Origin of the sequence: Yersinia sp. J1 (assembly GCF_050586585.1) — a bacterium.
Classification (GTDB): domain Bacteria; phylum Pseudomonadota; class Gammaproteobacteria; order Enterobacterales; family Enterobacteriaceae; genus Yersinia; species Yersinia entomophaga.
Genome location: NZ_JBOBDP010000011.1, coordinates 1 through 115,343, shown reverse-complemented (window position 1 = coordinate 115,343; position 115,343 = coordinate 1). Strand labels below are relative to the sequence as shown.

Below are 115,343 nucleotides of genomic sequence, written 5' to 3'. Positions count from 1 at the left end.
CAATGCTGGATGAGCTGCGTAGCCGCGATTGGGCACCGCGCAGCGTACGCCGCAATGCGCGCGAAGTGGCACAGGCTATGCGTCAGGTTGAACAAAAAGTCGGGCGACCGGCGACGGAACAAGAGGTTGCCCAGATTCTGGATATCAATCTGGATGAATACCGCCAAATCTTATTGGATACCAATAATAGCCAGCTGTTCTCCTACGATGAGTGGCGGGAAGAGCATGGCGAAAGCGTTGAACCCGTATTGGAAGGGCATGATGATGCCAATCCGTTGCAGCACCTGTTGGAAGGGAATCTCCGTCAGCGCGTCATTGAAGCGATCGAGGCATTGCCTGAGCGCGAGAAAATGGTGCTGACGCTGTATTACCAGGAAGAGCTGAACCTGAAGGAAATCGGCGCAGTGCTAGAGGTGGGGGAATCCCGCGTCAGCCAGCTTCATAGCCAGGCGATTAAACGCTTACGTGCCCGCCTGAATAACGACTCTTAATTCACATTCGCTCAATTTTATTTTTTGCTTTAGCCTAATTTATGCAGGTCTTCTTATGTCTGGACTTACCTTAAAGAAAAGGCCGCTGAGCCGCTATCTAAAAGATTATAAACACACCCAAACCCACTGCTCGCACTGTAATAAACAATTGGAACGTATGGCGTTGGTTTTCCGCGGGCAAATTATTAATAAAGAAGCCATTGCCGGAATGGATCAACCGATTGACGATCAGGTCTGGGTTAATTTACAAAATGAGCTGACGGCGCTGTGCCGTTTTTGCAGTGAAATATATTGTAATAGCTCGCCGGGCTATTTTGACATTATGGCATTCAAACAATATTTATTTGAACAAACTGAGATGAGTCACAGTACCGTTAGGGAATATGTGGTGCGTCTGCGTCGTTTAGATGAAATGCTGGTAGCCAGTAATTATCCGGCAGAGAAATTTGCCAGTGAGACCATGCATCAGCGAATTATCGATGATCTGCCAAATGCGGCACATAATAATTATCGCATTGCATTGCGAAAATACGATCAATATTTGGCCTGGCAAAAAAATTACTAAATTTTATTCAGCTATTGATTGACGCCCGACGGTGGAATATTGCCTCGTCGGGCGTTTTGCGTTTATATACTCTAATAATCGATTTAGCCTTCACTAAAAGTCAGTGATTAATCATCTGACATCTGATAAATCTATAGAATCGTTCTATTTCATTCCTTTTGGAGGATCTGTGACTCTTCAACAAAAACTGGCGCAATTTCCGCGTCTGGATCTGGTTGGGCATACCACGCCATTAGAAAAACTTTCCCGCTTGTCTGATTATTTGGGTCGTGAAATTTACATCAAACGAGACGATGTCACGCCGGTTGCTCTGGGGGGGAATAAACTGCGCAAACTGGAGTTTTTGGCTGCAGAAGCCTTACAGCAGGGCGCGGATACGCTGGTCACAGCGGGGGCCATTCAATCTAACCACGTTCGGCAAACTGCCGCCGTTGCAGCCAAGCTAGGCTTACATTGCGTGGCACTGCTGGAAAATCCGATGGGAACGCAAGCAGAAAACTATCTGAGCAATGGTAACCGCCTACTATTGGACCTATTTAATGCGGAAGTGGTGATGTGTGACGCTTTGGTCGACCCCAATGCGCAGTTGGCTGAGCTGGCGACTCGATTGGAGGCGCAGGGATTTCGTCCTTATGTGGTGCCGGTGGGTGGCTCTAATGCCTTGGGAGCCTTGGGTTACATTCAGTGCTCGCTGGAGATAGCCGCGCAGTCGCAGGGCAAAGTTAATTTCAGTTCAGTCGTAGTGGCATCCGGTAGTGCAGGAACTCATGCCGGTCTGGCGGTGGGTTTACAACAGTTATTGCCGGAAGTGGAGTTGATTGGTGTGACCGTTTCACGCAAAGCCGAAGAGCAGCGGCCAAAAGTGGCGCAAATTCAGCGAGACCTGGCTCTTTCCCTCGGTATTTCTAGTGTTGCGGATATCAATCTGTGGGATGAATACTTTGGCCCGCAGTACGGTATCCCTAATGATGAAGGCACGGCGGCTGTGCAGTTATTGGCGCAGCAGGAAGGGGTGTTACTGGACCCGGTTTATACCGGTAAAGCCATGGCTGGGCTGATCGACGGGCTGGCACAACAGCGCTTTTGTGATAACGGGCCAATATTATTTATCCATACCGGTGGCGCGCCGGCGTTGTTTGCCTATCATCCTCATATATGAGGATCGATATTATTTATTCCATTTTCAACTATAGTTATCAGGTTATATTCCTTTATTTGATTCCTAAGACTGATAACGTAGCGATATCAAAACGATAAACATGACAATCGGGGTATCTATGGGCTTTTCAATTGTACGTCGTCGAGTGGTTCTGGGCATGATGGCGGTGGCACTGGCAACGGGCTTGAACGTCAAATCCTATGCGGCAGGCGATCTGTTGGATCAGGTTAAGCAACGTGGAACTCTCATTGTCGGGCTGGAAGGAACTTATCCGCCGTTTAGCTTCCAGGGTGAAGACGGCAAGCTGACCGGTTTCGAAGTGGATTTCGCTAATGCATTGGCGGAACACATGGGGGTGAAGGCCAAAATACAGCCTACCAAATGGGACGGTATGCTTGCATCGCTGGAATCTAAACGGATTGATGTCGCTATCAACCAGGTAACTATTTCCGAAGATCGTAAGAAAAAATACGATTTCTCAACGCCTTATACAATTTCCGGTATTCAGGTTCTGGTTAAAAAGGGCAACGAAGGCAAATTCAACAAGCCGGAAGATTTGCAGGGTAAGAAGGTCGGTGTCGGTTTGGGCAGTAACTATGAACAATGGTTGCGAGCCAATCTGAAAGGCGTCGATATTCGTACTTATGATGATGACCCAACTAAATATCAGGATCTGCGTATTGGTCGTACCGATGCCATTCTGGTTGACCGTTTAGCCGCGCTGGATCTGGTGAAGAAAACCGGTGATACCTTGGTTGTTGCGGGTCCGGCTTTTGCTCGTCAGGAGTCTGGCGTAGCGCTGCGGAAAAATAATCCGGAGCTATTGGCGGCGATCAATCAAGCAATTGCTGAAATGCAAAAAGATGGCACTTTGGCGAAAATTTCAGAGAAATATTTTGGTGCGGACGTAACTAAATAATGCAAGAAAGTATTCAACTGGTGCTGGATTCAGCACCATTTTTACTGAAAGGTGCCTGGTTAACCCTCCAGCTTAGTCTGGGGGGAATGTTTCTGGGATTAGCGCTGGGCTTTATGCTGGCTATGATGCGTTTGTCCCATTTTTTACCTTTTTCACTGTTTTCCCGTTTCTACGTTTCAATATTTCGTGGCACGCCGTTGATCGCCCAGTTGTTTATGATTTATTACGGTTTACCGCAATTCAACATTGAACTGGACCCAATGCCGGCTGCATTGCTCGGTTTATCTCTAAATACCGCCGCTTATACCTCGGAAACGCTAAGGGCTGCTATTTCTTCTATTGAGAAAGGGCAGTGGGAAGCCGCGGCCAGTATCGGTATGACGCGCTGGCAGACCCTATATCGGGTGATTCTGCCGCAGGCCGGGCGTACGGCGCTCCCGCCGTTGGGCAACAGCTTTATCGGGCTGGTAAAAGATACTTCCCTAGCGGCAACGATTCAGGTGCCGGAGCTGTTCCGTCAGGCACAGTTAGTGACTTCGCGTACATTGGAAGTCTTTACCATGTATCTGGCCGCGTCGTTGATTTACTGGATGATGGCTACGTTGTTGTCGGCGTTACAGAATCGACTAGAAGCACATGTTAATCGTCAGGATCAGGAGTAACGATGAGTACCATTGAAGTGAAGAAATTGACCAAGCAATTTAACGGTCAACAGGTACTACGTGGCATCGATCTACAGGTAAATACTGGCGAAGTGGTGGCGATTATTGGGCCGAGTGGCTCAGGTAAAACGACCTTGTTGCGTAGCATTAATCTGTTGGAAATTCCTGACTCTGGCACTATTCGCGTTGGTGATATTCAGATTGACGGTTCTAAACCTATTAGTAAGCAGCAAAAACAGGTACGAGCGCTGCGTCAGCAGGTGGGGTTTGTGTTCCAGAACTTCAATTTATTCCCTCATCGTTCCGTGTTGGAAAATATCATTGAAGGGCCGGTGATTGTGAAAGGGGAAAAGCGCGAATCCGCAGAGAAAAGGGCGCGCGAGTTGCTGGCAAAAGTCGGGTTGAGCGGCAAGGAGAATGCCTATCCGCGCCGTCTTTCGGGTGGGCAGCAGCAGCGAGTGGCGATAGCAAGGGCTTTGGCGATGCAGCCTGAAGTGATTTTATTCGATGAGCCGACTTCGGCGTTGGATCCAGAGCTGGTGGGCGAGGTATTAAACACCATTCGAGCTTTAGCGGAAGAACGACGCACTATGGTGATCGTGACTCACGAAATGAGTTTTGCTCGCGATGTGGCTGACAGGGCGATCTTTATGGATCACGGGCAGATCGTCGAGCAGGGGGTAGCGAAGGCGTTGTTTGCAAATCCGCAGCATGAGCGTACCAAGCAGTTTTTAGATAAGTTTCTGAATAATAGATAATGTTTGGGGGCTGGTTTCGAAAGCCCAGCAGTTCACTGTCTCCTCACTTACCGTGGAGGCTTCCGAGCCGGGTTGGCAGTCGCCCAACCCTGCACCCGGGCTTGGCGCGAAAGTGGGGTTCTGCGAACCTCCCTCGGGCGCGCTTCGTCCGGCGAGCCAGCGCTAGATTCGCCTGCGGGCGTTATCAGGATGCCATGCCATCCTGGCCCTGCGGCTCAAGGCGCGCTTTCAACAGCTGACGGCTGTTCACTCTTGGCCTCATCCCTGCTCGGCCCACTTCCTGATTGCGCCTGTTGAGTGCAAAACCAGTGTTCTTACGAATCACAATTTGCCTTTCGTTTTTGATAGGGCTTTTGACATTGAGTTTGATTTTTCAGAGCACATTTGAGCGGCTGAGACGATGAGTGAGGGAACCCACGCAGCGGGCAGGCGATACGTGCGGAGGCGCGGATTGTTAAGGCTGTGGAGGTGAGATATTCACCAAGATAATATCAATCGAAACCGGATGCGATCTCAAACTAGCTTTAGATGCCGAACCTAAAAAATAAAAAGGCTCCTAAGAGCCTTTCCGTTTATACATAAACCAACCATCAAACTATCAGCCGATAGTCATCAAACTGGCGTTGCCACCGGCCGCGGCGGTATTCACACTGAGGGAATGCTCCACTAACAGACGCTCCAGCAGAATATTGGTTTCACCGCGCGCGAAGCCCTGTACTGACACAATCGCGCCGTCCCGCTGCGCCACTTGCTCGCACAGGGTACGTAGTTGATCGGCATCACCGTGATAAATCACTGCGTCAAATACCGCTTTCTCACTTTGCCAATCCGGCGTCAAGGCCATTCGACTCTGGACGGCAGCAGGCAAGCGACGGAATAATTCCTTCTGAATACCGCTGTCCGGCCATAGTACCTGGCTGCCAACCGACAGCACTGCCGCCAGCTGAATCAAAGCATCTTGCTCATTATCCGCTAGACACAGCACCCGCTCACGCGGCAGCAGCGCATAGGTATTGCGCTCACCGGTTGGCCCCGGTAGCAGGCGAATAGTTCCGCCCTGAGCCAGGTCACTGTAGCGTTCAGCCAGGCTAACGAGATCGTTTCGCTTCTGTTCATTAGCCCAGCTAATCAGTGCGCGATGAGCGGTCAGCAGGGATTCACGTGCGGTGACGTCCTGTGGATGCTCACTGTCCTGACGCGCCAAGGTCGACGTTACCGCGTCTTCCGGACGACTACACAGCAGACGATACAGATACAGCGGCCCGCCAGCTTTCGGCCCCGTGCCGGATAGTCCTTCTCCGCCAAATGGTTGCACCCCAACGACCGCACCGACCATATTACGGTTGACGTAAAGGTTGCCGACTTTAGCGCGATCGGTGACGCGAGCAATGGTTTCATCAATTCGGGTATGAATACCCAGCGTTAAGCCATAACCGGAAGCGTTGATTTGATCCACCAACGCGGTGAGATTCTGGCGCTGGAAACGCACTACGTGCAGTACCGGGCCAAAGACTTCCTTTTGCAACTCGTCAAAGCTTTCCAATTCGATCAGCGTCGGTTTGATAAAGGTGCCGCGCTGCCACTCTTTCTCATCCTGAGTATCCGCCTGCGCGGCCTGATAGACTTTGCGACCTTTGGCACGCATCGCCTGAATATGGCGCTCAATACCGGCTTTGGCCTCTGCATCGATAACCGGGCCGATGTCCGTAGACAGACGCTCAGGATTACCCATACGACATTCCGCCATAGCGCCACGCAGCATTTGCAGCGTGTGCTCAGCCACGTCCTCCTGAATACACAGAATACGCAGGGCAGAGCAGCGTTGGCCCGCGCTGTCGAAGGCGGAAGCAACCACGTCGGTAACCACCTGTTCGGTCAGGGCGGAAGAATCTACGATCATCGCGTTCAAACCGCCGGTTTCTGCAATTAACGGCGTTGGACGACCCTGAGGATCGAGGCGACCGGCAATGCTACGTTGCAGAATGCTGGCAACTTCAGTGGAGCCGGTGAACATCACGCCGCGCACTCGCGCATCATTGACCAGCAAGGCACCAACGCTGTCACCCCGACCCGGCAACAGCTGCAATACACCCTGCGGAATACCGGCTTCCAGTAGAATACGCACCGCCTGAGCAGCGACCAACGGAGTTTGCTCCGCCGGTTTTGCCAGCACGCTGTTACCTGCGGCCAGGGCTGCGGCAACCTGTCCGGTGAAAATGGCCAGAGGGAAGTTCCACGGACTGATACAAACCACCGGACCAAGTGGGCGATGACTGTCATTCGAAAAATCATCCCGAACCATTCCGGCGTAATAATGCAGGAAATCTACCGCTTCGCGTACTTCTGCGATGGCGTTGCTGAAGGTTTTACCGGCTTCGCGCACCAGAATGCCCATCAGGTTTTGCATTTGAGCCTCCATCAACTCGGCGGCGCGTACCAAAATGGCGGCGCGTTCAGTCGGCGGCGTGGCAAACCAGATTGGGCCAGCGGCTGCGGCAGCATCCAATGCGCGGCTGACTTCATCAGTAGTGGCTTCACGGACATAACCCACCACATCACTCGGTTCTGCCGGGTTGATGACCGGTTGTTCTACGCCGCCCTGATCTCGTTCGGCATCAATAATAGGTTCTGCAAGCCAGGCCTGAGTGGCGCTGGTTAATAGTGCGCTGGATAGTGAGGCCAGGCGATGTTCATTGGCCAGATCCAAACCGCTGGAGTTGGCGCGCTCACTTCCGTACAAATCCCGAGGTAATGGAATACGTGGATGAGGCAATCCTAGCTGACCTTCAGCGGCGGCCAGCGCCTCTACAGCGGCAACCGGATCGGCGACTAGCTCATCTAATGGCAGCGTTGCATCGGCAATACGGTTTACAAACGAGGTATTAGCTCCGTTTTCCAGCAGACGACGCACCAGATAAGCCAGCAGCGTTTCGTGGGTGCCTACCGGTGCATAAATGCGGCACGGGCGATTGAGCTTACCATCGGCCACTTTTCCTACCACTTGTTCGTACAGCGGCTCGCCCATGCCGTGCAGGCATTGGAATTCATATTGACCCGGATAATAGTTATTGCCCGCCAAATGATAGATTGCGGACAAAGTATGTGCGTTATGAGTGGCGAACTGAGGATAAATCAGGTTTGGTACAGCCAGCAGTTTACGGGCGCAGGCGAGATAAGATACATCGGTATAAACCTTGCGGGTATACACCGGATAGCCTTCCAGACCCTCCACCTGTGCGCGCTTAATTTCGCTATCCCAGTAAGCGCCTTTCACCAAACGAATCATCAGGCGGCGACGGCTACGCTGCGCCATATCAATCACTGCATCAATGGTGAATGGACAGCGTTTTTGATAAGCCTGAATGACAAAACCGATACCGTTCCAACCGGCTAACTGCGGCTCGAAACACAGTTTTTCCAGCAGATCGAGGGAGATCTCCAGACGATCCGCCTCTTCGGCGTCGATATTGATACCAATATCATACTGACGAGCCTGTAATGTCAGGGACAGTAGGCGAGGGTATAACTCATCCATCACCCGCTCGTATTGAGCGCGACTATAGCGCGGGTGCAGGGCAGAAAGTTTGATGGAAATACCCGGCCCTTCATAAATCCCACGGCCATTAGAGGCTTTGCCGATAGCGTGAATTGCCTGCTGATAGGAAATCAGATAAGCCTGCGCATCGGCTTCGGTCAGCGCCGCTTCACCCAACATATCGTAAGAATAACGGAAACCTTTATCTTCCAACTTGCGGGCGTTGGCCAGCGCTTCGGCGATGGTTTCACCGGTGACAAATTGCTCGCCCATCAGGCGCATCGCCATATCCACGCCTTTGCGGATCAATGGTTCGCCGCCTTTACCGATAATACGGTTCAGAGAGCTGGAGAGTTTAGCTTCATTATGAGTGGAGACCAGACGGCCGGTGAACAGCAAACCCCAGGTTGCCGCGTTAACAAACAGTGACGGGCTGCGGCCCAAATGGGAATGCCAGTTACCGTTGCTAATTTTATCGCGGATCAGCGCATCACGAGTCGGTTTATCCGGAATACGCAGTAGCGCTTCCGCCAGACACATTAGCGCCACCCCTTCCTGAGAAGAAAGAGAGAATTCCTGCAACAGACCTTGCACCATGCCGGCGCGGCCATTGGCACTTTTCTGGTTGCGCAGCTTCTCGGCAATACCGTAGGCCAGTTTGTGGGTCGCATCGGCCAGATCGGCCGGCAAACGCGCCTGTTCCAGCAACATTGGGATGGCTTCGGTTTCCGGGCGGCGATAGGCGGCGGTGATGGCGGCACGGGTGACAGACTGCGGCAGTATATGTTCTGCAAAATCAAGGAATGGTTGGTGGGCTGTTTCCACCGATTGCGGCATAATGTCGTCCTTTTCAGCAGGGGAAGCCGTTGCCAACGCTGGAATTTCTGGCATATCAGCGCCATTTTCCAGGCGTTCCAGATAGTTAAATATGGCCTGCTTAATCAGCCAGTGCGGTGTGCGATCAATTCGTTGTGCTGCCGTTTTAATACGATCGCGTGTCGCCTCATCGAGTTTCACGCCCATTGTTGTGCTGCCCATGCCGTCTGGCTCCTGTCCTAAATTAAGGGAGTTATGTTTTTTATTCGTCACAATATCTAGCATGTTGCAACTTTGTGCAACCATGTTAAATCAGGGCAATTAACGAACTGTGAAATTAGTCGGATTTTTAACATTCTTTCTGGGCGCAGTTATTACTTTGTTTTCATTGGGAGGGGGTTAACATTACTAAACACAGGGTTTCTACGGGTTTTGCTCAGGGTGCAACTCACTTTAGGGTGCAAGGTGAAACCGGGAACTATTGTAAATGTGATGTAGGGTAAATTTTATGTAAATTTTTTGTTGAAAGAGTTGTTGCTAAAGAAGAGAGTCCTCTAGGATAGTCAGCGCGACAAATTAGTTTCGATGATAAATCATCTCAGGTGCAACCTAATGCTACGTTCCGGCATTCGCACTGAACTAGACACCCTGCCATCGCTGGCGAGGTGTTTTTAAACTGATGTATTAATGAAAAACGGAAGTATTAAAACGTATAAAACGCACTATGGAGACGTTGCATGATGATGAACACACCAATGCTGGTGACATTTCTCGTTTATATATTTGGCATGATAATTATTGGCCTTATGGCCTACCGGGCGACGAATAACTTTGACGATTACATTTTAGGTGGACGCAGCTTAGGCAGCGTAGTGACTGCACTTTCTGCCGGTGCCTCTGATATGAGCGGCTGGCTGTTGATGGGGCTACCCGGCGCGATTTTTCTGTCCGGTATTTCCGAAAGCTGGATCGCTATCGGCCTGACTTTGGGTGCCTATCTGAACTGGAAACTGGTGGCCGGCCGTTTGCGTGTGCAAACCGAGGCCAACAATAATGCGTTAACGCTGCCGGATTATTTCACTAGCCGTTTTGAAGATAAAAGCAAACTGCTGCGGGTGATTTCTGCCGTAGTGATTTTGGTGTTCTTCACTATTTACTGTGCGTCCGGGATTGTAGCTGGTGCGCTGTTGTTTGAAAGCACCTTCGGCATGAGTTACAGCACCGCGCTGTGGGCCGGTGCCGCCGCAACCATCGCCTATACCTTTATCGGCGGCTTCCTCGCCGTGAGCTGGACCGATACCGTTCAGGCTACCCTGATGATTTTTGCTCTGATATTGACGCCAATTATTGTCATTCTGGCCGTGGGCGGCATCGATACCTCGATTATGGTGATTAAAGCCAAAGACGCCGCCAATCTGGATATGCTGAAAGGGCTGAATGTTGTCGCAATCCTGTCGCTGTTGGGCTGGGGTCTGGGCTACTTTGGTCAACCGCATATTTTGGCTCGTTTTATGGCGGCAGATTCCCATCACACCATCCGTAAGGCACGTCGTATAAGCATGACCTGGATGATTTTGTGTCTGGCGGGCACCATTGCCGTGGGTTTCTTCGGTATTGCTTACTTCCAGCAAAACCCAGAGTTGGCGGGACGTGTTTCCGAAAACGGCGAACGTATCTTTATCGAGTTGGCGATGTTGCTGTTTAATCCGTGGATTGCCGGTATTCTGCTGTCCGCTATTTTGGCTGCGGTCATGAGTACCTTAAGCTGCCAGCTGCTGGTGTGTTCCAGTGCGATTACAGAAGATTTGTATAAAGCCTTCCTGCGTAAAAATGCCAGCCAGAAAGAACTGGTATGGGTTGGCCGTATGATGGTGTTGTTGGTTGCGGTTATCGCTATTGCCATCGCCGCCGATCCGGAAAACAAAGTTCTGGGTCTGGTGAGCAACGCTTGGGCAGGTTTCGGCGCGGCTTTCGGCCCCGTGGTATTGATTTCCGTGATGTGGTCACGCATGACTCGTAACGGTGCGCTGGCCGGGATGCTGGTTGGCGCAGGAACAGTGATTATCTGGAATAAGTTCGCGTGGTTCGGGTTATACGAAATCATTCCGGGCTTTATTTTCGCCAGTATCGCCATTGTGGTTGTCAGCCTGTTAGGCCGTGAACCCTCGAAAATTGTGACCGATCGTTTCCATAAAGCCGAAGCAGAATTCAAAACCATTTAAGCCTTTCGATTCGCTCACTGTCCGTTCAGGCAGGCAGTGAGCGCCTTCCTTATTTATCTAACCTCCATGACACAATATTTCCCCAACCAGTCCGCTCTTATAAATTCGTATCCCTGAAATAATCAGACATATTTATTGGCAACAATCCGAACGAGTTCCTTGAATTTCCCGATGGCAGAATGATAATCACTATCGTTTTAAGTTTTACTTTTTTTATCGCTGGATTGATAATCAATATCGCTAGTGAGTTTTACCTTTCTTTACTTAAATTGACGTTACCCACCATCAGGGGTGTTAAGCATGTTTGTCCCATTTCTTATTATGTTTCGCGAAGGTCTTGAAGCCGCGCTGATTGTCAGCCTGATTGCCAGCTACCTGAAACGCACCCAACGCGGTCAATGGATGGGAGCCGTCTGGGCCGGCGTTATTGTTGCTGTAGCGCTCTGTCTTGGGTTGGGTATCTTTATTAATGAAACCACCGGTGAATTCCCGCAGAAACAGCAAGAACTGTTTGAAGGTATAGTGGCGGCGGTTGCCGTTTGCATATTGACCTATATGGTGTTCTGGATGCGCAAGGTATCCAAATCGGTCAAGGTTCATTTGGAAGGAGCTATCGATCACGCCCTAAACTCGGGTCGTCGTCAGGGCTGGGCGCTGGTGGCAATGGTATTTTTTGCCGTGGCGCGTGAAGGTCTGGAATCGGTATTCTTTTTATTAGCTGCTTTCCAGCAGGACGTCGGCATTGGTGCACCTATTGGCGCTATTTTAGGGTTAACCTGCGCCATTATTGTCGGTATGGCAATTTACTGGGGCGGCGTGAAATTGCATCTGGCCAAATTCTTTAAATGGACCAGTCTATTTATCCTCTTTGTTGCCGCCGGTTTGGCTGCCGGAGCCATTCGCGCATTCCATGAAGCGGGACTTTGGAACCATTTTCAAGATATCGCCTTCGATCTGACTAATGTGCTGTCAACGCATAGCCTACTGGGTACCTTCCTGGAAGGTATATTGGGCTATCAGGAAGCGCCGAGCGTCAGTGAAGTTGCCGTTTACTTTATCTATCTGATCCCAGCATTGATTTTCTTTTTCCTACCGCAGCGCGAACTGGCCGCATCCGGTGCTCGATCTGCGAATAAAACCAACCATTAATCTTATTTTTAGGTCAGGGAGTCATGACATGTCTAATCGGTTCTTCCGTCGTACCGCACTGCACGCCGCGCTGTTGGCGTTGCCCGCTTTCGCTATCAGCGCCGGCGCGCAGGCTGCTGATGCTAAAGTTCCGCAAATAAAAATTACTGTTAATGATAAACAGTGTGAGCCAATGGCGCTGACCATTCCGGCGGGAAAAACTCAGTTTGTGGTACACAATGCCAGCCAAAAAGGGCTGGAGTGGGAAATTCTGAAAGGCGTGATGGTTGTTGAAGAACGTGAAAACATCGCACCGGGCTTTACGCAAAAAATGACGGCTAATCTGGAACCGGGTGAATACGACATGACCTGCGGGCTGCTGAGTAATCCGAAAGGCAAACTGACCGTCACCGCCACCGAAGGTGCAGTAGCGACTAAACCTGACGCTATGGCGTTAGTCGGGCCGATTGCGGAATACAAAGTGTATGTCACACAAGAAGTTAATCAGTTGGTGATTCAAACTAAAGCCTTTACCGATGCAGTGAAAAAAGGTGATTTAGCGCTGGCACGCCAGCTGTATGCCCCAACTCGTCAGCACTACGAGCGGATTGAACCTATTGCCGAGTTGTTCTCCGATCTGGACGGCAGCATTGACGCTCGCGAAGATGATTTCGAGCAGAAAGCCGCCGATCCTAACTTCACCGGTTTCCATCGTCTGGAAAAAATCCTGTTCGGGGATAACACCACCAAAGGGGCGGATAAATTTGCCGAGCGTTTGTATCAGGACACATTAGAGCTGCAAAAACGTATTAAAGATCTGACATTTGCGCCGGGTAAAGTGGCGGGCGGCGCGGCAGGGCTGATTGAAGAAATCGCGGCCAGCAAAATTAGCGGTGAAGAAGATCGCTATAGCCGCACCGATTTGTGGGATTTCCAGGCAAACGTAGACGGTGCTCAGAAGATAGTGAATTTACTGCGTCCATTGCTGGAGAAAGCCGATAAACCACTATTGCAAAAAATTGATGCCAATTTCAAAACCGTTGATACATTGCTGGCTAAATATCGAACCAAAGACGGCTTCGAATCCTATGAAAAACTGACTGACGCTGACCGTAATGCTATGAAAGGCCCTATTACCGCATTGGCGGAAGATTTGGCACAGCTGCGCGGCGTGTTGGGTCTGGATTGAGGTTGTTAACATGGTAATGAAAATCGACCCATTAAATGGGCCGTCTCAGCCATCAGATGGGGCGGAATCGCCTTCGCGCAGACGCTTGTTATTGGGCATGGGCGTGATGAGCGGCGCATTGGCACTGGGGACGAATAAAGCGGCTCAGGCGGCAACGGCAGGTTCTGACATGACCGCTGAAAAGAAAGATGAGCGTTGGCAAAAACAGCCGTTTTACGGCACGCATCAGGCAGGGATTTTAACGCCGCAGCAAGCAGCCATGATGCTGGTGGCCTTTGACGTTTTAGCCACGACACCTGCGGATCTGACGCGTTTATTTAAACTGTTGACCCAAAGAATTGCTTTTCTCACCGGCGGCGGGCGTGCGCCGGAAGTTGATCCTAAGCTGCCGCCGCTGGACTCGGGAATTATCGGGCCAGAAATTTATCCCGACAATTTGACTATCACCGTGTCGGTCGGTAACTCATTGTTCGATGAACGTTTTGGTCTGCAGGCGAAGAAACCGCTGCATTTGCAGAAAATGACCCGTTTTCCTAACGATTCACTAGATGCAAGCCTGTGTCACGGTGATATTCTGCTGCAAATCTGCGCTAATACCAACGAAACGGTGATTCACGCGCTGCGGGATATTATCAAGCATACGCCGGATTTACTTAGCGTGCGTTGGAAACGAGAAGGCTTTATTTCTGCCCATTCTGCGCGCAGTAAAGGAAAGGAAACGCCGATCAATCTGCTGGGCTTCAAAGACGGTACGGCAAATCCCAAAACCAGTGATGTACCTTTGATCAGCCGGGTGGTTTGGGTGCCGGACAATGTGGGAGAGCCAGCCTGGGCGGTGGGCGGCAGCTATCAGGCAGCGCGTATTATCCGCTTTAAGGTGGAGTTTTGGGATCGAACGCCTTTGCAGGAGCAACAAACGATTTTTGGCCGGGATAAACACAGCGGGGCACCTTTGGGTATGGTTCATGAACATGATGAGCCGGATTACGCCAAAGATCCAGACGGTAAAGTTATTCCAATGGATGCTCATATTCGCCTGGCGAATCCACGTACCGTCGAAACTCAGGAAAACCTGATGCTACGCCGTGGTTACAGCTATTCATTGGGTGTATCAAACTCCGGCCAGTTGGATATGGGACTGCTGTTTGTCTGCTATCAGTCCAATCTGGAAAAAGCCTTTCTGGCGGTGCAAAAACGGCTAAACGGTGAAGCGCTGGAAGAGTATGTCAAACCTATTGGCGGGGGGTATTTTTTTAGCCTGCCGGGCGTACCTGATGCGAATCATTATCTGGCTCAGGGTTTGCTGGAATCGTAATTATTGTCGGTCATTGAGTGTCTGTATGGCTGCGGTATCTGATGATATCGCAGCTATTTTTTTACTGATTGTAATGAATGTTTTGTAATAACAATCAAACTTAAATTTTTATCAACGGCTAGATTAATCGGCATAGATTAAATTATTTTTTAATGATTGTGAGTGATAAAAAATAACAACCCTTCCACCTGTAAGTCTCCCATCAAAACGAACATTTGCTTTCTGCTCCTCAATTAACGGGTTGATTTTTTTGTTTTTTTTATATTTATTTTAAAATAATTCTGTCTGTGTCATTGGTATGGATTATTTATCAATAGTATATGTTTTTTATCTTAAATGAACCAGGTATCTTCATATGGTTTTTACGTTATGTAAATATGTAACGTTGTCAAAACACAACCTTACATAATAGGTCGTTGTTAATATTTCTAATTACTTTAATTTAGAATGGCAGCTGCGAGATTAAGCATTTAGATATCATCACACTAAACTTATCAATTATATTAATGGAGGTATTTATGAAACAAATGACTAGAGAAGAATCTCACTTAGTTTCTGGCGCAAACGGTATTACGATCAATAATTCTACGGTTACAATCGCATTTAATCCGTACAACAATGGTATGCCACCTTCAGTGTCAACGCCTGTCACTCCGATTGATAATCCAGGGGTTATGCCTACACTGGATCCTATTCCTGTTGCTACTGAACCTTTCCAGCAGGGAACTCTCATACCAACGCCGATGAGCCTTCAGTTTTATCAAAGATATTAATGAGTCAAACTTGATGATATTGTGGTTTTAATTATCAATTGGTATTGCATCTAAGCTAATATTCATTGATCACCCTTTTATCATTAACAATAGAGTTAGCTACGGTGCATTTATGGCCGTGGCTATTTATATAGCTGATGGTTATTTTTTAATGGACGCTGCGATGGTGATTTTTATACGGTTAGAGGCCTAGGGGAATAACAAGTAAGAAAATCAATGACGAGTGATATGTCATTTGGGTATGACTACGCTGATCTCGAGGTGGATTTTTTTATTACAAACGTAGTAAATGATATGGAAACATTATCAACTCTTTAGAGCATAACGTTATGACCAGAGAAAGTATATTTCGGAAAGAAGTATTGGATAATGGGAAAACAAAATGGAACGGTAAGGCGCTGTTAATAAAAGGCGTTTCACCCTGGATTGTTTTAACCGTATCTGTTGCTATTATTCTTATGCTTGTTACGTTACTTACTTTTGGTGAATATACGAGAAGGATTAATATTGCCGGAGAGATTATTACCGAATCTCACGCTATAAATCTGTTTTCCCCTCAACAGGGATTTATTACGCAATCCCTGGTTAGCGTTGGGCAGAACGTAAAAAAAGGGCAGCAGATTTATCAAATTGATATTAGCAGGGTAACAGATTCCGGTAATGTGAGCGGTAAAAATATGGCATCCATAGAAAAACAAATTATTGAACTGGATAATCTTATTCGACGAGTAAAAGAAAATAAATTCTCAATTGAGATGAATCTGGAAAAACAGATAGAGCAAAATTCACATGCTTATCAGGAGTCACTTAAGCTCATTGAAGCCTCTAAGAAAGGCGTGGCTGAGATGCAGCGTACTTTAGATAACTATCAGGAATATCAAAAAAAAGGGCTCATCAGCAAAGATCAGTTGGCTAATCAGCGAGCAATATTTTATCAGCAGCAAAATGCCTATCAAAGTCTATATCGTCAAAGTATGCAGGAAAATACCCAGCTAACGACCCTCCTAACTGAAAAGAATATTCGCTTGGCTGATTTTGATAATCAGATTTCTCAGTATCAGTATCAGCGTATCGAACTTCAGCGGCAGCTCACTTTGGCTGAATCGAGCGGTATGTTGGTTATCAATGCGCCCATAGACGGAAAAATAGAATCATTGAGCGTAACGCCGGGGCAAATGGTTAATCTCGGCGACAGTTTGGCTCAGTTAACCCCAAAGGAAAAGAAGCAATATCGCCTGGTATTATGGATACCTACCAGTAGCGCCCCCTATGTTAAGCCCGGAGACGGAATCAATATCCGTTATGACGCTTTTCCATTTGAAAAATTTGGCCAGTTTTCCGGACATATTATTTCTATTTCAGCCGTTCCTGCATCCTCTCAAGAAATGTCCACTTATAACAATATTCCCAAAGGAGCGAATCGTAATATAGGAACGGCCTACTACAAGACGCTAGTCGCAATGGATGACCAATCGCTTTTATATCAGGGACGACAATTGCAACTCTCCAACGGTTTAACGGCGCAGGCAACGATATTTATGGAGAAAAGACCATTGTATAAATGGATGTTTTCACCGTTCTATGACATGAAAAAAAGCGTAGGTGGGCCGATTCATGGATAAATTAACGGTGAAGGATCTTTTTAGTCGCCTGGATTTTAATTTTCGTCGGCGGGTGCCCAGAATAATACAGACAGAGGCCGCTGAATGCGGCCTTGCCTGCCTGGCCATGGTCTGTGGATTTCACGGATTTCATGTGGATTTGTTTAATTTACGTAAGCAATACGGAATATCTCTCCAAGGGGCGACCTTAGCTCACCTAGTTGATATTGCCACTGCGCTTAAGCTTAAAACACGAGCGCTATCATTAGATATAGAGGAAATTGATCAGCTTAAAACCCCTTGTGTCTTACATTGGGATCTTAATCATTTTGTCGTATTGGTTACGGTTAGGGCATCTTCGGTAGTTATTCACGATCCGGCAACAGGAAGGAAAGTGATATCAAAAAACGAGTTTTCCAAACACTTTACCGGTGTGGCGTTGGAACTGTGGCCAGCCAGCGACTTCAGCCAGAAAACACAAAAGAGTCGTTTAAAACTGGCTGATCTAATAAAGAATATTCGGGGACTAAAAGGGTTCCTGATTAAGATTTTTTGCCTGTCTCTGTTGATTGAATCTATTAATTTATTGATACCAGTTGGTACGCAGCTGGTTATCGACCATGTCATAAACGCTGAAGATTATAATTTACTGGCACTAATCTGTATGGGGTTAGTCTTTTTTACGCTGTTCCGCACCTTCACCAGCGTATTCAGATCCTGGTTTTCTATAGTGTTAGATTCGCTGGTTGATGTGCAGTGGAAGGCCGGTTTATTCGATCATTTGATGACTTTACCGCTGTCGTTCTTTAAAAAACGCAGCTTGGGTGATATTCAATCGCGTTTTGATTCATTAGCAACACTGAGAGTGACGCTAACAACCAGCATAGTCAGCGCGATTATTGACGGGATTATGGCCGTCGGATTACTCATTATGATGATTCTCTATGGCGGCTGGCTGGTCTGGGTTGCTCTAGGATTTACTTCAATCTATATTTTGCTGCGCTTGTTAACTTATTATTATTTTCGCCAGGCGTCGGAAGAACAAATTATTAAAGATGCGAAGGCCAAAACGCACTTTATGGAAACTTTCTACGGCGTCTCTACGATTAAGGCACTCGGCCTAACGGCCATTCGCGCTCAGAATTGGCTCAATCTCAGCATTGAGGCTGTAAACGCAACTATTCATATTACTAAACTTAATATGTTGTTTGGTGGGGTTAACTCACTGATTGGCATGTTAGAGCAGATTATTATTCTCTGGATCGGTGCCTCTCTGGTAATGGATGGGAATATGACGTTGGGGATGTATTTTGCCTTCAACACTTTCCGCGGACAATTTGCTGAGCGGGCATCGAATTTGATCAATCTGGCGTTTAGCTTGACTATGTTAACGTTGCACTGCGAGCGCATTTCGGATATTGCTTTGTCTGAGGGGGAGGTATTAAAACCTACTCGGACCTTTATCAAACGCGGTGAACCCGCGGAGCTGAAAATTCGTAATTTGTCCTTCCAATACGATCCATTTTCCAAACCGTTATTCTCAGAACTGACGCTGACAATTGCCGCTGGCGAAAGCGTGGCCTTGGTTGGACCATCAGGGATTGGAAAAACAACGCTGATGAATATTATTTCCGGTCTGTTGATTCCCACTAAAGGGGAGGTATTGATTAATGGGGTGGAGATAAACGCGTTAGGGCTGAATAATTATCGGGATTGTATAGCCTGCGTCTTACAGGAGGACAAATTATTTTCCGGTTCTATCGCTGAGAATATTGCCAGTTTTGATAAAAATATCGATATGGAATGGGTGATTGCCTGTGCCCGATATGCCAATATTAATGACGATATCGACAGCATGCCTATGGGCTACGAAAGTATTATCAGCGAATTGGGAGGGAGTTTGTCAGGAGGGCAAAAACAGCGCTTGCTGATTGCCAGAGCTTTGTACCGCCGCCCGAGCATTCTATTTTTGGACGAAGCCACCAGCCATCTCGATCTCATTAACGAAGCAGCGATTAACTTGAGTATTGCTTCACTGAATATTACGCGAATTATGATTGCCCATAGACCTTCGACGATTGCGTCGGCACAGCGAGTCATTCAACTGGATCAACTATCTTCTGCCGCTTTATAGCGCCAGATAGCGACGATTGACAGAAAAGGAGGGCGCCGCAAAAAACGTGCGATGCCCATTTGATATTAACTATTTAATTTAGCGGTGATTTTTGCGACATGCTCACCCTGGAAGCGGGCAATGGCTAACTCTTCATTGCTTGGCTGACGTGAACCGTCTCCGCCAGCGATCGTGGTTGCGCCATATGGCGTACCACCGCGAGTGTGCGAGACATCAAACAGTTCCGGTGCACCGTAGCCGATTGGTACAATAATAAAACCGTGGTGTGCCAAGGTCGTCCAGGTAGATGAGATGGTGTGTTCTTGTCCTCCGCCGGTACCGGTTGAGGCAAAAACGCTGGCAACTTTGCCATATAACGCGCCGGATGCCCATAAACCACCAGTTTGGTCAAGGAAAGTGCGCATTTGTCCCGCCATGTTACCGAAACGGGTAGGCGTACCGAAGATGATTCCATCGTAGTCCGCTAATTCCTGCGGCGTGGCGACTGGCGCCGACTGATTGATTTTCCCACCCGCCTTGGCGAAGGCTTCGGCAGGCATGGTTTCCGGTACGCGTTTTACCATCACCTCTACGCCATCAACTCTGCGAACCCCTTCTGCGATGGCCTCTGCCAGCGTTTCGATATGTCCGTACATAGAGTAATAAAGCACTAAAATTTTCGCCATCTCGCCGTTCTCCAATTTTCTATAGGATGATGTTGATGAAGGGATAATAGTGAGCACATAAGACTCTTATTAAACATACTCCAATAAGGCACAGGCGCAACTGCATAGACCGGCGTATTTTTAGCTTTAAATGTGATGATGCTTAAAGTGTGGGATGATTTAAGGTTTACGCAATTTATTTTGTAGTCGCTTCTGCTGCCAGCGGTCCATCCAATTACCCAGAACAAAAATATTGATTGCCTGAATGGACAAAGAGATACCGAATCCTAATACTACCCACCCGATCCAGTAATACTGAGGAGAGGTGAACCAGTTAATCACAAACAGGAACAGGCAAAGTATTAGCGAGCGAAACAATCTGCGGAAGAAGTTCATCTCTTTTTCAACGGCCAGACGCGCATTTTCAACACGCTGATCGATAGGGTCAGTCGCTTCCTTATTTTCTCCTGCGGTTTCGCCTTGTTCATTAACTAAATACAGCTCATTCACCTTCAATTCCATAACAGCGGCAATAGCGCTTAAAGTTTCAAGGCTAGCTTGTTCGCCATTTTCAATACGTTGTATGGTACGAACGCTTAGGGAGGCCATTTCTGCCAACTGTTCTTGTGACCAACCTCGTGCCAGTCTGAGCTCTCGAACCCGATAAATGGCCATATCTTTCTTCCTGATAATAAGGTGTGTTCTCCCAGCATAGAACGATGCGGAAGATGTCACCACGACAAGCACCTGACACTAGGATGACAGCCATAGGACACCAACCTGACAGCGTAATTATCCGTTGAATACTCACATAACGACACTTGTTTTTACTTATGACGGTGACCCAGATCCCACCTTGTTATTGCTCTCCGTACCGCATTTATATATCGGCTATGCTTGGCGCTAAGGTTTAATTAAATAGGATATTTATGGACTCAATATTGTGCCGCGACGCAGATGGGTGCCTCACGATAGTGCAAGTTGTGGTAAATGGATGGCTGATTAAACGTTTCTTTATCGATGGAGAAGTCTGGGGACCTATTGAGGTTAATAGCGCGGATGAAATGGTGATTCTAGGTGTGAAATTTTCAGAACGAGGCTGGTTAAGTATTAAGGGAACAATTCATTCAGACCCTCAGGTATTACGTCGACAATTATCCTGTGGGTGATCGTATTAGTTTAGACAGCTTGTTACTGTAGTTTCAATATGTGTTAGAAGAAAGAAAGCATCGATAGCAGGGAGGGGCAGGGAGAATAAAGGTGAGTAGATTACTATTAAGCTTATCTATATAAATAACATAATAATCCCAGATGAAGAGAGAAAAGAAAGCGTGGTTTTGGCTGACCCAATACCACGCTTTTTTATCACCTTTAAATGGTCTGGCTTATCAGCCAATCATTCCAACGGGCTATTTATTATCATACAAACGGGTTCTGCGTTTTTTCAGGAGAGTGTAGGACACTGCCAGAATAACAAACCACAACGGCGTGACAATTAGCGCCTGGCGGGTATCTTCCTGCAAAGTCAGTAACACTAATACAAAGGCAAAGAACGCCATACAAACCCAAGACATAAGAATACCTGCAGGCATTTTATAAATGGATTTTTTGTGCAGGGCAGGGCGACGTTTGCGATATACCAGATAAGAACACAAAATGATGGTCCAAACGAACATAAACAGAATCGCAGATACGGTGGTGACCAACGTAAATACTGTCATAACGTTAGGAATCAGATAAATAAGAACGACTCCGCCTAATAGGCAAATACATGAAAAGGTTAAGCCGGAAGCCGGAACCGAGCGGCGAGATAACACCCCAAATTGTTTAGGTGCATCGCCTTCTTTAGCCAAACCAAACAGCATACGGCTGGTGGAGAATACGCCACTGTTGGCGGAAGAGGCCGCAGAGGTTAGTACGACAAAGTTAATCACGCTAGCTGCTGCAGGCAGGCCGACTAAGACAAACAGCTCCACGAATGGACTTTTATCAGCCACCACGGAACTCCACGGGGTAACCGACATAATCATGATCAAAGAAAATACATAGAACATGATAATCCGAATAGGGATAGAGTTAATTGCGCGAGGTAAGACGACTTCCGGATCTTTGGTTTCTGCGGCAGTGGTGCCAACTAGCTCAATTCCCACGAAAGCAAATACGGCAATCTGGAACCCAGCAAAGAAACCGCTAATTCCTTTCGGGAACATGCCGCCATCATTCCACAGGTGGTTGAACGAGGCCACGGTGCCTGACGGAGACTGGTAGCTCATTAATACCATGGTTAAACCGGCAAAAATCAAAGCGACGATAGCCACAATCTTAATCATGGCAAACCAGAACTCCATTTCCCCGAACATTTTTACCGTGGCGAGATTCAGAGATAGCAGTAATAGAACGACTAGCAAAGAAGCGATCCACTGTGAGAAGCCTGGGAACCAAAATTGCGCATAGGCGGTAATTGCCACCACATCGGCTATACCGGTTATTACCCAACAAAACCAATAGGTCCAACCGGTAAAGAAACCAGCCCACGGACCCAGAAGGTCGGCGGCAAAATCGCTGAAAGATTTATATTTCAGATTGGATAACAGCAATTCTCCCATGGCTCGCATGACGAAAAACAGCATGAAGCCGATGATCATGTAGACGAAAATGATTGATGGGCCAGCCAGACTGATGGTTTTCCCCGATCCCATAAACAGCCCGGTGCCAATAGCACCACCGATGGCAATTAACTGAATATGGCGGTTGGAAAGGTTTCTCTGGAGGTGTTCTTCTGGCTCTTGTTCCGATTTTATTGCTATCTTGGATTGGTCTACCATCTTTCCCATTCCCTCTTCCTGTGTTGTGATGTTTTTTTGAGCTCTAAATTGGCTCTTTGGATTATTTACTCTGTCTGTCGAACTCTGTCATTTGGGGCATGCATTAATGAAGATAGATTACATTTAATATACTAGTAACATTTTTCATACAATATTCTCCATATTGCATGATGGCTACTGTTTAAATTTCACTCAGTGATATTTGTTAACTGCATCACAATAATTAGAATTACACCATGTTCCCTGACAACTAACAATAATCGCCTGCGTTACTCGCTTAATTAATGAGTTGTCGCCATATAGAGCATATGATAGGCAAAAAAATGGGATGAAGTGTTTGACACCCACAGCCAACAGGAGAATAATTCTCGCGTTGGGTCGTTAGCTCAGTTGGTAGAGCAGTTGACTCTTAATCAATTGGTCGCAGGTTCGAACCCTGCACGACCCACCAACGAAATCAATCAATTAGAATTAGTCTTTAATTTAAAATCTATTCCACGGGACATATTTTGGACCCAGTGATTAAATATTGAGTCTATTTTTCTGGCATGTTTATTTAAATGATTTGGTGAAAGATTTACGTATTTCTTAACCATTTAAAATGATTCCCATCCGCCCATTTCTTTTAATGCAGAAATAGGAACTCCAGATTAGACTAGCCAGCTTGCTCACGTATGCCTTAAATCACGAAATCTAAAATTATTTATTCCCGCTCTCTCATGCCGAATACCAAGCTCTGTTACGATCAATTCTTAATTCTTAATTCTTAATTCTCAATTCTCAATTTCCTTATTTCTGGTGTTAGTGACCCCTCGGATCTATTTGAAGCATGAATGCGAACAAAGATATATTTATCAAGCTTCCCTATTTGTTCCCTACGAAATTTTGCGACAGTGTCATTTAGGGCTTAGCCAATAGTCTTTCTGATTTGCTATCTTCCAGGTTCATCCAGGCAACCTTCCTTTGCATATCTATCTGTTGCCAGTCCCGGTTGATTATATTGGAGCGGCCTAGGTCGGTAGAAAGAGCTAAGCGAACTTCAGACTTCAGTGGCTCTGGGCATTTATTTATTCATCTGATTGCCTCATAGGGTTCAAGCCAACGGATGCGTTTGTTCTTTGGTCGAGGGACTTTGTTTGAACAGTCCTACCTTAGCTAGCCATCTCCACTCTCTCGGCGGTTCTCATTATCGACTCCATTTATGAAAGATGAGCAGCCTCCGCCGCTAAGGTTTTTATCTGTGTCGACAGATCGCTTCTCTGATTTCTCGTCAATCCAGAGTAAACAGGCCTCTTCGAACATGATTTCAGGCATTTCGCTTCGATTTCTTTGGCGTGGATTATGGCTCTTACATCATGGGTTACTTCAACACCACGTCATGGAGTTCAGACTTCGCTACTTGCTCCGGTGAATGGAAGGTTGCGGATTCGGTCACTTTCGTTGATGACTCGGCAATTACAGTCACCAGTGTAACTATGATCCCGGCAACGAGTAGCGGTGTAGCGGGTTCGACTGTTCAATTAACACCGAACGTCTCCCCAACTGCTGCGACAAATAAAACTGGCGTATGGACAAGCTGCTATGCGACCAAAGCAGCGGTTAGCTCAAGTGGCCTAGTCACTCGCGTTGCCGTTGGCACAGCGATAATCACATTCACCACGAATGATGGCGCTAAAACTGCCTCAAGCAATATCACTATCACTGCGTAAATATCACAAAGAGCATCTATTGGTACTCTTTGTGATATTTATTTCAAAGCTGAACGATTTAAACGAACAACATCGCGATATTGATCTACATTACCAATTATACCCTTATCTTTATTACTACTATCGTTAATTGTGGAAATAAGAAGGGCAATAGATCCATAAAAAATAAAATGAAGATTGGGCTTCTGGTATTGTGTATTTCATCTCTGTTTCAAATTACAGCAAATGCGAATGATTCAATATCAAGTCGCAAATTTTCCGCAGTTAATCGAGCGAAATATTGAAATATTTCCTTCCTGTGCTTGGGCGCACGATAAAGAAGGATATGTGATGATTGCTTATGACATTAACGTAGCCGGAAGGGTTGAGAATGCAAAGATTGTTGAGGTTGAACCTAAGAATCTCTTCGAGAAATCAGCCTTGGACTCTATCTACAAATGGAAGTATGAGCCTAATAAGCCAACCAGTGGAATGGGCGTCACCATAAACTATAAGAGGCCAAAGTGAGGCTGTAAGTATGGGGACCGATCCGCCAAGAGCAGGTTTGCGCATTCTAGCGCTCACGGTCAATGAAAAAGACGTGACCGCACTATGAGTTAGCGGCCACATTTGAGCAAGTGCCTATGTGGAATAGTGGTCAGAGCTTCACTATTTTACTGACGTTAATCTCACGCCCTCTTGCCGTTGATTTATTTTTCACCTTGTCTTTGGCAATAGATAAGGCAACGCTTTCGCTTTCAGCTTCGACCGTCTCAGACGTAGTCGCGGTATTTTTACCACCACCTTGGGAGTACTGAATTAAGTCGAAATGCACTCTATACCTTGCCATGTGGGTTCCTTTTTAATTTAAGTCCTAATTTTCAAGCTAATAGACTTCATTTATTCATGTTTTAAAACATATCTAGTCGTTAACCAGAATACAGGGTTATTACTGATTTAATAACCTGATATTTCAACAGTAGTTGCTTTTAGGGTGACATATAAATGGTTAATTTATATGCAATATGCCTGCAGAATTTATTATCGAGAGTATTGACGCTGGTGTTGGCGTGATGATTGACCTGTTCGAGGTCGATTTACAGTTATTTGGCGGCGATGTGATTCGCTCTCACTCGGGAACTCATTGCTACTATGCGATGCTATCTGGAAAGGTCTTCAATATTCAGCCTATCCAATCGTAGTTGAAGGGGGGCGAAGTTAAGTCAAAAGGGACATACTCGTAGCTTTCCCAATTAACAGAAGATTGGTCAGACGATGCTTTTCGCTCTGAAATGAAGATTTTTCACTTATACCTTGGTTAAACTGCTGATTCAACGAGAAAGCAAAGATCACATGGTTAATGTAAACAGAAGTTATACTTCATAATTGTAAATGGTTATTATTGTTATTTGTGTTTTAAACGGTTATACGCGTCCAATATAAGAAGGCTAAATGCAACTTATTTTGTTTAAATTACGGTTTAATAAGTTTGAGCCATGGAGGGAGAGAATGACTCAAACGGATAAAAAAATATGCACTCAAATGGCTTTAATGGATAATGGCATAAATTTATTTTCAGGTCGGAATCCAACCGGTTAAGGCTAAGTGCTTTGATATATAAGATAAAAAACAGATGATAAACACAATAAAAAGGCGAGGGATAGAGTGATGCAGATGAAAGTCACGGAAAACGACTGACGGTACAGTTTACGGATTAATAAAGACGTCATAGTTGGAATCTCAACGTTACTGCAGCGTGAATTTAATCCATAGGGTATTGTTTCTTTATGTGATTAATCCATATCTACATTATTAATGATTATAGGATGGTTACCTTTTTGGCATTCATGTTTTCCTGCCTATTTGAATTAATTTCGTCCTTTCTGTGAACTTAATCACACTTATTTATTTGTTACAAAAATAACAAACTAGGTAATACCTTCACTCTTTATCAAACTAAGCCATACTGAAAAACAACTTGATTTTACTGCGGAGCTATTCTCTTTATGAAGAACCCGACGCTTATTCAATTTTTCCATTGGTATTCCCCAGGAGGAGGTCAACTTTGGCAAGAGGTTAGTGATAAAGCCTCGCAACTGAGAGAGATAGGAATAACAATAGTCTGGCTTCCGCCTGCGTATAAAGGTGCGTCTGGTGGTTATTCAGTGGGCTATGACACATATGATTTATTTGATTTAGGCGAGTTTGAGCAAAAAGGGAATCGTGCGACAAAATATGGTGATAGAGAGGCATTACAGGCTGCAGTTGAGCGTTTGCAAGAATGCGAGATTCAGGTTCTGTATGATGTGGTATTCAATCACAAAATGGGGGCGGACGAGAAAGAACCGGTAAGAGTATCGAATGTTGAAGAGAATAACCGTAATCAAATTGCTGACGAAATAATAGACGCTCAAGCTTATACACGCTTTACGTTTCCCGCCCGCTCAGGCCAGTATTCTCAATTTATTTGGGATCAGACTTGTTTTAGCGGGATAGATTCTATTGAAGACCCATCGGCTAATGGCATATTCAAGATTATTAATGATTATGGTAATGATGGTTGGAACGATCAGGTCGATGACGAGTTAGGTAATTTCGATTACCTGATGGGGGCTAATATAGAGTTTCGTAACCCTGCCGTGGTGGAGGAATTAAAGTACTGGGGACGTTGGCTATTGGACTCATTACCCTGTAATGGTTTCCGTCTGGATGCGGTTAAACATATTCCTGCATGGTTCTATAAAGAGTGGATAGATCATGTTCGGGATCATGCTCAGCATGACCTTTTGGTTATTGCAGAATACTGGTCGCCTGATATTGGTAAACTTCAGAAATATCTCGAGCAGGTGGAAGGTAAACTTATGTTGTTTGATGTGGCGTTACAACATAAGTTTCATCAAGCTTCAAAGTCTGGTGATAGTTTCGATCTCGCTCAAATATTTGCCAATACATTGGTGGATACCAATCCTATGAATGCGGTTACGCTGGTGGCTAATCACGACACCCAACCGCTTCAGTCCCTCGAGTCCCCGGTCGAACCCTGGTTTAAACCTCTGGCATATGCATTAATTTTATTAAGGGAGCAGGGGGTTCCTTGTATTTTTCACCCTGATCTTTATGGTGCTAGTTATCAGGATGAAGGCGACGACGGGGAGGTGTATCAAATAGATATGCCGATAATTCCAGAATTGGAGCCGCTTATTCAGGCGAGGCAGAAATTTGCTCACGGCGCGCAGACGGAATATTTTGATGATAATAACTGTATTGCATTTGTGCGTTCAGGCAATGAAAACCAACCCGGCTGTATTGTTATCATGACTAACGGTGCTGAAGCTGAGAAAAATATTTTTTTAGGTGAAGATTTCAAACATCTTCGATTCGGCGATTTTTTAGGTAATCGAAAAGATATCGTTATTATTGATGAGCAGGGGCATGGGGTGTTTAGGGTTAATGGTGGCAGTGTAAGTCTGTGGGTACAGGAAGAGTTCCTGTGAGCTCAGAGGCGTTACATATGCAGTTAAGTTTGTTAGTAGCTGACTAATAATTAAGTAAATGTAATGTTTATGTTTTCCTATTTGTTTTTATTTTGCCCTTTTGTACTGAAAAATTACTATTTTTAGTGCTTCATACTTTATACCTATTTGTGATTAGCTTCAGAAACTGAAAGGTTATAAGGTAATGGTATCGCTTATTTGTGTGATAAATCGACGAGTTAACAAAGGGAGTAACAAATGCGATTTGAAAACAAAGTGGTCGTTATTACCGGTGGTGGTAATGGGATGGGGGAAGCTGCCGCCCGTCGTTTCTCTTCTGAAGGTGCAATTGTGGTACTAGCTGACTGGAATCAGGACGCCGCTGAATCAGTTGCGCGCTCTTTGCCAGAAGGTAAAGCATTAGCATATCCAATCGATGTCTCTGACCATGTAGCCGTTAAAAAGATGATGGACAGTATTGCTGAAAAATTCGGTAGAATTGATGTGTTACTGAATAATGCGGGTGTTCATGTTGCGGGTAGCGTTCTGGAAACAACGGTTGAAGATTGGCGCCGTATTGCCGGAGTGGATATTGACGGGGTCGTGTTCTGCTCTAAATTTGCACTTCCTTATTTATTGAAAACCAAAGGAAGTATTGTTAATACGGCATCTGTCTCAGGTCTAGGTGGTGACTGGGGTGCGGCGTATTACTGTGCTGCCAAAGGTGCTGTCGTCAACCTGACTCGTGCAATGGCATTAGATCACGGTGGTGATGGCGTCCGTATTAACTCGGTATGCCCGAGTTTAGTAAAAACAAATATGACCAACGGTTGGCCACAAGAAATCCGTGATAAGTTCAACGAACGTATCGCATTAGGCCGCGCAGCTGAGCCAGAAGAAGTGGCCGCGGTGATGGCGTTCCTTGCCAGCGATGATGCTAGCTTCATCAACGGAGCAAACATTCCGGTTGATGGTGGTGCGACTGCATCAGACGGTCAGCCCAAAATTGTCTGATTAAACGTTCAAGCGTTTTACTCTGTTTACCTAGTCTGAGCTGAGTCCGAAAGTATGGCGATTCAGCTCTGATGGCATTCCTTTCATCAATAAAATTATCTCTCCATCTACCTATCTGCCTAAGCCTTTCGTTGCTGTCTTCCCTGTTTTTAACTTATTTTTGAGGTGTTTCCTGCGTGATTCTGATTTTTACTGCTAATCTTTTTTAATCATTAAGCTAAAAAACATCGTTAAAATCGAAAAATTGCAATAACAAGAATCAACTAATTCCTCAAAATAGGGGAGGTTACATGACTCTTGGTATTAAATTTTGCATTTTATTTATTTGTGTAGGTTTAATTACTATCAAATAGCGCCTTTATTAGCTTCATATTCTTATATCTTTTTTGAATAATTTATGACATTTAACTCTTGGTCATCCCTACGTAAGTTAACAGCTACATTATGAGCCAAGGTGTACAACGATGATTTTTGTCATTTTATGGTTTGTTATTGCCGGATTAAGTGAGTTTTTAGTTTGGGGCCGCCCTTTACTTATGGCGCTGTTATCACTGATATTCTTAGCTGTAGGGGGACTATGGATTTATAAGGTGAGAAAGATACAGGTTAATACTTTGTTACCGTCAGAAGGAAAAACAAAGCGTATCAGTAACCTAAACCTGATCTTTTCCGTAGGTATTCTGGCTATTCATGCGATTACGCTTTTATTGTTTGGCTAATTCAATCAATGTTTTGTTTAATTTCTGTTCGATCATATCTTTAAGCTATTTGTTGATATCGGTTGTCATGAATATGACTAATTATGCCAATAGTTCCAGCCGAGTATCCGCATCCATGCAGCTAAACTCCAACAGATTACAGCTGAGTTCAGTGCTAGGGAAAGGCCTGAGTGGTCGAGAAAGAAGTTAAAGGGAAATCAGGTAGATAAGATACGGAATTACCGCCCACCTTCCGTAGGTGATAGTGAGACGTAAAGCTTCGATTGAACGTTTGCTACCCACAATATTATATTGTGCGATCGGAGCAAAGGTTGGAAACAGCGGAATTAACCCGGCAATTTAGTAGTTTCACGTTTTGAATAACAGAGCAATAAGAATCACGACTACTGCGCCTAACAATGCTTTGATTAACAGACTCATACCAATAGATGGGATCAGCATGGTAACAGTTTACTTGTTGATAATTAATAAATTGTAACTAACAGACCCAATAGGTATTTGGGTCTGTATCAGACGCGCGTAATGTTATTGGCGGAAGGCGTGTTTGATTTGTGCAATGGTATTTTCGAACACTTCTGCCTGGGTTTTGTCTTCTATCAGAGGTAAGGATCTTTCCATCTTCAGAATAACTTTACCTGCGTCTGCCTGGCCAATTGCCTTGAGCATCAATGTCAGCGTGGTTTTCAGGCATGTAACTTCGTGAGCTAAAGTCTCAAGATCGGCGGCAGTAGTGAAGTCTGTGTTACTCATAGTGTCTCCTAATGGACATTGTTGCCGCGTGGCTTATCCTCATATTGGCGTGCCATTGAGGTTAAAAGCAGCATTTTTTACAGTTACCTCATTATATCACAGCGTAATGAATAACTCTGCGCACGGTAATTATTTGTTAGGATACACACAGATACTGAATACTCTCTACGGAATTCGGATAATTCTCAACTGAGCCACATAATGAATTTTTATGCTAAATAACTAAGAACTTGTGCGTTTACTTAATTAAGTTCATAAAGTTTACGGTTAGCCATATGTTTAAATAATGACGATAGAAGACTAATTCAGGTTTTTTAATGTGGTAATCCTGTAACTGTGGCAGAGTTGGCATGCTAGGAATTATTCTTATATGATGAATGTTTGTGCAGAAAGTAATTATTCATAACAGTATCAGGTGGTTGTCTTTTTTAAATTAGAAAAATAACTTGTTGTAAACTATTTATTGCACTAATAATTAGTTATTTGAGTAGATTGTGTTGTAAAATTCATCACTTATTTTGGGATGTATTTTCCTTTCGTTGACCGCTCCCTTTAATAGGCCGACTTGCCAAACTAATGGCGGATGAAAAGCGATCGCGATAAAAATAATTCTGACCAAAATAGAGATGTAAAATTACAATTATTCTGTATTCATTCTTTGGCTGAAAACAAGTAATATCACTGCCGTAAACAAAGAGTGATTAGGTTACTCCCTTATTTTTTTGGAGAATTTTCTTTGATTAGCGTTCTTCTTGTTGATGACCACGAACTGGTGCGCGCAGGGATACGACGCATTCTGGAAGATATCAGGGGTATCAAAGTTTCGGGTGAAGCGCAGTGTGGCGAGGATGCGGTAAAATGGTGTCGCAATAATACTGTTGATATCGTTTTGATGGATATGAATATGCCTGGTATTGGTGGGTTGGAAGCCACGCGGAAAATTCTCCGTTTCTCCCCAGATATCAAAGTCATCATGTTAACCATTCATACGGAGAATCCGTTACCGGCCAAGGTGATGCAGGCAGGCGCAGGAGGATATCTGAGCAAAGGCGCTGCGCCGCAAGATGTGATCAATGCAATTCGGGCCGTTCATTCGGGTCAGCGTTACATTGCTTCTGATATCGCGCAACAGATGGCATTGAGCCAGCTAGAGCCGCAGGTTGATACATCTTTTGCCTGTCTTTCCGAGCGCGAATTGCAAATCATGCTAATGATAACTAAAGGTCAAAAGGTGAATGAAATCTCGGAGCAACTTCATCTCAGTCCTAAAACAGTGAATAGCTATCGTTACCGGATGTTTAGTAAACTAAATATAAGTGGTGATGTTGAATTGACCCATTTGGCGATTCGCCACGGTCTATTTAACGCGGAGACATTGTCAAATAGTGACTGAATGCTTTGATGCAAAAGAGTTTTTGAAAACAGTAACCAGCCAGCCCGGCGTCTATCGTATGTATGATGCCAAGGGTACTGTTATCTATGTTGGTAAAGCGAAAGATTTGAAAAAGCGACTTACCAGCTATTTCCGCACGCAGGTAAATAGCCGCAAAACCGAAACATTAGTTAAGAACATCGCCCAAATTGATGTCACTGTTACGCATACAGAAACTGAGGCGCTGTTGCTTGAACATAATTACATCAAGCTTTACCAACCTAGATATAATGTGTTGCTGCGGGATGACAAATCATACCCACTTATTTTTCTCAGCGCAGATACTCATCCTCGCCTTGCTACGCATCGCGGAGCCAAACATGAGAAGGGCGAATATTTTGGGCCTTTCCCCAATTCCTATGCTGTGCGCGAAACGCTAGCTTTGTTACAAAAACTTTTTCCGATTCGACAGTGTGAAAACAGCGTTTACCGCAATCGCTCCCGTCCTTGCTTACAGTATCAGATTGGTCGTTGCCTGGGACCTTGCGTGAATGGGTTAGTCAGCGATGAAGAATATCAACGTCAGGTTGATTACGTTAGGCTATTTCTTTCCGGTAAAGATCAACAAGTACTGACTCAATTGATTTCTCGCATGGAAAATGCCAGCCAATTGCTGCATTTTGAAGAGGCGGCTCGTATTCGGGATCAAATTCAGGCTGTTCGACGAGTCACAGAAAAACAGTTTGTTTCCGGGAATAGCGAAGATCTGGATGTGATTGGTGTCGCCTTTGACTCGGGGTTAGCGTGTGTGCACGTTCTGTTTATTCGGCAAGGTAAAGTGCTGGGAAGCCGCAGTTACTTTCCTAAAGTGCCGAATGGTACTGAGCTGAGCGAGGTGGTGCAGACTTTCGTTGGTCAGTTTTATTTACAGGGCAGTCAGGCGCGAACCTTACCAGGGGAGATTTTGCTTGATTTTGCATTGGTAGAAAAAGATCTACTGGCTGAATCCTTAAGCGAACTTGCGGGACGAAAAATTCAGATTCAAAGCCGACCGCGAGGTGATAGAGCGCGTTATCTTAAACTAGCGCGGACCAATGCGGCGACGGCGTTAGTCACCAAGCTATCGCAACAGTCAACTATCCACCAGCGAATGAAAGCATTGGCGGAAACGTTGAAGTTGAATGAGATAAACCGCATGGAGTGCTTTGACATTAGCCATACCATGGGGGAGCAGACGGTTGCCTCATGCGTTGTTTTCGATGCGAATGGGCCGGTGAAGTCAGAGTATCGGCGCTACAATATTACCGGAATTACTCCGGGTGATGATTACGCGGCAATGAATCAGGTGTTAAAACGTCGTTACGGCAAAGCAATAGATGAGCAAAAAGTTCCCGATGTTATTTTTATCGACGGCGGAAAAGGCCAGTTGGGTCAGGCTATTGAGGTTTTTTCCGAACTGGATGTGCCTTGGAACAAACAAAAACCTTTATTAATAGGTGTAGCTAAAGGGAGTGACCGTAAGGCTGGGTTGGAAACGCTATTCTTTGCCGCAGAAGGTGAGGGGATATCGCTACCTTCTGATTCGCCAGCGCTGCATTTGATCCAGCATATTCGTGATGAATCGCATAATCATGCAATCACGGGCCACCGACAGAGAAGATCAAAAGTAAAAAATACCAGTGCATTAGAGCTGATAGAAGGCGTTGGTCCGAAACGGCGGCAAATACTGTTGAAGTATATGGGCGGACTTCAACCGTTACTTAACGCCAGCGTCGAGGAAATTGCAAAAGTGCCGAGTATTTCACAAGCATTGGCAGAAAAGATCTACAATGCATTGAAACACTGAACGTAATATTGCACCATACTCATTGTATCCATACTCGCCAGATAGCTATAGAAGCATTATGCAATTGAATATACCGACTTGGCTCACCCTGTTTCGTGTTGCACTTATCCCATTCTTTGTTCTGGCATTTTACCTGCCATTCGTTTGGGCCCCGGTGTTGTGTGCTGGCATTTTTGTATTCGCAGCAGCAACCGATTGGTTCGATGGATTTTTAGCTCGCCGCTGGAAGCAAACGACCCGTTTTGGTGCGTTTCTTGATCCAGTAGCGGATAAAGTGATGGTTGCCGTAGCATTGGTGCTGGTTGCCGAATATTATCACCAATGGTGGATTACTTTACCGGCAGCCACCATGATCGCTCGTGAGATCATTATTTCCTCGCTACGCGAGTGGATGGCAGAAATCGGCAAGCGTAGCAGCGTTGCGGTGTCCTGGATTGGTAAAGTCAAAACGACGGCGCAAATGATGTCATTGGTTGGTTTATTATGGCGTCCAACGGCTTACGTAGAGTTGGCTAGTTTTGTTCTACTTTATATCGCTGCGGTGCTGACTTTCTGGTCAATGTTCCAATATTTAAGCGCAGCCTGGAAAGATTTGCTCGAACCTTGATCGAAGTGCCGCAAAAATCAGCAAACGGACGTTTTAGATTGATAATTTTATTGACTCATTGCGTCAGGTAAGTAGAATGCATCGCATCAGACGGCAGCAACGAAACGCCGAAAGATAGCAAAAAAATCAGTAAGTTCTGATGTTGCGGGAATAGCTCAGTTGGTAGAGCACGACCTTGCCAAGGTCGGGGTCGCGAGTTCGAGTCTCGTTTCCCGCTCCAAATTTGGCAGGCTTGCAGAAATGCTAGTCTCAGCAGTAAGGCAATGAAGAATACGGCGCGTTGGCAGAGTGGCCATGCTACGGATTGCAAATCCGTCTACCTCGGTTCGACTCCGGGACGCGCCTCCAATTTTCCTGAGCCCGGGTGGTGAAATCGGTAGACACAAGGGATTTAAAATCCCTCGGCTTATGGCTGTGCGGGTTCAAGTCCCGCCCCGGGCACCATGGAAAATAGTATAAGTAAAACAAAGCAGTATGAGTATGTCGTTAACCGCCGAGAGGCGGTTTTTTTGTTTCTGGCGTCTGCCGAATTTGGCGAAGTGGCGACCAAATGACTACATTGTGTCTACGACCTTTTTGCCCCCGTTTAAAGCCCTGCCAAATCAGCATCAGCTTGCGCTGGATAAAATTCTCCTAGAACTGAATTGCTTCGGACATCTTTCTTGCAACCAAAGGCGCTGATATAACCGATGGCACGTCACTGCGGGCAAATGGTCGCCAGTGCGGTGGCAATCTCCAAATTATCCAGCCTCGGTACGCCCGGAATACGCGGCCGGACGCCGGTCACGATCTGGGCGGCTAACAGGGCTTTCATGCCGGTATAGCGGCCATTCTCGTCTGACCTGCCGATAATATTGGGAGTGATTTCGGCCGCATCGTTGCCGGTAGTCACGCGTACCACAATGTTGACCAGCTTGGTCTGCTCGGCAATGGCTAACAGTGATGGCGCCAGCGTATCTTTTTTCCTGGTTTTCCCCGGCGGCGGCCAATACATCGGTGATCAGTATCGGGGTATTGAGGGGAAAGGTCTTAGCGTCGGCGGTGCCGACCATGCCAACAATAGCGGTGGATACGGTGGAAATAACCCGTGTGCCTTCGTTAATTTCGAGGACACGGACGCCTTGGTGATAATCATTCATACAGTCAATTTTTGTGAATGGAGGGGTGAACCTATGGTGACGAATTTGTGGGTGGGGGTACCAGATGAGGGATGTGTGAGCTGTGGCACAATAAAAAGCGCGGAATACATTCCAGGATAAAATTAAAGCTGTATCAGTCTATGGTGATTTGTACTACCTTATTTCTGACGTTACTACGACTCTATTTCTGCTTGTTTGGGACTCTTTTCATGCTCAGTATTTTTCATGATTATTCGGGCGCTATTGTTAATTCTGCTCTTGGTGTCTTATTTACATTTATTTTTAGCTTCTTTTTGAGACGACGTAATGATTTAAGTTGGCAAAAATTTGAGGACAGCTCCTGGGATAAAAGAATGCTCGCCATCTCAAAATTCGGTGAGCTTTATTTTAAACCGAGGGGGGATTTTAATAGACTTGAAGTCCAGTATTTATCAAAGTTTCTGACACATAGAGCGGAAGAAAATTACTGTTTTGCTGTTTTACAGTATGTGTCCCTAAGAAAGGATCTAAGTGTTGATGCGACATTAAAGGTAGCCAGAGAACACTCTGGCTTAGTTGATATATGCCCTGATGGTTCAGCGAGGATGAATAAGAAGAAAGTATTGATGAGTCTTCTTCTTTTAACATTATTCTCCATTTCCATGGGATATTGGGTTCCTGTGAGAGCTATATCCCTTCTCGACGACGTGATGAAGACATCCTCTAAAAATGATTTATTGGTCGTCATCCGATATTGTTCATGGTTATTTTCCGTATACGCTATTTATGTGGTCATTAGGCAATTAAAAGCATTGCATGAATTTAGAAAGTTGATTGAGAAAATAAACTTAACAATATTATTAGGTAAGTTGAAAAGGGCATCTGCGTCTTAAAAAAGAGTGGGTAATCCCCACATATTGATACTTATTGTGAGGGTTTAAAAGCGCCATGTGATTAGATATAACCTATGGAACACATGGTTTTTCTCCGGTTAAGCGTTCAGGCGCTATGATGCCGGATTGTTGAGCACGGAACAGGTGATGGGCGTTGTGCGGAGGATGGCACAAACATCTGAGGGGGAAAGCAGTAACGCCGCAAAAATATTATTGCGGCATTAAAATATCAGGTCAATTTATTGACTATTTTTCAGTAACCGAATCGTTTTATCTTCGATGACAAATCGCTTTTCAAATGCAGCACCAATCATAACACCGCCCCAAGCATGGCTGACTAACTCATTGACCAATTCGCATTCAGTAATCAATGGCCTGAAAACTTCGGTACTTACTTCCAGATGTTTAATCCCTGTGCCTTTCTTGGAGTTGGTAGGTTTAAAGCCTGTCCCCGTTGAAAAGTCATTATCTTCTGGAGAAGACCAACCAATAAACCAAGTTCCATGAATGATTTCGTTTCTACGTTCAATCAGGTTAGTCACCCGATTATTGATTTTAGCTAATATGTTTTTCTGTTCCTCATTTAGCTCTGCGCTAACCATAAGAACGGAATGAAAAGCCTTTGATAGTGGATAAGCTGTCAGCTCAGCCGTAAGGGCATGGGTGATTTGTTGGTTCTGCAACCCGTGGCGCCCGGATAGCGCTACAATACCTGTTCTCATAGCAAAACAAACTAATTCAAACTTGGCTGTAAATTCGCCCACCAAAGCATATTGCTCCTGGGTTTGTGCTAACCTTCTGGCTTCCCGCTCTTGATCTGACATCAGTCTCTATACCATTTATTTAAATCATTTATTCGCACAGAAACGATTGAATTTCTGGCAACCGTGCCAAACAATATAAACGTTATTACAGTGCTAGCACATGCTCATCTGGTGTTTATTCAGATTGTTTGGTGCCCCAACCCATATCGCCAAACCTCATTAGACAGCGTAGCCATATCCGCCAGTACGCTGGTGACGGTCTCCGTCTTCAACGTTTACAGCAGAACCAGACTGTCATTTTTATCATTACTATGAGCCACTTACAGAATTCTCTCGACAGGCAGCGCCGCTGTTTTCAGTCGTGAGATCAATCACCGTCAGCGTCACGCGGGGTTCCCAGCGCATGACTGCGCCATACACCGCCGCCATCATTTTGAGCCGTAAGGCGGGGTTCTGCGGCTGATCAATCAGCGTGGACAGCAGCGAACCGTATTCCCGACGCATCACTCTGGAGCCTTGCGGCGTGATTAAAATATCGCTGATAGACTGGCGAATGTGAGCCATATCGGTAATGGCTTTACCTGTCTGCGCATTCATGCCGAGATAAGTCATTGCGGCCCCCCGGAGGAATCACCGCCACCTTTGACGCCGCCGTGTTGATGGGTGTGAACCACAATGCCGTTTGAGGTCAGATTGCCACCGGAATGGTTAAAGTGGCCTCGCGCCTCACCGCCTTCTTCAATCAGAAGGGTTCGGGTAATCAGGTGTTGAGTACATTTCACCACTGGCGTGGTGAGGGTGATCGAGGTTTCGGCCACGATATTGGCGGTTTTCATGCCGGTAATGGCTAAATGACGGGTTGTAGGTTCATATTCAAATCTGGCCCCATCGGGAAATGTCACTACGATGGCATCCGCTGAAGCCGAGGGTGCAGGGTTGCTATCGGAAAACACCGCGGGCAACACAAAAGCGGTGGTGAGTTCGCCGCCGATACTGAGGATAATCACCTGTTCCCCCACCGAGGGCGCAGCCCAAAAGCGCACCCGACCGGCGCGGGGCGTCAGCCAGTTCAACCAGTCGGTTTCTAGCTCGCCCATTTTTACCCGACATAAACCTTTGACCGTATCCACTTCGGATACAATGCCGATGCGGATCAGATTCGCCAGGGCGCGTTTAAGTGCTGCAATAAGCGTTTTCATTCAGCCAGTGTGCCGCGTGCGGGCGCGACTGGCATGTGATAGGGGTTGTGTGAGGGATGGCACAAAGAATTAACTGCAAAAAGAATAAACGCGTGTATTAAAGGTTAATCAAAATGTGAACAATATGGGGGTTCGGTAATACATCAGGTGCATCTAATGACTAAACCCTGTAACCTCCCTACGTTTAATTATTTTAACTATTCCGCTTTGGTACAACAACTACACTCATGTATTTGTTAACTTCACGAATGAATAGATCAATAGCAATGCACCCTAAATTAAAAGCGTCTTTGGGCATTTTTCGGGGTGCGGCGATAAACTCCATATTGACCGCAGGTGCATTGGCAAGCCACTCAGCTTATGCCTCCAGAGAGCTGAGAGAACAAAACCCAAGATTATATTGGCGTTTACGTTCTATGGGCGAACTGGACATATTGTATTTTTTAATTAAAGATTCAGTGTCTGGCTATGTGGAGGCCAGCGGTATGCAAGAGCAGGGACGAGATGATGAATACAGGAGGATAATAGATAATGTCATCAACCAACTCAACGGTTAAAAAAATCTTAGTCGGTTTTCTATATTATCTTTCTTATATGGCGGCAAATACCGTTGCTATGATCGCAATAGTATTGATGGTTACATCATTTTTCTATTTTGAACATTGGTATGTCGCCATATTAGCTTGCGTGGGTATTTTTGCGGTTTACCACTTTATATTGTATTTATTCCCGCAAAGACCAGATTAATAACTACTTCGCAATATGCCCCAACGCCAGACCCCAATCCACTCTACATCGCCGTCGGTTAGCCCTAGCAACTGGCGGCGTTCATATTTTACCGTCGGCCCGTTGCGGCTGATTTTATCCCGCAGGCCGTAGTGATGGACTCTGACAGATGTTTGGTACAATGTGCGCGCAATGCTATGGGCGGTATAAATATGATTATCTCAGCCTGGTTGGAGTGTCATTAAAAGTGGATCTGCATACTAAGAACGACAATTCCGGGGAGAATAACGCCGCCTTCTACGCCAAAAGAGTCATTAAAATCATATTGGAGGGCGTGATAAATATAGGGTGCAAAGCCTACTCCAACGGCGTCCTTTATATTTTTATAAATCCCTTCATCGCCACAATGACTGAATTGAGAAAAGAAAAACTCTCCTGCATATGCATACCCGCCTTTGAAGGTCCAATGATCCTTTTCCCACCAGTCTTTTCGCACGCCTAGCAACATACATCTGTTGGAAAAACTATTGACTAACGTTCCAACAGATAAACTGTAATCTGACTGGGCATTTAACTTTCTCTCAACGGCAATATACTGATTATCAAAGTATTGCGTATAGTCAGTTTTGGGTTCATATGCATGAAATATAAATGCCCCCGGATTCACCGAGTAAAGTTTGTCATTTGATGCGATAGCACTGGCTGAAATAGCGATCAAAACGGTGGCGATAGCAGCTCTCATTATTTGTACCTACATGTGTTCGTGTCGTCACGCTCCGCGATGGCTTGTTTGTCGAAGCCCAAGCTTGAAACGGTGTACAGTTCGAACTTAATCGTAGCAGCCTGCTTTTGTTCCGGCGTTAATGATGGATAGATAAACGATTTCAATTTTTGCCTGTTAACCAAATAGGGATTTTTTATTTAAAGAGAACGGTGATTTACAGTTCGCCTATTCGGTCTGCTTATTCAGATAAAGTTGCCCGGCTTTCTGATGTTTTCCATGTGGTTAACAAGATGCCTTCGGCCATCAATCAAGAATGCGATGAACATAATGATGAGCTTGTTACCAGAATTTGCTGAGGTTTTTATGCACGCCAGAGTTGTCACAACATAGGAATCTGATTTTTGTTGAAAAATACCCTCAGCGTTTTATTTACACCGCATTGACTTTTCCCGGGCTGGTGTTAACACTTTAGTGATGCTTATGAAGTAAACTCACTTATTTAAACGAATATCAAAATCAAAGGTAAAAAATGAAATACATGACATTAGTTTTGGCTGTGACCGTCCTGTTTTCTGCTTCATCCTATGCTGCCAAACAGATCACTCGTCAAGAGTCTGCTGGTTATACAAAAATAGGGGAGCTGTCCTTTAAGCAGTCAGGTATACCAACCGTAGGTCATAAAGAGCTTTCAAAAAAGGTTAATCAAAAATGTGAGGAAATGGATAATGTGAAAGCCGATAATTGCTATTACTTCATTTTGGATAAAACCGGCAACGAATCAAACCATGAAAATGTTGATGTCGAAATTTTCAAAAAATAACGTTTAAGGCTCTCCTTGGCTCTGCATCATATTCATACCTGATACAGGGTTTGAATTATGTCGAATGAAGAACGTATCCGTATTGTGGGGTGAGGATTGGCATGATAAAGAACTCGGCATTCTTGTTATCGCTATCCATTGGCTTTTTATGTTCAGCACAGGCCTCAGCAGAAGTTATTGTCGAAGAAGGTCTGAACCTGTATAGCCATACGGCTATGATGACTATGAGTCTACAGCTGCACGCCTTACGGATATTGCGGCTCGGAATGGCTTGTGGGTGAATGTTTTATTGGTGCAGCCCCTTGGTTCCATGGTCCTGGTGATTTTCACGGCCACGTAGATAACCGGTTTGATCCCCACAATGGCTATCATGGCGCATTCCCTAAGCGCGGAGATGCACCTTTCCATCACTTCAGAGGGAACGAGGTTCGCAATAGCCGTGTTGAATATCGCCGCTCGTAGCAGAAAATCTTTTCTCGGGTTATTTATCGTACTTTTAGCTTAAGGAAATACCAATGAATAAATTTATCTTTTGTGTTTTTCTCTGCGCACTTTCTGGATGTTCCGGCGATGATCGATCGGAATGGGGCAAGGCACCCGCTGAGCCTTTGGATGCGCAAACTTGCATGGATGATATCAGCGATGCCAATAGCGATTGCGCGCATTCTGTCGATCCAAAATTCAATTAATATGAATGCGTTCAGATAATAATTAATTAAAGAGAGACCTGTGTCTCTCTTAGTCTACCAAATAAAATCAATCTGCTTTTAATTGTGTCTGTGTCAATGCCATTGTTGAAGTCGTGCGTTTATATTCAATTATTGATTTATTCAGGTTAGGAGGGGCAGCTTTAGGTATTGATGCTTACTGGGCTATTTTCAGGAATCAAGTAAGTATAAGGGAAAAGGCGGTCATCGTTCTTTCTATTAATTTTATCAGTGATCCCTGATAGTTATTTTCGAAAACCTGTCAGGTATGGGTAAATAATCGGGTTATCTTTTCTGGTGAAAATTTCTTCCCCTTACCAATCAATATACTCTCCCAAATAGCCATGATGAAGCTACTCCGAATAGGGTGTAAATTTCAACCTTTCCTTAATGATAGAAGAGATCAATCTGGTCGCGAGGAAACTGTATCTTTCTTGCGGTTTTCGCTTTATCGGAAAACTCGAAAAAGATAAATATTGTGATTTCCTGAGTCTCAATAACGATTGAGCAACGGTGGTTCCGACAAACATATCCTTCTTCTGTGATGCTCTCTGAACATGTCTTATTTTAGTGTCTTGGCGCTGTGTATTTTCTCAAGAACCGAAAGGGGAATTCTATCGCTTCAGTGGCAGATAGCAGCGGGCTTCAAGCCATTATCTACGCAATTATAGCTGCCGGCGAACGCTAGCCAGGGGATAATCCAGCGGGAATAACTTGGATGAAACTTAACATATTCGCAAATTTGATGTGTTTTACTGAGAATCCAGATCGATAGGCAAAAGTGACAGTCATCAGCGTATAGCAATGAGGTTCAAGGCATTCAAAGGGACTTGAGCTCACTCGTTGTAACCTGTTTCTCTCTGGGATTTAAAACAAAAAACCCTTACACGAGGTAAGGGTTGCCAAATGGCCAACACCAGGGAAAGTTAAGATGATTTTATTGATTATAAGGCTATTGAATCATATTAATGTGATTCATGTCACGCATTTATTGATAACTTAAATAAATTCAATACATTAATTTGAAGATTAATAATTATACTTAAGTCAAATTGGCTGTATTCATTATTTAATTTAATGTTTATATTGTTTTAATATAAATAGTAAATCATCGAAAATTTGTCAGATGCCGCTTATTTTCTTCGCATCATCCCTGAAAAAATGGTTGGGATAGGTCTTATCCTTATCGGCATCTTTAACGTTCTGAGATGTCACAAAAACCCCGATACACCGTGATTCTTGTGACAATCGGTCTTTAAGGTTTGTCATCGTCAGTTAACGAAGAATATTATTTAGTGTTTTTATTCAATAGGTTATAGGGGTTGCAACAATGAGGGATACGAGGGTTTATACTCTGTGGGTTGTTTTACTTTCTTATCACCTTTCGCCGAGCGAAGCAGAGTCATTTATCCCCGCCGCTCTCAACTGAAAGTGGTATTGGCCGATTCTCCAAAAGATTGTGCCAAAGCGGCCATGACGGACATCGGCATTATTGGCGTGGTAAAAATTTGGTGTAATGCCGAACGTTGCATTGGTTGCGGTGCCTGTGTGACGTACTGGATTCCTCCCTAAATTTAGCTTCATGCTGAAATGAGGGAGGGCTCCATTTCATTTTTTTAGACTTCATGTTAAGAAAATGGATTAAAAACGGGCGCTTAACCCAATGTTATACATAAATTGCTCGCCGCTGCTCAGGCCGGTGGTCTGCGATATGGAGGCAAACGAGGCCACGTTATCCGTGAGCGGCACGTTGGCACCAAGAGTGAGATTCACCCAGTTCTTATCCTGTCTGGCGCTGTCGCGGACAAAATGAGTTTGAGTTGATTTCAGGCCCCCACCGCTTCGATAAACGTCATCCCCAAACTGATGTTGGTAATTCACTTCGGCATAAGGGTTAAATAAGGAAAATTTGCCATCCAGCCGCCAGCCCAAAGATCCAATTTGCGAATGATAAGTTTGATCGCTGAAGCGCATGGCCGTACTGTCGTTACCATTTTCGCTATATCCCGACACATTGCTGTAATCCAGCGCAAATTGCGCCATCGGGCCAGTGGTCAGGTAAGTGGTGATCGGAATATTATATCCGGTAGTGAATCTGGCTCCCCACTGTTTGCCATCGGTATTACCGGTTTCAGTTCGGGTTAATGTGCCGATCTGCATACTGCGACGTATATCATCGTAATTCATGCTGGCGTAGTGTACGTCGGCATTCATCCAGGCATAATCCGCGAATTCCAGAGCGCTGAAGGCTGAAAGCAGCAAACCACGCGCCTTATAATCGTAACGGCTGGAAGGCCGTTGATTATCATTCGATCCCGCAATTAATGCGCCAATCAGCCAATTTTCGGTCAACTGATAATCTATACCCAAGGTCAGATTATGAGTAGTGGCATTGCCATCTCCGGCGGCAATGTTGGCTGAATAATCATAATGCTGCCCGGCATAACCGCCAAATACGCCAAATGAGTCCTGCGGATTTTTATGAGTGCGCAATTGCTGGAAACGGCTGTCCAGGGTAGCTCGAGTGTCGCGAGCCATCGCCGCCGTGGCTTGTGTCAGCGCAGCGGCTTGCGCGGGGGCATCAAGTACCGCTTGCATATAATCGGCTATCATCTGATGCGCCTGCGGGCTTGGGTGAAAATGATCGGAGAAAAGGTAGGATTGGCCCGGGGCAAAGCCAGCCTGACCCGAAGTACAAACCGCTGAAGAAACGCCTATCGGGCAGGGCATTCCTGCCGTATTGGTAAACCCGAACAGATTCGGATTACTAATAATTTCACCGAATAGTTTATTCACATCGACGCGGACAATATTGCCGCTACCTTGGGCGAGCAAAGCGTCCTCACTATTATTATAAAAATCTGTGAGTTGCCCGGCCAGAGCGCTTTGATCATCAAAGGCAGCTATGAGCTGAACGGCAATCCCTTGCTGTACTTGCGGAATAGAGCTGATTCGTTCAGAGGCGGCGGTGAGTGCCTGATGAATAGCCTGTCTGCGGGAGGGGTTATCAGGCGTAGTCAGGGCATTTAGCGTGCTGAAAGCGGCCTGTAGAGCGCCGGGTATTGCTGAAGGCTGTACGGCAGCCAATCCCTGTTGAATAACCAGTTCCATTAACATTGGGGTAGCGCCGATATTGGGCACGGTCGGAACGATAACCGTATTGGCTCCGGCATTGAGTAAAGCCTGTACCTGCGTTGCGGCAGCGGCAGCGCTGTTATACGCCACGCTGGGTGCGCTGGCCGGGTTTGAGGCCGCCGCAGCGGCCAAATCGTTACCGCCTACCCAATGCAGATACAGGCCGTTACTGTCGGCCTGACCGTTCACTCGCTGCAAGTAACTTTGTACTTGATTCTGCGTATTGTAGGCGGGGTTGAGTGCTGGCACCGCAACGGCGCCGCCAGCGGCGTAGTTAAACCCGCCTTTATCCGACGCGACTAATGTCATACCTGCATTTTTCGCCAAAATCTCGTCGTATAAATAATGCTGGTTGCTATCGTAGGTGAATCTGCCGTTATTTCCGGTATCACTCAGACTGTCGCCGAAAACATAAACATTGTCGTAAGCGAATGTAGGGCCAGTGACGCAAAAAAATAAAGCAATGGCCAGTGCATCCATGCGATACGGATACATTATTTTGATAGGCATATATCAACTCCCTTGAACCTAAATATGAAAGAGGAAACTCTTGATGGTCGTTCCGGATGTAACAATCGCTACCTAAATATTGTCGGTTTCCTGATTTAGTCAAGGCGACCGGATATATTCCTGCCTGCAGGCCCATGAATCAAAATTGAATTATGGTCAGTAAGCTGCCACGAACTGGGTTTTGGCTACGCTGAAAATATAAGCAGGCATAATAAAGGGGGGAACTGGCAAAGTAGAACAAACCTCAATATAATCGTTTAATTAATTCACTATAAATATATTAAGGGGGATTGCTATGTTGACTCGTGAATTGTTTCTTTTTTCACCCGTCCTCAGTCATCGCAACCGCTCAAGCGTTACCGGTATCGTGCTGCGATAACCAGCTTGAGCGAAGCTAACTGACAATCTGAAAACTTCCCTCCGGCTTACTGCATTGCGAGTGCGTCCGACGGCTGAGGCTTCGGTACTGTTCCAAACAGCGTTTGCAAGAATGGCACGATCTAGCACCGGTTTACGATATTTTGACCGACAAACCTGCGCCAGCCGCTACGGCTCCGGTTGAGACAAAACTGGAAAGCATTGCGCAGCAGGAAACTGAAGAAGAATACTTACTGGCGATGTTGCTGGGTCTGGAAAGCAAACTTGAAGGCGATCTGGCGCGTAAACCCAAGCATCAAAAACCAGAGTTACAGCGCCAGTGGCAGCATGAAATTGTGCAGTTAAGTAGACAGCTAGGTTTGGTTTAAACGGTAAGATGAGTATTCAGGCCGTAGAAATGCGGCCCGTTTATCGGGTATAGAATTTGAGATTAATAGCATGGCGCATTTGGTTTTATTGAGGTGATAATCGCTGACCAGTAAATATTATCTTTAAACCAATAGGAAAAAACACTAAATAAACAGCCTCTGAAAATAATCTCTTCGTATATCGGAACAATAAATATCAGTAATAACGGATTTATGATTGAAATATACCCACGATGTGAAACTTGATCCGTCATCCACTTTTCTGATTTTGTTACTCCCAGCAGATAAGGTCTAACGAACTGAATGGCAAGTATGACGAGCAGCAATATCAGAAAAAGGCGATAAAAGATTTCCTTTTCCAAAGCCGTCACGTTTTCTAAAGAAAAACTAATATGAAGGAACGATAATGCTGAGCTCTAATAGGTACATTATAGGGAGCAGCAGCCCTTGTCTCAGCAATTCCTGACTGTGTGCGATGAACAAAGGGATACAGGTGATACCCAACATCAAGAAGAACATCGAGAAGTAGCCTGAAACTGCCTTGGTTTTTTCAGTAAACTCATTATCGGCCATGCAATACCCCTATATTCTGTTCGACGAATGAGTCTCTACGCACTTCACGTCACAGTGTCTTTTGAGTTGAACGTAGCCTTTGATTGAAATCCGATACGCATAATCCGAAGAGTCAGATGCAGGTGGTTTGTAAAATCTGCCTTTCGTTAGGAAAGGCAGGGAGTTCTCTTTTAACGTCTCTTTAATTCCCGCATTTTCTGCCTTTAGCGGAAAACACGGCTACGGTGCCATGTAATTGCACGTCCACCTGTTTGAAATGTGTGGAGAGCACCGAGTGTAAATTATCTAACGAATCCTGATAATTACTAAAAATTCCTTTTTGGTTATAGACCGACATCAGTTTGCGGGCAAAGGCATTATGTTCCACACCTTCACCAAGAATTGTTGCACCACAAACAACACCATCGTCCTTTATTGCCGACGCGGCGAGTGCAATAGCGGGCGCTTTCTCTGACATATTACCGGGCAGGCAATGAAGCAGATAAAATAAAGAAACCGAGTCGAACTGATTATTCAGATGCTCAGGTAACGATTGAAAAACATCATGCAACACGCATTCTGAAATACGATGCAGTCCGACGCGATTTTTAGACGCTTCAAGACTGTTTGGGTTGAGGTCCAACAGAGTAATATTCTGTGAGCCTCGGGGCGTATTGGCCAGGTAATAACCGGTTCCGACGCCAATATCCAAGTGTTTTTTTCCCATGTGTTGCTGTAAATGAGGTAATAAAATATCTTTGGTACTGCAACGCCAGGCGTATTTATTCGATATGTTTAGTACCCACCAATCATAGAGTTTCAGTGACAGTGGTGTATAAACCTGAGCACCTTTAGCGTTTTTGGCATTCATCCGTAAATCCTTTTCTTATGTTTTTATTCAACAATCAATTGCTAAAATAACCAATTTTTATCTTGGAATTCAATATACAGGTGTTAAATTTCCACATTCTCTTATTAGATAGTTAGGGGGATTAAAACAGGATAAAGAGGGTTGCATTAGATTTATGAATGGAAATCGGGCGGCCTTACTTAAACGCGCTTAGGGGAAATTTGTTAAGGGCGCACGCAGATGCGATAAGGGATACCTGAGTTAATTAAACCGCCCCTATCGATAACGATGATTCACTAGCGAACGCACCAATTTTCCTTACACTTCAATCGCGCTTAGATGTTACTCTTTATTCAGTTAAAGCGATGGGAGCTGGCAAGTGAAAAAGTCACCGTTTACGCTATTAGTTGCACTTTGTGCCGTTAGCGTATTTTTCTTAATCGGCGGGTGTGAGAAAAGAAACTCCTATTACTTGATGCGATAAAGAATGACACCCGAGTTCAAATATTAAACTGCGATAAATATTCGGATGAAAACGGTGATGCGCCAGCCACGCAAAAATACAGCGTAGAGAAAAGCTTATTCGGGCAAACTCCCTTGATTTCCGGCAGTGAAATTACCTGCGAATTAGGTAAGGATGTTTCAGAAAAACAGCTGGCACGCGTTATGGCGATCGAGAATGGTGTGATTAACGGCATTGACTATACGCTTTTCCATTCTGATGCCTCAGGGAGCGTTGGGCAGAATAACGCTGAATGGCAGGTGGTGTGTGAAAAAGATGCAATGACAGATGCACAAATTGTGCAGCGTTGTGCAGCGCCGAAAACCACGATTTATATCTTTATAAGAATGACTTGGGTTATTTGGTTTCCGTGGAAAAACCGGCTATAGCAATTCGGGGCCTGACACTCAGGCTCGACGCCGAAAATCCATTGTTCACTAATACTGACCAGTTTGATGCAAAACAGTCGAGGACAATTATTTCTGCTCTGCGTAATGGCACAAAATTAGTTTATCGATTTAAAAAACGCCCAGGTGATATCTCTGAGGATGTTTACGTCAACACCAATAATATTGAGCAAGCGTTGCTGTTGCTGAATAAAGCCTATGCTGCTTTGTGACGGGCGAGCTAATCATTTGATTCGGGCCGTGTGAATACGCGGCCTTTTTTATATGGGGTGTCTGACATTTATTTACTGAGTGCTAAACGAATTAACGGGTAAGGTCGCCCCTGACTGTCTAATTCAGAGTGGCCGGTGATTTGGAAACCCAAACGCGGATAAAACCTTCTGCCCGCGTATTCTGCGCATTCACGTCGGTCGTTATTATTGAATATAGCGCCACGGCGTAATCAATTATTTTACGACCAACGCCGACTCCCCGATATTTCGGATCGATAAATAAAACTTCCAACTGAAATTAGTTAAATAGCATAAATCCGATAGACCCATCTTGGTTATCGACCCAAGTAACAAGGGGGCAGCGGGAAGCAGTGTAGCCGCGTTTTGCCGTTGAACGAGAGCTTCAATCCGGTGCATGACAGGCGCTGCCTTTTCCCACTTCACAGTTAACCATTACTGCTCGGTGCGCTCATCATGCTGGAAAATGCGTTAGCCCAGCGATGCGTATTTTTCTTGAAAGTAGACATCAGGACTTGCCCGCGACGCTATGCGCCAATGCCGAACGGTGGCTGGTTAGGCGAGTTTATTTTTTGTTATTTTATGAGCGGCTTTAGCGTTATTTCCCCGAATCCATACATTATACATTCTTCTGAATTCAGGCCGCTTCCCGCTAAATTATCTTTTGTGAGCGAAGGTGAGTCTGAATCAGGTCGCCCCGCGTTAAGAATTCTACTATTTTCTCTTTTTATTGATGAAATTCCTATAGTTTTTCTATGAAAATCAGCATTTCGTATTTCAGACTCGTTGCAGGTTAATGTGCGGTATCAGCCATTTCTTTACTTATCCCAATAATTTTGTACGGATTTTTCGCAATTCCTTTCGTAGCTGCTATTTTATTTTTTATAAATCAATAAATTAAACTTATTTCGCAAAGCTAAAAAATGATGGTTTTGGGAGGTTCATCACAATGCGAACCCGAAGAAGTGTGAAGAATGTCAATCTGAAAGGTCAATGAGAGACGATTACCCCAAATAGTGGATTACTGCCTTATCTGGCAACTCCGTATACTTTCGACAACCAGAGACAATGGATGTGGGCTAAGGCTCGCGATGACGTACAGATAAAGGGAATTTTACCATTGCAACTGGCATATCAATAACTTGTGTCTTTTGAACATCAAAAGGTGTTGGGTATGGAAAAGAAAAAAATTTATCTGTTTTGTTCTGCCGGTATGTCCACCTCGCTGCTGGTATCCAAAATGAAGGCGCAAGCGGAGAAGTATGAAGTTCCGGTGGTGATTAACGCCTATCCGGAAGCGCTGGCATCAGAAAAAGGCCCAGAGGCCGATGTGATCTTGTTAGGGCCACAAATCAGCTACATGTTGGGTGAAATCGAAAAAATGTTCCCGCACAAACCCGTTGAAGTTATCGACGCGCAGCTCTACGGCAAAGTCGATGGTTTAGGGGTATTAAAAGCTGCCGTGGCCGCTATAAAAAAAGCAAAACAATAATAGGGGATTGTCGTGAGCCAATTTATTGCTTCTCTGGAAAAAGTCATCTTACCCTTTGCCGTTAGAATAGGCAGACAACAGCATATCAACGCCATCAAGAATGGGTTTATCAGGCTGATGCCGTTAACCCTGACCGGGGCGATGTTTGTTCTGATCAACAACGTATTCTTAAGTTTCGGCGACGGCTCGTTCTTCTACTCAATGGGGGTGCGTTTAGACGCCGATACCATAACCATGCTGAATGGCTGGAAAGGCATTGGCGGTAACGTTTATAACGGTACCCTTGGTATCATGTCGTTAATGACGCCGTTCTTTATCAGTATGGCGCTGGCCGAAGAGAAAAAGGTCGATCCTCTGGCCGCTGCGCTGCTGGCGGTTGCAGCCTTTATGACCGTTACGCCGTACAGCGTGGGTGAAGCCTATGCCGTTGGCGCAAACTGGCTGGGCGGTGCCAATATCATTTCCGGTATTATTATCGGGCTGGTGGTAGCTGAACTCTTTACCTTTATCATTCGTCGTAACTGGGTTATCAGCCTGCCAGACAGCGTGCCTACCTCGGTTTCGCGCTCATTCTCTGCAGTTATTCCTGGTTTTATCATCCTGTCTATCATGGGTGTGATTGCATATTTCCTCGCCCAATATGGCACCAACTTCCATCAGGTGATTATCGATAGTATCTCGGCGCCGCTGTCTAAAATGGGCAATGTAGTCGGCTGGGTGTACGTCATGTTCTCCTCCCTGCTGTGGTTCTTCGGGGTGCACGGCGCCATGGCGCTGTCCGCGCTGGAAAGCGGCATTATGATGCCGTTCGCACTGGAAAACGTTGCAACCTATACCCAATACGGTTCGGTAGATGCCGCGCTGGCTGCGGGTAAAGAGTTCCATATGTGGGCCAAACCTTTCGTCGATTCCTACATTTTCCTCGGCGGAACCGGTGCGACTCTGGGTCTGATTATTGCCATTTTTATTGCTTCCCGTCGTGAAGATTACCGCCAGGTTGCGAAACTGGCAGCTCCAGCAAGTATTTTCCAGATCAATGAACCAATCTTGTTCGGTCTGCCGGTCATTATGAACCCACTGCTGTTTATCCCGTTCATCATGATTCAGCCGATATTGGCGATTATTACTTCCGTGGCTTATTACAGCGGTTTTATCCCGCCAATCACCAACATTGCGCCATGGACAATGCCTGCCGGTTTAGGTGCCTTCTTCAATACCAACGGCAGCATTGCGGCGTTACTGCTCAGTTTGTTTAACCTGGGGGTAGCGACATTGGTTTATCTGCCGTTCGTGATTATTGCTAACAAGGCGCAGGGCGAGATTGACCGTGAAGTTGAAAGCGAAGAAGAAATCGCAAACAGCCTGAAATTCTAATAATTACACTTTGTTTGAGCTGCACTCTGTTTATGACGTAAAGGTTTGGGAGCTGGAATGAAATATCAATTTTCCGATGATTTTTGGTGGGGAAGTGCCACCTCGGCAACGCAGTCCGAAGGGGCGGCGTTACGGGAGGGTAAAAGCAAGAATATCTTCGATTACTGGTATGAGATTTCCCCGGAGCGTTTTCATGACTTAGTTGGTCCAGAAAATACTTCGACATTTTACGATAACTATAAGCAGGATATTTTGTTGTTAAAGGCGCTGGGGCATAACACGTTCAGAACGTCTATTTCCTGGTCCCGATTGATCCCCGACGGTGACGGCGAGCTGAATCCTCAGGCCGTCGCCTTTTATAACGGGGTGATAGATACTTTACTGGCAAACGGCATTAAGCCTTTTATTAACCTCTACCACTTTGACATGCCGTTATGCCTGCAAGAGCGAGGGGGGTGGGAAAACCGAGTCGTAGTGGAGGCTTATGCCCGTTATGCCGAAGCCTGTTTTAAGTTGTTTGGCGATAGAGTTAAACACTGGTTTACCTTCAATGAGCCTATTGTGCCGGTTGAAGCCGGTTATCTGAATGACTTGCATTACCCTTGCGTGGTGGATTTTAAGCGAGCGGTGACGGTGGCTTACCATAGCGTATTGGCTCATGCCAAAGCGGTGGGGCGCTACCGCAGCGCGGAGCAAAACGGGACAATTGGCATCATTTTGAATCTGAGCCCGACTTATCCGCGTTCAGATAGCGCCGAAGATCGTGCGGCGGCGTATCATGCCGATCTGTTGCTTAATCGCAGTTTCCTCGATCCAGTAACGAAAGGCGCTTATCCTGCTGATTTGGTGGAATTATTACGCCAGCATGATTTATTGCCTCGCACTGAGCCGGAAGACGCTCAGCTGATTGCCTGTGGAACGGTGGATGTGCTTGGGGTGAATTATTACCAGCCGAGGCGTATCCAGGCTAAAGACGTTCCGGTTTCTGCCGGGCAGGTAAAAACCCCAGAAGATTTATTTAGTTTTTATGCGATGCCGGGTCGTAAGATTAATCCCCATCGCGGCTGGGAAATTTATGAAAAAGGGCTGTATGACATTCTGAAAGACCTACAGGAAAATTACGGCAATATTCCCTGCTATATTTCAGAGAATGGAATGGGCGTGGAGGGCGAGGAGCAGTTTATGGACTCGACCGGAATGATTAATGATGACTACCGAATTGATTTTATTCGCGAACATTTAACCTGGCTGCATAAAGCTCTACAGGAAGGTAGCAATTGTAAAGGCTACCATTTGTGGACCTTTATCGACTGTTGGTCGTGGCTTAATGCCTATAAGAATCGTTATGGATTGGTTCGGCTGAATAGGGCAGACCAAACCCGTGAACTGAAAAAAAGTGGTTATTGGTTTGCAAATGTCGCAAGGCAAAACGGCTTTAACTGACGGAGTAATATCATGTTTGATTTAGATTCTATCGTTGATAATGAAGAAACCAGCAGTGAGTTGGAAGACGTCGTTATGGGGCTGATTATCAACGCGGGTCAGGCGCGCAGCCTGGCTTACAAAGCGTTAAAGCTGGCTAAAACCGGTGACTTTGCTCAGGCTGAAGAAATGATGGCTCAGTCCCGATTGGCACTTAATGAGGCGCATTTGGTGCAGACCCAACTGATTGAAGCAGATCAGGGCGAAGGGAAAACCAAAGTCACGCTCGTACTGGTTCACGCTCAGGATCATTTAATGAATGCTATGCTGGCCAGAGAGTTAATTGCCGAATTGATCGAATTACACCAACGAGTTGGTTGATGTTGATGTTGGCACTTTGTCCGTTTTGAATATTAAAATGACGGTGAATAAAATGGATATAAGATTAGTACGTGAAAAAGATCTTTTTAACGACAAGGAATTCCATCTATTTATTTACAATAAAACGGAAAGTGCCACAGGTTTACATCGGCATGATTATTATGAATATACGCTGATATTGACGGGAATGTGTTATCAGGAAATTAACGGTAAACGGGTGTTTTTAGAGCGCGGAGACGTGGTTTTTATCCCCGTAGGGTCTCACCATCAAAGTTTTTATGAGTTTGGCGTGACTCGCATTCTCAACGTTGGTATCAGCAAAGCGTTTTTCGAGCAGCATTATAAACATATTTTATCCCGCAGTTTTGTGGCTTCTCAGGCCTATCGTATTAAAGGCGATTTTCTTTCCTATATCGAATCAGCGATTTCTGCGGCTCACGTACAGGAAGATGAAATAACGGAGTTGTTGGAATTACTGACATTCTATGTCACAAACCGCATTAGCCATTATAAAGAGACCGCTCCCAGCGATGATATTCCCCAGTGGCTAAAAAATACCGTTGATAAGATGCATGATAATTCGCAGTTTGGGGAAAGGGCGCTGATCAATATGGTCGAACTTTCTGGCAAAACTCAGGAATATCTCACTCGCGCGACCCGACGTTATTACCAAAAAACGCCCATGCAAATTATCAATGAAATTAGAATCAATTTTGCCAAAACCCAGCTTGAAGTGACTAATGACTTGGTTTCCGATATCGCTTTTGAAGCGGGTTACAGCGACACCACATTATTTATCAAAAACTTCAAGAAGCTCACCTCTTTTACGCCGGGTAACTATCGTAAGAAATTCTATGGCGTTGCTGAGAGTTTATCCCACTAATTTTTGGCTGACGCTGGCGACAGCGGGCTACGCAGAAAGGTATTACTCATGGGGAAGTTACTTATTATTAATGCTGATGATTTCGGGCTAAGCAAAGGGCAGAGCTACGGTATTATCGAAGCTTTTCGCCACGGAGTCGTTTCTTCTACCACGGCAATGGTGAACGGCACAGCAATTGATCACGCTGCGGAATTGAGTCGGGAAAATCCTGATTTACCGGTGGGGTTACATTTTGTCCTCACTTACGGCCGCCCACTCACTGAGATGCCTTCTTTAGTTGATGCCAAGGGCGAACTGAATAAATCTCTGTGGCAGCACGCGGAGGCCGGCACGTTGAATCTGGATGAAATTGCCGGAGAGCTAGTTAGCCAATTTGATAAGTTCGTTGCTCTATTTGGCCGCCCGCCAAGCCATATCGACAGCCATCATCACGTTCATATGTTGCCGCAGATTTATCCACGGGTTGCCGCTTTTGCCCGCGAGCGAAATCTATCGCTGCGTATTGACCGTCATTATGCGCAGCAGCAAAAAATCGCGTTGGGTGATTCTCGCAGCAGCCAGTGGTTTGAGGACGGTTTCTATGGTGAGGAAATATCGGAACAGCTATTTTTACAATTGTTGGATAAAGCCAATGAGAGAGGCGTGAATTCCGTTGAGTTTATGTGTCATCCGGCCTTTATAGATAAAATCCTAATGACCAGTAGCTATTGTTATCCGCGTTTAACTGAATTAGAAGTATTAACCTCTCCCACACTAAAACAAGCCATTGCGCAGCGCGGTTACCGATTAGGTTCTTTTCAGGATTGCTAACGTTCGCCTATTTATCTGATAAACATCCTAGTAAAACGGCCCAACCAGGGCCGTTTAGTTGAGAATAAATAACTCTCAAAGGCTTCCTGGTACTTCAGATGTTCTTATTCATTATGCTTCAGCTGCGACTCACTTTATTGAGTAATTTATGGCAACCGCTTTTTTCCATTTTAATGATATGGGTAGCATCGGTGGTGGCATCTTCATAGCTTTTACGTAATTCCTCCAGATCACAGCCACTCGGATGATTGCCATTGCTGGAAGAAACTTGAAAGGGAAGTATATTCTGGTTGCTTAACATGGTTGCTCCCGTGTTGACACTCAGGACGCACAGCAGAGGCAATATGATGAATTTTGAATTTCTCAACATTGATCTTCCCTACGGAGTTTCTTAATCATGGGTCTCAGACCATACTCTCTGAAGATTGTATTAGTGAGAGTAAAGGTAAATATGATTAAGCTGAGGGTAATAAATTATAGATTTTTCCTCTGAAACGGCTTAATTATTGACAATATAAGATATAGTCAAGTACGTGACTTTCTCCGCGGGCACAGATACATGCTCTAGCGCTAAAAGCATTGTGCTATAAAGTATCCGATGCCAGATAATAGGAATATTTCTATGGCAAATAGCAGAATCATCAGGATATTGATGTTCGCCGTAGCCATTTTGAATCGTTCAAAAAAAATACTATACATGGTGATGAATCTTTAAATTGGAAACGCTATTAATCTTGCTAAGCATAAGCTTATCCTGATAGACGCAGCGTCTATCGCTACCGATTTCAGACGTGATATTTCCTTCGGCATAAACTTGTTTCAGCAACGCTGGGTAGGCCGTAATCAGCCGCGATGTATTTAACATGGCTGAAAGTCTGGACGATAGCTCTCTGGCGATATTGATTGCCGGATGAACTGCTTCTGAATTTTGCTGCGTGAGTTCCGCTAATCCTCCGCGTAAAAACCAGTAGTGAAGTTCGGTGCTATTACGAAATTTAAGCTTAGCCATTGCCGTACGTTTATGATTGCTCACGGTTTTAACACTAATACGTAACATATTGGCTATACTGCAATTTGTCATGCCCAGCGCTAATGACTCTAAGACTTCGCGCTCGCGGCGGGTCAATGCTTCCGTAATGGGTTTAATGCCGATAAGAGCATTCCGGGACTGTATTGAGGAAAACATTGGCTTTATCAAATTCACTAATTTATCAACTGATAAATTACGTGAAATGACTCTAATATTTTCCTGATTGATAGTGAGTGAGTGATGATTAACGCTATCCGGATTTTGGATCAAAAAGAACCGAGTGTTAGAGGTCTCCGGGTTAGCGGCAATCTCCGATAATAATCCTGACTCTGATAGTGAACTTCCACAAAAAATGATGTTGGCACGATAACGGTAGTAAATGTCGTTAGTAAAAAATACACGTATATTTAATCGGGAGAAAAAAACAATAAGCACCTGACGTAAACCTTCCGCATAGTACTTATCTTTCTCGATAATCAATATTGTCAGGGAGTTATTCCCAGAAAATCGATTGTTTCTCGTGGCGTGATTATTAATGACGCTGGATTCCATGCGTAGTCTATCCTATGTGGCAATAATATTTATTATTATTTTTCTGAAGGTTGTATTTATTTTATTTTCTGCTGTAAAACAAAAATATCAAATATCGCTCAAATAAGTTTAATTTTTCAATCGTCAGTCATCATATTTCAATTATGTTCTCATTTCTTTTCAATCATTATTGATCTCTCGAGTGCGGCTATTATGAGCTGTCATGGGTTTTATTATAAATCTTCATTTTTCATAGGGAAAAGCAAGAAACCTTTTATAAATCCTTAAGTTATTTAGGAAAGTCCACTCGAATATGAAACATAATATTAAAGGAATTTTTATTCCACTAACATCGCGCTTTGCGATGCCGGTTGCTTGGTTAAATATTGTCATACAGATTCTTTTTCCTCTGGCGGGTGCATTTACGCCAGTCATGGCTGCAAAAGCAGATAATCGCTCGATGCTAACCCCGCCCTCGGAGAAAAATGTAATACCTTTAACTAAGGTATATACGTTAGCTAAGGGGGAAACTCCATCAAGCGTGGCAAAAAAGTATGGTATTAGCCTGGATGAGTTACGCCAGCTAAACCGCCATCGACTCTTTTTACAGGAGTTTGATAAATTGCCTGAAGGAACATTGTTGAATGTGCCGAATAAAATTCCGGCAAAAACAACTGAAACCAATATAGGAGAGTTGAATAAACAACAGATTGAAAAGGAAAATAAATTTGCCAGTTGGGCTTCGCAATCTGGCCGCTTTCTTCAAAATAATCCTAATGGCGATGCAGCGGCAAATCTTGCGTTAGGTGCAGCAACCAGCAAAGCTAACCAAGAAGTGCAGCAATGGTTAAGTCGTTTTGGTACCGCGCGCGTACAGCTAAATCTGGATAAAAGTTTTTCTTTGCAAAACTCACAGATTGATTTGCTTATTCCACTAAAAGATCGAAAAGACACGCTGTGGTTTAGTCAGAGTAGTTTGCATCGTACTGATAGCCGGACTCAGGCCAATTTGGGGCTGGGAATTCGCTATTTTCAGCCTAGCTACATGGTGGGTACAAATAGCTTTCTGGATTATGACTTATCCCGCGATCATGCTCGCTTAGGCTGGGGGGTGGAATATTGGCGCGATTTCCTAAAGTTAGGTGCCAATACGTATTGGCGCCTAACTAACTGGAAAGATTCTAAAGATTTTGTCGATTACGAAGAACGTCCGGCAAACGGTTGGGATATACGCGCCGAAGGATATTTACCTGCTTACCCGCAGCTGGGCGCTAAATTAACCTATGAACAATATTACGGCGATGAGGTCGGATTATTTGGCAAAGATAAACGCCAGAGCAACCCTCATGCTATTACCGCTGGCGTTAATTACACGCCGTTTCCTTTATTAACCCTTAGCACGGAACAACGTCAGGGTAAATCCGGCGAAAATGATACCCGATTTGGAATCCAACTAACCTATCAGCCAGGAATACCCTGGAGTCAGCAATTGGACGGCGCGGCAGTGGCCGTTCGTCGTAGTCTGGCTGGAAGCCGCTATGACCTTATTGAACGTAACAATAATATTGTTCTGGAATATCGCAAAAAAGACGTGGTGTTCCTCACGTTGACTAATAACGCCAGCGGCTATGCCGGTGAACAAAAATCACTGGGCGTATCCGTGAATGCAAAATACGGATTGGATCGTATTGAATGGGACAGCGCCGCGCTGGTGATGAACGGCGGCAGCCTTGTTCAAGAGGCCGCCGATAGATTCAGCGTGATATTACCGAATTATCAACCCGGTGGACGCGCCGCGAATACCTATAATTTAAGCGCCGTTGCTTACGATAAAAAAGGAAACGCTTCATCCCGCGCGCAAACTGAGATTGTGGTGACGGAAGCCGCCGTCAGCACCTTAAACAGCACCTTTAGTCCAGCAGAAAGTCAGCTAACTGCCGATGGGCAGCAGACTGTCGATCTCGTGTTGAATATTCGCGATAAAGATAATCAGCCAGTTGATGTGCAAGATACTGAGATCAATCTGGATATTAGCAGTCAGGCGAGAAGTAAAGTCAGCACTCAGGTTACGCCATTTACTCGCGTGGATGTGGGGCAATATCGCGCAACGGTGACGGCAGGAACTCAAACCGAGCGAGTCATCTTAACGCCTTCGACGCGCAATATAACATTGGCTGAGGCCAAGGTTACGCTGGTGGCCGGGGATGCGGATATCGGACATTCCACTTTGACGGTATCACCTGAAACAATTGTGGCTGACGGTTCTACTCACAGCACGCTGACCTTTACCGCTAAAGATAGCCATGACAATTTGGTTAGCGGCTTAACCGATGTGAGTTTTGCTATCAGTGGGCTGAATGATAATAGCAGCCTGGTGGTAGGCAAAGTGGCGGAGAGCCACGGGGTTTATCGCGCAACATTGCAGGGAACCGAAGCGGGCACGGCCAGTTTGACACCGGTCATTAACGGTGTGGCGCTCGGTGGATTGGCGGCGTTGCTCACACTTACCGCCGATAACGGAACGGCGCAGATTACCGATGGCAATTTGTGGGTGACCTCCGACGGCGCGTTGGCAAATGATATTGAAACCAATGGTGTTAGCGTCAGAGTTACCGATGCATCGGGTAATGTAGTACCAAATCACGAGGTCACGTTTAGCACCAGTAACGGGCAGATCCTTACGCCGCATGTCATAACTGATGTGAATGGATTGGCATCGACGCTGCTGACCAGCACTCTCTCTGGGACTATTCCTGTCACCGCGACGGTCAACGGGCAATCGAAATCTGTCGATACCCAGTTTGTCGGTGATCTATCGACCTCTTTTATTACCGACCTTACGCCATCGGTGACGCAGGCCGTGGCTGATGGCAGCACGAAGGTGATATATCGAGCGACGGTAAAAGATGAAAAGGGGAATACTCTACCTAACGTACCGGTGTATTGGGAGCGCGACAATACTCAGGTTATGTTGAGTGCCGCTCGCAGTGAAACCGATGATCAGGGCATCGCGCAAATTGAGGCTTCCAGTCTGAAAGCGGGGGAGGTGATTGTCAGTGCTCAAAGTCGGCTTTCTCGTAAATCGGCAACCTCGGTTTCCTTTATCGCCGATATGACTCAGGCCAAGATCGATCGGCTTAGCGCGGATAAAAATATCTTAGTGGCAGATAATACGGAAACCGCCACCTTGACGGTCGGCATCACTGACAAGAATGACAATATTCTGACTGGTGTACCGGTGAGCTGGCAGATTATTGAAGGCAGCGGCACGATCATTCCCGTTGAGTCAGTTACCGATACGCAAGGGCTGGCGACCGCCTCTCTAAATACCCGTCAGTCTGGCGTATTAAAAGCGAGCGTAAGTCTGAATAATGGTGATTCGCGCAATATTACGCTGAATGCTGTGGCCGATAACCGCACGGCAAAAGTGTTATTGACGGCGGAAAATAACAAAGACTCGGCCATTGCGAATGACGTCGATTCTGTTGTGCTGCTTGCCGAGGTTAAAGATGCCGAAGGTAACGCCATTATTGATTTGCCAGTCACCTGGCGCAGTTCGATTAATTCAGTAAATCAATCCGTGTCCAACACCGATATCACGGGTGTTGCGCGGATGACGCTAAAAGGCAACCAGGCCGGAGATGCGCAGGTAACGGCGCTACTGTTCAATGGCGAACAGGCGGATAAAAGCGTCAGGTTTGACCCTACAGCGGCAGAAATTGGGAACAGCCAATTGAGCACATCGCCACAAACTATCGTTGCAGATGGCGTTGCCAAGTCGCTGGCCACATTGATATTGCGTGATACCAACGGTAATCCGGTATCGGGGCAAAGTGTGAGATTCAGCGCGGAAAACGGTTCCGATATTTCTTTCGTCAATCAACTCGAAAAAGGTCAGGGTGTTTATCAGGTCGAGGTGATAGGAACGCGTCAGGGAACGCATACTTTAACGGCTCATATCGATGGAGCAAATCCATTTAACAAGAGTATTGATCTGGGGCTGGTTGCCAATGCTTCAGATGTACGGATTAAGTCGGTAACCGTTGCTCGTTCGCAGGCCAATGCTGACGGCAACGATTCAGTGGAAATAACGGCTCAGGTTGAAGACAGCCACCAAAATACCGCGCTGGAAAACGTGGCGGTAGGCTGGAAAACCAATCTGGGAGAATTAATACGGCCGGTTAGCCAGACTAATAAACAAGGGGTTGCAGTGATTTCGCTGACCAGTACCGAAGCCGGAAATGCGCAAATTGCCGGGCTATTAGGTTACGGTCAGGAAGAAAATGCCGACAAACTGGTTACATTTGTGACCGGAATGGTATCCGATGACAAATCAACCTTCTCGTTGTCACCGACGGTCATTACTGCCAATGGTAACGATAGCGCCACGCTGCTGGTGACTGCGCGGGATGCTCAGGGGAATTTGTTAACTGGATTGCAGAAAGAGATCGTGCTTTCTTCTCCGGAGGGCATCACCTTAAAGACCTCGGCATTTACTGAGGTTTCCACCGGAATTTATGAAGGAAAAATCAGCGGGACTAAAGCAGGGGTTGCCACCCTAAACGTTGCGATCAAAGGGGTTACCCTTAAGCAGCAGCGCCAATTAACGCTACGGGCGGATGCGGCTACGGCGAAGATGTTGGGTAGCGCAACGGCGACCCCAGCGTCCGCTATGGTGGGCGAGTCGGTTATTTATCGGGCGACTTTAGTCGATGCCTATGATAACCCGCTGGGGGCGGGTATTCCGGTGACCTGGCGTGCTAACGCCGACAGCTACTTGAGCCAGCAGCAAACCCTGACTAATGCCCAAGGGATAACCGAGGTGTCGCTCAGTCGCACCAAGGTGGGTACGGCGCAACTGAGCCTAATATTGACCGGTGGAACCTTTGATGCGCCGAATGTGCCTTTCCACGCAGGCGCGGTTGATGAAAGTAAATCCGAGTTGTCTCTCAGTCCGGGCAGCATTACCGCCGATGGCGTAGATATTGCGACGCTGAAGGTGATACTGCGTGATAAACAAGGCAATTTGCTGTCACTGCAAAAAGTATCGGCGGAGGCGGATCAGAAAGACGCGGTGACGATCTCTGCGGCTAAGGAAAATTCACCAGGTGAATATCTGATCCTGGTTCAGGGAAAAAAGGCGACCACCGTCAGTTTATCCACTCAGGTCAATGACGCTCCGTTCAAAACTGCGCAGACGCTAACGCTTAAGGCTGATATTTCCAGTGGAAAGGTCGATAGTATTACGCCGGCCGTCACCAGCATTGTTGCAGGGAAGGACAGCGTCGTTTATCGCGCGGTGATTAGCGATGCTGAGGGTAATTTACTGAAGGACGCTATTGTGTCCTGGCAATTAATCTCAGGTTCGGCGGTCTTTGATCGAATATCCAGAACGGATGGGATGGGAGTAGCACAAACTACCTTGAGCAGCACCGTAGCGGGTGACGTGGTTATTGCAGCTTATCTGAACAGTAACCAATATAAGAATGCTATACCGGTAACGGTGAAACCCGGCGCCATCGATCAAAACGCGTCGACCTTTGTCAGTGACAAAATCACAATAGGCTCGGATGGAACCGAAGCGGCCAATTTGCTGGTTAAGCTGAAGGATATTTACGGGAATAATATTCCTAAAGAGGTGGTTAATATTACCTCATCTTCTACATTGACCGGTTTTAAGGTGACGCCTCAGCCAATGAAGGATATAGGCAGCGGTAATTACACCGCGGCTGCTACCTCTACCGCCAAAGGTCAGCAGGTGATCAGTGCCAAAGTGGGCAGCACCCAAATTGGCAAAGATATTACGATTACCATCGGGGCAATAACGCCGGATTTGCGTTTTGATAATGCGCAGCAGCAAGTGACCTATGTCAAAACCTTTAACCAATCGCAGCCGGCCAGAAATGTTCCCGTCGGCGTGCGCCAATTTTGGAGCAGTAGCGATCCTGATGTGGCGCAGGTAGATGACGTTGGCAAAGTGACCCTATATAAATCGGGCAAGGTCACTATCACGATTCAAACCAGCGGTAATGGGCAATATAACCCGGCTCAGGGCAGCTATGAACTTCAGGTAGATAAAGCCGATCCTCAGCTCACGACGGATCAGGCAATTATTGCCGATTACTGGGCGGAAGGTAACAATCCATCGGTGAAGGTTTCACTCAATAATAGTGATGCTGCCGCCTTAACCCCAACTTATCGAAGTAGCGATAGCAAAGTAGTGACCATCAATGCTCAAGGTAATCTGACGCAAGTCAGACCCGGAGCGACTGATATTACCGTTTCAACGCCGGAAACCGATCAATTCAAAGGGAGTGAATTAAAGATTGGCTATACCTTAAGTAAAGGGCGGCATCCTATTACCTTCAGCCAACCGACTTTCCAGGTAACGGATCAGGAGAATCTGTCGGTAGAGCAGCCTATTGTGGCACTACCCGCTAATGCTAAATATAGTTGGGGAAGCAGCGATAGTTCCGTCGTTAATATTAAACCTACTACTGGGGAGATAAATAGTCAGGCTGTCGGCAAGGCTCGGTTGACGTTAACCATGGCATCGAATGAATTCTACGAGGAAAGTAGCGGCTATTACGATGTGGAGATCTACGGAAAACCGAGTATTAGCGGCAAGGTAGTTCACCTGAGTAAAGGTCAGTCATCTGAATCGAATAAATGGAATCCGACGTTTACCCGCGATACGATATCGGTGAACTGGTCATCCGAGAGCAGTAATAAATACACGGCGCCAACGAAGGTGGTAATTCAGATATTTGATAACAGTACCAACGCTAAGCTTGAAGAAATAACGGAAACTTCCAGCTTTATGTCGAAAACAACGACCTTCCAACCCAAAGAAAGCTATTGGGGAAAAAGGCTAAGGATTGTTGCCACGGCATACGGGTTTAATAATCTGCAGGATCGCTACCAGTATATGGTTGACGCGTACCCCTTAGAGCCGGCCGCTATTTGGAATAGTGCTATTCTAAGATCGCGTAGCCTTATTTATATCACTAGCTCAGGGGCAAGAGATTCATCATGTCGGGAGACATGGTTGGGTCGGGAGCATCATGTTAACGCGAACATCGATAATTTGGCCTTAAACTTTAGTTCAGGGGATAGATTAATCGCACCGATGGAAGTGACGGTAAGAGTCGACTTTGGCGGTCAGTCCAATTCGAATGTTTATACAAAAACCAATATTTTCTCCAGTGAGAATATTGCCGTTAATAAAAGCACCAAAATTTTCAGCGAGTGCTGGAAAAGCCACGTTGGGGGTTACTCACCATCATTAGTTGTCAAGTTCGGTGGGATGACAAGAACTTACTGGGGCGGGTCTCATGGCTGGGGGGGAAATGGTGACGGCAACGATACGCCGCGTGTGGATAATTACTAATGCTAAAAATATGACTATGGGGTAGTCATTTTAGATAAGTAGGACAGGGACGTTATTTACAATCCTCACCGCGACACTCAGTTTCGGTGAGGGTTATTTTGACAATAACAGGTAATGATTTTCACAGTAAAAATGATATCAAAAGATCAGAAATGTCCTACGATTAGTTATTTTAACCATGATGTGATGTCGCAGGCCGACCGCGGTGATCATTTTTCTCAGAGAGAGAGTCAGTTACTGAGTATTTCTAATATAGGACACAGTTTTATTCAGGACAGAGTGATGTACAGCGAAGATGTGTTGGATTTAAATCCGGCGTCGAATAAAAGAATATTGGCAGGAAGTAAAACTAAAGCAGAGTCTAGCTGTAGAGTAAAATTACAGACATTAAAAAAAATAACCATTTATTTAATCGAGTGTAATGAAGAAGGTTTTTATTTGTTGAATCAGCGCTCTGCCTTATCTGAAAATCCTGTCGGCATTAATAATAAACAGGAGATTAAATATAGCCTTTGTAACAATGATTCTTTTCCTGCGCGTAAAGATAAATTAGGCCAGGGGATTTTGTAGTAAAAGTCAGGGGGAATAATGTTCCCCATTATGTTAATAACAGCAAATCAATCAAGAAAAAGGAATGAAATATGCATTTAAGAAATCACTCATTCAGATCCTCTTGTCGTCATTATATTAAAAATGCAGAAGTAACTAAAAAGGCATCAGAAGTTTCTATAAATATAGGGAGAGTTAATTCTGGTTGTTTTGCTAGTTTATTCGGTGTAAGCAATACCAATGTTAATATTAGTTGGAAAGGAAATTCCACGTCATTAGATCTGAATAAGGTAGTTAAAAATTGTTGGAAGACAATAAAAAATAATAATAAAGATATGGAAGAATGGCGGCGGCAGGAGAGAAGCGTATATATCCCTGCTGCCATTAATAAATCAATCGACACTGCTGCTGGATATTTAGGTGCCAAGGTAAGCACGGAGACGAAGGATCGTGTTTTTGATAGAACATTCCAATATAGGTATATGTCTGCCGAGTTTTCTGGTGTGAGTAACGTAAAGAGCGCAGCTCAGACTTCTATTGGACAAACGGTAGGGAACTATCTTAGTCGGAATAATTCTCTAGACAATTTATTTAAAAATAATGAATTGGGAAGAGATGCCAGCCAGCCAGATATGAAAAGAAAAATCAGAGAAGAGCATTCTTTAGTCAGTGCGGAAGTAACAAATTTCATCTCAGACCAGATCTATAAAAAATATTTCTCACAGGATGTCAGTGCGATAAGAAAAGTTGCATTGCAATTAACACTTGAGGAAACAGGGATGTTTAAGGCTAAAAAAATCATGCCGCCGCGGGTGTAAATTCTAAGTAAACAACCAACCCACATATAAGTGATATTGCCAGTAAAGCCATATCTTGGGTAATGACCGAAAAAATAAAGCGTGATTAAAATATGCAATATATGATCGAACTTTAAATTCACGTGAACTAAAAGTGAATTCTCGCTTTATGATATATAGAAGGAACAATAATGAAGATTAACAATTCAAGCACGTTGGTGATCAACCCTACTAGGGTAAATGAAAATAGTCAGACTGAAAGTGAGAGTTCTCGTCTCAAAAAAAATGTCGCAACAACCACGGCAGTCAGTAATACGACATCTACATTAAAAGCAAAAATAAACAGATATAAAGCTCAAAGAGATGAAGCGAATAAGACATTCACACCTAAAGAACAGCGTGTAAAGGAGTTTTATGGTTCAAAGTTTACTGTGACTCAAGAAGGCGGGTTACTCACCACCTCTAAACCTTATCCTAAGGAAGTACACTCCTTATTACATACCGATGCTAATATATCCGGAGCTAAAACGGCTGCCACGATGAGGGCTTTAATTGCCGAGGGGAATATGCTTGCGGCCAAAAAGTCGCACATGCCTGATGCCAATATTGACTTGGCTAAAGCGATACAAAACACTTTGTTCGAGGCAGCCGCAAACAATTTATCAGCGCTCACTGCACCTATTTCCTTACATATAGATAAAGAGCAGGGCATTTCACTCAATAATGCTAAAAGAGAATCGGTTAATGAGTGGGTGGCAAGGAATGATAATAGTGAAACCTTTATCATCTTAAATGGAAATAATGATGAAACCTACGTCAATTTCATTGCTGAGACGCTGAAGGATTCAAAGAATATCAATTTCATTACCAGTGGATTTGGCGGACATGGAACAACGGATCGGCACAATATTGCGATAAACAAAACCGAAGGCGATCGCTTCAAGGAAATTTTGGTCGGGAAAGGGATTTCGGCTAGCCGGGTAACCGTCGATCCTTTCTCTACTAACAGTGGCCAAAACGCTACGAATGTCGCAGATATTCTAGATCGTGTCGCTGATTCAGGTAAACCTGTATCAACCGTCGTGGTCAGCGGTACGCCAGCTGCAGTACCCAGGCAGACTCTTACCTACGGACAACAGCTGAAGTTAGATAATACAAAGAGTTTCAATATAGAATCATTCCCATTCTTTAATCCAAGTGAATATAACACTTTGGCCGATAGCCTAGCGACAATCAGAGAGTTTTCAACAACGCTTAATTATCTGTTCAACACGTCATATTTGCCTGCCAAACCCGAGCTGTATTCCGATGATTTTTTCTCTGCGGCTAAAGCATGTTTTAGCACATTGGAATCGAAATTGGGTAGTGAACATTCAGAGTTCGCCCAACAGAATAAACCTCTATTAGAGGCAATGAGGAATGTGGACGATGCCATGATAGAGAGATTCCGCAGCCAAAGTTTGACTGAAAATGATAAGGCGGCGGTAAAAACAATAGATAATTTCTTCAGATCTTTGTTCAATCCTCTTGAACTGACCTTTAAGCGTGATAATAGCTAGTCAATACCAATGTGCCCTCTTTGGGGGGCACATTCAATAGTTTTTGGAGGGGGCGTCATTTGCAGCGATATGGGATTTTTTATCAGGTCATGCAGATTATCTAACGGGTACGAAGACTAGAAGGGCGGGTTTCCTTTTCGGTAAACGTCCCAAACTTTTTTCGCATATTTCATCCGCATTTCATGACGATCTTTTCCTGTTCCTGAATTATATGCCCCGACGGCTTCCCAGCTATAACCATAGATCTTCATCATATCGGATAGTATTGAGGCACCGACCAATATGGAAACACAGGGATCTGAGGTCAACATTGCATCATCTACGCCTATTTTGCGCAGTCGGGGAATATGGCTGCTGTTTATTTGCATTAATCCTAAATCGTAACTTCCGTTATTATTTTTTCCTACGGCTTCTGGTTTCAATCCAGATTCTACCTGAGCGATAGAATAGAGCAGCTTGGCCTCAATGCCGAAAAATTGTTCTGAATAGGTCCAGCAGTTGGCGTAACCTTGATAAGGGAAAAAAAAGCTCAGGATAAAAATAATTATCCTCGATAAAGTCACGCTATTCATTAATTTATTTTCCCTGGTGGAATGGAACGATTCTTGTGATAAGTGGGGTTGTAAGAATTTTATCAGTAAATATATCATCATGAAATGATAATAACTGGTTATGTATAACAAGCTGGTTTTTTGGAACAAAAGTGACATCCGGTGGATTAGTAATATTAATATTAAACATAATCATAATTTGTATTGATCTTCCATTTTTGTTTTTTGATTTCATTTGTAATTCATTGTATTTATTGGTTTTTATTTATAATGCTTGATTTTTAATCTTATCAGATAGGGTTAGGATATTTATTAAATAACGCTAAATCAATGGGTGATTGTTTGTCACTGGTACAATCTGTTCTACATCAGGAATTGATGGGGAACGGTAACACTCTTTCCTAGATAATTAAATTTCCTCTCGTTAATACTAACGTTATCGATATACTCTTACGCAGTGTCTCGTCATTTTCTCATCATGTTTTTACTGAATCAAAGACATATATTGAGCCAAGAGATCATGACGCTCCCTATAAAGAATATAATAGATATATCTTTAATCGAATATGTCGGAATGTTTCTGAAACGAATGGTAACTAACTTATGGATAGGCTTAGTACTCATCTATATCTACAACAAAATGATCGGTTAGAGTTTCAAAAGCCGCAGCTGTTGCTGACTGAACCTCATAAAAGCACCGGTGTTGATTTTAAATTGATCGGTGAGAACGGCAGCGATGTTACCTGCCAGTTTAAGCCGGGTGAAACGGGTATCGCGGCTTTTTTACCAATGTCATTGCATATTATCGAAGGGAGTATGCGCTATCGGTCATTGGATCTCATTGCCCTGTGCAAGCTACAGGCATTTATAGATACTTCGCTTAATCGCGTAGGTTTTGAACGTAACAATGATATTTGCTGGGGGTTTGAACCCCTAGGGTTTCAAGAGAATGTGACTTTTAAACATATTGAGTATTGGTTAATCCGTCAATCGTTACGGGCAGACTCCGGAACGGGGAATATCGCCAGCATCTTACGTTCTACCGAATGGTATCGCTTAGTCAGATTTTTACTACAGGAAGCGGATAGCACCGAACGTTTGCAGGATTTGGGCGCACGCTATGGCGTTTCTGTGTCTCATTTTCGCCGCCTGACGCGTAAGGCTTTGGGTAATACAACCAAAGTAGAAATGTGCGATTGGCGGCTAGTTCGGGCGTTATTAGATCTGATGGGAGAACAGAAAAGTTTGACTACGTTGGCGATGAAGCATGGTTATTCGTCTCTTTCTCATTTTTCTAACGACGTCAAAATATCATTAGGTGTTTCTCCACGTAGCCTGAAAGATGTCATTATCAGCGATGCTAAAAAATGAATTATGTTATTGGTTTTAAAAGAACCTGCGTCTGTATTTTAGGGGTGGTTGTACTAGCAGGCATGCCTGAAAAGGCATTTTCTGAGGAAGATTCATCAAGTCTTTCGGGCTATGTAGCACGGCAAAATGATATAAAAGGGCTGATTGACGCTTTGTCATCAAGAATGAATAAGCCAATTATTATCAGCAAAGCCGTGGCGCGAAAGAAGATTAGCGGGGAGTTTGATCTTAATAATCCTCAGCGTTTAATTGACAACATTTCGGCGCAGTTAGGGCTGATTTGGTATCACGATGGGCAGGCTATTTATATTTACGATGCATCAGAGATGCGCAATGCCGTGGTGGTATTAAGAAACACCTCTTTTTCAGCGGTGAGCAATTTTTTGCGTAAATCTGGTCTATATGATCAGCGTTACCCATTGCGCTCAGATAGCGTGAGTTCCACGTTTTATGTATCTGGGCCCCCGATCTATGTTGAATTGGTGACAAATACAGCCAAATTCTTAGATGAAAAGAACAACGATTTGGATGGACGCTCAAAAGTTGCGTCTATCCCGTTGTTTAATACGTTTGTTCAGGATCGTGATTTTAAATATCGTGACGATAGGATCATTATTCCGGGAGCCGCTAGCATTGTTCAGCAATTACTTAACGGTAATGAATCCGGTGGGGATGTTATGGTGCCAGCACCGGCGACAGATACTATTGCCACGGATTTACCTCCTCGGCTGGATGAATTTCCCGGTGTCAGTCAGGCAAAACCCAAATTACCTTTTGCAGATTTGACTACGGCAATAAGGGGGCGTCCTTCAGCCTCGGGTTTTCAGATTGTGGCTAATCCGGGAACCAATAGTCTATTGGTTAAAGGAAGCGCTGAGCAAGTCTCATACGTGCAAAATATTGTCAGTGTTCTGGATTTGCCCAAGCGCCATATTGAGCTATCGGTGTGGATTGTCGATTTGCAAAAAGATGCGCTGGAACAAATGGGCGTTGAATGGAATGGTGGCGTGAATGTTGGGGGGAAACTAGGGATTTCTTTTAACGGTGGAGCATCCAGTACTGTAGATGGCGCAACATTTATGGCCTCAGTGCTGGCATTAAGCCAAAAGAACCAGGCGAATATAGTTTCCCGTCCGATGGTATTAACACAGGAGAATATTCCTGCCATTTTTGATAACAGCCGGACGTTTTATACTCAATTGATCGGTGAGCGTAGCGTTGAATTACAGCATATTACCTATGGTACTTCGGTTAACGTATTACCGCGTTTTACCGATGGTAACGAAATTGAAATGATGCTGAACGTAGAAGATGGGTCGCAGGTTCCTGTCTCTTCAGACACTCCAAATGGTTTACCGGAAGTTGGACGCACCAATATCAGTACTATTGCCAGGGTGCCCAGAGGGAAAAGCTTGTTAATTGGCGGTTATACGCGAGATGAAAGTACCGATGGGGAGGCCAAAGTTCCACTATTGGGAGATATTCCTCTAATAGGCGGGTTATTTAGATATAAAAAATCGCGCAACTCTAATACGGTACGGGTTTTCCTGATTCAGCCGCGAGAGATTGAATCTCCGTTACAACCGGATGCCAGTAATCTTATTGCCGATATGCAAAAAAATCTGGCCAATCCTGCGTTGCAAGACTGGATGCGAAATTATGTGGATAGCCAGAAATGGCTATAGATATTGGCAAGTTTTCCTCTTCATCACTCGATTTGTACCAGTTACGTCGGGATAAGGTGAGCAGTGAAAAAAGTGCTAATACGCAAAAAGCTGCCCAAGAAGGGGCTGTGAATAGTGACGAAACGCAGAATATTGCAGATGATTCACCAGCCGCCGCGGTGCAGCGTTTTGGCGACTCTATTGATGAAATGTCAATTCTATTATCGCAATTTCGCAATCGTCGAGATTATGAAAAAAAGATTGGTAGTGCGAGTGAAAGCAGCTTTGAACAAATTTTGGACGAGGACGTACTGCCTAAAGTCTATGCATTATTAAAAGTCACGTCGAGTGTCGATGGTTCAAATATAAAGAATCTATTGCAACAGGTGCGCTCATTATTTCCTGATGACAGCGATCTGGTTTTGGTGCTGCGCGAACTGCTACGTCGCCGCAATATTGATGAGGTAGTTAGACGCCGCCTTAAAATCATGTTGCAGCAGGTTGAAAAGCAGGCTAATCCGCGCCGGCTTAAAGCTGGAATAAATGTGGCGTTTAAGGCCCGCTTATTTGGGAAGGCACTGCAGCTTGATCCGGCACTCATGCGCGAGAGTTACCGTGATTTTTTAGAGAGTGATGCCCATGAGGTCGAAGTTTATCAAGATTGGATTTCGACATATGGCGCTAAGCATCGTGCCGCGGTGGTCGATTTTATGGAAAGTTCGCTGCTTAGCGATATGGATGCCCAGGATCCAAGTTGTTCTCATATTGAATTTGGTAATTTATTAGGGCGGTTAGGACAGGTAAAACTGATTCGTTCAAGCGACAGTGCCTTTATAGATAACGTATTGAAAAATGCCTTAATACGGGCGCATAACGATTCGGAACAAGCTTGGTTGTTATTTATGCTATGCGTATTACAGCATCCGGAACATATAAAAGATTATTTACAAGAAGCGATTGGTGAGAGAATAAAATTAAGTAAACACGCGGAACGTTCCTCGTTACTACATATTATCTCGCAAGCCTGTAAAAATTTACCCAGAGAATTATTTTATGAACCTGAAGATGCCGATGTATTAGCGCGGGAATTCGAGAGATTGGCAACAATAGCCTATCGCTACGAGTTAATTGAGCTTCGTCGGGGCAATTTAGAGTAAACGAAAAAATTACCCGGCTCGCACACTGACTCTATTGTTAAACCACCGCCCGTTATTATGAATTCGAGCATGTCGGGTTGTGCCTGAAATTGCAGTAGACCTTTTACTGTTAATTTCTTATTGCGTATATGATTTATAACTCTGTTGGCATCAATAATGGAACCTGATTTTGATTACTGAATTTCTTATTAAAACTAGACGGCATCCAGAGTTATTTATTCTACTGCTGGTTATTGTCATTATTGCCATGTTGGTTATACCACTGCCGACTTATCTGGTCGATTTTCTCATTGGCCTGAATATTGTTATTTCTGCATTGGTTTTCCTGTCGTCTTTTTATATTGACAGAATATTGAGTTTTTCGACCTTTCCAGCCGTACTGCTGATAACCACGCTGTTTAGGTTGGCTCTATCTATTAGCACCAGTCGATTGATACTTAATGATGCTGATGCAGGCGATATTATTGCGACATTCGGCCAGTTCGTTATTGGCGATAATCTGATCGTTGGCTTTGTTATTTTCTCTATTGTGACCATAGTGCAGTTTATGGTCATTACCAAAGGCGCAGAACGCGTTGCGGAAGTTGCCGCTCGTTTTTCTCTGGATGGAATGCCTGGTAAACAGATGGGGATTGATGCCGATCTCCGGGCGGGTTCTATTGATGCAGATGCAGCAAAAGAGCGCCGCAGCGTGGTTGAAAGAGAAAGCCAGCTCTACGGTTCTTTTGATGGCGCGATGAAATTTATTAAAGGTGATGCTATCGCTGGCATTATCGTCATTTTCATCAACTTTATTGGCGGTATGGGCGTGGGCATTAGCCAGCATGGCATGGATATGTCCACAGCGCTGGCGACATACACCATGCTGACTATTGGTGATGGATTAGTGGCTCAAATTCCATCTCTGCTGATTGCTATCAGCGCCGGTTTTATTGTCACCAGAGTCAACGGCGATGGCGATAATATGGGCCAGACCATGATGGACCAGTTATTAGGCAACCCATTTGTGTTGCTGATTGCTGCCATGCTGGCGCTAGGAATTGGCAGTTTACCGGGTTTCCCGTTCTTTATTTTTGCTATTCTCGCCGCAGGACTCAGTGGATTATTCTATTTCAAATGGAGTGAGAAAAAGCGCCATGCAGCTAAAAAGAATGCTCCGGCAGAAATAGCTTCAGGAGAAAAGAATATCGATGCCGAAGGGACATCTCTGGGGCTAATTGGTGATCTGGATAGCGTGGCGGCAGAAACAGTGCCTTTAATCCTATTGGTTCCGACAGCGCAACTGGCCGCATTACAGAAAGCCAGCGTGGTGGAGCGTTATCGGAGTCAATTCTTTATCGATTACGGCATTCATTTGCCTGAAATGATGTTGAAGGCATCGGATAATCTTAGTGCTAATACCGTCGCCATCTTAATAAATGAAATAAAAGCGGACGAATTTAATATTTACTTTGGCCTGCTGCGTATCGTCAACAGTACCGATGAGCTAAAGCAGTTAGGTGTTGAATGCGTTACCCATAATAAAGAAAGTTGGACCGATAGCACTAATCAGGCATCGCTTACACAGCTAGGCTATCAGCTTAGACCGGCAATTGATGAGCTCTATTACTGTCTGTCAGTTTCTCTGGTTCGCCACGTTAATGAGTATTTTGGCGTACAGGAAACCAAAGATTTATTAGATAAGTTAGATAATAAATATCCTGACCTGATGAAAGAAGTCCTGCGTCACGCGACGGTTCAGCGTATTGCCGAGGTATTTCAACGCTTGCTGAGCGAAAAAATATCTATCCGTAATATGAAGATGATTATGGAGTCGCTGGCTTTATGGGCGCCCAGAGAAAAAGACGTGATTGCGTTAGTTGAACACGTACGTACTTCATTATCGCGTTATATATGCCATAAATTTTCACAGGGAGAGACGCTACGCGTTATTAATCTCTCTGCGGAGTTTGAAGAGAAATTACGGCAGGGAATAAGAAATACCTCCGGTGGTTCATTTTTGAATCTGGAACCTGCGGTAGCGGAGGAACTCATTGATGCGCTGACGTTAGCCACAGATAAATTGACAATATCTAATAAAGACATGGTTATTTTATCTTCGGTAGATATAAGGCGATTTGTTAAGCGCTTTATAGATTCTCAGTTTAAAGACTTGGAGGTAATGTCTTTTGGCGAAATCACGGATAGCGTATCTATTGATGTTTTAAGAACTGTCTAATCAACAAGGAGATAATAATGAATCTAGATATTGTAACTTTAATTCGTGACACACTATTGGAAACAGGCTGCGATGAATCGTTATTAAATGATTTCGACGGCCACTCGACTATATCGCTAGATTTTTCAGATCGTGCCAGCATGTTAATTAGCCTGATTGACGATCAGGTCTGGTTATGGTCGCGTATTGGTGAGGAAAATACTCACGTATTAAGTCAAAAAGCTGATGACCTTTTAAAAACTTTAATGGAAGGCTGCGCTTTCACTCCGTCAGGGCAATTACAGTTAGCCACCAATGACGGGTATATCGAATTAAAGGGGCTAGTTAATTCAAGCTATACCGAGACCAGTACTCGATTTGCTGAAGCATTAGATGAGTTCTTTGCGCTGCAAGAAAAGTTTGTGGAAATTCTTCAATAATGAGTGAAATACCATTGATCCGTTATCAGGCTCATCCTTTGCGCCTGAGCGGGCCGATTCTTGAATCGGTTCTGCCAGGGGTAAAGATCGGTGAAATCTGTGAAATACGTCAGCATTGGCAAAGTACCGAGGTGGTTGCTCGTGCCCAAGTGCTGGGATTTAATCGCGATCTGGCGGTACTTAGCCTGATTGGTAACGCCAATGGTTTATCCAGAGATGCCGTGATTAGCCCAACCGGTAGCGCATTGACGGTCGCACTGACCCATTCATTATTAGGTTGTGTATTAGATCCCTCAGGGCAAGTCGTCGAACGATTCTCCGATTCCGCCGCCATATTGGGGCATGAAATTCGCCCCATTGATGCACCGCCACCATCATATTTGCAGCGCGTAGGTATTCGTCAATCGTTTATTACTGGCGTGCGAGCCATTGACGGCTTGATTACCTGCGGGATCGGTCAACGGCTCGGTATTTTTGCTGCGGCAGGCTGCGGAAAAACTACGCTAATGCATATGTTGATCGAGCAGGCAGATGCAGATGTGTTTGTTATCGCACTCATAGGTGAGCGCGGCCGAGAAGTGACTGAATTTACTGATATTTTACGAAGGTCTGGGCGGCAACAGCAGTGCGTGTTGATTTATGCCACCTCGGATTTTTCTTCTTTGGATCGCTGTAATGCGGCTTTAGTGGCTACCACGGTTGCTGAATATTTTCGTGATTCAGGCAAAAAAGTGGTGCTGTTTCTGGATTCAGTTACGCGTTATGCCCGCGCTTTGCGGGATGTGGCATTAGCCGCAGGCGAAGCACCAGCCCGGCGAGGCTATCCGGCTTCGGTATTTGAGGCTTTGCCAAAATTACTCGAGCGTCCCGGCTGTACTCATAGTGGAAGTATCACCGCGTTTTATACCATTTTACTGGAAAGTGATGATGAACCAGATCCAATTGCGGAAGAGATTCGCTCTATTTTGGACGGACATTTTTACCTTAGCCGCAAACTGGCGGCCAAAAATCATTATCCGGCAATTGATATTTTACGCAGTGTGAGTCGTGTAACCGGTCAGGTTTGCCAACCGTCGCATTTACACAGCGCAGCCGAAGTCCGACGGATATTGGCGAAAATCGAAGAATTACAGATTTTTGTGGACCTAGGGGAATACAGCGCCGGAGAAAATGCGGAAAACGATCGCGCTATTCAGCGACGTGATGATTTATTCCGTTGGCTGTGTCAGCCCGTTGAAGAACACGCTGTATTTGAAAATACATTGAGTCAATTGCATGAATTTGCTTCGTAAATTCACTGCACTACTACTGCGCAGTGAAAGCAAAACTCAGCGTCAGGAGCGGATATTAACGCAGCTTGATAGCCGGATACGTGAGTGCCAAAAATCTGTTCAGGCTCTAGACGCTCAACGCAAAGCGGCAACCGGCCTGTTGCACAGTTTGCGCCCGCAGGGGCAGGGACTAAATCGCGCCATGCTGTATGCAGTACAGCGGAAACAGTCCGCGCTTCGTCGCCGAATTGCCAATATTGACCTGGAAAAAGTACAGCAGCTAACGGATCTGAAAAGCTGTGAAGAGGACAGGCAAAAGGCGCAGGTGCAGCGTCTGAGACTCATTCATCAGTCTGATAAATACAAGCATTTGCAAATGCTTGAGCGGAAAGCTCACCGCCAGATGGCCGACCGAATGGAAGAAACCGAAATTGAGGAGATTATTGCATGGAACAAGTAAATAGCGTTTCAGGAGCCAATACGGGGCGAACGGAAAATATCTCCGAAGTTGCGCAACCTATTTCCGATATTGTCAGAAAGAAACAGCAGGAAGAAAAGGGCGAGCGTTTTACCGAGATCGCCGATAAAACCGTTCCGTCTATGCCAACCCTATTATCGCCGCTATTGGCCTTGCAGCTTGGAATTGGTCATAACGCTGACTCTACAACCAAAAAGGCTGAAATAAGCGCGCTGAAAGGATCTAAGCTTCAGGCAACTCATCCGCGTTTGGATTATTTAACTCAGGAAATTCCTGCTAAGCCGATCGCACAGCTTCAGCAAAGGATTCCTGAGCGTCTAACAACGAAAGATATGACAGATAAATCCCTACTGGCTGCTCTACCGACGGGAAAAGAAACAAAAAATATTGAAGTAATAAGAAATCCGCAGCCGTTGCAGAAAAATAGCCATGTCACAGATGCCATACCCGTTGCTTCTCTTGCCCGGTTCCCTAAAGATAAAACCAGCGAGTTTTCTGCCAATGGAGATCGTCAAAATTTAACTGCGCCGAATCATGAAAAGTTAAATATTGTGCAACAGATTGGCGGCAAACCGACATCGACTGATATGACAGCTACTGGAGAGAGTGAAGCTTTATTTCCTCAGTTTAAAAAAGAGGTAAAAGTGGATTCTCTAGCCTCAGATAAAGGGCGCCCTGAATGGTTATATCCGGTACCGAATAAATCAACCCATTCGGTGGTGGATATAGCAACCAAGGCTGCATTGCCTATGGGAAAAACCGATAAGTTTCCACAGCCGCAATCAGGAAATAATGAAATAGAAGGGCCAGGGAAACTCACTTACCGTTTTAAACAATGGGGTGAAGGACATCATGTCAATATTTCAACGCAAACCCAAAATCACTCAGCTCAGGTGGTCTTTCAACCCTCGGACGCCACGGTTCAACAGCGTTTAGGCACTGGAGAAATGCCCCAGCATTGGAGCTTATTGCGTGACGGGGAATCGCAACAGCAGCAGAAACAGCATCAGGAACAACCGACTCAGGACGAGGAGGAAGCTCAGTGATTGGCCGGTATTTTCGTCAAATAAGTCAGGAACAACTTGTCTGGTCACGTGTTGCTGAACATTGGGAACGGCAAGGTATCGACGTGAGTTTTACGATTCCTCCGCAAAATGTTTGCCTGGTGTCATTTGCTACTGATGCCGGTTGGGAAGGCCTTCTTGATTTACGTAACTGGTTTATGCAAATGATGCCAGAACAGGCAGGGTTAGCGACCAGCGCTTTTACCAATGAACAAATTAAAAATTTATTTATCGGATGCTCGCAGCCGATAAATATGGCGTTGCCGGAATTTAGCTATCAATCAATGCAGGATATTGAGATGGTTGAAGATAACAAGCTATTTAATACTCCGTTGTACGCCATAGATACGGATCGCGGTCGAGTATGGTTGACTAAATTTGTTCACGAATCTGTCAATATTCCAGCAAAAAATCAACGGACAGATTTATCCCATCTTCCTTTGCCGATATGTTTTGAAATAGGAAGTAGCAAGGGGAGTTTAAGGTTACTTAATAAATTAATCTGCGGTGATGTTTTACTTATTACTGATGTCAGGCAGCAAGTAACAATTCATGGCAAACATATTAGATATTACCAGCGTAATGGAGATGAAATAATGCTAGAGGAAGCGATGTCAGATATGCCTGTAGAAAACAAATCTCAGGATAACCAGAGTGATGGTAGCCATGACCAAGAAATATCTATGGGTTTGTCCCCTCGCTCTCAAATGCCTGTTCGCTTAACATTTACCTTGCAACAAACTCAGGTAACGGTTGAAGAACTGGAATTACTATATAAAGGACATATTTTCACCTGTGATCCTGATGCGGAAAAGAAAATCATCATTAGCGGTAATGGCCTGGCACTGGCTCGCGGCGAATTAGTTTGGATAGAAGATCGCTTAGGCGTTGAAATAACCGAGATATACCACGAGGCTGGCAATGGAAAATGATGTTTCCCTTGTTGGGCTATTAGCGTTTGCCACTTTACTACCTTTTATTATTGCCTGCGGCACCTGCTATATCAAATTCTCCATTGTCTTTGTTATGGTCAGAAACGCGCTGGGATTGCAGCAAATCCCTTCAAATATGACGCTTAACGGTATCGCGCTGTTGTTATCGATGTTTGTCATGATGCCTGTGGTGCAAGAGGGCTACCACAGTTATCGCGAGAATAATGTCGATATTAGCAGCGTAGAGTCGGTGACTTATTTCGTAGAGAATGGCTTCGAAGGTTACCATCGCTATTTAGAAAAATATTCAGATCCGGAGTTAGCGCGCTTCTTCTCTGATGCGCAGCTAAAAAGGGACGGTGTTAAAAGTGGTAGTGCAGAGGATACCGAAAGGGTTTCTATTTTATCCCTGTTACCAGCCTACGCTCTAAGTGAAATCAAAAGTGCCTTTAAAATTGGCTTTTATTTATATCTACCTTTCGTGGTAGTTGATTTGCTAATTTCCAGTATTTTGCTGGCTTTGGGAATGATGATGATGAGCCCGGTGACCATTTCTGTGCCGATAAAATTGGTGCTGTTTATTGTGCTGGACGGTTGGTCGCTATTGTCTAAAGGCCTAATCACGCAGTATCTGGATCTGGCTCTATAGCTCGGAGGGCTGGAACAATGAATGAACTCGTCTTTGCCGGTAATAAAGCCTTATATCTGATTCTAATGCTTTCCGCTGGGCCAATTGCCGTGGCAACCATCGTCGGATTAATTGTAGGCCTGATCCAAACAGTCACGCAGCTACAAGAACAAACTTTACCCTTTGGTATTAAATTACTTAGCGTCGCGTTATGCCTTTTTTTAGTTTCAGGTTGGTATGGTGATGTATTGTTGGGCTTTGCTCAAGAAGTATTAACAATAGCGTTGAAATAACCTATGCAAATCGGACTGTTTTTTAATATTCACGACTGGCTCTACGCAATGATATTGGCTTCGGCCAGGTTGATGCCTTCTTTTATCCTACTGCCGTTCCTTAATAATAATACTCTAACGGGTATGATCCGTATGCCGGTTGCCATGATTGTGGGGGTGTCATTGTGGCCTTATCCACTCCAGGAACTACCTGATTTTGATACGTTGTTTTATTTCGGGCTGGTTGCAAAAGAAGTTATCATTGGACTATTAATGGCCTGTTTTTTTTGCTGGCCATTATGGGTATTACATGCCGTCGGTAGCATGATTGATAACCAGCGGGGTGCGACGCTAAGTAGTAGCATCGATCCATTAAGTGGTGTCGATACATCAGAACTTGCCAATTTATTTAATTTGTTTGCTGCCGTGATTATATTAGAAAGCGGCGGGCTTTTGCTCATTTCTCAGGTATTTCAAGCAAGTTATCAACTTTGGGACCCACTGTCTTTTACTTTGCCTTCCCTTTATCCAGCGCTAACTTTCCTGAGTATTATGATGGCGAAAGCATTTATTCTCGCCAGTCCGGTTTTGGTCGGCTTTCTATTGGCTGAAGCGCTGTTAGGTTTATTATCCCGTTTTGCCCCGCAAATGAACGCATTTTCGCTGGCGTTGACGATTAAAAGCAGCATAGCGTTCTTTATTCTTATTTTGTATTTCACCCCGATTATTCCAGTCGAGGTCATTAATATGCGCTTTCATGCGGATTCATTATTTGGCTGGTTGAAATAATACGGTAAAATGGACGTTTTATGTCATCAAATAAAACAGAGAAACCCACGCAGAAAAAACTGAAGGATGCGGCTAAAAAGGGCCAATCTTTTAAAAGTAAGGACTTGGTTATCTCATGTCTTATCTTAATTGGTGCCGAGTACATTATTAATATATCGAGCTTTTTAGAAATGGGGAAAATCGTTACCGAAGCCATCGCAAATGGTTTTTCCAGTACCTTCCATGAGTATGCGCGAATGGTGGCATGGACGGGATTAAAGTTATTGCTTCCCTTTTTACTGCTATGCATATTTGCGTCCGTATTCCCGACGTTGTTACAAACGGGATTTCTCATCGCCACTAAAGCACTAAAGATTAATTTTGCAGCGCTTAATCCTGCGAGCGGTGTGAAAAAGCTATTTAGCTTACGGTCAGTTAAAGATGTGATCAAATCATGTTTGTATTTGGTTAGTTTTATCGTTGCCGCAAATATTTTTTGGGAAAAAAATAAAGAGCTCCTTTATTCGCAGGTTAACGGGGCGCCTCAGCAGATTATATTAGTTTGGGGGGTGCTGTTTCACTCGCTGATCCTGATATGTCTCTCTTGTCTGCTTATGGTCATTATTCTGGATGCATTAGCTGAGTTCTTCCTGCACATCAAAGACAACAAAATGGATAAGCAAGAGGTTAAACGGGAAGCCAAAGAGCAGGATGGCAATCCGGAAATGAAATCTAAACGTAAAGAAATACATATGGAAATGTTGTCGGAACAGGTGAAGTCTGACATTGAAAATTCCAAGGTGATCGTGGCTAACCCAACTCACATCGCCGTGGGAATTTATCTAAATGTAGATGTTATTCCAATCCCCTTCATTTCAGTGCTGGAAACCAATCAGCGAGCCATTGCCGTTCGTACTTATGCGAAAAAGGTCGGCATACCAGTAATCGAAGATGTGAAATTAGCCCGACAAATCTTCAAAACTCACCGACGCTATTCCTTTGTCAGTATGGAGGAATTAGATGAAGTACTCCGTTTACTGGCCTGGCTTGAACAGGTTGAAAATGCCTGGAGCAGCGAGGTCCCTAAAGAATAAACATCGTTTTACAAAGATATTTTTCGCTCATTATTTAAGAATTGCCTGTGTTTGAAAGGGGATGAGCGTTCCTTAAATGTAGTTTTTATTTACCCATGATTAAATATCGTTATCGGCAGCAGCATTCACGCGGTAACGAACAACCTAGGAGATAACAAGGTATGACCCAGGAAAATACGATTATTAGCGATGATGAAATTGAAAACATGCTGTGGGCTGCTCTCAATCAGGGTGCCATGCTAAAAGACATTCACGGTGTATCTGATGAAATGATGGAGCATATATATGCTCATGCCTACCAGTTTTATCACAAGGGGCATTTAGACGAGGCTGAAAATTTCTTCAGTTTTCTCTGTATGTATGACTTAAATAATACCGATTACTTTATTGGATTAGGCGCAGTGAATCAGCTGAAGAAAAACTATCAGAAGGCATGCGATCTCTATTCTCTTGCTTATGTGATGGGGAAAGATAATTTCAGCCCGGTATTCTTCAGCGGTCAATGTCAATTATTAATGGGTAATTTTGTTAAGGCCATGCAGTGTTTTGATTTGGTGTGTAAGCGTAGTGACGATGAAAATTTAATTAAAAAAGCGAAAGTTTATTTACAAACTATTCGACAAAACAGGAAAGAAACGAACGAAGAGGCAGATTAAGCCGAAGATCGTTACGTAATTGGAGAAATTATGGCTACGACGAGTGTTAATAATACCCCTATCCAGCTTGCTGGCTATTTGTTAAATGACGCCAGCAATGAAAATATGGCGGCATTAAAGCAAAAAACTCGAATGCTGCCGCAGCAGGGTGGTTCAATTATGGCGGCGGCCAATCAAAAATTGCAGGCAGCGCAAGAATCTGCACGCAATATCATTTCCGCCGGCATTGACCCAACGCTCAGTGGTGATGTTGAAGTTGAGCTGAATAATGCGCTTTTACAGGAAGCTCCAGTCCTGAGAAAAGCGAACAGTAATCTGACTAAAGACGGAGCTCTGTTGCTGTTATTAACTCAAATGCTGAATTTAAGCAGTGAAATGGCATTGAGTAAACTCTCGTCTAACCTTTCCATATTAATGTCTACCCTGGACGCGCGTAAGAAAGAGGGAGAAAAGGCAAATGCCGAGATTGATAAAGCAATGGGCGAGACCGAGCAGGCTTTATCTGAGTTTGAAAATGCGGTAAGCCAATTAGGCTCGGCTAATAAAAATCAATCGCAGAAAAAAGAGCTTCTCGATCAGGCCAAATCAGATCTGGACAAGCTAAAGAGAGAAGGCGTAGAAAAAGACGATCCTCGTTATATTGCCGCGGAAAAGAAAGTCGCTGGCGCGCAGTCCGATCTCAATACGGCAGAGGCGGCAACCAGTAAAGCTCAGGCCGTGGCGGATCAAAAGCAACAAGCGGCCATGAGTCTGCAAACGAAACTTGAAGGGTTAATAAAGGCGGCGGACGTTAAATACAGCGCCGCTTTACCTGGCAACGCAGCTATCGCTGGGCAAATCGATCAGCAGAAAGAAAAACAGCTCAGCAGCATGGCCACCATGACCATGCTGATGGGGAAATTTATTGAAATCGTAGGTGAGAACTCGATCAATAAATTAAAGAATGATTTAGCCATGACGCAAAAACTCCAGGAAGCGCGTCAAAAGGATATGACCAAAAAAGCCGCTGAATACGATGAGCAACTGCGTAAGGCGGAAGAAACGCGCAAGATGACCGGCTGCATTGCTGATATTCTGGGCGGACTAGCCATTGCCATTGGTGCTATTACATCGGTATTTGGCGGCGCCGGAGTAGCATTAATGGCAATAGGTATAGGTTTAATGGTTGCCGACCCTATTATGGAGGCGGCGACGGGACAATCTTTGACTGGCATGATTTTAAATCCATTTATGGAACATATCTTTATGCCATTAATGTCATTAATTTCTAAAGTAGTGGAAGAGATATTTGATAAAACTCCGATTGGTTTATTGCTTAAAGCAATAGATAAAGCCACCGGGGCAAATATGATGGATACCATTCATAGCGTAGTTTCTGCCGCAGTGACCGTTGCGGTTATTATTGCCGTAGCTTATTTTGCTAAGTCAGCGGCTAAGTTTGTCATCGAAAAAATGGGTAAGGCGATGACAAATATGATTATGGAAACGATTAAGAAAACCATCGAGCAAGCGCTGAAAAAACTGGTGCCGAAAGTAGTTAAAAGTGCCGGTAAGCAAGTGAATCAGGTTTTCAAACAAGCGAGCAAAAGCCTGTCCAAGTCACTATCAAAAGATCCGGTAGCATTGAAAAAGCAATTGAATAATATGGAGATGTTACGTAGCGTAACCACCGTTGGCTCTGGCGTGACTCAAACCACCGGCAATATAGTGGCAGGGAATTTACAGGCTGATGCTATGGAGGCGTTAGCGGCATTTAAACTCGGTAGCGCAGATATGGAAATACTGAAAAAATTCTCAGAGCAGATTCTTGCGTATTTTAAACAAGAGCAAACGCTAATGCAGGAGTTGATGAAGAATATGTCCTCGGTACTCCTTAAACAACAAGACACAGGACGTACTATTCTTCGCAATATGCACGTTTAATATCACTCCATAACCTAATAGGTAAATAATATGTCATCATCCATTGGCAGTAATAGTCACAACCTTATTCTGAATTATCCGAATCTAGATATTACAAAAAAAGAATTAAATGGCGATAAAGAGTCAATTAAAAAAAATGCAAATAATACGAATCAGCCGACTGAATCGAATAAATCAACGGCTGAAAATAAAAATGTAAAAACAGAGGGGAAAATTAGCCCTCAGGCGGCGGCGCTGCGAGAACCTCAAGGTGAGATTCAACCAACGGCGAGTAAATTGATGATGGTGGATTTGGCTGAGAAGAGAACCACCGCTGCGGTGAGCCCTGCGGACGACACGCCAAAACCGGCGATTGCCGCACCGACGGTTGAAACCCAGCCAACGCTGTTGCAAGAGCAGCTGAAACATATTACCGGCGTCAGCAATTTCGCTGCTGAACAAACCAAGGCTACCGATGCAGCACAGCCTAAACAGGGCTTTGCCATCACCAATCTTAATAATTCATTTGGTGCCAGATTATCTAATGTCGTGATGCTTGCAGTGAAAGTATTGACTGAAATGCGAGTGGCGGAAAATAAGCTGGGCGGCCATCAGCTAGAGCTTTCGGCTAAAGCGGCGCAAGCCTCTGCCGCACATACTATCCAAAGTGGTAAAGAAGCACGAAATCAAGCGATTACTCAAGGTGTCGTTGGTTTGGCCACCACCGTGGGTGGGCAAGCTCGGGCGATGAAGGGCACCAAAATGTCGAATAAATCGCTTGATGTGTCCAAACAACAGGCTAATTTCCAGAATCAGGCGAACAAAAGTATCAGCGCTCTGAACAAAGTGGGGCCAGGGCAAAAACCTGGCTCTGCCGTACTACAGAATGATAAATCAATTATCGAAGGCGGCGCGATCCACGATAAACAATACAGTGCAACGCTGAAGGGGATCGAAAGCAGTCGCCAAATGAATAATGCGCAAAAAGTCATTGGTCAAGGTAACGCGGCCAGCCAGATGGGCAACCCTATGGGGGCGGTAGCGGCGTCCCAGTTCCAGGTGAATGAGGCTGAAGAGAAAGCCGGCGCGGCGATTCAGGAAAATGAGAAATCCGTCAAGCAGGAAACCCATGCTGAATCAGTCAAACGTAGCGACCGTGATAAGCAATTGCTGAATTTGCTGATGAATATGCTGTTCCAAACGGTAACGGCAAAAAATGAAACGATCAGCAGCATGATCAATAACAAAGTGTAGTTGCTAAGCCCCCGGAGTTTTGGGGGCGATTTTTCATATGTCTGAGCGATAAGTGAGTCAGTTATGGATGGAATTACTAATAATCACAACACTGTGCGTTTTTCCGAGCATTTAGCGGTTAATTCTAATGAAACGTCGCAGGCTCCCGCCGCTGCGGTTAATGAAGAGGCAAAAGCTGCTCGCATGACCATCCGGCAACAGGTTTTGACGAAAACAAAAACTCAGTTAGATACCTTGCATAATTCAGATAAAATCGCTCAGGGCGCCAACGCGCTGTTAGGCACATTACGCGATATTGAGCAGCGTCAGCCTGAGCGAGCTGCGCGATTAGCCGCATTTTCTACTGAGGGAAAAAGTCAGCAGGATTGTGATAAACAGCTAGAGATATTGCTAACACCCGATAAAAGTGACGCTCTTGCTCGCACGCAGTTAGATGCATTACGTGCTGCGGCTTCGGATAAAAGCAGCCTTGCTCGCCGCACATTGTTAATTGACAGCACCAGTAAGCAATTGCAAACCATTGCACAATTGGCGCAGGCAAATCCTGAGAACTATGACTTAACGGACGAACAAGCGGCTGAATTACAGGCTGCCGCTCGGTCTGTTCGGTTCGCTCCTGCGACAGAACCGACGGAAAATAAAGGTCCGATCTCCAGTTGGGATATTTATAAGGACTTGGCCGACGCCATTGGCGAAATGGATGACAGTTATTTATCCGTCCATGAGTACGCAGTGAAACAATATTCTGATTTTTTCAGTGATTTCTCCGATCTGAAATCTAAATTACAGGAATTTATTAGTTCCGGTAAAGACGGAAATATCATTCTGAAGTCAGGTGAGATCAGAAAGGAATTAGATGCATTACTGAAAAAATATTCTGTAAACCCTGTCACTAAAGCCGCCGTTTTATTTCCTAAACAAAGTGAGACCGGTGGGATTAAAGGGGCATCTAAGGACGATGCAAAGGCATGGGCCAGTGAATTAGGTGTTGATCCAGATACCTGCGTTAAACAACTGCCTGATGGTTCTTGGGTTTGTACCATAGACACCAGCCCGCTAACAAAAATGAAAAGCGATCTGCCGCATAACGATGTTGAAGATATGAACTCTGCCAAATTCCAGGCTTGGATGGCAGGTTTTGACGCGCAGGCAGAAAAACTACAAACAGCTATGCAAAGCCACTTACAGAAATACAGTACCGCCAGCTCCACGTTCGATAATTTAATTAAAGTTCTCAGTAGCACTATCTCCAGTTTGCTTGAGACAGACAAAAGCTTTTTCAGTAATTAGCGATAAGGAAAGAATATGCCATCTTCTATACAACTGGCTGTCACTCCTCAACTTGATTTCAGCCGTATCACGCAGAACGCTAATACCCATAGCCAGTCTTCTGTGGCTGCGAATATTAGTCACATACAGAATGTGCCTGTTAAACCCTCAACAGAACCTGCATGCAATAATCCCAGCAGCAAGTGTTCTAATGTGCGTAGCGTTTGTGCCCAGTTACATACCCAAACGCAGTCGCAGTTGCAGGGTTCAAACTCCCCTGAGCCGCAGGCTCGTGCTGCGACCTTAAATGCTCCCGCTGATATTCCAACCGGCGAGATTTTTTACGGTCAGCATATGGAACAGGCTAAAGAAGCCTTTCTCTCCGAGCTACCGGCAGACAAAAAGGCTGAGGTCAAAGGAATATTAGACAATGCCATTGATGCAAAGGGGAAAGATAATGTCCTGAGATTTATGCAGTTATTTAGCGAGACCAAAAACTATTGCTGCGAAAATCAGCTTACAGGGGAGAGTAAAGACAAGGCGTTTTCTGATATCGCTAATTCTTTAGTCAAACTGCTGACACAGGATAAATTGCGTAATAATTCTGCGCTAGGCGATAATAGTACAAAAAAGAATCACGAAAAATTTGCTGAATTGCAGCAGAAGCTAATTAGTATGGGATCAGCGGAACCGAAAAAACTTGGTGAACAAATATTGGTTAATCAGGTGTGGCCGCTGGTGTCTGCTTATTTTAGCGATAATGCCGATCCTCACGAAATATTTCGTGAATCACTGTCATTGCTCGATGGGCAAAGGGATCAAAATATAGCGGACAGTGCCAAGTCGCGGTTTGAGAATCTTACTCAGGATTTCAAGCTGATTGCGGTGGTATTAAATCTTCTGCAATCGAGAATTAACGCTCCGCAGGGAGACACCATCGACGGCCCAAATCCGCCCGCGGCACCGAACAGAGAAACGCCTGCCGCTCCGGCAGCACCGGCCACGCCAACGCCAACAGCAAACGCGCCTGGAGTAACCTACAATACTTACAACTATTACTTTGGTGCTAGTTCCTCATCGCCAACTCAGCCGGCTAATCCAACGACTGTTACGGTAAATCCGACTATCAGCCCTTTATTTAATCCGGTATTTAGCCCATCTATTAATGGTTATCCGGCAGGTGACAGACCAGCATCGGCTCATGCGACGGAGACTAAACGCGTTAATGTTGCAGATAAAACTCTGGAAAACGATGGGCAGAAAGACATCGCGCAAAGAGAGGCAATGGGTAAGTCGGTCATTGGTGTTAGTAATGACAGCAAGCCAACGCCATTCACAACTTTTGTTGATGGTAATACGCCGGGAATGGATTCAACGGAAGTTCTTGAACCCATTAGCCCCGCGCCTTTGATGAATCATAAATCGATTCTGACCCGCGACAGGTCAGCGCAGGGGGATCATGTACCTGCGACTGAAACAGATACCCACGACGAATTGGTGGTCCAGAAAAAAGTTTCTCATCAGTCAGAGATAACTCGGTCAACCCGTGTAGTAACAGATAGCATTTCACAGCTTGATTCAGATGTGGTACTGCGTAGCAAGAATTCTAATCATGAAACGGGAGTCTCTACTCGTTCCGCGACTATTACAGCTAATCCGATTAAGGCTGAGATAAATGCGCCAGAGACGAACGCGCAGGTAAATAATAGGGTAGTGCCGCCACGGTTTAATGGTTCCGCTACGACGTGGGATTCAGTTACTCCGTATTTGCCGAAGCAAAATCATGTCAATCCGCCTAATACGCGTACTGTAGGGCCTGCGTTTATCGGAGGAATGGAATCGCCAAACCGAATTGATCAATTAAACCGGAGAAGTAGTGAAGCGGTTCGTAATAGCGGCCAGTTTTTGCCTAAGATGACTGCGGAGAAAACCTCCTCACCAGAACGAGAGAGTCATAATGTCAATCGTACCCGCGTGATAATGCCGCCAAATCGGCCATTGAATAATCCTACGGTGCAGACTCAGGTTGAAACAGCGTTAAATATTACTGAAACAGATTCTATTTCGACACCAAATGCAGCACATACTAATTTAAATGCAGTACCCGAAGAGCATCCAGAATCATTTACCGCCAAACGCCAACGCTTCGAAGATGAGAGTAAAGGGCGTGATGCGTCACGATTAAAACCTAAAAACCCTGCACCAGCGGCGGTTGATTCTGATCGAATAGTGATGAGTCCAGGTTCTTCCTCGGCATTATCTGGGTATCAGCCTCCTCGCAGCGCAAACAAATAAATTTAACTGAGCTAATTTCACCTTTCCTTATTGTAGATAAGGAAGGGTGAAATTAAAGGACAGATTAGATATGAAAGCGATTATTGATGAAGTTTTGGTGTCCTGCCTATTTTGTGAGCAGGTTGATATTTCACCAGATAAGCACATTGTTAACGATCTTTATGCTGACTCCGTTGCTTTGCTTGATATTACGATGGCTTTGGAAGAACGATTCGGATTTGATTTCAATAAACAGGATATCGAGCAGTTTGAAACCGTTGGCGACCTTTACGAAATTGTCATGAGAAATACGGTAACTCTTTAGTAGTATCTTAATGTTCAATGAAAATCATTATTTTCTTATCTCAAGGATAAATCAATGACTCACAAATCACTTTGAGTTAATGCATCAGCCATCATAGTTTTGTAAATATATGTATATATTTATCATCGGCAGTGAGTAAGATATTGCGCAGAATCTTTCTTTATCAAAAGGCCTTAGGTTACGACCTCAAAAAAATCAATTTAATCTAAATCATAATAATTATAATGATCGTTTTTTTAAAGTAATCACTTAGTGATCTGGTTAATTATATAAGCATGTAGATATCTTGTGAGTTTATATTTGCAGGCCGATTAGTCTATTTTTCAGCATGGCTGCGACTCGTTAGATATGTTGCATAATAAGAATGATTTACATTACACCTTGTAAAATTAATATTCCCTTTTGATTTTTTAAAGGGTGAACATAGGAAAGAGTAAACTATGAGGGCCGCAAAGTGATTCAGCATCGATTTGGTAATTACTCATTAAGCTATGATGGCGACCTTATGCATCTTAACGAACGTATTCTTATTCCACCGAAAGAATTGGCGCTCTTAAGATTGTTTCTTGATTCACGAGAGCAACTGCTCTCTAAAGATACGATTATTGAAAAAATCTGGCATGGTGTGCAGATTTCCGATGAGTCTTTAACCCGCTGTGTTTATGGCCTAAGGCGATTATTAGGTGGGAATAAAGATTATATTGTTACCGTATATGGACGAGGTTATCGCTTTGTTCCTCCTGCGAAGGAAAAAGAAGCTTCAACGCTGTTTTTCTCCCGCAGTAATAGCTTCTTTCAACGGCCGGATCGATTCATCTATCCATTACTAAATTAATGTTAACTTGACGGTTAACTATATGGTTTTATAATGATTTTTATTGAGCTTTACTTCGTGTTTTGAGAGGGCGTATTTTATATGGCTCTCTCGCTTTTTCATGCTAACTCTTCTACTTAGCCTGTTCCTTTCGGACTGTAAACCTGCATCAATCTCTCATCATTTTTTAATCAAGATCTCACTCTAAAAAATGTTTCTAATAGCGCCAGTAATTTGAATATTTCAATAAATTAATAACGCGCGCTTGGGGCTAGAACTCTCAATTATGGTTAATGAAACTGAACATGGCGGCACATCACCACGCATTGTTGTGCGTCTACTTAACAGTGTCTTGCGAGGGTGCGAGTTTGTTTTAGACTCGGGTACAACTTTATTTATCGTGTCTGAACGGGAGAATATTCACGCTCAAAATTCAGGAACGGTACTTCCAGAAAATATGATATTTGTTCCTATGGAACAAGGCGGTGTTAGCTTTGAAGCCGTGGTGGAGAATAATCAAAATGAAAAAACCACTCTAACACTACGAGAGTTAAAACCTGACGGTAACATAGAAAATACAGTTAATCTTAACGAAGTGATTCATATCGGTACTTTAGATCTCGCCGCGCGTTTTGAACATGATACGTGGAGCCAGGATATCCTCAACCATCCTGAAACGGGAATCAAAAATACGTCAAAGCCGATGGAGAAGAAAAAAGGTTGGTTTTGGACTGGGCTGATACTCCTGTTGCTCACGCTGTGCATAACGGTTTGGGGCTATACCTATTTTAATAGCCAGCAGCGCAAGATTTTAGAAATTTCGTCTCTGCTTGGATATAAAAAGAATCAGTATCAGTATCTTCAGGGAAGAGACAAGATAACTTATATTCTGGCCAATGATGAAAAATCAATGTATTGGGCACAACAAGCCTTGGTAAGAAATCCACCTTCATCTTCAGTTAAAGTGGTCAATATCCCGGCAGAGGAGTCGCGTATTAGCCTTTGGCTGAATGAACATTGGCCAGCGTTAAAATTTCATCGCATTTATCTCAGCAATCCCACAGAGCCGGTTGTTCTGTTGAGTTATGAAAGAGGGCGTCTGGACAATACTCAGAAAAACAGATTGTCTGAATTGCTGAAAAAAGAAATACCTTATGCTGATTCAATTGTTTTTAATCAGATGAAAGATTCGTTAGTGGCGAAAGAAGCTGAGCAAGGCTTGAGTAAAATGTCGATTGTTTTTAGTGAGAATAAGAACGTTGATAGCGTCACTTTTGTTATCCGGGGAGAAATGGATGACAGCGAATTACAAAGAATAAAGACCTTTGTCCAAAGTTATTATCAGCTTTGGGGGGGCCAGTATGTGCAATTTTCCATAGAGCTAAATAATGACTGGCTCAAGGGCAAATCCTTTAAATATGGTGATCAGGGGTATGTAAAGGTTTCTCCTTCTCACTGGTATTTTCCTAAACCTTTATCTTTAAATGAGAAATAAATATGGCTAATCCTCCAATTTATGCGACACCTCCATGGGAAGGTTTTCTTTCCGAGAAATCAGCCTCTTTTGATACTGGCGTAACCAGTTTGAACGAGGAACTTGAGAAAGCATTGGCCTCGTTGAAAGGGGATCCATCTGACCCGATGCTGTTAGCACAATATCAATCACGACTTTCCGAATATACGTTGTACCGAAATGCACAGTCCAACGTGGTTAAAGTCTATAAAGACGTTGGTTCGGCGATTATTACCAACTTCCGCTAGTTATTACGTATGAGTTATTACACAAAGGGTATGACTGCCCTTTGTCATTAATTAATTGAGATCACTATGTCCGAATCTATTACTGGAGTTATGTCCGTCACGGCGTTTTCTCATGATGCGGTGATGGCATCTGATGATGTTATGTCGCTAGATAGTCTGGTTATGCAGGCTCTGGCTAAAGGCGTGGTGACATCTGATGCTGAAAAAAGCCATGTGCTGAATAAAATACAGGACCCGCAAACAACGTCAGATCCGGCACAGCTATTCGAGTTGCAGCAAAGAACCGCTGAATATAATTTGAAAATGTCCTTATTCGCCACGCTGACCCGAAAAGCTATCGGGGCAGTTGAAACCGTTGTGCGTGCATAACAATGCTTAAATTTAAAATACTTGTTCCTCTGTTGTTGTTGTTATTGGTCGGCTGTAAAGAGCAGGAGCTGCTTAAAAAGCTCGATCAAACGCAGGCCAACGAAATTATCGCGTTATTACAGCGTAATAATATTGATGCCAGTAAGAAGGAAATTACCAAAGAAGGCTATGTGGTATCGGTCAATAAGATCGATTTCGCCGCGGCGGTTGATCTGATGAATACCTATGATTTACCCACCAGACCTCGAATAGAAATTGCCGAAATGTTCCCCAGCGATTCTTTGATTTCTTCTCCACGAGCGGAGAAGGCACGACTTTATTCGGGAATCGAGCAACGTCTCGAACAGTCGTTACAAACCTTGCAAGGGGTTGTTTCAGCGCGGGTTCATGTCAGCTACGATTTAAGCTCGAGTGAAGGCCAAAAGAATAGTATTCCGGTTCACCTTTCGGCGCTGGTGAAATACGATGCTGAAAATATTGATGCCACAGTGATGATCAGCGATGTGAAACGCTTCCTGAAGAATAGCTTTGATGACGTTGCCTATAACGATATTTCGGTGGTTCTTTCCAAAATACCGCAAATGCAACATCAGGCTCCTTTCACGGTGAAAAAAGGTTTAGGTGGGACGCTGTGGTTTATGATTGCCGCGGTAATTCTCTTTATTTTTTCCAGTATCGCTATGTACCTGTATCGGAAAAAACGCACTGAAATTCATCCAGCGGCGGAAAGTGAATGAGCTTGAAGAAGGGAATGGGTGTTAGCCAGCTTGACCGGATATTATTTGATCCTTTGTCCTGGATACATCCTGAGCGCGTTCGAATTCCCGACCAATTTAACCGCGGCCTATGCCGCAGCGTAATCAATCAAGTCTTGCTTGACGCGTTGAATATTTCGACACAATACGACCACAGGATATCTAATGGGCTAACGCGCCTTTTTATTGATAACTGGTTCATTCTTCCCAAGGTGGCTTTTTTAATGAGCTGCCAGCGTTATCGTGCCTGTCTGGCATATGGTGGAAAGCTGGAAATGCTTTCTGCTATGGCACGTCAGTTCGCCCAATTAGAATTAATAGAAACCAGTCGTTGCCCGTCAGATATCTCGCCGGATGTTCAGTGGCTGCGGGCTCAGGCAATAAATGAATTATTGTGCTTCAGTCAGGATTTACCTGACGCAATCAGGCAACGTATTCCATTACTCTTTCCTGGCGGTGGAGCAATCAGCCTTGAGCGGCAGATAAATCCGACTGCTGATGTATTGTTATTAAGGTTAGCTATCCAACATGCAAAACGATATAGAGACTAGCCATCCGCTAAATGCGCTAGAAGGTATCTTGTTAACTAAGTCGGCTATTTTACGACGCAAGATGGCTAAAAATATTCTGGTAGAGGCTCAGATTCGCGCCAGAAAAATAATTAAACAGGCGCAGGCAGACGCTGAAATTTTACATCATCAGGCTTATACCCAAGGTTATGAAAAAGGGATAGTGAGCGCGGCAGAAGCCGTAGTCGGTTATATGGAAGATTATCAGTCTCTCAGCCACCAATTATACCAAGAGTTACAGCTCGAGGTTAAAAACATGTTATCGGGGATATTACATCAAGACGAAGTTTTTCTTGCCCTGCTGGATAATTGGTTACATGAATTGCGTGTTGAAGATACGCCACAATCTCTGCATCTATTACTTCCTGCGACGATGAATCAAGGCTCGAAAGAATTGGCTGGATTGCTGGAGCGAATTTGGAAAGGGCCGGTGGTGATTGATTACCACGCCGATCGGCGTTTTGTCATGAAATATAAAGATCAGCTCGCTGAGTTTATTCCAGATGAGTTTATTGATAGCGAAATGCCCAAACTGTTAGGGACAAAATCACTACGGGAATCATGTGGGAAACTGTCTGAGAGTGGCTTACAGCGGCTGAGAACTGTACTGACTCGACATTTGGATAACGCGCCACAGAATTTACCGGTAAACGAGGCGTAATTAACTAAGGATGAATGTGATGATCGGTGATATTAATAAGATTAGCGGTGGGAACCTTGCAGGGGATGTGGCTGATAACACAAAGGTAGAATCGCTGGATGTCATGATGAATCAAAAAACAGATATACCCATGACGCCTGAAGAGTTTGCTTTCAAAATGCTTTATAACGAGTGGATGCAGGAAACATTATTATCAGACGGACTTCGCCCTGAAGATAAGGTTGAATGGTGAAACCGATGATATTTAAAAGAACAACATCACCGCTATATTTTCTCCCTTTGGGGCTAGTAATTGTTCTGAGTGGCTGTAGTTACCATAAACAAATAACCCCTTTGTTTAAATCGCAGGAATCCTTAACGCGAGCTGAAATAATAAAGCAGTTGCAGTGCAATGATGCTAAAGATAATACGGCTGACTCATTGTTACCGGTGGCGCTTTACCAGCAAATGAATCAATGTGCTGAACAGGGAAATTACCGCTCGGCTACGTTGTTATTTTCATTAGCGGGAACCTACACCTGGTACGACGCCAGTCGAATAGATACGGATTCGGCGCGCAATAAACATGCACAATTACTGGGAGAGGCTCTCGGACGATTAGCGCCAGAGCGAAGAGAATACCTGTGGCGCAATATTCAATCGGTGCTAGGAGATCGCCAACAGCTGGATACCGTTTGCCAAATGGTTCGCCTGATCGGCCCGCCAGCATACCAGCCGGATTATATGGCTGGAGGTGAGGGTAAGATGATGCCTGATTTTTCGGCGTTGCCACGTTGGGATGGAGCATTGCAGAATTATCTACATTGTCCGATAGATTAAATGGTCGGATTGATATTGGCCAGCCGCTTTTGTCTTTCCATTTTCAATCTCTTCATGCCAATGGCGTTTGTAAATTAGGGGTGGCCAATTTAATTTCCCATCGTTCACAAACGCCGGTTCCAAGCAGTGATTCAGGGCATAACGCGGATAAATGCAAATAATAGTGCCAGTAGGATAACGATTACCCCCGTGGCTACAGCAAGCCTTTCAGAAAATAGACGACGCATTAGGAATATCCTTAGGCAAAGTGATAACGTTCGGAGTGGTATTTGGATAGCGGCACGTTCAATTCATCCAACGCTTTTTCTATGGCATCCATCATGATATCTGGGCCGCAGATAAAGTATTCATGGTCTGCATATTCGGGCGGCAGATGACGTTTTAGCAGTTCACCGGTAATAAAACCACGTTCACCCGGCCAATCCGGCGGTGGCTGGGTAAGTACATGTACCACCTTCAGATCCAGTTTTAATTGCAACGACTCTAACTCTTCGCGAAAAGTAATGGATTCCCAGCTTTTACTGCCATAAAGCAGAATGACAGGGCGTTTATCCCCGCGATCGGCCAGCGTGCGAATCATGCTCATCATGGGGGTAATGCCTACGCCGCCCGCAATCAAGATATGCATATCGGCCGGATGACCCAAAGTAAAAGCGCCGTAAGGCCCATCAAGGTAAAGCCGTTGTCCGGGAGTGACCTCTGGAATTCTCTGAGTAAAGTCCCCAAGATTGCGAATTGACATCTCAACTCGCCCATCCTGAGCCTCGGCGCTCGACGAAAATGAAAATGGATGACCGGTAATCTTAAACGGGCTGCCCCAAAGCGTTAACCAGCCAAACTGACCCGGAGTAAAACGAAAGCCCTTATGCCCATCCGGATGCATCACCAAAGTCACGGTATCGCCGCGCTCCCGGCGCACTTCACTCACTCTATAAGGTTTTCGTAGCATAAATAACGGCTTAACCAGGCGAATGTAGAGCAGCAAGGAAAACCAGAAAGCGATCAGCGCCACCCATAGCCCGCGTTTCCACGGGTCTTGCAAATAGAAACTCCAGCCAATCATATGCAGAATACCGGCGATCACCGCCAGTAATGCGAGAATAATGTGGGTTAGATGCCAAATTTCGTAGCGAATTTTTAACTGCACACGCCATAAAGCCGTCACAACCAATGCTATTAATGAATAAGTTGAAATAGCGGCGAAGCGGGCGCGCCAAGGTGCTTCGATAAAATTCAGCAGAGCCAGGAGTTCGGGGCGAATAACAAACAGAATTATCGGGTGAGCGATAACCAGCGCAACGGCAATCAGAGAAATGCGACGGTGGAAGTGATAAATTACGTCCTCCCCCCAAGGTTCAGTTACATAGCGAAAGCGAGCGGTCAGGCCGAATTGTAGCCCCATCATCGCCAAACCGGCATAGCCTAGAGCCACAGAAAACTCGGTCCAGAAATCTCGCGCAGGCGGCATGGTGCCAAGCAACATGGCAAATAGCGGAGCCAGAATAAAGAACAGATAGGTTAGAATCCAAAGCGTGCTGCGTATGGCATAAGGCATCTATTGTCCCTTTTTCTGGATCACGATATGACTAAGTATAATCGGACAATATAAGCCTCCATTTTTTTATTAATCTTGAAGCGTTCCCATGCATAACTCATTGTAAAAACTGAATTGTGCCCTGCGAGCTAAATTAGCTAAAGGGGAGGGGAAATACCGGCGGGCTATCACCCTTTTTGGCGTCAACGTTGTCAATTCAATCGGTTTAATCAATTGGCTTAATTAATAGGAGAATAGCAACCGGAAAGTCATCTATGCGGTTATAGCGGCTCTTGTTGTGTTGTGCAGTGAATACCGCCACCGCCTGCTGCGATCCCGTCAATGTTAATCATCACGATATCTCTATTTGGATAAAGGTGTTTAAGCTGCGCTTTGGCCGCTGTATCAGTGATTTTGTCGCCAAACTCCGGTGCAATAACCGCATTATTACAGACATAGAAATTGATATAACCGGCGGCAAAATCGTGGTTTGCATATTCCCCTCGGCTATCAGAAGGATTTTCTAATACCACGACGTTGAGCTTACGGCCTTTGGCGTCCCGCGCATTGCGTAAAATAGCCAAATGCTTTTTAGTGACTTCGTGATCGAAAGACTGCGGATCGGGATCGTAACCAGCCACCACCGTTCCCGGCGTGGTGAAACGGGCATAGAAATCGGTATGACCATCGGTAATATCTTTACCTTTGATACCGGGCAACCAGATGATTTTTTCTAAACCTAACAGCCGCTTGAGTTCGGTTTCACAATCTGCTTTGCTCAGACTTGGGTTACGATTTTGGTTCAGCACGCAGCTTTCGGTGATAATGGCGGTGCCTTCGCCGTCAACCTCAATTCCTCCTCCCTCAAGAACCAGGTTTGTGGTCATCCGTTCTACGCCCGCCTGTTCAGTGACAAAACTGGCTACGTGCGCATCCTGTCGATGCAGTTGCTTATTTCCCCAGCCGTTAAAGTTAAAATCAATACCGGCTTTTTTACCCTGAGCGTTATGGACAAACACCGGGCCGGTATCGCGTAGCCACAGGTCATCTAATGGGCAAATCAACAGTTCTACCGCCGACCCGATTAATTGATAGGCGATTTGGTAATCATCCTCTCTGACGAGCATGGTGACCGGCTCATAGTCGGCGATAGCTAACGCAATGGTGGCAAGATTACGCTGCACTTCCGGTAATAAACGACCGCCCCAGATGGCTTTGCTGGCACCAAATGCCATCCAGGTGCGACGATGGGGCGCGCTTTCGTCGGGCATCATCCAGCGCTGTTTATCATCCTGATCAATCATTGAGAACACCTTATTTGGTTGTAATAATAAGCCGCCCGCCATCAGCGTGGCGGCCTGAATAAATCGTCTACGGGTTGCCATATTTTCGTCCTTCGGGTTTATGTTTACTGTAGATAAGTATCGCTGGTGCGGCAGCTTATCTCGCGCTGGCACCGTTCATTTCCTGCATAGCGGGTGAGTGGCTTTATTATCTGCCTTCTGTTTCTTGATAAAAATTGATGTTTATTGCATTAATACCCCAATAAAATTAATGTGTGAGTGAAAAGTGAACCGTATTCCCTCTCTCAAACTATTAATGGGGTTCGAAGCCGCAGCGCGATTAGGCAGTTTTGCGCGAGCCGCCGATGAGCTTTGCCTATCGCAATCCGCCATTAGTCATCAGATTTCGCAGATAGAAGCTCAGACTGGGCAGCCGCTGTTTCGACGGGTTGGCCGAGGTGTAGAATTAACCGTAGCGGGAGAAGTGTTACAGCGAACGGTACTGCGCACGCTGGAAACTTTGCGTAGCGGAATGAGCCGGATTGCGACTTATCTTGATCCTGGGCTGGTGGCGATGGTTTGTCCCTCGCCGATATTACAGGGTTGGTTACAGCCGCGTTTAGATGCGCTACAACAGCAGATTCCCGATCTTTGTCCGCTGTTATCCTCCGATGAAACCGCCCGTTTTATTGACGAAATTGATGTGGATATTGCCATTGGGAGTCGACCTCTCGATCAGGAAGGATTGCTACAGCTTCCTTTTTGCAGGATGAGTGGGTGATGGTGGCGAGCGCTGCCGTAGCGGAAAAATTGATTCTTCACCCGGCGAATCACCACAGTGACATCACCAGCCTGATTTGTCTGGAGGAGCATCTCACCGGTGAGAAAACCGGCGCGCTGCTGGCGACCTTGTTACAGCGCTTCCGGCTGTCCGCCATTTATGATGATCAATCTGGCGTGATGGATGCAGTGCGGCGGGGAAGGGGAATGGCGTTGCTGTCCCGTTTGGCGGCAGATAGCGGATTACAGGATGGAACGCTGGCTGTGGTTGACGACTATGCGCCGTTGCCGGGGCAAACGTTCTGGATTTCCCGCGTGGCAGGAGAGGCGCGATCGCCTCAAGTCATGGCGGCATTCGCTTGGCTACAGCAGCAAAATAATATATCTGAGTCATTCCAAAAACATATTTGATTGACTACAGATAACCCGCTTTAATTTGCTGAATGGGGTTTTAAAATCAATCGGTAGCGATTAAGTGTGAGTTAGGATGAAATGTAACAAATAAGTTAATTAACTCCATGATTGCAGGCGTTAATTTTATTTAGTACATTGTTGCGCGTATTTAGTCTTTATCTGGTTTTTAGCACGCCTAATTGGAAAATTAATACAATCTAGAGAAATAGGGATATATGAAAACCTCTCATAAGTTACTCATCAGCTTCATTTGTGTCGCTGCGCTTTCCGGCTGTGCACGTACCGTTCCTGTATTAACGCCTTACACCAATATCACGACCCATAATTCTACCGAACAGATCAAAACGGCCATCCTGGATGCAGGTCAGAATCGTGACTGGATCATGACTCCGGTGGCGCCAGGTGTGATTGATGGGCGCTTAATGAACCGCGATCACAGCGTGAACATCCGTATTAACTACACCCCGACCAACTACACCATTAAATATGTCAGCAGCACAAACTTAAAATCTGCTAATGGAAAAATCCATCGTAATTATAATCGTTGGGTTAATAACCTCGATAAAGATATTCAAAAACGTTTAATGGCTAATGCTAATAAATAATACGGAAATTTGAGTTAAGTCGGGGCCGGATTAACCGTAATCTGGCTTTGGCGATTTGATATTGGACATCAAACCATGGCCGTGCGCTATAACTACGATAAAGATAATATTAGTGCGCTTGACGCAATTACCGAGGCACAGAGAATTGCTTTTGCGCCCATGTTATTTCAAGCGGCGGTAAATCTCAGGGATTCAGGCATTCTATCGCTGTTGGATAATTGCAGAAAGCAGGGCGCGACCCGGCAGGAAATTACCTGCGGCTGCGAGCTGAACGATTATGCCGTAGGCGTGTTGTTAGATATGGGCATGAGCGGGAATATTGTTTACCAAACCGAAGGCCGCTATTTTATCGGCAAAATTGGCCACTATTTACTGCATGACGCTATGACCCGCGTTAATATGGATTTTACGCAGGACGTTTGCTATCAAGGCTTATATCATCTGAAAGAATCATTACAGCAGGGTAAACCGGCTGGACTTCAGGTTTTCGGTTCCTGGCCGACGATTTATCCGGCGCTGAGCCAGTTGCCTGAGCCTGCGAAACAAAGTTGGTTTGCTTTCGATCATTTCTATTCCGATGGCGCTTTCAGCGCTGCTTTGCCTCACGTCTTTGCCCTTGAGCCGGCAAAAATTTACGACGTGGGCGGCAATACCGGAAAATGGGCTTTACGCTGCTGCAAATATCATGCGCAGGTCGAGATGACCATCATCGATTTACCGCAGCAAATTCTGCTAGCTGAGAAAAACATCGCGAAGCATGGGCTGTCTGAGCGTATTTCTGTCCATGAGGCAGATATATTGACCGATGTGCAGTTACCGCAGGAGGCTGACGTTTGGTGGATGAGCCAGTTCCTAGACTGTTTCTCGGAAGCTCAGATTATTGCTATTCTCAAAAAAATCGCAGCGGCGATGAAGCCCGACGCCAGAGTGTGTATTATGGAGCTCTTCTGGGATTGCCAGCCCTACGAGGCTGGAGCATTTAGTTTAAATGCTTCTTCGCTGTATTTTACCTGCATGGCTAATGGTAACAGTCGTTTTTATAGCGTCACTGATTTCCTGGGTTATTTACAGAAAGCCGACCTTGAGTTGGAAAAGCAAATAGATAATCTTGGCGTTGGCCATACTTTATTGATTTGTAAAAAACGATAGCGGCTGACTGAAAAAAGCCGAATCGAGGCACTAACCGAAAAATTATAAGAAATAAGGGGCAATTGGGCATCAGTCAATTATTGCCTCGGTATTTTTCTCATTTTCTCCGCCAGAGATCACGAATTCATGCAGTTTACTCTGAACATCACCGATTGGCAGGCTATCGCGCCTGGATTAGCCTTGGCAGATGAATGGCGCAGATGGGCTAATCAATCGCCTGCCAGGATAGATCACACCCAGCCGCTGGCTAAATGTAGCCTGTTGCCGATGATGACGGCTCGTCGCCTGAGTTCAGGAAGTCGTCTGGCCGTGGAATGCGGGTTAGCGATTTTGCGCCGCCAACCGGTGGATGCGATTGTATATACCAGCCGTCACGGTGAGCTGGAGCGTAACTACCGCATTTTGCAGGCGCTGGCGACGGAACAAAGCCTGTCACCCACGGATTTTGCTATGTCGGTGCATAATTCTGCGGTGGGTAATCTTACTATCGCCGCCAGAAAACCGCTGGTTTCATCGTCTTTATCCGCCGGCGCGGAAACTTTTCAGCAAGGTTTGCTCGAAGTTATGGCGTTACATCAGGCCGGCTATTCCCGTGTATTAATAGTGGATTTCGATGGCGTAATTCCAGATTTTTACCATCCATATATGACATCGCATATGCCAAAATATCCGTTTGCCGTAGCTTTACTGATTGAACCGGGTGATATCTTGCGCTGCGCTACCCGCAAGGGGCTGTCGCCCGAGCCGGAGGTGCCCCAGAGTCTGCAATTTTTGCATCATTGGCTGGGTTCGCACGCTTCCTTTGTCGTAACCGGCGGTCGATTTGATTGGCAGTGGAGCCGTTAGGATGAAAGCGTTGAAGCTGGGGCGACAAATTAATGGGCTGTGGCGGCTGATCATGACGGGGCTATGTTTTGCCCTGTTCGGGCTGGGCGGGCTGTTATTATCGTTGCTGTGGTTCAATTTTCTCCTGCTGACTCAGCGTGATGGTCAGCAGCGGCGCATTCTGGCCAGACGCAGCATTTCCGCCAGTTTTCGCCTGTTCCTCGCTTTGGCCCGCAGGCTGGGTGTGCTGGATTACCGCTTGCAGGGCATCGAAAAGATTCGCGCTGATAAAGGTTGCCTGATCGTCGCGAATCATCCCACGCTGTTGGATTACGTTATTTTGGCTTCGGCCTTGCCGGACGTCGATTGTCTGGTTAAGGCTGAACTCTTGCGTAATCCCTTTGTAAACGGCGTGATTAAAGCCGCCGATTATCTGGTCAATAGTCAGGGACAAACCCTGCTGCTGGCCTGTCGCCAACGTTTAAACCGCGGCGATAATATTTTGATTTTTCCCGAAGGTACGCGCACCAGTCCGGGAAAACCGCTGAAATTACAGCGGGGTGCGGCCAACGTTGCCGTCCGTTGCGAATGTGATTTGCGTATTGTGCATATTCACTGTAGCCAACAAACGCTGAATAAACAGAGCCGCTGGTATCAGATACCGCCAGAAAAACCGGTGTTCAGCGTTGTGGTGGGCGAACGTATTGCTAACGAATATTTTGTGGCTGTCGAAGAGGATGCGCAAGCGCTTGCCGCTCGCCAGCTGAATCGACAATTAGCCCAGTTATTGACGCCTGAGAATGGCCAACCCATGGATACGGATGATGCAAGAACGCTCTCTTGAATTAAAAAAACTAATTATTGATACCCTGAATCTCGAAGATATGACTCCCGATGAGATAGACGCAGACGCCGCGCTGTTTGGCGACGGTTTGGGACTGGATTCCATTGACGCGCTGGAGTTAGGTCTGGCGGTCAAAAATCGCTATGGCGTGATGTTATCTGCCGAAAGCGAAGAAATGCGTCAGCATTTTTACTCCATCGCCACGCTGGCGTCATTCATTCAATCTCAACGCGCTAAATAGTCGGATAACTTATGGATAAACAAGATATTTACCAGGAAGTGTCGGATCTCTTGGTCAAACTTTTCGAAATCGACCGGTCGCAGATCACGCCGCAGGCGCGTCTGTATGAAGATCTGGAATTAGACAGTATTGACGCCGTGGATATGGTGGTTCATTTACAGAAAAAGACCGGCCGTCGGATCAAGCCTGAATCCTTTAAGTCTGTGCGTACCGTGCAAGACGTCGTGGATGCGGTAGAACAATTATTACAGCAACCAGGCTGATCGGTTGTTTCGGAAAACCACGCCGTTTATGCAAAATTTCCTGCGCATCGCCAATGGGCTAATTATGTTGTTATGGCCGTTCATTATTTGGGCGGGCGTGACACAGGGTCTGTCCTTCTGGTTAATTCCGCTGTTTATTGCCTTTTTCCTGCTACGCCTGTGGTTACTGAAAGATCATGGGGGGCTGCAAGGTCAAACGGACGGCCAAATGTATGCGGGGAAAGCGCTGGCGTTAACCGGTATTGCTCTTTGCGCTGCGAGCGTGCTGATGCGCGATCATCATGTGCTGATGTATTACCCGGTGGCGGTTAATCTGGTGCTGTTGATTCTGTTCGGCAGCTCTCTGTTTTATGGCATGCCAATCGTGGAGCAAATCGCCCGTTGGCGTGAGCCGGATTTACCGCCGCAGGGTGTGCGCTATACCCGGCGTGTCACTCAGGTTTGGTGTTTGTTTTTTATCATCAACGGCTCGACTGCACTGGCGACCTGTTTGTATAACGACATGAAAATCTGGGCGTTATGGAATGGCATGCTGAGCTATATCTTTATTGGCGGCGTGATGGGCGTGGAATGGCTGGTACGCCGACGGATAAAAAACCGATGAATACATTACCGTTGACTCAATGGCTGTCTGAAGAACGGGCGGGTAGCACTTTGATTGCCCGCCGCGGTGATAAAGATATCCACCTGAAGACGTTTCGACAGGATGTGACCCAGCTTTATGCGCGCCTGATAAGCAGTTCAGAAACCTGTTGGGCGCTGTGTTTTAACGATAGCTATCAGTTTTGTGTCGCGCTGCTGGCCACTCTGTACGCGGGCAAAATTCCGGTACTGCCAGGGCATAATCGGCGAGCGCAGCTCGTTGAGCAAAGCCAGCATTTCGAGGGGGTATTAAGCGATCTGCCGCTGAAACTAGACTGCCCTGTGTGGTCGCTATCGGACACCGCCCCTGCGAGCGTGCCGTTACCGTCGATTGCCGCTGACGCTAGTCTGCGGTTATTTACCTCGGGTTCCTCCGGCGAACCCCGTCGGGTGGATAAACCGGTTGCCGTGATGGATAGAGAGGCCGTCTGGCTGGCTGATTTATGGGGCGATCGGCTGAGTCACTGTGTGGTTCGGGCATCCGTAAGCCATCAACATCTGTACGGTCTGACGTTCCGCATCTGGCTACCTTTAGCGCTAGGGCTGCCTTTCGCCAGCGAAACGGTGGAGTTCCCTGAGCAACTGGCGAACAGTCCGCGCTGCGCCTTTATTACCAGCCCGGCGTTTTTACAGCGGCTGGATAGCCAGTTGCCGCCGCCGCGTTGCGAATGGGTGGTTTCCGCCGGTGGGCAGCTACATTTTGACGATGCTCAACGAGCGCAGAACTGGCTCGGAATCACGCCCGATGAAATTTATGGCAGCACTGAAACCGGAGTGATGGCATGGCGTAGCCGGCATCATCCGCAGACACCGTGGCAGCCTTTTAGCGGCGTGCAGCTGAGTCGCGATGAGCAGGATAACTGGCGCGTGGTTTCCCCTTTGATTCCCGATCCGTTGGGAATGGCGTTGGATGATCGAATTATTGTCGACGATCAAGGGCTATTTACACTGGCCGGTCGTCGCGATCGGGTAGTCAAAATTGAAGAAAAGCGTCTGTCTCTCAGTGAGATTGAGCGGCGATTGCAGACTTTGTCTGGCATCGAAGACGTTGCGGTGCTGGTGGTTAAACGCGGTGCGCGGCAATGTATCGGCGCGGCGGTGGTGCTGAATCAGGCAGGATTGGACGAATTAGAGCAAATCGGTTGGCTGCGGCTGACCCGCCGCTGGCGACAGCAGCTTGGCGGTTGGCTGGAACCGGTGGCATTACCGCGCTATTGGCGCAAATTATCGGTTATTCCGCTTAATCAGCAAAGCAAACGTTCTTGGCCTCAGTTACAGGAGTTATTTAATGAAACCCGTTGAGCTATCCCGTCAACAGTCGGAACGGCATCAGATGGAGGTTAGACTGTATCTGGACCCCAAATTAAGCTGGTTTACCGGACATTTTGACGTACAACCGCTGCTGCCGGGCGTGGCGCAGATCGATTGGGTGATGGGGTACGCGGCAGATATCGCGGGCGCAGCCTGGCAGTTTTCCGGTATCGATAAAGTCAAATTCCAGTTGCCGCTGTTGCCGGGCAATCAGGTGTTACTCCGCCTCGATTGGAATGAATCCCGTGGCTTGCTCAGTTTTAGCTATACGCTGGATGAAGGCGTCGCTGCGCGCACGGCCAGTAGCGGAGCCATAAAATTATGTCGTTAACCGTTCACGCCTTCGCGCCGTGCGTGGTTATTCCTTGCTATAACCACGGCGCAATGATGAATGATGTGTTGGCGCGGCTGGCTCCCTTTGGCCTGCACTGTTTTATCATTGACGATGGCAGCGAACCTGCCACGCAACAGATTTTACAGCAGTTGGCCGGAACGCACTCTGGCATCACGTTGGTTAGATTGCCTTGTAATCAGGGCAAAGGTGTGGCGGTATTAACAGGTTTTACCGTGGCTGCCGAGGCGGGATATAGCCACGTGTTACAGGTGGATGCCGATGGGCAACACTGTATTGAAGATATTCCCGAGATGCTGAAACAGTCGCAGCGCTATCCGGATATGCTGATCTCCGGCCGCCCGATTTACGACCAGTCGGTGCCAAAATCTCGTCTGTATGGTCGCTATATTACCCATGTGTGGGTATGGATAGAAACTCTGTCGCTCTCCCTGAAAGACAGTATGTGCGGGTTTCGGGTCTATCCGCTGGCTCCGGTAATAGCCCTGATGGCGCAATATCCATTGGGGAAACGTATGGATTTTGATACGGAAATCATGGTGCGCCTGTACTGGCAAGGCATTGATAGTCGTTTTGTTCCTACGCGAGTGACTTACCCCGCCGACGGGCTTTCCCATTTTGATGCACTGCGGGATAACCTGCGGATTTCGTGGATGCATACCCGGTTATTTTTGGGCATGTTGAGACGTCTCCCGCAATTGTTAACGCGACGTCGTCCGCGTCACTGGGCTGGAGTCAAAGAGCGTAAAGGTCTGAACGGCATGCGCTTTATGCTCGCGGTTTATCGTCTATTAGGGCGGAAAACTTTCGAGATATTACTACGTCCGGTAGTGGGATATTTCTGGCTAACCGGCCGAACTCAGCGGCAGGCCTCGCAGCAATATCTGGTACGTTTGCAGCAAACTGCCCAGAAAAAGTCATTGGCTTTGCCGGGCAATCTAACCAGTTATCGACATTTCCTGCGGTTTAGTCGCGCGATGCTGGACAAAGTCGCCAGTTGGCGCGGGGATTTGCGACTGGGGCAGCAAATTGTATTTGCTCCCGGAGCGCAAGAAACCATTAATGCCGAGTCTGACGGTGGGAAGCTGATTCTGGCTTCTCACCTCGGAGATATCGAGGTGTGCCGCGCATTAGCACAGCAGGATGGTCATAGGGTAATTCACGCTCTGGTATTTAGCGAACATGCCCAAAGGTTTAAGCAGGTATTGGAAGAAATCGCGCCGCAGGCGGGGATTAATCTGATTCCCGTGACCCGCATGGGGCCAGAAACCGCTATTTTGCTGAAAGAGAAGCTGGACGCCGGTGAATGGGTGGCGATTGTCGGCGATCGTACCTCGGTGACTACCCAGCGCGGTGGAGACCGCCGCGTGGTGTGGAGCGAATTTCTCGGTGCGCCCGCGCCGTTTCCGCAAGGACCATTTGTTCTGGCATCGGTATTGCGCTGCCCGGTGTTACTGATGTTTGCCTTGCACCAGCAGGGCAAACTCCATATCCATTGCGAACCTTTTGCCGATCCGTTGCTGTTGCCACGTCAGCAGCGTGAGACCGCATTGCAACAGGCGGTGGATCGCTATGCGTCACGTCTGGAGTACTACGCGCTGCAATCGCCGCTCGACTGGTTTAACTTTTTTGATTTCTGGCGGCTGCCTGATTCGCCGTCTGGCAAGGAGTAACAAGTGCTGACCGATGCCCGTTTTACCGCCGAAGTAGAGATTACCGTGCCTTTCCACGATACCGACCCGATGGGCGTGGTATGGCACGGTAATTACTTCCGTTATTTCGAAGTGGTGCGAGAGGCGCTACTGAATCAGTTTAATTATGGTTACCGGCAAATGCGTGAGTCTGGTTATGTTTGGCCGGTTGTTGATACGCGGGTGAAATACCGTGACGTGCTGGAGTTCGAACAGCGAATTCGGGTCAGAGCCCACGTTGAAGAGTTCGAAAATCGGCTGAAAATTGTGTATCAGATTTTCGATGCTCAAAGCGGCAAGCGGACTACCACCGGCTATACCATTCAGGTTGCCGTCGAAGAAAGTACGCGAGAAATGTGTTTTGTCAGCCCTGATATTTTGTTTGAAAGAATGGGAATCAAACCATGAAAAAATGGATTTTAATGTTGTCGCTGGCGATCGCCGCTGGCGCACAGGCAGTGACGCTGGATGAGTTACAGCAGCGTTTGGCGCAGCAGCCGGTGGTACGAGCGCAGTTTAGTCAGGAGCGCCAGATCAAGGATATGCCGCAGCCGCTGCGTTCCAGCGGTGAGTTACTGATCGCACAGAAAAACGGCCTGTGGTGGCAACAGCAAAAACCTTTTCCATTGACGCTGGTGTTGGATGATAAGCGTCTGGTTCAGGTAATTAATGGGCAGGAGCCACAGATTGTTACCGCTGATTCCAATCCGCAGATGTTCCAGTTTAACCACTTGCTGCGCGCACTGTTTCAGGCTGAGCGTCAAGTGTTGGAACAAAATTTCTCGCTGACCTTCAGCGACTTAGGACAGGGGAAATGGCAGTTGGAGCTGAAACCGACCACGTCGCCGCTAGATAAGCTGTTTAACACTATCACGCTGCAAGGGCAGCAGTATCTCGATCAGATTTCGCTTAACGATCGTCAAGGGGATCGCACCGAGATTACCTTTAGCAATCAGCGCCTGACACCAGATACGTTGACCCATGATGAGCAGCAACGTTTTGTCTTCTAAGCCGAGTTTATGGGCCTGGCTATGGCTGGCGGCTTGCCTGTTGCTGGGGGCGACGCTCACGGTATTGTTACCGCAATCCAAGCTTTCCAGTAGCGTGCTGGCGCTGTTACCTGCGCAAAGTATGGGGCAGATTCCTCCGGCGCTGAACGACGGTTTTATGCAGCGTTTGGACCGTCAGGTGGTCTGGATGGTCAGCCCCGCCGAAGGCGATGATCCAGCGGCGGCCGCGCGCTGGCTGGAACGCTTGCAGGGTCTGCCGTCGTTGACCGCCGTTCAAGGACCTATCGACGCTGATCAGCAGCAGAAATGGGGGAAATTCTTCTATCAGCATCGTAATGGCATGATTGACCCGCAGACGCGACAGCGCCTGATGAACGGTGGTGATGAGCAGGCTAACTGGATACTGGCACAGCTTTATTCGGCCTTTGCCGGTGTGAGCGGCAGCGAAATAAAGAACGATCCGTTGATGCTGGTGCGGGGCTCCCAGCTGGCGCTACAACAAAATACCAGCCGTTTGAGGATGAAAAATGGCTGGTTGGTGGCTCAGGATGAGGCGGGGCGCAGCTGGTATTTTATCCACGGCGAGCTGAGTGGCTCCTCCTACAATATGCAGCAGGCGCATCAGGTAGTGACAGATTTGGCGGCGCTCGTGACCGATCTTAAGCATCATTTTCCGGGCGTCGAGGTCATGTCGCGCGGCACGCTATTTTATAGCGATTATGCCAGCCAGCAGGCCAAACATGATGTTTCCACCTTGGGTTCCGCCACGGTCATCGGCGTTTTGCTATTGATTCTGGGCGTGTTTCGCTCTCTGCGTCCGTTACTGTTGTGCGTGTTGTCCGTCGGTATCGGCGCGTTGGCTGGCAGTACACTGACCTTATTGCTCTTCGGCGAACTGCATTTAATGACGTTAGTGATGAGTATCAGCATTGTCGGTATTTCAGCTGATTACACCATTTATTATCTTACCGAGCGCATGGTGCATGGGCGTGAAACCTCGCCGTGGCAAAGTCTGCACAAGGTTTTTCCGGCGTTAATGATGGCGTTGGGGACCACGGTTCTGGCCTACCTGATTATGATGTTGGCGCCGTTCCCTGGCCTGCGCCAGTTGGCGGTTTTTGCCGCCGCGGGTCTGACTGCCTCTTGTCTGACCGTGGTGTGCTGGTATCCGTGGTTATGTCGAGGATTACCGGTCCGGCCGGTGCCATTCATGATGCCATTGATGCGTTGGCTTTCCGCGTGGCGCACTCAACGCACGCTGTATTTAGGTTTGCCACTGGTATTGGCGTTGTTCTCCGTAGCCGGACTGCTACGCTTGCAGATTAATGATGATATTGCCCAATTGCAGGCGCTGCCGCCGGATATTCATCGGGAGGAGCAGGCTATCACGGCCTTGACTGGGCAAGGCATCGACCAGAAGTGGTTTGTGGTTTATGGCGATACGCCCGAGCAGACGCTACGGCGGTTAGAGCAATTTGCTCCGCAGTTACAACAGGCGAAAAAACAGGGCTGGCTCAGCGGCTACCGTTTGCTGCCATTGGCCTCTCAGGCGCAGCAACAGCAGGATCTGACGCTGCTGCAACAGGTTGCCCCCAACGTGCTGGCACAGCTTGATACCGTTGGGATAGACGGGTTGAAGATCGATCTCACTCCAATGCCGGTCACGCCGGAGAACTGGCTCAATAGCGTAGTGAGTGAGGGCTGGGCGTTGATGTGGATGACGTTACCGGATGGGCGTAGCGGAGTATTGGTGCCGACCGACGGCGTGCAAAACAGCGCCGCTTTGGCTGCGCTGGCGGCCAATCATGCTGGCGTCAGTTGGGTTGATCGCAAAGCCAGCTTCGACCAGATGTTTTCTTTCTATCGCACTATGCTGGGTTGGCTGTTGCTGGGAGCCATTGTGGTTATCGCCTTGAGTTACATGTTGCGCCTGGGCGTGCGGCGTGGGCTGGTGTGCGTATTGCCTTCGTTACTTTCTCTCGGCTGCGGGCTGGCAGTGCTAGCGTTTAGCGGCCACTCCCTCAACCTGTTCTCGCTACTGGCGTTAGTTCTGGTGCTGGGGATTGGCATTAATTACACCTTATTTTTCAGTAACCCACGAGGAACACCGCTGACGTCATTATTAGCCGTAACCGTGGCGATGAGTACCTCATTGCTGACCTTGGGTATGCTGATCTTTAGCAGCACTCAGGCTATCAGCAGTTTCGGTATTGTGCTGTGCAGCGGTATATTTGCCGCATTTTTGCTGGCTCCATTGGCGATGCATCAACGCCGTAAAGGGAAGAAATCATGATGATTTTACGTTGTATCTTGGCTATGTCCTTGGCTTTGATGCTGACGGCATGCGCCACTAAACCCGCGGATAATCGGCCTCAGGCCTGGTTAAAACCGGGCGTGAAGGTCAGCTTACCTGCGCCGGGTATCACGCCGGCGGTGAATGAACAACAGTTGCTGACCGCCACGGTGAAAGGTAAGCAACAGTCTTTGCTGGTATTGCTTAATGCAGATCGGCAACAGCTTTCGCTGGTGGGATTGTCATCTCTGGGTATTCGCCTGTTCAAACTGACCTACGATACGCAGGGGATCGAAAGCGAGCAGTCAATCGTGCTACCTGAGTTGCCTCCGGCCAGTCAAGTTCTGGCCGATATTATGCTGAGCTACTGGCCGATTTCTGCCTGGCAAGAGCAGTTACCCGCAGGCTGGACGCTGGTCGACATCGGATCCCGCCGCGAACTGCGTGATAAGCAAGGAAAACGGGTAACCGAAATTGTTTATATGACCAGCAAAGGCGTGCGTCAGCCGATTAGCATCCGCCAGTACGTTTTTGGTTATCAGATCGCGATTCAACATCTGGACAGCTAACATGATTTATATTTCTGCGGTAGGCATGCTGAACGCGTTAGGAAGCAATGCCGATCAGATTGCCAGCCAGCTTCCTTTGGGCATCGCTCCCGGCATGAAGCCGCGCGATGGCTGGGTTCAGCCCGAACAACCCTGCTGGTTAGGCGCCGTTGAAGGTGAACTACCGGAAATCCCGGCGGCGCTTGCTATGCATCGCAGCCGCAATAATCAATTGTTATTGGCGGCGTTGGAGCAAATTCGTCCACAGGTCGATCAAGCGATAGTGCGCTTTGGCCGCGATCGTGTGGCGGTGGTATTGGGCACCAGTACTTCTGGATTAAATGAGGGCGACCGACAGGTTAACCAGCGCAGTCACGACGAGGAAAGTGACGGCTATGATTATTATCAACAGGAATTAGGCGATCCGGCACGTTTTCTTTCGGCCTATCTCGAACTGGAGGGCCCCGCGTTCACCTTGTCTACCGCCTGTTCTTCCAGCGCCAGAGCTATTATCAGCGGCCGGCGTTTAATCGAAGCCGGGCTGGCGGATGTGGCAATTGTAGGCGGCGCAGATACGCTTAGCCGGATGCCGGTCAACGGTTTTCTCAGTCTTGAATCGCTTTCCACTCAGCTTTGCCAGCCTTTTGCCGCCGAACGCTGCGGTATTACTATAGGTGAAGCATCGGCTCTGATGCTGCTCACGCGGGAGCCTCACGAGATAGCCTTGCTCGGAGTCGGTGAATCTAGCGACGCATGGCATATGTCGGCGCCGCACCCTGAAGGCGAAGGTGCTATTCGCGCCATTGAACAGGCGTTGGACGATGCGGCAATTCAACCTCAGGATGTGGGGTATATCAATCTGCATGGCACCGCTACCCGGCTCAACGATCAAATTGAGGCTAAAGTGGTCAATCGCATATTCGGTAATGGCACGCCCTGTAGCTCAACCAAGCATTTAACCGGGCACACATTAGGTGCGGCAGGCGTGTGCGAAGCCGCGCTGTGCTGGCTGTTATTGACTCGTGATTTACCCTTGCCGGCACAGGATTTCTCTCATTCAACGCCGGATGACAGCTTGCCGTCTTGTGGGTTACTGCTAAAGCAGGAGCCATTGATGAAGGCAATTGTTATGTCCAATTCATTTGCCTTTGGCGGTAATAATACCTGCCTGATTCTGGGGAAGCGTCATGCCTGAATATTTACCGGCGGGAGATTATTTGCCTCACGCGGCGCCGATGATGCTGCTGGATGAGGTTGTCGCGGTAGAAGCAGAAAGCGTGCATTGTCGGGTTAAAGTCACAGAACAGGGCGTTTTAGCTCCTTTCCTCACTGCCGAAGGGCATTTGCCTGGATGGTTTGCGTTGGAATTGATGGCACAGACCGTCGGCGTGTGGTCGGGTTGGCATAGCCGCCAGCGGGGCGAGCGGGCGGCGAATTTGGGCATGTTGCTCGGCGCGCGTGCGCTACGCAGCCAGACTCGGTTGATTGAAAACGGAAATTTATTGGATATCACTATGGTCTTGCTAATGCAGGACGAAAAATTTGGCAGCTTTGAAGGTGAAATCAGCTGTGCAGGGCAGGTTTTGGCCACCGCGCGGTTGAATACCTATCAACCGGATCAACAAGAACTTAAACAATTATTTCAACAGGATGAAATGGAATGACACGTTCAGTTTTGGTCACGGGCGGCAGTAAAGGTATTGGGCGAGCGATAGCCCTCCAACTTGCCGCCGATGGATTTAGCGTGGCCGTGCATTATCACAGCGATCTTCCAGGGGCTCAGCAAACGGTAGAACAGCTAACTGCGCAAGGCGGACAAGGGCGGATTATCGGTTTTGACGTAGCCGATCGTGATGCGACGCGGCAGGCCATCGAGCAGGATATTGATACTCATGGTGCTTACTACGGCGTGGTGAACAATGCCGGAATAGCTCGCGACGGCGCGTTCCCAGCGCTCAGTGAAGACGACTGGGACAGCGTGATCCATACCAATCTTGACAGTTTTTATAACGTCATCCATCCCTGTATTATGCCGATGATCGGGTTGCGTCAAGGCGGCAGAATCATCACGCTGTCGTCGGTTTCCGGTTTAATGGGGAATCGAGGTCAGGTCAACTATAGCGCGGCGAAAGCGGGCATTATCGGCGCAACCAAAGCGCTGGCAATAGAACTGGCGAAGCGCAAAATCACTGTCAACTGCATAGCGCCGGGGCTGATTGATACCGGTATGATTCAGATGGAAGAAGCATCGTTAAAAGAAGCGATGAATATGATCCCGATGAAACGGATGGGCGCCGCAGAGGAAGTGGCCGGGCTCGCCAGCTATTTGATGTCTGATATTGCCGGTTACGTGACGCGTCAGGTGATTTCCGTTAATGGGGGCATGCTATGACCCGCCGCGTAGTGATCACCGGCATGGGCGGCGTAACTGCCTTTGGCAATGACTGGCAGAGCGTGGCCGCTGGGCTAAAGTCTGGTAAAAATGCGGTACGCAGCATGCCGGAATGGCGGGAATACGCGGGATTGAATACCTTGGTCGGCGCGCCTATTGATGATTTCACTTTACCGGAGCATTACACCCGCAAACGCATTCGCTCAATGGGGCGAGTTTCCCTGCTAGCGACCAGAGCGACCGAACTGGCGCTGATTCAGGCGGGTTTGATCGGCGAAGCGGTGCTAACCAATGGTGAAACCGGCATCGCCTACGGCTCTTCTACCGGCAGTACCAAACCGGTCAGCGAATTTGCCACCATGCTAACGGAAAAACACACCAATAATATCACCGGCACCACTTATGTTCAGATGATGCCGCATACCGCGGCGGTGAATACCGGGTTGTTCTTCGGGCTGCGTGGGCGAGTGATTCCAACTTCTAGCGCCTGTACTTCCGGCAGCCAGGCAATAGGTTACGCGTGGGAGGCCATTCGCCATGGTTATCAAACGGTGATGGTTGCCGGCGGAGCGGAAGAACTTTGCCCGTCCGAAGCCGCGGTGTTTGATACCTTATTTGCCACCAGTCAGCGCAATGATTCGCCACACACCACGCCGTCGCCTTTCGATATCAATCGAGACGGGCTGGTAATTGGCGAGGGCGCGGGCACGCTGGTGTTGGAAGAATTGGAGCATGCCAAAGCGCGAGATGCGAAGATCTACGGCGAAGTCGTGGGGTTTGCCACTAACTGCGATGCGGCTCACATTACTCAGCCACAGCGTGAAACTATGCAAATTTGTATCGAACAGGGGCTGCGGATGGCGCAGTTACAGGCGGCGGATATCGGTTATATCAGCGCTCACGGTACGGCGACCGACCGTGGCGATCTGGCTGAAAGTCAGGCTACCGCCGCGGTGTTTGGCAATAATACGCCGATTTCATCGCTGAAAAGTTATTTCGGCCATACGTTAGGTGCCTGCGGAGCGCTGGAGGCCTGGATGAGTCTGGAAATGATGAATGAAGGCTGGTTTGCGCCGACGCTCAATCTGACTCAGCCCGATCCGGCCTGTGGCGAACTTGATTACATCATGGGGAAGCCACGCCATATTGATACCGAGTTTCTCCAAAGCAACAACTTTGCCTTTGGCGGTATCAACACTTCACTGGTTTTCCGGCGCTGGCGTTAATCGATGATGCGCATCGCTCTGGCTCGAATCAGCGATCTCAGCCAACCTGCTGTCATCACCGATTGGTTGTCGCCGGAGTTACTGGTTCAGGCTCCCAGCGGCAAACGGCGGGAGGCGTGGCTGGCGGGAAGAGTGTTGCTGGCGCAGCGGGTGGGTCAGCGACCTCTCAGGGAAATGATCATTGAAGCATCGGGAAAACCTGCGTTTCGGTGCGATCAATTGCCACATTTCAATATCAGTCACAGCGGCGATTTTGTTTTTGTCGCCGTGAGTGATAAAGGGCCGATTGGCTGCGATATTGAAGTGATCAGGCCGCGAACCGGTGCGATAGAGATTGCACAACACTATTTCTGTGAGGCTGAATATCTGTGGTTGGCGGCGCAGCCTGCCGAAAATGTCATGATGGCGTTTTGGCGCTTGTGGACCGCGCGCGAGGCACGATTAAAACAACGCGGGCTGAGTGTTTGGCAAATGCGTTCAATAGCGTTAAAGCCCGAAACATTGGGCATTGCCGGCAGCGAAATTTATCATTGGTATCAGCAAGGGTTGAGCATGGCGGTCAGTTGCTGTCCGTCAGAAACGGCAAACAGCGATCTCACCGTGGATAAATGAGCGTATTCCTGACATTTATCAGATTATTACCGATGAACTTCCCCACAAAGCAGCACCACATCCGGGCGGCGCTGATGGATTTTAGCCGCCACGGCAAGGCATTCCTGACGGGTAGGATATATATCTTCAGACACGGGAAGCGCGTCACAAGCATCTATTCCGCATGTGCTGACCAGTAGAACAAATCCTATAAGCATATATCCCCCTTATTCTTCAAAGTATAGCGCGCTTATCTTGCGAGTATAGAGGTTTTGTTGTGGCATAGCGCTCGCTTTAATCATAAAAAATGCCTTACTAACAAAGATTTCCACAATATGCCGCGCACGGCGAATTCCACATGGCGTAACCCGCTCTTGGGGGATGTTATGAATAATCATATTGGCAGCCATTAGCGCGAGACGGCAGTGGAAGGATCACTCTGTCTGCTATTGAGGGTCCATCGTCTATTAGGATTTTCTGCTTTGTATTTATGCCGTCACCATATTGGCTATTGTAAGCGTTTCATTTTCATCTTCACCGCTATGGGATATCACCTATGGGTAAATCATCGCGTATATATTCTTTAAAACTTTAGTTGGCCTTAGAGCGGAGTGAGCGCGCGTGTCTGTGGTGGTAAAAAGAGTGAAAAGGATTCTCACTAGTTGGAGATATGTCTGAAAACCATTAATAAGATAAGGGTTTGAGCTTAAAACACTAACGTAATGGAGTACATACCAATGAAAGGTAAGTTGCTATTAGCGATATTACTGAGCGCGAGCTTTTCGCTTCAGGCTGATGAAACCAGCTCTTGGACTGATGAAGGTCAACCGTCTCCTGAGCATTTGGAGATGCAGAAACCCGAATTTCATCTTTGTCAGGATGGACAAAACCAGTCACCGATAGATATCCGTGGGGAGTTAAGAAGTAACCTGGCACCGCTGACCATGCAATATTTTACCACGACGCTGAATATCGTAAATAATGGTTATACGATTCAGTTGAACGTACCCAAAGGGAATAAAGTGCAGTTAGATGGCGAAACTTTTATGCTGAAACAGCTGCATTTCCATGCTCCCAGTGAAAATACCATAAAGGGTAAGCAATATCCGATGGAGGCGCACTTCGTACATAAAAATGAGCAGGGAGAATTGCTGGTTGTTGCCGTGATGTACAATCTAGGCAAAGAAAATATGGCGCTGGAAAAAGTGTGGCAGCAAATGCCAAAAGGATTGAATCAGGAACAGAAGATCAATCCAGCGTTGGATCTCAATGGCCTGATTCCGGACAGCAAATATTATTATCGCTTCAGCGGCTCGCTAACCACACCGCCTTGTTCAGAAGGGGTACGCTGGCTGGTGTTTAAACAGCCTTTAAGCATTTCTGAAAACCAGATTACGCAGTTTAAGTCGGTCATTCATCGCGATAATAATCGACCGGTACAGGAGTTACACGGTAGGGTTATTGTAAATTGATTTCTGGATATTTTAATTTTTCAGGGAACCTAAAAGGATTTTCAATAAAACTGTTAATAAATCGCTAAGGGTGAAAATAAATCTTTATCGATATATTTAATGTAATGTTTCGTCAGCGTAAAACAGCGTGCTTTATTTGGTTTATGCTGGCGGAATCTTATTGGATATATTTATGGCTAAACAGCCAGACGTCTAAATGGGTATTTAATTTATTTATAAATAAGGCTTGATTAAAATGATTGGCTATGAGTAAATA

General features: G+C 45.9%; 108 protein-coding genes, 4 tRNA genes and 4 pseudogenes (1 of these 116 running past the window's edge). 95 read left to right on the top strand and 21 right to left on the bottom strand.

Annotation, left to right across the window (positions count from 1 at the left end; all coding sequences use genetic code 11):
- The 6 genes from ACQ4OC_RS14925 to tcyN form a co-directional block, all read left to right on the top strand.
- A protein-coding gene (locus ACQ4OC_RS14925) for an RNA polymerase sigma factor FliA (RefSeq protein WP_049597537.1) crosses the window boundary here: on the top strand, positions 1 to 491 show its 3' portion. Its footprint begins 232 nt before the window's first position; the window shows 491 of its 723 coding nt (coding positions 233-723); the start codon falls outside the window, past its left edge; its stop codon occupies positions 489 to 491.
- A gap of 55 nt (positions 492 to 546) precedes the next feature.
- Positions 547 to 1,056 carry a flagella biosynthesis regulatory protein FliZ gene (fliZ, locus tag ACQ4OC_RS14920; RefSeq protein ID WP_049597538.1) on the top strand — a complete coding sequence of 170 codons (510 nt, stop codon included), beginning with the start codon at positions 547 to 549 and terminating at the stop codon, positions 1,054 to 1,056.
- Between the two features lie 169 nt (positions 1,057 to 1,225).
- Entirely contained in the window at positions 1,226 to 2,215 is a 990-nt protein-coding gene (locus tag ACQ4OC_RS14915; protein WP_064517679.1) for a D-cysteine desulfhydrase, read from the top strand.
- 118 nt (positions 2,216 to 2,333) lie between these two features.
- The gene (gene tcyJ / locus ACQ4OC_RS14910) at positions 2,334 to 3,134 is read left to right on the top strand and encodes a cystine ABC transporter substrate-binding protein (protein ID WP_064517681.1); all 801 of its coding nucleotides are present in this window, start codon (positions 2,334 to 2,336) and stop codon (positions 3,132 to 3,134) included.
- The gene (tcyL, locus tag ACQ4OC_RS14905; protein WP_064517683.1) at positions 3,134 to 3,796 is read left to right on the top strand and encodes a cystine ABC transporter permease; all 663 of its coding nucleotides are present in this window, start codon (positions 3,134 to 3,136) and stop codon (positions 3,794 to 3,796) included. Before tcyJ ends, tcyL begins: the two co-directional genes overlap by 1 nt.
- 2 nt (positions 3,797 to 3,798) lie before the next feature.
- A complete protein-coding gene (gene tcyN / locus ACQ4OC_RS14900) occupies positions 3,799 to 4,554 on the top strand; it encodes an L-cystine ABC transporter ATP-binding protein TcyN (RefSeq protein WP_064517685.1) in 756 nt (251 codons plus the stop codon).
- 598 nt (positions 4,555 to 5,152) lie between these two features.
- Here the strand turns inward: tcyN and putA are convergent.
- On the bottom strand, positions 5,153 to 9,127 hold the full coding sequence (gene putA / locus ACQ4OC_RS14895; RefSeq protein ID WP_064517689.1) for a trifunctional transcriptional regulator/proline dehydrogenase/L-glutamate gamma-semialdehyde dehydrogenase: 3,975 nt from the start codon (positions 9,125 to 9,127) through the stop codon (positions 5,153 to 5,155).
- Positions 9,128 to 9,642: 515 nt separating this feature from the next.
- Between putA and putP the strand changes: the two genes are divergently transcribed.
- The 7 genes from putP (at position 9,643) to ACQ4OC_RS14860 (ending at position 19,267) form a co-directional block, all read left to right on the top strand.
- Positions 9,643 to 11,127 carry a sodium/proline symporter PutP gene (putP, locus tag ACQ4OC_RS14890; protein ID WP_430971306.1) on the top strand — a complete coding sequence of 495 codons (1,485 nt, stop codon included), beginning with the start codon at positions 9,643 to 9,645 and terminating at the stop codon, positions 11,125 to 11,127.
- Between the two features lie 300 nt (positions 11,128 to 11,427).
- The gene (gene efeU, locus ACQ4OC_RS14885; RefSeq protein WP_064517693.1) at positions 11,428 to 12,276 is read left to right on the top strand and encodes an iron uptake transporter permease EfeU; all 849 of its coding nucleotides are present in this window, start codon (positions 11,428 to 11,430) and stop codon (positions 12,274 to 12,276) included.
- Positions 12,277 to 12,304: 28 nt separating this feature from the next.
- The gene (gene efeO / locus ACQ4OC_RS14880) at positions 12,305 to 13,444 is read left to right on the top strand and encodes an iron uptake system protein EfeO (RefSeq protein WP_064517695.1); all 1,140 of its coding nucleotides are present in this window, start codon (positions 12,305 to 12,307) and stop codon (positions 13,442 to 13,444) included.
- A 10-nt stretch (positions 13,445 to 13,454) separates the two neighbouring features.
- Complete coding sequence (gene efeB, locus ACQ4OC_RS14875) at positions 13,455 to 14,759, top strand: iron uptake transporter deferrochelatase/peroxidase subunit (protein ID WP_064517697.1); 1,305 nt, start codon at positions 13,455 to 13,457, stop codon at positions 14,757 to 14,759.
- A gap of 518 nt (positions 14,760 to 15,277) precedes the next feature.
- On the top strand, positions 15,278 to 15,532 hold the full coding sequence (locus ACQ4OC_RS14870; RefSeq protein WP_064517700.1) for a hypothetical protein: 255 nt from the start codon (positions 15,278 to 15,280) through the stop codon (positions 15,530 to 15,532).
- Between the two features lie 329 nt (positions 15,533 to 15,861).
- A complete protein-coding gene (locus ACQ4OC_RS14865; RefSeq protein ID WP_064517703.1) occupies positions 15,862 to 17,154 on the top strand; it encodes an HlyD family secretion protein in 1,293 nt (430 codons plus the stop codon).
- Positions 17,147 to 19,267 carry a peptidase domain-containing ABC transporter gene (locus ACQ4OC_RS14860; RefSeq protein ID WP_120807043.1) on the top strand — a complete coding sequence of 707 codons (2,121 nt, stop codon included), beginning with the start codon at positions 17,147 to 17,149 and terminating at the stop codon, positions 19,265 to 19,267. Before ACQ4OC_RS14865 ends, ACQ4OC_RS14860 begins: the two co-directional genes overlap by 8 nt.
- 65 nt (positions 19,268 to 19,332) lie before the next feature.
- Here ACQ4OC_RS14860 and wrbA read toward each other — a convergent pair whose 3' ends face one another.
- The 3 genes from wrbA to cycA form a co-directional block, all read right to left on the bottom strand.
- Positions 19,333 to 19,932, bottom strand: a complete 600-nt coding sequence (gene wrbA, locus ACQ4OC_RS14855) for an NAD(P)H:quinone oxidoreductase (protein ID WP_064517707.1) — start codon at positions 19,930 to 19,932, stop codon at positions 19,333 to 19,335.
- A gap of 159 nt (positions 19,933 to 20,091) precedes the next feature.
- A complete protein-coding gene (locus ACQ4OC_RS14850; protein WP_064517709.1) occupies positions 20,092 to 20,586 on the bottom strand; it encodes a helix-turn-helix domain-containing protein in 495 nt (164 codons plus the stop codon).
- 734 nt (positions 20,587 to 21,320) lie between these two features.
- Complete coding sequence (gene cycA, locus ACQ4OC_RS14845; RefSeq protein ID WP_179207950.1) at positions 21,321 to 22,736, bottom strand: D-serine/D-alanine/glycine transporter; 1,416 nt, start codon at positions 22,734 to 22,736, stop codon at positions 21,321 to 21,323.
- A 375-nt stretch (positions 22,737 to 23,111) separates the two neighbouring features.
- Between cycA and ACQ4OC_RS14840 the strand changes: the two genes are divergently transcribed.
- The 3 genes from ACQ4OC_RS14840 to ACQ4OC_RS14830 all read left to right on the top strand — a co-directional run bounded on the left by ACQ4OC_RS14840 (position 23,112) and on the right by ACQ4OC_RS14830 (position 24,952).
- Positions 23,112 to 23,187: transfer RNA gene (locus tag ACQ4OC_RS14840), tRNA-Lys, on the top strand.
- A gap of 904 nt (positions 23,188 to 24,091) precedes the next feature.
- Positions 24,092 to 24,445 (top strand): Ig-like domain-containing protein, encoded by a 354-nt coding sequence (locus ACQ4OC_RS14835; RefSeq protein ID WP_084414352.1) that lies wholly within the window; start codon positions 24,092 to 24,094, stop codon positions 24,443 to 24,445.
- Between the two features lie 231 nt (positions 24,446 to 24,676).
- Positions 24,677 to 24,952: a TonB family protein gene (locus tag ACQ4OC_RS14830; RefSeq protein ID WP_235600986.1), complete on the top strand. Its 276-nt coding sequence runs from the start codon at positions 24,677 to 24,679 to the stop codon at positions 24,950 to 24,952.
- Between the two features lie 130 nt (positions 24,953 to 25,082).
- On the opposite strand, the gene ACQ4OC_RS14825 is transcribed toward ACQ4OC_RS14830, so the two are convergent.
- Positions 25,083 to 25,274, bottom strand: a complete 192-nt coding sequence (locus tag ACQ4OC_RS14825) for a hypothetical protein (protein ID WP_064517715.1) — start codon at positions 25,272 to 25,274, stop codon at positions 25,083 to 25,085.
- Positions 25,275 to 25,449: 175 nt separating this feature from the next.
- On the opposite strand from ACQ4OC_RS14825, the pseudogene ACQ4OC_RS14820 reads away from it, so the two are divergent.
- The 4 genes and pseudogenes from ACQ4OC_RS14820 to ACQ4OC_RS14805 all read left to right on the top strand — a co-directional run.
- A pseudogene (locus tag ACQ4OC_RS14820) lies at positions 25,450 to 25,665 on the top strand (phage minor tail protein L); the annotation flags it as partial.
- A gap of 765 nt (positions 25,666 to 26,430) precedes the next feature.
- On the top strand, positions 26,431 to 27,918 hold the full coding sequence (gene amyA / locus ACQ4OC_RS14815; protein ID WP_120807055.1) for an alpha-amylase: 1,488 nt from the start codon (positions 26,431 to 26,433) through the stop codon (positions 27,916 to 27,918).
- Between the two features lie 237 nt (positions 27,919 to 28,155).
- On the top strand, positions 28,156 to 28,911 hold the full coding sequence (locus tag ACQ4OC_RS14810; protein WP_064517719.1) for an SDR family NAD(P)-dependent oxidoreductase: 756 nt from the start codon (positions 28,156 to 28,158) through the stop codon (positions 28,909 to 28,911).
- A 464-nt stretch (positions 28,912 to 29,375) separates the two neighbouring features.
- Entirely contained in the window at positions 29,376 to 29,630 is a 255-nt protein-coding gene (locus tag ACQ4OC_RS14805; protein WP_064517721.1) for a hypothetical protein, read from the top strand.
- A 77-nt stretch (positions 29,631 to 29,707) separates the two neighbouring features.
- Here the strand turns inward: ACQ4OC_RS14805 and ACQ4OC_RS14800 are convergent.
- Positions 29,708 to 30,050, bottom strand: a pseudogene (locus tag ACQ4OC_RS14800) (GlpM family protein).
- Positions 30,051 to 30,155: 105 nt separating this feature from the next.
- Positions 30,156 to 30,380, bottom strand: a complete 225-nt coding sequence (locus tag ACQ4OC_RS14795) for a DUF2594 family protein (RefSeq protein ID WP_049597559.1) — start codon at positions 30,378 to 30,380, stop codon at positions 30,156 to 30,158.
- A gap of 736 nt (positions 30,381 to 31,116) precedes the next feature.
- On the opposite strand from ACQ4OC_RS14795, the gene uvrY reads away from it, so the two are divergent.
- The 6 genes from uvrY (at position 31,117) to ACQ4OC_RS14765 (ending at position 34,649) form a co-directional block, all read left to right on the top strand.
- Positions 31,117 to 31,773: a UvrY/SirA/GacA family response regulator transcription factor gene (gene uvrY, locus ACQ4OC_RS14790; protein WP_430971305.1), complete on the top strand. Its 657-nt coding sequence runs from the start codon at positions 31,117 to 31,119 to the stop codon at positions 31,771 to 31,773.
- A complete protein-coding gene (gene uvrC, locus ACQ4OC_RS14785) occupies positions 31,766 to 33,598 on the top strand; it encodes an excinuclease ABC subunit UvrC (RefSeq protein ID WP_430971304.1) in 1,833 nt (610 codons plus the stop codon). The genes uvrY and uvrC overlap by 8 nt, the downstream gene beginning before the upstream one ends.
- Before the next feature lie 58 nt (positions 33,599 to 33,656).
- Positions 33,657 to 34,205: a CDP-diacylglycerol--glycerol-3-phosphate 3-phosphatidyltransferase gene (gene pgsA / locus ACQ4OC_RS14780; protein ID WP_049597562.1), complete on the top strand. Its 549-nt coding sequence runs from the start codon at positions 33,657 to 33,659 to the stop codon at positions 34,203 to 34,205.
- A 144-nt stretch (positions 34,206 to 34,349) separates the two neighbouring features.
- A tRNA-Gly gene (locus tag ACQ4OC_RS14775) sits at positions 34,350 to 34,425 on the top strand.
- 54 nt (positions 34,426 to 34,479) lie between these two features.
- Positions 34,480 to 34,553, top strand: a tRNA-Cys gene (locus tag ACQ4OC_RS14770).
- 10 nt (positions 34,554 to 34,563) lie between these two features.
- Positions 34,564 to 34,649, top strand: a tRNA-Leu gene (locus ACQ4OC_RS14765).
- Between the two features lie 192 nt (positions 34,650 to 34,841).
- On the opposite strand, the pseudogene ACQ4OC_RS14760 reads toward ACQ4OC_RS14765, so the two are convergent.
- Positions 34,842 to 35,344: pseudogene (locus tag ACQ4OC_RS14760) on the bottom strand (phage tail protein); the annotation flags it as partial.
- 209 nt (positions 35,345 to 35,553) lie between these two features.
- Here ACQ4OC_RS14760 and ACQ4OC_RS14755 point away from each other — a divergent pair.
- Positions 35,554 to 36,216, top strand: a complete 663-nt coding sequence (locus ACQ4OC_RS14755; protein ID WP_128821873.1) for a hypothetical protein — start codon at positions 35,554 to 35,556, stop codon at positions 36,214 to 36,216.
- A gap of 239 nt (positions 36,217 to 36,455) precedes the next feature.
- Here ACQ4OC_RS14755 and ACQ4OC_RS14750 read toward each other — a convergent pair whose 3' ends face one another.
- From ACQ4OC_RS14750 to ACQ4OC_RS14740, 3 genes are all read right to left on the bottom strand, one after another.
- Positions 36,456 to 37,040 carry a hypothetical protein gene (locus ACQ4OC_RS14750; RefSeq protein WP_064517728.1) on the bottom strand — a complete coding sequence of 195 codons (585 nt, stop codon included), beginning with the start codon at positions 37,038 to 37,040 and terminating at the stop codon, positions 36,456 to 36,458.
- Between the two features lie 249 nt (positions 37,041 to 37,289).
- Entirely contained in the window at positions 37,290 to 37,592 is a 303-nt protein-coding gene (locus ACQ4OC_RS14745) for a GPW/gp25 family protein (RefSeq protein ID WP_430971303.1), read from the bottom strand.
- Positions 37,589 to 38,179, bottom strand: a complete 591-nt coding sequence (locus ACQ4OC_RS14740; protein WP_120807123.1) for a phage baseplate assembly protein V — start codon at positions 38,177 to 38,179, stop codon at positions 37,589 to 37,591. Before ACQ4OC_RS14740 ends, ACQ4OC_RS14745 begins: the two co-directional genes overlap by 4 nt.
- Positions 38,180 to 38,445: 266 nt before the next feature.
- On the opposite strand from ACQ4OC_RS14740, the gene ACQ4OC_RS14735 reads away from it, so the two are divergent.
- Entirely contained in the window at positions 38,446 to 38,736 is a 291-nt protein-coding gene (locus tag ACQ4OC_RS14735) for a hypothetical protein (RefSeq protein WP_064517735.1), read from the top strand.
- A 193-nt stretch (positions 38,737 to 38,929) separates the two neighbouring features.
- Here the strand turns inward: ACQ4OC_RS14735 and ACQ4OC_RS14730 are convergent.
- Positions 38,930 to 39,069, bottom strand: a pseudogene (locus ACQ4OC_RS14730) (phage virion morphogenesis protein); the annotation flags it as partial.
- Between the two features lie 77 nt (positions 39,070 to 39,146).
- A complete protein-coding gene (locus ACQ4OC_RS14725) occupies positions 39,147 to 39,647 on the bottom strand; it encodes a hypothetical protein (protein ID WP_120806725.1) in 501 nt (166 codons plus the stop codon).
- A gap of 511 nt (positions 39,648 to 40,158) precedes the next feature.
- On the opposite strand from ACQ4OC_RS14725, the gene ACQ4OC_RS14720 reads away from it, so the two are divergent.
- From ACQ4OC_RS14720 to ACQ4OC_RS14710, 3 genes are all read left to right on the top strand, one after another.
- On the top strand, positions 40,159 to 40,449 hold the full coding sequence (locus tag ACQ4OC_RS14720; RefSeq protein ID WP_120806724.1) for a hypothetical protein: 291 nt from the start codon (positions 40,159 to 40,161) through the stop codon (positions 40,447 to 40,449).
- Between the two features lie 515 nt (positions 40,450 to 40,964).
- Positions 40,965 to 41,138 carry a hypothetical protein gene (locus ACQ4OC_RS14715; protein ID WP_158513773.1) on the top strand — a complete coding sequence of 58 codons (174 nt, stop codon included), beginning with the start codon at positions 40,965 to 40,967 and terminating at the stop codon, positions 41,136 to 41,138.
- Positions 41,139 to 42,512: 1,374 nt separating this feature from the next.
- Positions 42,513 to 42,728 (top strand): hypothetical protein, encoded by a 216-nt coding sequence (locus ACQ4OC_RS14710; protein WP_064517742.1) that lies wholly within the window; start codon positions 42,513 to 42,515, stop codon positions 42,726 to 42,728.
- A gap of 69 nt (positions 42,729 to 42,797) precedes the next feature.
- Here ACQ4OC_RS14710 and ACQ4OC_RS14705 read toward each other — a convergent pair whose 3' ends face one another.
- Entirely contained in the window at positions 42,798 to 44,801 is a 2,004-nt protein-coding gene (locus ACQ4OC_RS14705; RefSeq protein WP_430971302.1) for an autotransporter outer membrane beta-barrel domain-containing protein, read from the bottom strand.
- 521 nt (positions 44,802 to 45,322) lie between these two features.
- Here ACQ4OC_RS14705 and ACQ4OC_RS14700 point away from each other — a divergent pair.
- Positions 45,323 to 45,547, top strand: a complete 225-nt coding sequence (locus ACQ4OC_RS14700; RefSeq protein WP_143711280.1) for a hypothetical protein — start codon at positions 45,323 to 45,325, stop codon at positions 45,545 to 45,547.
- A 62-nt stretch (positions 45,548 to 45,609) separates the two neighbouring features.
- Here ACQ4OC_RS14700 and ACQ4OC_RS14695 read toward each other — a convergent pair whose 3' ends face one another.
- Together ACQ4OC_RS14695 and ACQ4OC_RS14690 are read right to left on the bottom strand one after the other, a co-directional pair.
- Positions 45,610 to 45,801: a CPBP family glutamic-type intramembrane protease gene (locus ACQ4OC_RS14695; protein ID WP_371112920.1), complete on the bottom strand. Its 192-nt coding sequence runs from the start codon at positions 45,799 to 45,801 to the stop codon at positions 45,610 to 45,612.
- A gap of 500 nt (positions 45,802 to 46,301) precedes the next feature.
- Positions 46,302 to 46,970, bottom strand: coding sequence for a class I SAM-dependent methyltransferase (locus ACQ4OC_RS14690; protein ID WP_120806721.1), 669 nt, complete (start codon positions 46,968 to 46,970; stop codon positions 46,302 to 46,304).
- A 576-nt stretch (positions 46,971 to 47,546) separates the two neighbouring features.
- Here ACQ4OC_RS14690 and ACQ4OC_RS14685 point away from each other — a divergent pair.
- The 9 genes from ACQ4OC_RS14685 to chbG all read left to right on the top strand — a co-directional run bounded on the left by ACQ4OC_RS14685 (position 47,547) and on the right by chbG (position 54,450).
- Positions 47,547 to 47,840: a hypothetical protein gene (locus tag ACQ4OC_RS14685; protein WP_064517751.1), complete on the top strand. Its 294-nt coding sequence runs from the start codon at positions 47,547 to 47,549 to the stop codon at positions 47,838 to 47,840.
- On the top strand, positions 47,822 to 48,070 hold the full coding sequence (locus ACQ4OC_RS14680; RefSeq protein WP_162975214.1) for a hypothetical protein: 249 nt from the start codon (positions 47,822 to 47,824) through the stop codon (positions 48,068 to 48,070). Before ACQ4OC_RS14685 ends, ACQ4OC_RS14680 begins: the two co-directional genes overlap by 19 nt.
- A 474-nt stretch (positions 48,071 to 48,544) precedes the next feature.
- On the top strand, positions 48,545 to 48,847 hold the full coding sequence (locus ACQ4OC_RS14675) for a hypothetical protein (RefSeq protein WP_430971301.1): 303 nt from the start codon (positions 48,545 to 48,547) through the stop codon (positions 48,845 to 48,847).
- A 415-nt stretch (positions 48,848 to 49,262) separates the two neighbouring features.
- The gene (locus ACQ4OC_RS14670) at positions 49,263 to 49,580 is read left to right on the top strand and encodes a PTS sugar transporter subunit IIB (RefSeq protein ID WP_049596361.1); all 318 of its coding nucleotides are present in this window, start codon (positions 49,263 to 49,265) and stop codon (positions 49,578 to 49,580) included.
- A gap of 12 nt (positions 49,581 to 49,592) precedes the next feature.
- The gene (gene chbC / locus ACQ4OC_RS14665; protein WP_064517758.1) at positions 49,593 to 50,954 is read left to right on the top strand and encodes a PTS N,N'-diacetylchitobiose transporter subunit IIC; all 1,362 of its coding nucleotides are present in this window, start codon (positions 49,593 to 49,595) and stop codon (positions 50,952 to 50,954) included.
- Between the two features lie 57 nt (positions 50,955 to 51,011).
- Positions 51,012 to 52,397: a glycoside hydrolase family 1 protein gene (locus ACQ4OC_RS14660; protein ID WP_064517760.1), complete on the top strand. Its 1,386-nt coding sequence runs from the start codon at positions 51,012 to 51,014 to the stop codon at positions 52,395 to 52,397.
- A gap of 12 nt (positions 52,398 to 52,409) precedes the next feature.
- The gene (chbA, locus tag ACQ4OC_RS14655) at positions 52,410 to 52,757 is read left to right on the top strand and encodes a PTS N,N'-diacetylchitobiose transporter subunit IIA (RefSeq protein ID WP_064517762.1); all 348 of its coding nucleotides are present in this window, start codon (positions 52,410 to 52,412) and stop codon (positions 52,755 to 52,757) included.
- Between the two features lie 37 nt (positions 52,758 to 52,794).
- The gene (gene chbR, locus ACQ4OC_RS14650; RefSeq protein WP_071925645.1) at positions 52,795 to 53,640 is read left to right on the top strand and encodes a transcriptional regulator ChbR; all 846 of its coding nucleotides are present in this window, start codon (positions 52,795 to 52,797) and stop codon (positions 53,638 to 53,640) included.
- A 48-nt stretch (positions 53,641 to 53,688) separates the two neighbouring features.
- A complete protein-coding gene (gene chbG / locus ACQ4OC_RS14645) occupies positions 53,689 to 54,450 on the top strand; it encodes a chitin disaccharide deacetylase (RefSeq protein ID WP_064517765.1) in 762 nt (253 codons plus the stop codon).
- 118 nt (positions 54,451 to 54,568) lie between these two features.
- Here chbG and ACQ4OC_RS14640 read toward each other — a convergent pair whose 3' ends face one another.
- Positions 54,569 to 54,751 (bottom strand): hypothetical protein, encoded by a 183-nt coding sequence (locus ACQ4OC_RS14640; protein ID WP_064517766.1) that lies wholly within the window; start codon positions 54,749 to 54,751, stop codon positions 54,569 to 54,571.
- Positions 54,752 to 55,141: 390 nt separating this feature from the next.
- Positions 55,142 to 56,032: a response regulator transcription factor gene (locus ACQ4OC_RS14635; RefSeq protein ID WP_064517769.1), complete on the bottom strand. Its 891-nt coding sequence runs from the start codon at positions 56,030 to 56,032 to the stop codon at positions 55,142 to 55,144.
- 520 nt (positions 56,033 to 56,552) lie between these two features.
- Between ACQ4OC_RS14635 and ACQ4OC_RS14630 the strand changes: the two genes are divergently transcribed.
- From ACQ4OC_RS14630 to ACQ4OC_RS14615, 4 genes are all read left to right on the top strand, one after another.
- Complete coding sequence (locus tag ACQ4OC_RS14630) at positions 56,553 to 63,401, top strand: Ig-like domain-containing protein (RefSeq protein WP_430971300.1); 6,849 nt, start codon at positions 56,553 to 56,555, stop codon at positions 63,399 to 63,401.
- A 282-nt stretch (positions 63,402 to 63,683) separates the two neighbouring features.
- A complete protein-coding gene (locus ACQ4OC_RS14625) occupies positions 63,684 to 63,971 on the top strand; it encodes a hypothetical protein (RefSeq protein WP_120806716.1) in 288 nt (95 codons plus the stop codon).
- Between the two features lie 71 nt (positions 63,972 to 64,042).
- Positions 64,043 to 64,768, top strand: coding sequence for a hypothetical protein (locus ACQ4OC_RS14620; RefSeq protein WP_430971299.1), 726 nt, complete (start codon positions 64,043 to 64,045; stop codon positions 64,766 to 64,768).
- A 170-nt stretch (positions 64,769 to 64,938) separates the two neighbouring features.
- Entirely contained in the window at positions 64,939 to 66,306 is a 1,368-nt protein-coding gene (locus ACQ4OC_RS14615; RefSeq protein WP_064517777.1) for an ElyC/SanA/YdcF family protein, read from the top strand.
- 116 nt (positions 66,307 to 66,422) lie between these two features.
- On the opposite strand, the gene iagB is transcribed toward ACQ4OC_RS14615, so the two are convergent.
- Positions 66,423 to 66,878 carry a type III secretion system invasion protein IagB gene (gene iagB, locus ACQ4OC_RS14610; RefSeq protein ID WP_084414354.1) on the bottom strand — a complete coding sequence of 152 codons (456 nt, stop codon included), beginning with the start codon at positions 66,876 to 66,878 and terminating at the stop codon, positions 66,423 to 66,425.
- 582 nt (positions 66,879 to 67,460) lie between these two features.
- On the opposite strand from iagB, the gene ACQ4OC_RS14605 reads away from it, so the two are divergent.
- The 28 genes from ACQ4OC_RS14605 (at position 67,461) to ACQ4OC_RS14470 (ending at position 93,621) form a co-directional block, all read left to right on the top strand.
- Positions 67,461 to 68,228 (top strand): helix-turn-helix domain-containing protein, encoded by a 768-nt coding sequence (locus ACQ4OC_RS14605; protein ID WP_071925615.1) that lies wholly within the window; start codon positions 67,461 to 67,463, stop codon positions 68,226 to 68,228.
- Positions 68,225 to 69,913, top strand: coding sequence for a type III secretion system outer membrane ring subunit SctC (gene sctC, locus ACQ4OC_RS14600; protein WP_120806714.1), 1,689 nt, complete (start codon positions 68,225 to 68,227; stop codon positions 69,911 to 69,913). Before ACQ4OC_RS14605 ends, sctC begins: the two co-directional genes overlap by 4 nt.
- Positions 69,904 to 71,049 (top strand): type III secretion system gatekeeper subunit SctW, encoded by a 1,146-nt coding sequence (gene sctW, locus ACQ4OC_RS14595; RefSeq protein ID WP_084414356.1) that lies wholly within the window; start codon positions 69,904 to 69,906, stop codon positions 71,047 to 71,049. Before sctC ends, sctW begins: the two co-directional genes overlap by 10 nt.
- Before the next feature lie 169 nt (positions 71,050 to 71,218).
- Positions 71,219 to 73,267 (top strand): EscV/YscV/HrcV family type III secretion system export apparatus protein, encoded by a 2,049-nt coding sequence (locus ACQ4OC_RS14590; RefSeq protein ID WP_064517781.1) that lies wholly within the window; start codon positions 71,219 to 71,221, stop codon positions 73,265 to 73,267.
- A gap of 17 nt (positions 73,268 to 73,284) precedes the next feature.
- Positions 73,285 to 73,686 (top strand): hypothetical protein, encoded by a 402-nt coding sequence (spaK, locus tag ACQ4OC_RS14585; protein ID WP_084414357.1) that lies wholly within the window; start codon positions 73,285 to 73,287, stop codon positions 73,684 to 73,686.
- On the top strand, positions 73,686 to 74,978 hold the full coding sequence (sctN, locus tag ACQ4OC_RS14580) for a type III secretion system ATPase SctN (RefSeq protein WP_064517786.1): 1,293 nt from the start codon (positions 73,686 to 73,688) through the stop codon (positions 74,976 to 74,978). Before spaK ends, sctN begins: the two co-directional genes overlap by 1 nt.
- Positions 74,962 to 75,417: a hypothetical protein gene (locus tag ACQ4OC_RS14575; RefSeq protein WP_064517789.1), complete on the top strand. Its 456-nt coding sequence runs from the start codon at positions 74,962 to 74,964 to the stop codon at positions 75,415 to 75,417. Before sctN ends, ACQ4OC_RS14575 begins: the two co-directional genes overlap by 17 nt.
- On the top strand, positions 75,405 to 76,481 hold the full coding sequence (locus ACQ4OC_RS14570; RefSeq protein ID WP_430971298.1) for a type III secretion system needle length determinant, SpaN/EivJ family: 1,077 nt from the start codon (positions 75,405 to 75,407) through the stop codon (positions 76,479 to 76,481). The genes ACQ4OC_RS14575 and ACQ4OC_RS14570 overlap by 13 nt, the downstream gene beginning before the upstream one ends.
- A complete protein-coding gene (locus tag ACQ4OC_RS14565; RefSeq protein ID WP_430971297.1) occupies positions 76,478 to 77,431 on the top strand; it encodes a FliM/FliN family flagellar motor switch protein in 954 nt (317 codons plus the stop codon). The genes ACQ4OC_RS14570 and ACQ4OC_RS14565 overlap by 4 nt, the downstream gene beginning before the upstream one ends.
- Entirely contained in the window at positions 77,421 to 78,080 is a 660-nt protein-coding gene (locus ACQ4OC_RS14560) for an EscR/YscR/HrcR family type III secretion system export apparatus protein (RefSeq protein ID WP_064517796.1), read from the top strand. Before ACQ4OC_RS14565 ends, ACQ4OC_RS14560 begins: the two co-directional genes overlap by 11 nt.
- 17 nt (positions 78,081 to 78,097) lie before the next feature.
- Positions 78,098 to 78,352, top strand: coding sequence for an EscS/YscS/HrcS family type III secretion system export apparatus protein (locus tag ACQ4OC_RS14555; RefSeq protein WP_049596341.1), 255 nt, complete (start codon positions 78,098 to 78,100; stop codon positions 78,350 to 78,352).
- A gap of 3 nt (positions 78,353 to 78,355) precedes the next feature.
- A complete protein-coding gene (gene sctT, locus ACQ4OC_RS14550; protein ID WP_064517798.1) occupies positions 78,356 to 79,120 on the top strand; it encodes a type III secretion system export apparatus subunit SctT in 765 nt (254 codons plus the stop codon).
- A 20-nt stretch (positions 79,121 to 79,140) separates the two neighbouring features.
- Positions 79,141 to 80,193 (top strand): EscU/YscU/HrcU family type III secretion system export apparatus switch protein, encoded by a 1,053-nt coding sequence (locus ACQ4OC_RS14545; protein WP_064517800.1) that lies wholly within the window; start codon positions 79,141 to 79,143, stop codon positions 80,191 to 80,193.
- A 161-nt stretch (positions 80,194 to 80,354) separates the two neighbouring features.
- Complete coding sequence (sicA, locus tag ACQ4OC_RS14540; protein ID WP_064517803.1) at positions 80,355 to 80,849, top strand: type III secretion system translocator chaperone SicA; 495 nt, start codon at positions 80,355 to 80,357, stop codon at positions 80,847 to 80,849.
- Between the two features lie 30 nt (positions 80,850 to 80,879).
- Complete coding sequence (sctE, locus tag ACQ4OC_RS14535; RefSeq protein ID WP_064517805.1) at positions 80,880 to 82,772, top strand: type III secretion system translocon subunit SctE; 1,893 nt, start codon at positions 80,880 to 80,882, stop codon at positions 82,770 to 82,772.
- 30 nt (positions 82,773 to 82,802) lie between these two features.
- Positions 82,803 to 84,005 carry a hypothetical protein gene (locus ACQ4OC_RS14530; protein ID WP_064517807.1) on the top strand — a complete coding sequence of 401 codons (1,203 nt, stop codon included), beginning with the start codon at positions 82,803 to 82,805 and terminating at the stop codon, positions 84,003 to 84,005.
- 63 nt (positions 84,006 to 84,068) lie between these two features.
- On the top strand, positions 84,069 to 85,295 hold the full coding sequence (gene sctA, locus ACQ4OC_RS14525; RefSeq protein WP_064517809.1) for a type III secretion system needle tip protein SctA: 1,227 nt from the start codon (positions 84,069 to 84,071) through the stop codon (positions 85,293 to 85,295).
- Positions 85,296 to 85,310: 15 nt separating this feature from the next.
- Positions 85,311 to 87,569 (top strand): hypothetical protein, encoded by a 2,259-nt coding sequence (locus tag ACQ4OC_RS14520; RefSeq protein ID WP_430971296.1) that lies wholly within the window; start codon positions 85,311 to 85,313, stop codon positions 87,567 to 87,569.
- 70 nt (positions 87,570 to 87,639) lie between these two features.
- Positions 87,640 to 87,873 (top strand): phosphopantetheine-binding protein, encoded by a 234-nt coding sequence (locus ACQ4OC_RS14515; protein ID WP_084414358.1) that lies wholly within the window; start codon positions 87,640 to 87,642, stop codon positions 87,871 to 87,873.
- A gap of 454 nt (positions 87,874 to 88,327) precedes the next feature.
- A complete protein-coding gene (locus tag ACQ4OC_RS14510) occupies positions 88,328 to 88,708 on the top strand; it encodes a winged helix-turn-helix domain-containing protein (RefSeq protein ID WP_128821904.1) in 381 nt (126 codons plus the stop codon).
- Positions 88,709 to 88,973: 265 nt separating this feature from the next.
- Positions 88,974 to 90,182 carry a PrgH/EprH family type III secretion apparatus protein gene (locus tag ACQ4OC_RS14505; RefSeq protein WP_071925616.1) on the top strand — a complete coding sequence of 403 codons (1,209 nt, stop codon included), beginning with the start codon at positions 88,974 to 88,976 and terminating at the stop codon, positions 90,180 to 90,182.
- 2 nt (positions 90,183 to 90,184) lie between these two features.
- Complete coding sequence (locus ACQ4OC_RS14500; protein WP_064517818.1) at positions 90,185 to 90,448, top strand: type III secretion system needle complex protein; 264 nt, start codon at positions 90,185 to 90,187, stop codon at positions 90,446 to 90,448.
- A gap of 66 nt (positions 90,449 to 90,514) precedes the next feature.
- A complete protein-coding gene (gene sctI / locus ACQ4OC_RS14495) occupies positions 90,515 to 90,817 on the top strand; it encodes a type III secretion system inner rod subunit SctI (protein WP_064517821.1) in 303 nt (100 codons plus the stop codon).
- Positions 90,818 to 90,819: 2 nt separating this feature from the next.
- Entirely contained in the window at positions 90,820 to 91,554 is a 735-nt protein-coding gene (locus tag ACQ4OC_RS14490) for an EscJ/YscJ/HrcJ family type III secretion inner membrane ring protein (RefSeq protein ID WP_064517823.1), read from the top strand.
- A gap of 14 nt (positions 91,555 to 91,568) precedes the next feature.
- Entirely contained in the window at positions 91,569 to 92,123 is a 555-nt protein-coding gene (locus tag ACQ4OC_RS14485) for a type III secretion apparatus protein OrgA/MxiK (protein ID WP_162975212.1), read from the top strand.
- Positions 92,101 to 92,802 carry a hypothetical protein gene (locus tag ACQ4OC_RS14480; RefSeq protein WP_120806710.1) on the top strand — a complete coding sequence of 234 codons (702 nt, stop codon included), beginning with the start codon at positions 92,101 to 92,103 and terminating at the stop codon, positions 92,800 to 92,802. The genes ACQ4OC_RS14485 and ACQ4OC_RS14480 overlap by 23 nt, the downstream gene beginning before the upstream one ends.
- Before the next feature lie 19 nt (positions 92,803 to 92,821).
- Positions 92,822 to 93,034: a hypothetical protein gene (locus ACQ4OC_RS14475; RefSeq protein ID WP_064517830.1), complete on the top strand. Its 213-nt coding sequence runs from the start codon at positions 92,822 to 92,824 to the stop codon at positions 93,032 to 93,034.
- Between the two features lie 101 nt (positions 93,035 to 93,135).
- The gene (locus ACQ4OC_RS14470) at positions 93,136 to 93,621 is read left to right on the top strand and encodes a hypothetical protein (protein ID WP_162975211.1); all 486 of its coding nucleotides are present in this window, start codon (positions 93,136 to 93,138) and stop codon (positions 93,619 to 93,621) included.
- A gap of 238 nt (positions 93,622 to 93,859) precedes the next feature.
- Here ACQ4OC_RS14470 and ACQ4OC_RS14465 read toward each other — a convergent pair whose 3' ends face one another.
- Positions 93,860 to 95,176: a ferredoxin reductase family protein gene (locus ACQ4OC_RS14465; protein WP_064517832.1), complete on the bottom strand. Its 1,317-nt coding sequence runs from the start codon at positions 95,174 to 95,176 to the stop codon at positions 93,860 to 93,862.
- Between the two features lie 260 nt (positions 95,177 to 95,436).
- Positions 95,437 to 96,540 (bottom strand): agmatine deiminase family protein, encoded by a 1,104-nt coding sequence (locus ACQ4OC_RS14460; protein ID WP_430971295.1) that lies wholly within the window; start codon positions 96,538 to 96,540, stop codon positions 95,437 to 95,439.
- A 184-nt stretch (positions 96,541 to 96,724) separates the two neighbouring features.
- Here ACQ4OC_RS14460 and ACQ4OC_RS14455 point away from each other — a divergent pair, with 184 nt between their 5' ends.
- The 22 genes from ACQ4OC_RS14455 (at position 96,725) to ACQ4OC_RS14350 (ending at position 115,087) form a co-directional block, all read left to right on the top strand.
- Positions 96,725 to 97,219, top strand: coding sequence for a LysR family transcriptional regulator (locus ACQ4OC_RS14455; RefSeq protein WP_430971294.1), 495 nt, complete (start codon positions 96,725 to 96,727; stop codon positions 97,217 to 97,219).
- Positions 97,219 to 97,629: a LysR substrate-binding domain-containing protein gene (locus ACQ4OC_RS14450; RefSeq protein ID WP_430971308.1), complete on the top strand. Its 411-nt coding sequence runs from the start codon at positions 97,219 to 97,221 to the stop codon at positions 97,627 to 97,629. Before ACQ4OC_RS14455 ends, ACQ4OC_RS14450 begins: the two co-directional genes overlap by 1 nt.
- Positions 97,630 to 97,847: 218 nt before the next feature.
- On the top strand, positions 97,848 to 98,237 hold the full coding sequence (locus tag ACQ4OC_RS14445) for a hypothetical protein (protein WP_064517839.1): 390 nt from the start codon (positions 97,848 to 97,850) through the stop codon (positions 98,235 to 98,237).
- A gap of 75 nt (positions 98,238 to 98,312) precedes the next feature.
- Positions 98,313 to 99,386: a methyltransferase gene (locus tag ACQ4OC_RS14440; protein ID WP_120806706.1), complete on the top strand. Its 1,074-nt coding sequence runs from the start codon at positions 98,313 to 98,315 to the stop codon at positions 99,384 to 99,386.
- 126 nt (positions 99,387 to 99,512) lie between these two features.
- The gene (locus tag ACQ4OC_RS14435) at positions 99,513 to 100,232 is read left to right on the top strand and encodes a beta-ketoacyl synthase chain length factor (RefSeq protein ID WP_430971293.1); all 720 of its coding nucleotides are present in this window, start codon (positions 99,513 to 99,515) and stop codon (positions 100,230 to 100,232) included.
- A gap of 1 nt (position 100,233) precedes the next feature.
- On the top strand, positions 100,234 to 101,055 hold the full coding sequence (locus ACQ4OC_RS14430) for a lysophospholipid acyltransferase family protein (RefSeq protein ID WP_430971292.1): 822 nt from the start codon (positions 100,234 to 100,236) through the stop codon (positions 101,053 to 101,055).
- On the top strand, positions 101,036 to 101,296 hold the full coding sequence (locus tag ACQ4OC_RS14425) for a phosphopantetheine-binding protein (RefSeq protein WP_064517843.1): 261 nt from the start codon (positions 101,036 to 101,038) through the stop codon (positions 101,294 to 101,296). The genes ACQ4OC_RS14430 and ACQ4OC_RS14425 overlap by 20 nt, the downstream gene beginning before the upstream one ends.
- Positions 101,297 to 101,307: 11 nt before the next feature.
- Complete coding sequence (locus tag ACQ4OC_RS14420; RefSeq protein ID WP_064517844.1) at positions 101,308 to 101,559, top strand: acyl carrier protein; 252 nt, start codon at positions 101,308 to 101,310, stop codon at positions 101,557 to 101,559.
- A gap of 28 nt (positions 101,560 to 101,587) precedes the next feature.
- Positions 101,588 to 102,163, top strand: a complete 576-nt coding sequence (locus tag ACQ4OC_RS14415; RefSeq protein WP_064517845.1) for a hypothetical protein — start codon at positions 101,588 to 101,590, stop codon at positions 102,161 to 102,163.
- Complete coding sequence (locus ACQ4OC_RS14410) at positions 102,130 to 103,503, top strand: AMP-binding protein (RefSeq protein ID WP_430971291.1); 1,374 nt, start codon at positions 102,130 to 102,132, stop codon at positions 103,501 to 103,503. Before ACQ4OC_RS14415 ends, ACQ4OC_RS14410 begins: the two co-directional genes overlap by 34 nt.
- Entirely contained in the window at positions 103,490 to 103,843 is a 354-nt protein-coding gene (locus ACQ4OC_RS14405) for a hydroxymyristoyl-ACP dehydratase (protein ID WP_064517849.1), read from the top strand. Before ACQ4OC_RS14410 ends, ACQ4OC_RS14405 begins: the two co-directional genes overlap by 14 nt.
- Complete coding sequence (locus tag ACQ4OC_RS14400) at positions 103,834 to 105,537, top strand: glycosyltransferase family 2 protein (protein WP_120806703.1); 1,704 nt, start codon at positions 103,834 to 103,836, stop codon at positions 105,535 to 105,537. The genes ACQ4OC_RS14405 and ACQ4OC_RS14400 overlap by 10 nt, the downstream gene beginning before the upstream one ends.
- A gap of 3 nt (positions 105,538 to 105,540) precedes the next feature.
- A complete protein-coding gene (locus tag ACQ4OC_RS14395) occupies positions 105,541 to 105,963 on the top strand; it encodes an acyl-CoA thioesterase (RefSeq protein ID WP_064517854.1) in 423 nt (140 codons plus the stop codon).
- Positions 105,960 to 106,565 (top strand): LolA family protein, encoded by a 606-nt coding sequence (locus ACQ4OC_RS14390; protein WP_430971290.1) that lies wholly within the window; start codon positions 105,960 to 105,962, stop codon positions 106,563 to 106,565. The genes ACQ4OC_RS14395 and ACQ4OC_RS14390 overlap by 4 nt, the downstream gene beginning before the upstream one ends.
- Complete coding sequence (locus ACQ4OC_RS14385; protein WP_064517859.1) at positions 106,537 to 108,858, top strand: MMPL family transporter; 2,322 nt, start codon at positions 106,537 to 106,539, stop codon at positions 108,856 to 108,858. The genes ACQ4OC_RS14390 and ACQ4OC_RS14385 overlap by 29 nt, the downstream gene beginning before the upstream one ends.
- Positions 108,855 to 109,427, top strand: coding sequence for a DUF3261 domain-containing protein (locus ACQ4OC_RS14380; RefSeq protein WP_120806702.1), 573 nt, complete (start codon positions 108,855 to 108,857; stop codon positions 109,425 to 109,427). Before ACQ4OC_RS14385 ends, ACQ4OC_RS14380 begins: the two co-directional genes overlap by 4 nt.
- A 1-nt stretch (position 109,428) precedes the next feature.
- Entirely contained in the window at positions 109,429 to 110,601 is a 1,173-nt protein-coding gene (locus ACQ4OC_RS14375) for a beta-ketoacyl-[acyl-carrier-protein] synthase family protein (RefSeq protein ID WP_430971289.1), read from the top strand.
- A complete protein-coding gene (locus tag ACQ4OC_RS14370; RefSeq protein WP_064517865.1) occupies positions 110,594 to 111,070 on the top strand; it encodes a hypothetical protein in 477 nt (158 codons plus the stop codon). Before ACQ4OC_RS14375 ends, ACQ4OC_RS14370 begins: the two co-directional genes overlap by 8 nt.
- Positions 111,067 to 111,798 carry a 3-ketoacyl-ACP reductase FabG2 gene (locus ACQ4OC_RS14365; protein WP_064517867.1) on the top strand — a complete coding sequence of 244 codons (732 nt, stop codon included), beginning with the start codon at positions 111,067 to 111,069 and terminating at the stop codon, positions 111,796 to 111,798. Before ACQ4OC_RS14370 ends, ACQ4OC_RS14365 begins: the two co-directional genes overlap by 4 nt.
- Entirely contained in the window at positions 111,795 to 113,024 is a 1,230-nt protein-coding gene (locus tag ACQ4OC_RS14360) for a beta-ketoacyl-ACP synthase (protein ID WP_430971288.1), read from the top strand. The genes ACQ4OC_RS14365 and ACQ4OC_RS14360 overlap by 4 nt, the downstream gene beginning before the upstream one ends.
- Positions 113,025 to 113,027: 3 nt before the next feature.
- Complete coding sequence (locus ACQ4OC_RS14355; RefSeq protein ID WP_120806700.1) at positions 113,028 to 113,636, top strand: 4'-phosphopantetheinyl transferase superfamily protein; 609 nt, start codon at positions 113,028 to 113,030, stop codon at positions 113,634 to 113,636.
- A 716-nt stretch (positions 113,637 to 114,352) separates the two neighbouring features.
- Positions 114,353 to 115,087: a carbonic anhydrase gene (locus ACQ4OC_RS14350; RefSeq protein WP_064517873.1), complete on the top strand. Its 735-nt coding sequence runs from the start codon at positions 114,353 to 114,355 to the stop codon at positions 115,085 to 115,087.
- Positions 115,088 to 115,343 lie beyond the last annotated feature (256 nt).

Coding starts and splice junctions, on each gene's coding strand:
- chbR (WP_071925645.1), top strand. CDS start 52,795: ATGACGGTGAATAAAATGGATATAAGATTAGTACGTGAAAAAGATCTT.
- chbG (WP_064517765.1), top strand. CDS start 53,689: ATGGGGAAGTTACTTATTATTAATGCTGATGATTTCGGGCTAAGCAAA.
- ACQ4OC_RS14795 (WP_049597559.1), bottom strand. CDS start 30,380: ATGAGTAACACAGACTTCACTACTGCCGCCGATCTTGAGACTTTAGCT.
- ACQ4OC_RS14555 (WP_049596341.1), top strand. CDS start 78,098: ATGAATGAACTCGTCTTTGCCGGTAATAAAGCCTTATATCTGATTCTA.
- ACQ4OC_RS14500 (WP_064517818.1), top strand. CDS start 90,185: ATGGCTAATCCTCCAATTTATGCGACACCTCCATGGGAAGGTTTTCTT.
- ACQ4OC_RS14825 (WP_064517715.1), bottom strand. CDS start 25,274: ATGGCAAGGTATAGAGTGCATTTCGACTTAATTCAGTACTCCCAAGGT.
- ACQ4OC_RS14365 (WP_064517867.1), top strand. CDS start 111,067: ATGACACGTTCAGTTTTGGTCACGGGCGGCAGTAAAGGTATTGGGCGA.
- ACQ4OC_RS14850 (WP_064517709.1), bottom strand. CDS start 20,586: ATGGCCATTTATCGGGTTCGAGAGCTCAGACTGGCACGAGGTTGGTCA.
- ACQ4OC_RS14380 (WP_120806702.1), top strand. CDS start 108,855: ATGATGATTTTACGTTGTATCTTGGCTATGTCCTTGGCTTTGATGCTG.
- ACQ4OC_RS14505 (WP_071925616.1), top strand. CDS start 88,974: ATGGTTAATGAAACTGAACATGGCGGCACATCACCACGCATTGTTGTG.
- tcyL (WP_064517683.1), top strand. CDS start 3,134: ATGCAAGAAAGTATTCAACTGGTGCTGGATTCAGCACCATTTTTACTG.
- ACQ4OC_RS14390 (WP_430971290.1), top strand. CDS start 105,960: ATGAAAAAATGGATTTTAATGTTGTCGCTGGCGATCGCCGCTGGCGCA.
- ACQ4OC_RS14675 (WP_430971301.1), top strand. CDS start 48,545: ATGCTGGAAAATGCGTTAGCCCAGCGATGCGTATTTTTCTTGAAAGTA.
- ACQ4OC_RS14810 (WP_064517719.1), top strand. CDS start 28,156: ATGCGATTTGAAAACAAAGTGGTCGTTATTACCGGTGGTGGTAATGGG.
- efeO (WP_064517695.1), top strand. CDS start 12,305: ATGTCTAATCGGTTCTTCCGTCGTACCGCACTGCACGCCGCGCTGTTG.
- ACQ4OC_RS14755 (WP_128821873.1), top strand. CDS start 35,554: ATGCTCAGTATTTTTCATGATTATTCGGGCGCTATTGTTAATTCTGCT.
- ACQ4OC_RS14740 (WP_120807123.1), bottom strand. CDS start 38,179: ATGAAAACGCTTATTGCAGCACTTAAACGCGCCCTGGCGAATCTGATC.
- ACQ4OC_RS14475 (WP_064517830.1), top strand. CDS start 92,822: ATGATCGGTGATATTAATAAGATTAGCGGTGGGAACCTTGCAGGGGAT.
- sctC (WP_120806714.1), top strand. CDS start 68,225: ATGAATTATGTTATTGGTTTTAAAAGAACCTGCGTCTGTATTTTAGGG.
- sctI (WP_064517821.1), top strand. CDS start 90,515: ATGTCCGAATCTATTACTGGAGTTATGTCCGTCACGGCGTTTTCTCAT.
- ACQ4OC_RS14480 (WP_120806710.1), top strand. CDS start 92,101: ATGCAAAACGATATAGAGACTAGCCATCCGCTAAATGCGCTAGAAGGT.
- ACQ4OC_RS14805 (WP_064517721.1), top strand. CDS start 29,376: ATGATTTTTGTCATTTTATGGTTTGTTATTGCCGGATTAAGTGAGTTT.
- ACQ4OC_RS14605 (WP_071925615.1), top strand. CDS start 67,461: ATGGATAGGCTTAGTACTCATCTATATCTACAACAAAATGATCGGTTA.
- ACQ4OC_RS14735 (WP_064517735.1), top strand. CDS start 38,446: ATGCACCCTAAATTAAAAGCGTCTTTGGGCATTTTTCGGGGTGCGGCG.
- efeB (WP_064517697.1), top strand. CDS start 13,455: ATGGTAATGAAAATCGACCCATTAAATGGGCCGTCTCAGCCATCAGAT.
- ACQ4OC_RS14405 (WP_064517849.1), top strand. CDS start 103,490: ATGAAACCCGTTGAGCTATCCCGTCAACAGTCGGAACGGCATCAGATG.
- ACQ4OC_RS14465 (WP_064517832.1), bottom strand. CDS start 95,176: ATGCCTTATGCCATACGCAGCACGCTTTGGATTCTAACCTATCTGTTC.
- ACQ4OC_RS14830 (WP_235600986.1), top strand. CDS start 24,677: ATGATTCAATATCAAGTCGCAAATTTTCCGCAGTTAATCGAGCGAAAT.
- sctT (WP_064517798.1), top strand. CDS start 78,356: ATGCAAATCGGACTGTTTTTTAATATTCACGACTGGCTCTACGCAATG.
- ACQ4OC_RS14435 (WP_430971293.1), top strand. CDS start 99,513: ATGCAGTTTACTCTGAACATCACCGATTGGCAGGCTATCGCGCCTGGA.
- ACQ4OC_RS14385 (WP_064517859.1), top strand. CDS start 106,537: ATGATGAGCAGCAACGTTTTGTCTTCTAAGCCGAGTTTATGGGCCTGG.
- ACQ4OC_RS14615 (WP_064517777.1), top strand. CDS start 64,939: ATGAAGATTAACAATTCAAGCACGTTGGTGATCAACCCTACTAGGGTA.
- fliZ (WP_049597538.1), top strand. CDS start 547: ATGTCTGGACTTACCTTAAAGAAAAGGCCGCTGAGCCGCTATCTAAAA.
- ACQ4OC_RS14865 (WP_064517703.1), top strand. CDS start 15,862: ATGACCAGAGAAAGTATATTTCGGAAAGAAGTATTGGATAATGGGAAA.
- ACQ4OC_RS14460 (WP_430971295.1), bottom strand. CDS start 96,540: ATGGCAACCCGTAGACGATTTATTCAGGCCGCCACGCTGATGGCGGGC.
- ACQ4OC_RS14450 (WP_430971308.1), top strand. CDS start 97,219: ATGGTGGCGAGCGCTGCCGTAGCGGAAAAATTGATTCTTCACCCGGCG.
- ACQ4OC_RS14725 (WP_120806725.1), bottom strand. CDS start 39,647: ATGAGAGCTGCTATCGCCACCGTTTTGATCGCTATTTCAGCCAGTGCT.
- ACQ4OC_RS14835 (WP_084414352.1), top strand. CDS start 24,092: ATGGGTTACTTCAACACCACGTCATGGAGTTCAGACTTCGCTACTTGC.
- chbA (WP_064517762.1), top strand. CDS start 52,410: ATGTTTGATTTAGATTCTATCGTTGATAATGAAGAAACCAGCAGTGAG.
- ACQ4OC_RS14870 (WP_064517700.1), top strand. CDS start 15,278: ATGAAACAAATGACTAGAGAAGAATCTCACTTAGTTTCTGGCGCAAAC.
- ACQ4OC_RS14430 (WP_430971292.1), top strand. CDS start 100,234: ATGAAAGCGTTGAAGCTGGGGCGACAAATTAATGGGCTGTGGCGGCTG.
- pgsA (WP_049597562.1), top strand. CDS start 33,657: ATGCAATTGAATATACCGACTTGGCTCACCCTGTTTCGTGTTGCACTT.
- sicA (WP_064517803.1), top strand. CDS start 80,355: ATGACCCAGGAAAATACGATTATTAGCGATGATGAAATTGAAAACATG.
- ACQ4OC_RS14720 (WP_120806724.1), top strand. CDS start 40,159: ATGAAATACATGACATTAGTTTTGGCTGTGACCGTCCTGTTTTCTGCT.
- ACQ4OC_RS14415 (WP_064517845.1), top strand. CDS start 101,588: ATGCAAAATTTCCTGCGCATCGCCAATGGGCTAATTATGTTGTTATGG.
- ACQ4OC_RS14545 (WP_064517800.1), top strand. CDS start 79,141: ATGTCATCAAATAAAACAGAGAAACCCACGCAGAAAAAACTGAAGGAT.
- ACQ4OC_RS14635 (WP_064517769.1), bottom strand. CDS start 56,032: ATGGAATCCAGCGTCATTAATAATCACGCCACGAGAAACAATCGATTT.
- ACQ4OC_RS14625 (WP_120806716.1), top strand. CDS start 63,684: ATGTACAGCGAAGATGTGTTGGATTTAAATCCGGCGTCGAATAAAAGA.
- ACQ4OC_RS14360 (WP_430971288.1), top strand. CDS start 111,795: ATGACCCGCCGCGTAGTGATCACCGGCATGGGCGGCGTAACTGCCTTT.
- ACQ4OC_RS14745 (WP_430971303.1), bottom strand. CDS start 37,592: ATGACTTATCTCGGCATGAATGCGCAGACAGGTAAAGCCATTACCGAT.
- ACQ4OC_RS14420 (WP_064517844.1), top strand. CDS start 101,308: ATGGATAAACAAGATATTTACCAGGAAGTGTCGGATCTCTTGGTCAAA.
- amyA (WP_120807055.1), top strand. CDS start 26,431: ATGAAGAACCCGACGCTTATTCAATTTTTCCATTGGTATTCCCCAGGA.
- ACQ4OC_RS14560 (WP_064517796.1), top strand. CDS start 77,421: ATGGAAAATGATGTTTCCCTTGTTGGGCTATTAGCGTTTGCCACTTTA.
- ACQ4OC_RS14860 (WP_120807043.1), top strand. CDS start 17,147: ATGGATAAATTAACGGTGAAGGATCTTTTTAGTCGCCTGGATTTTAAT.
- ACQ4OC_RS14440 (WP_120806706.1), top strand. CDS start 98,313: ATGGCCGTGCGCTATAACTACGATAAAGATAATATTAGTGCGCTTGAC.
- ACQ4OC_RS14490 (WP_064517823.1), top strand. CDS start 90,820: ATGCTTAAATTTAAAATACTTGTTCCTCTGTTGTTGTTGTTATTGGTC.
- ACQ4OC_RS14515 (WP_084414358.1), top strand. CDS start 87,640: ATGAAAGCGATTATTGATGAAGTTTTGGTGTCCTGCCTATTTTGTGAG.
- sctE (WP_064517805.1), top strand. CDS start 80,880: ATGGCTACGACGAGTGTTAATAATACCCCTATCCAGCTTGCTGGCTAT.
- ACQ4OC_RS14690 (WP_120806721.1), bottom strand. CDS start 46,970: ATGAATGCCAAAAACGCTAAAGGTGCTCAGGTTTATACACCACTGTCA.
- putP (WP_430971306.1), top strand. CDS start 9,643: ATGATGATGAACACACCAATGCTGGTGACATTTCTCGTTTATATATTT.
- ACQ4OC_RS14570 (WP_430971298.1), top strand. CDS start 75,405: ATGGAACAAGTAAATAGCGTTTCAGGAGCCAATACGGGGCGAACGGAA.
- ACQ4OC_RS14445 (WP_064517839.1), top strand. CDS start 97,848: ATGAAAACCTCTCATAAGTTACTCATCAGCTTCATTTGTGTCGCTGCG.
- sctW (WP_084414356.1), top strand. CDS start 69,904: ATGGCTATAGATATTGGCAAGTTTTCCTCTTCATCACTCGATTTGTAC.
- ACQ4OC_RS14425 (WP_064517843.1), top strand. CDS start 101,036: ATGCAAGAACGCTCTCTTGAATTAAAAAAACTAATTATTGATACCCTG.
- spaK (WP_084414357.1), top strand. CDS start 73,285: ATGAATCTAGATATTGTAACTTTAATTCGTGACACACTATTGGAAACA.
- cycA (WP_179207950.1), bottom strand. CDS start 22,736: ATGGTAGACCAATCCAAGATAGCAATAAAATCGGAACAAGAGCCAGAA.
- ACQ4OC_RS14620 (WP_430971299.1), top strand. CDS start 64,043: ATGCATTTAAGAAATCACTCATTCAGATCCTCTTGTCGTCATTATATT.
- ACQ4OC_RS14715 (WP_158513773.1), top strand. CDS start 40,965: ATGAATAAATTTATCTTTTGTGTTTTTCTCTGCGCACTTTCTGGATGT.
- ACQ4OC_RS14400 (WP_120806703.1), top strand. CDS start 103,834: ATGTCGTTAACCGTTCACGCCTTCGCGCCGTGCGTGGTTATTCCTTGC.
- efeU (WP_064517693.1), top strand. CDS start 11,428: ATGTTTGTCCCATTTCTTATTATGTTTCGCGAAGGTCTTGAAGCCGCG.
- ACQ4OC_RS14695 (WP_371112920.1), bottom strand. CDS start 45,801: ATGACGGATCAAGTTTCACATCGTGGGTATATTTCAATCATAAATCCG.
- ACQ4OC_RS14530 (WP_064517807.1), top strand. CDS start 82,803: ATGTCATCATCCATTGGCAGTAATAGTCACAACCTTATTCTGAATTAT.
- ACQ4OC_RS14410 (WP_430971291.1), top strand. CDS start 102,130: ATGGCTGGTACGCCGACGGATAAAAAACCGATGAATACATTACCGTTG.
- putA (WP_064517689.1), bottom strand. CDS start 9,127: ATGGGCAGCACAACAATGGGCGTGAAACTCGATGAGGCGACACGCGAT.
- ACQ4OC_RS14660 (WP_064517760.1), top strand. CDS start 51,012: ATGAAATATCAATTTTCCGATGATTTTTGGTGGGGAAGTGCCACCTCG.
- ACQ4OC_RS14670 (WP_049596361.1), top strand. CDS start 49,263: ATGGAAAAGAAAAAAATTTATCTGTTTTGTTCTGCCGGTATGTCCACC.
- tcyN (WP_064517685.1), top strand. CDS start 3,799: ATGAGTACCATTGAAGTGAAGAAATTGACCAAGCAATTTAACGGTCAA.
- ACQ4OC_RS14375 (WP_430971289.1), top strand. CDS start 109,429: ATGATTTATATTTCTGCGGTAGGCATGCTGAACGCGTTAGGAAGCAAT.
- ACQ4OC_RS14485 (WP_162975212.1), top strand. CDS start 91,569: ATGGGTGTTAGCCAGCTTGACCGGATATTATTTGATCCTTTGTCCTGG.
- ACQ4OC_RS14355 (WP_120806700.1), top strand. CDS start 113,028: ATGATGCGCATCGCTCTGGCTCGAATCAGCGATCTCAGCCAACCTGCT.
- wrbA (WP_064517707.1), bottom strand. CDS start 19,932: ATGGCGAAAATTTTAGTGCTTTATTACTCTATGTACGGACATATCGAA.
- ACQ4OC_RS14350 (WP_064517873.1), top strand. CDS start 114,353: ATGAAAGGTAAGTTGCTATTAGCGATATTACTGAGCGCGAGCTTTTCG.
- ACQ4OC_RS14370 (WP_064517865.1), top strand. CDS start 110,594: ATGCCTGAATATTTACCGGCGGGAGATTATTTGCCTCACGCGGCGCCG.
- sctN (WP_064517786.1), top strand. CDS start 73,686: ATGAGTGAAATACCATTGATCCGTTATCAGGCTCATCCTTTGCGCCTG.
- ACQ4OC_RS14520 (WP_430971296.1), top strand. CDS start 85,311: ATGCCATCTTCTATACAACTGGCTGTCACTCCTCAACTTGATTTCAGC.
- ACQ4OC_RS14750 (WP_064517728.1), bottom strand. CDS start 37,040: ATGTCAGATCAAGAGCGGGAAGCCAGAAGGTTAGCACAAACCCAGGAG.
- ACQ4OC_RS14640 (WP_064517766.1), bottom strand. CDS start 54,751: ATGTTAAGCAACCAGAATATACTTCCCTTTCAAGTTTCTTCCAGCAAT.
- iagB (WP_084414354.1), bottom strand. CDS start 66,878: ATGAATAGCGTGACTTTATCGAGGATAATTATTTTTATCCTGAGCTTT.
- ACQ4OC_RS14575 (WP_064517789.1), top strand. CDS start 74,962: ATGAATTTGCTTCGTAAATTCACTGCACTACTACTGCGCAGTGAAAGC.
- ACQ4OC_RS14705 (WP_430971302.1), bottom strand. CDS start 44,801: ATGCCTATCAAAATAATGTATCCGTATCGCATGGATGCACTGGCCATT.
- tcyJ (WP_064517681.1), top strand. CDS start 2,334: ATGGGCTTTTCAATTGTACGTCGTCGAGTGGTTCTGGGCATGATGGCG.
- sctA (WP_064517809.1), top strand. CDS start 84,069: ATGGATGGAATTACTAATAATCACAACACTGTGCGTTTTTCCGAGCAT.